The following is a 115,343-nucleotide window of genomic DNA, read 5'->3' as shown; positions in this document are numbered from 1 at the left end:
TTGCCGTCCAGTTTGATGTAGTTGAGGTTGTGTTCGCTCGCGCGGACTTCCAGCGGATCTTCCTCGTTAGTGTCGCGCATTTCCGCGATATCCGGATGGCGATACAGCGCGTTATCGTCGAAGCCGATTTTGGCGTCCAGCGCCGCAACTTCACCGGATTTGGTGACCACCAGCGGGTTAATTTCCGCCAGCGATGCATCTGTTTCCACAAACGCTTTGTACAAGCTCATGATAAATTTGGTGCCATGTTTGATTTGTGCACCGGTCAATCCCAATTTGAACGCCAGCCGGCGTGCCTGAAACGGCTGCAGACCGGTTTGCGGCTCAATATATTCTTTAAAAATCAGTTCGGGCGATTCTTCAGCCACTTTTTCAATTTCCACACCGCCTTCGGTGGAAGCCATAATCACCAGTTTGGAAACCGAACGATCCAGCACAACGCCCAGATACAATTCGCGTTCGATATCCACACCGGATGCAATCAACACGCGGTGAACGGTTTTACCTTCTGGTCCGGTTTGGTGGGTAACCAACTGCATGCCGAGCATTTTGGCTGCCAGTTCGCGCACTTCTTTCGGGCTTTTGGCAAGTTTTACACCGCCACCTTTACCGCGTCCGCCCGCGTGAATTTGTGCTTTTACAACAAAAATATCCCCACCCATTTCCCGGGCGATCTTCTCGGCTTCGTCGGCCGAAAAAGCTACCTGGCCGCCTGGCACCGCAACGCCATACCGCTTGAGGATTTCTTTGGCCTGGTATTCATGAATATTCATACCAACTCTCCTTTGAATTAGACTATCATCTGTTCGTGCCCCAGATTAGCTCGCAACGTCTCCGGAAGTTGTCAACCGCTCCGGATGCACACGATCGAGTTTCAATTTTGCAAATATAATTGATGGTTGCACAATATTAAAACGAAAGAATAATAATCTTTTCAAACGGAGAAAATGAAGCGGCGGCCGTTGTGTGCATTGCTCAATCATCAGCGTTGCGGATGCCCGACTGCGACAGCGTGCCGCAAACCGGACAGCGCCAGCGCAACACCACATACGTTTGTGGTTCGGAATATAGTTTTCCGTTTCTGCGGCGAATGCCGCGCCAGCCCAAAAATTTGCGGGTGCTGGTGATAATTGTTTTTTCTGCCTGAACAGAATGACCACAGCAAATGATGGTCTTTTCATCAGTCCTTGATTCAACCATGCGTTAGCCCTCCCGGTTACGCATAAAAAATGTTTGGGATCATTGATGTTTTTACTATCGAACGGAGAATTATAAATTGAAGAAAAAATTTTGGGGAAAGTGCTCATTGAAGTTTTAATACGAAATATCGCGGGACCAACAGGGAAAAACACAATTTTCGCGAGCAATAAAAAAGGGCGAACAGCAAGCTGCCCACCCTTTTGTGCGGAAAGGAATGTGTTAGGTTTTATTCGTATCGTAACGCATCGATGGGATCGAGACGCGAAGCCAGAACAGCCGGCCACATCCCGAAAATCAGCCCGACGGTGGTGCAAAATACCAACCCGCCGACAGCCCATTCCATTGGAACATTCGCTGCAAACCCGGTAAAAATGGTAACCACGTTGCCCAGCCCAAATCCAACCATCACGCCGAAAACACCGCCGATGTTGCACAAAATAATCGCCTCCAGCAAAAATTGGAGCAAAATGTGCTTCCGTTTTGCGCCCAGCGATTTGCGAATACCAATTTCTTTGGTCCGTTCCGTAACGGAAACGAGCATGATATTCATGATGCCAATGCCCGCCACAACCAACGCGATAATGCCGATCACAAACGCACCGGCTTTCACGCCGGCAGTGGCCTGATTGAACGAGCGGATTTGGCTATCATTGGTGAAAATGGTGAAATCATCTCTGTTTTGTGGGGGAACCTTGCGGTTTTGGCGCAGCACAAAACGGGTTTCTTCGATGGCATCTGCCACCAGTTCCGGCGATGATACGCGAACCGTTACGTTCACAGAACGGTCGTCGCCCCAACTGGTTTTTGATCCGTAAACTTTTGTAAATTTTGAAATTGGCATCAGAATATAGTTATCGTATCCGCCGCCCATCGCCGATTTTTTCTCCTCAAAAACACCGACGACACGATATTTGAACCCGTCAATTTTCAACACTTTATCAATGGGATCGACATACGGAAACAGCCGTTCGGCGATGGCGTATCCGATCACAACCGTGTTGCGCGCCATTTTCACATCTTCATGAGAAATATTTCTGCCAAGATACACATAATGGGTGTTGTTTTCGGGATATTCCGGCGTTCCGCCGCAGATGGTTACCCGTTCCGCTGTTTCGTTGCGATAGCGGGCGCTGTGCCCGAAATCCCACAGTTCGGAGCCGACCATCGTTACGTTATCCACATTTTCGCGGATGGCGGCGGCATTTTCCACCGTGACCGGTTTGCGTTTCTGGATTTCGCGCCAATCGACATCGTCAAAACCGCGACCCCATTTTTGCACCTGAAAAACGGTAGTGCCGAGTACGCTCATTTCTTTTTCGATGGTGCCTTGCACCACAGAAATTCCGGTCATCACCGCGATGATCGACGCGACACCGGCGATGATCCCGACCAGCGTCAACGCGGAGCGCAATTTGTGGCTCCAGATTGCGGTGACAGCCATTTTGAATGCTTCAACAAATGGAAACATAATGTTTTTCCCGGATTAATAAATTTAATATTTTCAGTAGTTACGGGTGCTGAGCAACGTCGAAGCACCGGTGCACCCTTCGACTTCGCTCAGGGTGCGGAAAGGCGCGAAGCGCAGCCAAAGAGCTGCTGGGCAGCGTCGAAGCACACAACTTACTCATACCGTAACGCTTCAATCGGATTGAGTTTGGCAGCTTTATACGCCGGAATGATACCGGAAATAATGCCCACCAAAATCGAGACAAACAGCGCAACAATGACAATTCCCGGTGACAGGCTGGCCGGCAGCAGAAATTTATCCACAATCGCAGTTACGCCAAACGCCAATGCCAATCCCACTACGCCGCCGAGCAGACAGATGGTGGCCGCCTCCATCAGGAATTGCGCCAATATCGCCCGTTTTTTCGCGCCGATGGCTTTGCGAATACCAATTTCCCGGGTGCGTTCGGTAACGGAAACAAACATAATATTCATCACACCGATGCCGCCGACAAACAGCGAAACGCTGGTGATCAGCAACCCGATCATCACCACAACGCCCATCACATTATTATAGGCGTTCATAAGTGTATCCATTTTGTTGATCGAAAAATCGTCTTTTTCGGTTGGCTTCAGCTTGCGGATTTTGCGCATTTCGCCGACCAGTTCGTATTCGAAATCTGCCATTTCGTCCTGCGACGGGGCTTTTACGGCAAAATTGAAATTGCGCTGTGCACCGCCAAATGCTTTCATAAATGCGGTGATGGGTATATAAATCTGGCTGTCCATATCCGGTCCGCCAAAAAAGCTGGCGTTGCCCTGCTTTTCCATTACGCCGATCACCCGGAAATTATACCGCCCGATTTTAATGCGTTTGTTTCAACGGATTAACGCCTTCGAACAGCGATTCCTGCACAGAAGCACCTATCACACAAACATATCGTTTGTTACGAACGTCGAAATCGGTCAGGAAACGACCGTATTCCGGCACATTCGCGGAAACGACAATGTGTTTATCGGTGGTGCCGATGATGTCCACATTGTTCAAATTGCGCGAGCGATATTTGATGGATTTTTCTGTTCCGGTTGTGGGATTTATCGCCGGCGATTCTACCAGCCGGGTTTCCAGCTTGTCGCTGTCTTTGAGGCTCAAATTGGGGCGATTCCGAAATTCAAACCAGTCGCCCATATGCACCCACGGCGTGCGCGACACATACAGCACGTCCGAACCGATCGCCGAGATACTCTCTTTAAAACTGTTGCTCAACCCGTTGGCTGCCGTCATTGTGGTAACCACCGCCACAATGCCGATGATGATGCCCAACGTGGTTAAAATGCCGCGAGCTTTGTTGGCACGCAGGGCGTTCAACGCTATTTTTAGCGATTCCCAAAATTCTCCCACGTAAAGTCGCATAAGTTTTCCTTTGTTTATTTGTGCTAGCGGCTTGTTTTCTGATTTTTTTGGATCGCAAATGTGCGACCCCTTCCTGTTTCGGGTGATACAAAATTACATCCCGGGAATATGATCAATGAACCAGTTCGCCAACCCGTTCGTCGCTTTCCACCAAACCGTCGCGGAGGCGGACAACGCGGTGGGCGTGCTCAGCAATTTCCGTTTCGTGCGTCACTAAAATGATGGTGTTGCCGAGGCGATGCAGATCATCAAAAATGCTCATGATTTCTTTGCCGGTATTCGTATCGAGGTTTCCGGTGGGTTCGTCCGCGAGGATGATCGAGGGCTTGTTCACCAACGCCCGGGCAATAGCCACGCGTTGGCGCTGACCGCCGGAAAGCTCATTCGGTTTGTGGCGAATCCGGTCAGACAAACCTACTTTTTCGATGGCTTCTTCCGCCATTTTTTTGCGGCGGCTGGCCGGAATATTTCCGTAAATGAGGGGTAATTCCACATTGTGCAGAATGTCTGAACGCGGCAGAAGGTTAAATGTCTGGAACACAAACCCGATTTTCCGGTTGCGAACATCTGCCAACTGGTCGTCGTTCATGTGACTCACGTCCTCGCCTTCCAGCAAATATTTGCCGGAGGATGGTGTATCGAGACAACCAATCACGTTCATCATCGTCGATTTGCCGGAACCGGACGGTCCCATAATCGCAACGTATTCGTTACTGTCGATTGCCAAGGATATGCCGCGCAATGCCCGCACCTCTTCACCCTGCATTTTATATACCTTGGTAATATCTCTTATATCCAGCATTTTCATAAGTTTATCTCCTTAACCGCGGGCGGTGGATGGGTTTTCTTTCACAACAATTTCCGATCCGTTCTGCAGATCTTTACTGATCGCGCGATAGTTGCCGATGACAATTTCTTCGCCTTCTTCCAATCCGTCCAGAATTTCGATATGGGTATCGCTCTGAACACCGGTTTTCACCTGACGCGCTTCCGCTTTGCCATTTTTCACCACAAACACAATTTCCACAAATCCGTCTTTATCGGGATGAAATTCATTTTCTGTTTCGGTTGATGTGGAATCGCCTTTGGCAGCCGGACCTGAATTGTTTTTCAACTGATCCACCGTGCGAACGGCAACCGCCTGAATCGGCACTGCAAGGCAATTTTTACGGGTATCGGTAACGATATCGCCGCTGGCGGTCATCCCGGGACGCAGCTCCAGCGAGGGGCGATGATCCGCAGGTTTCACTTCCAGCGAGCCGCTGCTGCTGGGCATGGCATCACCGCCGCCGACTGCGCCGGCAATGGCAATTTTCACTTCAAATTCGGTTTTTTGCTCCTGTGTGCCCTGTCCGCTCACTTTTGCGCTGTTGGCAATTTCCGAAACAACGCCGGTGAACAGCACGTCGGTTACCGCGTCAACTTCAATTTTTGCGGTATCGCCGATGGCTACATTCACGATGTCGTTTTCGTCCACATCCACCAATGCTTCCATTCCGGAAAGGTTGGAAATTACCATAATCACATCTTCCTGAAATTGGGAACCGAGGGCAATTTCGCCTTCTTCCTTATTGAGCTGGCTGATGGTACCGGACATCGGAGCGAAAATTTTGGTTTTGGAAAGGTCATCGCGGGATTGTTTGAGCGAAGCCTGCGCCTGTGCCACGCGATCTTGCGCGGATTGATAACGGGCTTTTTCTACCTCGTATGCCGCATACATCGCGTCCAGCGAGGCCTGCGATTCGAGGTTTTGATCGAACAATTCTTTTGTGCGATGATAGTCTTTTTCGGTTTTGATCATGTTTTGGCGGGCCAACGTTGCATCTGCCTGAAACGAGCGCAAATTTGCTTCCGCGCTTTCCACGCTGGCGAGATATCGCTCGTTATCCATTTCCAGCAGGAATTGTCCTTTCTCGACCCAATCGCCATCGTTTACAGCCAGACGAACGATTTTTGCACTCACATCCGCACTGATATTCACCTGCGTTTTGGGCTGAATCCGTCCGGTTGCCATTACGGTTTGCACAACTTTGTGACGTTGAACTGGTGCAATTTCCACCTCAACACCTTGCACGCCTTTATCTTTCATCCCGAAAGAAATTGCCGCAACAGCAATGACCACTACGATAGCTGATCCAATGAGTATCTTTTTTTTCGACATAATAAAACACTCCCCATTTAGGTTGTTTTTTTTTGATTTCAATTTTGATTGATCGACTGCGGTTTTCCGAAAAGTTGATCCAACCTGAACTTGCGGAAGCATTCATCCGCACACCCGTTTCAAGACGAGTGGAAATTAGAAATGTTTCAATTTGTCTGAAAAGTTGATTGGTAATATGGGGAAAATCAGTACAGCAACAACCTGCCGAAAGCAGTTTGCGCAATATTAATTTGGGCAGATTTTTGTAAAATTGGCAGGCAAAAGAGATGATTTGCGGACACAGCCGGTCAAAAAAATCAGTGGCATAAAATAAATAATTACAGATTTTTAAAACAATTTCATTCAGCGAATTACGGAGATCTTTTCTAATCGATCAATTTCATGAACCCGTAAATGATCAGTGCCCACATCGGGATTGCCAGCAAAATGGCGTTGAAAATTCCGATCGCGGCATTTGCCTGCTCGTTGTTATCCTGCGTTACGGCTTTGCGCTGCGCTTTCGGTTTGGATTTGACCGGTGGTGGCGGCACATCGATGTAGCTATCGAGAAACGCCTGATCCAGATTTTTTACTGCTTCCATGTGTTGACTCCTTTTTTTATGTTCTATCGTCAACATAAATTTACCTCCCGAATATTGCGTTTGTATTACAAACTGATTGCGGCAGTACGCTAATTGTAGCTGTGGCGCAATTGCTTCGACATTTATTCCGGAAAATAGCCTGCGGTTTTGCACAAACGAAACCGCAGGTTTCCGTCCCAAGCTCCGCAGTAAAAAATTTAACGCATCAGGGCCATTTTAATGGTTTGCAGATTACTCCCCGCCTGCAATTGGGCAAAATAAATCCCGCCCGGCAGTTCGTTTCCGTAAGCATTTTTGGCTTCCCAACGAACCAGATAGGCACCGGCAGGCTGTTTCGCATCAACCAAAGTTGATACTTCCCTGCCGAGCAAATCGAAAATTCGCAAGGTAACCTGTTCGGCTTCGTTCAGGTTGTAACGAATCGCTGTGGAAGGATTGAACGGGTTCGGATAATTCTGTAACAACCCGAATTTTTCGGGAATTCCGGCAGAAGGGAGAATTGCGGTTGCGGTGTTCCGGGGATTCCAATAATCCGTATCGATATCTAAACCGAGATCCGCGTAATCGCAGCCGTGCACAACATACGGACTCGAGCCGCCATCGTGTAGCAGAAAAATACCCTGGCTGAAATCGCCGCCAAAATTCAGGTTGGAAACATCGATGCCATCGGTGCTGCCTGCGCCGCTGACCGTAAAACTTTTGACAAACGCATGTGGCGGGCGACGGTTGTAAACTTTAAATGAATCGTTGCCCTGGCTGGAAACAATCAGATAGCCGGTGCCGCCGGCAGCGTAATAAATGGTGACGCCTTCAACATCGTCCGTTAAACCGTTGCGTCCTGTTTCGGCGATTAGCACGCCATCGGGATTGGCGTCGTCCGGCTCTGCATCGTAGCGATACACACCTTCCACCTCGTTTGCGGCAAACAACAGTCCGTTCTCGTCATCGGCAACCATTCCTTCTGTCTGGCTGCCGTTACTCCATGTGCGCATTTCGATGCCGTTGATGCCGCCACTACCGTTGTCCACCATTTCCCACTGGCGAAGCTGACCACTGGCACCCGCACCAATTGCATAAAATTTGCCGGTCGCCTGGCTGTGATACAAACAAAAGCCATATAATTCATCCGGCCAATTACCGCCGTCAAAGCTGTTCAAAAATGCCAGTTGGCGATCATCCGGCAACACCCTGTAAATATCCACCTCGCTATTTGACCGATCGTTAAATGCCACAATATCAACAAGTTCACCATCGAGCGGAAAATTGTAGCGCACGTCAATATTGCCGGGCTGACCATCCGTTTGGATCGATTGCAGCGTGTTTCCCTGCAAATCGTAAACGAAAATCGTATTGGCACCTTTGTCCGAAGCGATCACTAAACTTTGCGATGGTGTCGGGTGAACCCAAAGGCAAATATCATCCTGATCATCGATACCGCCATCCGCAAATTCCACAACCGGTGAAACCGTTTGCGCCATTACTTTGGAAACACTGCCAAAAAGTAGAAAGCACAGCAATGTCAGCGTGAAATACATTAAGAACAGGCGTACAACATCCTGTAAGGATTTATTGAATTCAAATTGTTTGTTTGTATGATCCATCATTTATTCTCCATACCTGTTAAGTTTCGATCCCGATTAACGCAAACTTCCTGCCAAACTGCATTTAATTGAATGAAAACCGTATTTTATCCATTTTTGCAACAAGCGCTAATTACATGTTTATCAGATACTTATATGATTTTACTATCGATACGGGGGATGTGTCGCAGATTCATTTTTGTGAAAAATCCGTTGGCGATACCCAACATAATTTCCTGTGTATTAATTACACAATCGCGATAACGAATTTATATTTCGTGTGGCATTGAACACAGCCAAGCTATTCACCAATCTGTAATTTCGGGTGGTTCAGAAAAAATTGCATTTTTACCAAAATTGCGTTAATATTTCCAATCAACAGCGTCATTCGCTGCAAAATCCGCTTTTTTATGAAATTTGAAATTCTGGTGAATGCGTTTGTTGTCACAATATTTATTAGAGAGTTCTAATAATTTCATGTCACAAGTTTTTTATTGGTCTTTATTTTGGTTCAACTAAATCTGCTGCACTTTTTATAACTTCGTTCAGCATTTTTGCCAATCCCAAACACCGAATTTGCAGGTTATTTGATAATCAATCGTTTCAATACGCATACATTATAATATGTTTCGTAAAGAGGTATTTTTCATGAAGTTTTCGACAGTGTTTCCATTTTATATTCATAAAAAACAGAGTTTTACAGCGCACTTTCTGATGTTGCTTTTGTTGATCGCCAGCGTTGTTTTTGGCGAAGTATTCGCCCAAACGCGAATAATGGCAGTTAGCAACCGGACAGCAAATTCTACAATTACCACCGGCGAATCCAGCCTTCCGGATCTGGCCAACCGATTGATGGCAGTTCCGATTGATGAAGGATACAGGGATTTCAATTACGGATCGAGCGTTATTTCCGCGCCAACCGGCGAAAAGCCGGAAAGCAAATTGTGGTATAACAACGGCTACTGGTGGGGCAGTTTGTGGGATGCTGGCAACGATGAATACCGCATTTTCCGGTTCGATCCGGCATCGCAGGACTGGTTTAACACCGGTGTGGCCATCGACGATCGCTCCGGCAGTTTGGGCGATGCACTGTGGGACGGGCAAAAGCTGTATGTTGCATCGCATATTTTTGTGAACAGCGGCAGCACCACCACCAGCGACAATTTGAAAGCACGATTGTATCGCTACAGTTTCGATCCGGGGACGAATACTTACAGTCTGGACAGCGGTTTTCCCGTTATCATCAACAACGCGCGCAGCGAAACGCTGGTGCTGGACAAAGATTCCTTCGGGAAATTGTGGATTTCCTACATGGTCGGCGGAACGGTGATGATCAATCACAGCACCACGGACGACCGCACCTGGGGAACACCGTTCGATTTGCCGAGCCAGCCCGGCAGCGCCTCCAGCGATGATATTTGCTCCATCCAAAGTTTTGGCGGCAACAAAATGGGTGTGATGTGGAGCGACCAAAATGACGAACGGATGTATTTTTCCGTACATGTGGATGGCGACGACGATGACGAATGGGGCCCCGCAGAGACCGCGCTGAGCGGCAACAACATGGCAGATGATCACATTAATCAATTGGCCTGCGATGATAATGGCAACCTGTATGCAGCTGTCAAAACCAGCGTTAGCAATTCTTCCGATCCGCTGATTGTGCTGCTCAAACGCAACGCCAGCGGTAGCTGGTCTCACACAACTATTGCGGAAAAACGGTATAATCAAAGCCGACCGATCATATTGGTAGATGTGGACAGCGATCTGCTGTATGTATTTATGAGCCGGCTCACTCGTCCACGATCGATATACATGAAAACCACCGATCTCAACGGTGATCTCGAGTTTGATTTGGGCATCGGAACCCTTTTCATCGGTGATGATTCTTTCGATAACATCAACAATGCTACTTCAACCAAACAATGCATTACATCGGAAACGGGCATTCTGGTTGCCGCCAGCGAAGAAACAGCGAATTATTATTTCCACAATTATATTCCACCGACAGCCGTTGGCGATCCACCGGTAATCAGCTCATTTTCGCCGACATCCGGTAATGTGGGCGCATCTGTGACTATTTTGGGCAACTTTTTTGATAATGCCAGTAATGTTTCGTTCAACGGCGTATCGGCCAATTTTTCCATTAATTCCACAAATGAAATTGTCGCGACGGTGCCCAACGGCGCAACCACCGGCAAAATTTCTGTAACCAACAGCAGCGGTACCACTCAAACGGGCGGCAATTTCACGGTTATCGTCCCGCAATTTGACCTCACTGTTTCCACCTCCGGCAATGGCAGCGTTTCGCCATCCAGCGGCACGTTTAACCAAAATACGGTTGTGCAGTTGACCGCATCGCCCGATCCCGGCTGGCAATTTTCAGGCTGGAGCGGCGATCTTTCGGGCAACCAAAACCCCGCTTCCGTCACGATGGACAGCGACAAAAACATCACTGCCACCTTTGTCGAATCAACTGTTCAGCAATATAATCTGATCACGAATGTGAGCGGTAACGGATCGATCCAAATGAATCCTGCCGGAGGCATTTACAACGAAAACACAGTGGTTCAGGTGACCGCTATACCCGATGCCGGATGGCAATTTTCCGGATGGAGCGGCGATTTGAGCGGTGCAGCAAATCCGGAATCGATTTCGATGAACAGCAACAAAAACATCACCGCGACATTTTCGCCAATTACCAGTGGCGGTGGCGAAATTGTTCATCAAAACACCGTTACCGGAACGAGCACCGGTGGCAGCAGCGTAACCACATCGCAATCGCCCGGCACGCAGGGCGGCACATTTATCGCGGCAATTACCGGCAAACCACACAGAACGGTTGCATCGGTGAATGGATTGGGATTGAGTTGGACGCTGGTTGATGAACAATGCGCAGGACGTAGCCAAACCGGCGTTTCCGTGTGGATCGCAAACGGCACACCCACATCCGCCGGCAATGTAACCGCCACTTTCAGCGATGCGCCGAGCGGTGCGGCAATTATCGTTTCGCGATATACCGGGGTTGATGTGGCAAATCCTGTCGCCAACACGATAACCGGAAACACCAACGGCATCGGCGGCAATTGCAGCGGCGGAACAGACAACAGCAATTACAATTTTCCGATGTTCGCCAATAGCGGTTCAACGATTTTCAGCGCAGTTGCCAAACGTAATAAAACCCACACGCCGGGTTCCGGCTTTGATCAACTATCAGAAGTTACCGCCGGTAGTGGCGGCAGCGCAGCCGGGCTGAATGTTCAGGAAAAACCAATCAGCATTTCCGGAAGCCAGAGCGTGGACGGCACATTTTCCAGCGATGTGGATTGGGCAGTTGTCGCCGTTGCACTGCGTTCCGGCGGCGGTGGCGGAGGCGGCACCACCCAATTTACCCTCGCCACAAATACGGTCGGCAATGGCAGCGTGCAATTATCGCCGAGCGGCGGCGTTTACGATGAAAACACTGTCGTGCAGCTCACCGCAACACCGCAACCCGGATGGGAATTTGCAGGATGGAGCGGCGATCTCGTCAGCACGGATAATCCTGCGTCGATCACAATGGACGGCAACAAAAACGTGACCGCAACCTTCACTGAAATTGTTGTGCCGCAATACACGCTGGCAACATCAGTTTCCGGCAACGGGCAAATTCTGCTCAACCCGGCCGGCGGCGTTTACGATGAAAATACCGAAGTCACGGTTTCGGCAGTGGCAGATCCCGGCTGGTTTTTCGCCGGTTGGAGCGGCGATCTTAATGGGTTGACCAATCCCGAAAGCATTACGATGAATAGCAACAAAAATGTAACCGCACTGTTTATGCCTTCCAGTGGCGGTGGCGGCCAGGTTGCATTTGAAGAAATCGTCAGTGGCGGTAGCAGCGGATCGAACACTGTTTCCACCACCGGCGGCATTGCCGCTGTAAATGGCGATGTCTATCTCGCCGCAATCACGTACAAAAAAAATGTGACCGTTTCGGGCGTCAGCGGTTTGGGACTAACCTGGCAATTGGTAGATGAGCAATGTGCCGGTCGCAGCCAAACGGGTGTTTCTGTTTGGATCGGACAGGGCGCACCGACCGGCAACGGGAATGTTACCGCAACCCTCGGCGATACGCCGGACAACGCATTTATTTCTGTTGCGCGGTATTCCGGTGTCGATCTTGCGAACCCGCTCGGCAACACCCTCGGTGGCAACACCAACGGACTCGGCGGCAACTGCGATGGCGGCACGGATAACGCCAGCTACAGTTTTGCGATGAACACCGTTGGCAGCGGATCAACTGTATTTAGCGCCGTGGCAATCCGAAACAAAAACCACGAACCGGGTACCGGATTTACAGAACGTATTGAAGGATCTGCCGGAAGCGGCGGTTCAACAGCCGGTCTTGCAGTGCAGGATCAATCGATAACGGTTGCTGAAAACGTAAACGTCAGCGGGCAAATCAGCCGCGATGTGGACTGGGCAGTTGTTGCAGTGGAATTGCGTGCCGGATCGTCCACAACTATCGCTTTTGAGCCATCGGAATTTGGCGCGGTGTTCGCCGCATCCGGTATCGCCAGCGCGAAAAATGCGGACGGCGAATCGATGATCGAATACCAGCAACTCCGATTTGAAGCGCCCGCACAATCCGGACGTGTCCAAAAAGCCGTGCTGCAACTTCAGTTAAATGAATCGGTTAGCGAACATTTAACGGCGTTTGTGAACAGCGATTTCGCCATGAAACAAATTGCCAAATCCGGATCGGCAACCGCAGGACAACAGATCCAACTGGACGTAACGCAGGCGTTCCACGATGGTCAAATCAACGAATTTTTGCTGAATATACCGGCGAACGCCGTTGCCCGCAGCGGCGCAAATGCTCCGAAATTGCAGCTCACCATCACCAAAACCGGCAACGGAATCGATGATAACGGCGCAGCATTGGTAGCGGATCAACTGCCGCAGCAGTTTGAACTCGCCCAGAATTACCCGAACCCGTTCAACCCGCAAACGACAATCGCATACGCATTACCGCAGAGCGTTCCGGTAAAAATAACGGTTTACGACGCCACCGGACGGCTGGTAACAACGCTGGCGGACGGTGTTCAGCAAGCCGGGGAACACCGGATCATTTTCGACGCCAGCCGTTATGCCTCAGGCGTTTATTTCTACACGCTGCATGCCGGCAACTTCCGGCAAACTCGAAAAATGATGCTCGTGAAGTAATCATACCCAAAAATTGTTGCAAATTCACCTAACGCCTTCTTTAACCGGAAGGCGTTTTTTATTGGTTCTCACTCCAAAAAATGTCAAAATTTTCGTCACATTTGTGCAAAAACGGGTTAAGTCACAACCCAAAGTGACGACAATTGCTATACTGTAGAAAATATCGACAGCAACAATCGCCGGAAAACCGGCATCTTTGAAACCAATTTCCTCTCTTGAAAAACAGGTTGACAGTTTTTTTCAACAAAGAAATACCGATCAATAATTTTTACTAACTTGTTGTTTATCGTGCATTTACAACAAGCACTAGGAATACCGGGAGATGTGAGGCATATGAAACCACGTATATTAATCGTTGACGACGAAGCGGATTCGCTGGACATTATCGCGGATTTATTCAGCAAAGTCGGCTACCAAACCTTTACCGCACAAAACGGACTGGAGGCGCTGGCAGTGATCGAGCGCACTGAGCCGGACATCCTGATATCCGATTTATACATGCCGGAAATGGATGGCATGAAGCTGCTCGACGAAGTGAGCAACCGCTACCCCAATGTTTCCACCATCATGATGACCGGACACAAAGACGTGAACAACGCCGTGAAAGCGTTGCAAAAAGGTGCCCGCGATTTCATTTTAAAGCCGTTCGATCTCGAAGATTTTTTGTGGAAAGTCGGCGCAATCGTCAAAATGAAATACAATGTTGACGAAGATACGTTTGCCAAATTTAACGCACCGGTGAACAAAGGATTTGCCAATATCATCAGCCGCGATCCGCGGATGATGGCGCTCTTCCGCAAAATCGAAAAAATTGCCCCCTACAACCTGACCGTGATGATTTACGGCGAAAGCGGCACCGGAAAAGAGCTGATCGCCGATGCCATCCGCCAAAATGCCCGCCCGGAACGCAGCCAAAAACCGTTTGTGAAAGTAAACTGCGGCGGCATTCCCGAAACACTGCTGGAAAGCGAGCTGTTCGGGCACGAAAAAGGCGCATACACCAACGCCTATTACAGCAAACCGGGACGTTTCGAGATTGCCGATGGCGGCAGTATTTTTCTCGACGAAATCGGCGATATTTCGATGGCGATGCAGGTAAAACTGTTGCGGGTGCTCTCATCAAAAGAGATTGAGCGACTCGGTAGCACCAAAACCAAACAGGTGGATGTTCGCGTCATCGCCGCAACCAACAAAAATCTGGAAGCGGAAATCGAAGCGGGGCGTTTTCGCGAAGACCTGTTTTTCCGGCTGAACGTGATCCCGATTTTTTTACCACCGCTGCGGGAACGCCGCGATGATATTCCGCTGCTCATCCAGCATTTTATCAAACGTTTTTGCGAAGAATTCAAATTGCCACCCAAACAGGTGGACGACGAAGCGATGGAATATCTGAAATCGTATCGCTGGCCGGGCAATGTGCGCCAGCTCGAAAACTATGTGAATCAGGCGATTGTGCTTTCCGAAGGTAACATGTTGACAATAAAGGACTTCCCTTCCCGCGTACTCAACGAAACCGCAGAAGACACCGGATTTGAAATCGACACAACCCGTCCGCTGGATGATATTATGGCGGATTTCGAAAAAATGGTGCTCAAAAAAGCTCTCGCAGAAAATGGCGGCAACAAACAGCAAACCGCCAAACAATTGCAGGTTCATCGCACCACGCTGATGTCCCGCCTCAAAAAATTGGGGCTGTGAGCCGAACGCAAATCAGCGAAAATGATCGTTTTCGATCCGAAAAGTGATGTGACAGAACATTTCATTTTGCAAATTGTGACCGGATCGAAAGCGATTCCTCACGCTTTTCGGTCATTCGGAATGACCACTCGCGACAACCTGTATTTTTTAAATCCTACCCACTTTTTCTAATTTCATTTTCAATCCAAAATAAAAACCTTATTTTTTGGAAAAAATTGGGAAGATATTGGCAAAACAATCGATCAAAATTTTTTCCGGCGACGATATCCGGCAGGCAGTTCCGATGCGCGATTGTGTCGCAGCCATCCGCGATGCGTTCATCCAGCTCTCCGGTGGCGAAATTACCGCACCGCAGCGACTGGTGATGCCCACAAATCCGGACGACGGTTTACTGCTGCTGATGCCCGCATTCGCAGCGAACAAACAGCAATCCACCGTAAAATTGGTGAGAATCACCAACAGCAATTCCGCGCGAAATTTACCCTACATTCAGGCTACAGTGATGTTATTCGACGCAACCACCGGACAACTGCTGGCAATTATGGATGGCGAAACCATCACCGCAATGCGCACCGGCGCAGCATCCGGCGCAGCAACCGATGCGATGGCGCGAAAAGCTGCCAAAACCCTCGCGATTTTCGGGACGGGCGCACAGGCGGAATCGCAACTGGATGGTGTTTGCGCGGTTCGATCCATCGAAAAAATGCTGGTTTTCGGGCGAAACCCCAACCGCACCGCCGATTTTGCCAATCGGATGCAACAAAAATTCAACATCGATGTACGCGTTGCAACCGCGCCGGAACAACTGCGCGAAGCAGATATTATTTGCACCGCAACCACCGCAACGTCACCGGTTTTTGCCGATGAACACGTTGCACCGGGAACGCACATCAACGGCGTTGGCGCATACAAACCACACATGCAGGAAGTGCCGCCGGAAACCGTGCAACGCGCCAGAATCGCCATTGATGAACGCGAAGCGGCGCTCAGCGAAGCGGGCGATTTGCTCATTCCGCTGAACGCAGGACAAATCAGCGAATCACATTTTTTGGCGGAAATCGGCGATGTTTTTTCCGGGAAAATTCCCGGACGGCAATCGGAAAACGAGATCACGTTTTTCAAATCCGTCGGTCATGCGGCGCAGGATTTGGCGCTGGCATCGCAGGTTTGGGCGGCGGCGCAATCGCTTAATCTCGGTAAAAACATTAGTTTATAAAAAAGGAAATTAAATGCCGAAAACAAAAATCTACCTCATTCGCCACGGCGAAACCATCTGGAACGCAACCGGCAGATTTCAGGGGCAGCAGGACAGCCCGCTGAACGAAACGGGCATCCGGCAGGCGCAGGCGCTGGCCAAACGGCTGCGCAACAAGTCATTTTTCGCGATTTACAGCAGCGATTTGGGACGCGCGCACCAAACCGCCGAAATTTTAGCCGAGCCGCACAGCCAGCCGGTCATTCCGGATGAGCGATTGCGCGAACGGCGGTTCGGCATTTTCGAAGGGTTGACAATGACTGAGGCGGAACGCGATTATCCCGATATTCAGCAGGCATTTCTCGGCGGCGGATACAATTTTATCGTGCCCGGTGGCGAAACCAACGACGAGATTATTGACCGGACAGTGAGTTGCCTCAACGAACTGGCAACCCGCCATCCCGGGGAACGGCTGCTGGTGGTTACGCACGGCGGAATTATCAACCGATTCACAAAATATGTGCTGGGCATTCCGCAATCTCAACAACGGATGTTCCGCGTTCATAACGCCAGCGTCAACAAATTTGTATTCGAAAATGGCAATTGGGAAATGCACACTTTTGGCGATACCAGCCATTTCGACACCCATCACGACGGAGCAGAAGAATGAGTGAACCATTTGCAGATCGCGTTTTGGCAATGAAACATTGGCAGCCACCAGAAAATTGGCTGCGGATTCACACCATCGATGCGCACACCGGCGGCGAACCGCTGCGGGTGATTGTTGGCGGATATCCGGCTTTGCCCGGCAAAACGATTCTCGAAAAACGCCGCGCGGCCAAAGCCCAATTTGACCATCTGCGCACCGCGCTGATGTGGGAACCGCGCGGTCACGCGGATATGTACGGCTGTTTGATCACCCCGCCGGTAACGCCGGAAGCAGATTTTGGCGTGTTGTTTTTGCACAACGAAGGCTACAGCAGCATGTGCGGTCACGGGATTATCGCGGTCACAAAAGTGGCACTGGAGACCGGGCTGATTCCCATGAAATCGCCGGAAACCTGCATCAAAATTGACGCCCCCGCCGGGCTGATCACTGCGTTCGCGCGAATCGAAAACGGCAGCGTTCACAGCGTTTATTTTCACAACGTGCCGTCGTTTGTGGTGGCGCTGGACGCGACCGTTGCAGTTCCCGGATTGGGAACCGTGCGTTACGATCTGGCGTTTGGCGGTGCGTTTTACGCATACGTGAACGCTGCGGATGTCGGGCTGCGCTGCACGCCGGAGCACTTTCGCGACCTGATCGATATCGGCATGAACATCAAATGCGCGGTGATGGAAAGCCGTGAGATCGTCCATCCGTTTGAGCCAGATTTGGGATTTTTGTATGGCACCATTTTCACCGAACCGGCGGAAAATCCGCAACATCACAGCCGGAACGTCTGCATTTTTGCCGAAAGTGAGGTGGATCGCTCACCCACCGGAACGGGCGTTAGTGCGCGGGTTGCTATTCATCATGCTCGCGGGGAAATTGGTGTGAACCAACCGATTGTGATCGAAAGTATTATTGGCAGTTCATTTAAGGCAAGTGTTTTTAAAACAGTAGCTTACGGCGGTTTCGATGCGGTAATTCCGGCAGTGGAAGGAACCGCGCACATCACCGGACGGAACGAATGGTGGATCGATCCGTCCGACAATTTGCAAAATGGATTTATCCTGCGCTGACGCTGTACGAATGGGCAACATCCGTTGAGCGACAGCAATTGCCGCCGGCGTGCTGCGCCATTTCCACAGCTTTGAGCGTTTGTTGCAAAAATGAATGTTTATCGAATGCCGTTTCGCTCGGATCGACCGTCGAAAACCCGACACTGACCGTCAATTTGTGGAAAATATCTTTGTGCGGATTGGCAAAACTGTGTTCTTCGATGCGTTTTCGCAGCTTTTCCGCGACAACCGTCGCCCGCACCCGCGCAGCCTGCGGAATCAGAATCGCAAAAGAATCGTCGCCGTAACGGGCAATCGTATCCGATTCGCGAAGGTTTTTCACCAAAATCTGGCTGACTTCCTGCAAAATGGAATTGCCGGTGGAATAGCCGTACGCCTGGTTGAACAACCGGAAATTGTCGATATCAAAAATCACCATCGAAATCGGATGCTCGTACCGGCGCGATTTTGAAACTTCCTGATTGAGCGTTTCCTGAAAATAAGCGTGATTGCACAACCCGGTCAACGCATCGCGCAGGTGAAATTCGGTGCGTTCCTCTTTGCTGCGTTCCAAAGCTGTTTCCAACTGCTCCACCTGTTCGTAAACAACCACTAACTCTTCGAGCATTTCTTCATACGGGATCAACCGGCGTTTCAGAAATTCGGGATTTTCTTTCAACACCCGAAGCCCGGAAAAATTGGGCAATTTGCGCAGTCCAAACGGCGAAGCGTAGGATTTTGCGTTTTCCAGCGCCATCCGCAAAAAATTGGGAAACTCCATCGTTTGGCGCCCAAAATACTGCGCGAAGCGATTTTCCAGATCCGCGTATTTGCTCGCACCTTTCAATTGAAGCACCAGTTCCGCCAATCGCCCGGAAAGCCCGACAATTTGCGCGGACGTTTTATCCTGCGATTCCATCATCGGGTTGTCTTCAATTTGATGATGCAATCGGATCGGCTCAACGATTTCGTCCGGGAAACCCCACGAATAAACCAGATCGGCGCTGATATCCGCATGGCTTACGCCAGCTTCTTTTTCTTCTGTTTCCTCAAACCTGCGGGCGTTAATCGGCACTTTTTCCAATTTTGAATACACTTCCGGCACGGTTCGCGAGAGCGCTAATTTGGAAACATCCTGCAGCATTCCGGCAATAAGCATATCCGCTGGCGTGCCGATGCCCAAAAACTTGCTCATCGTAAACGCAAAAACACCGGACAGCAGCCAGTTTTGCTGCTGGATATCGTAATCCAGTGAGTCATATTTCCCGGCAGATTCAAATTCGAGCAACCACAATGTAAACAATATGTTGCGCAAATCTTTTGCGCTCATGGACTCCACAATTTCCTTAAAATTGGTTGTCCGTGGATTCACATTAAAAAAAGGCGATTTAACGATTCTGGAAATCACATCCTTCTTTTCCGAAACCAGCGGATAGATTTCTTTATCCTTAACTTTTCGCACAAATGAAAGTGGTACCAGATCCATCGTATCATGTGGCGGGTTTTCAAATTTGGGTGATTTTCGTAAAATTTCTAAAATACGTGATTTTCTCATATTGCAATTTCGTGTTTTAAGTCCGCAGTTCCGCAACTATATTTTATAGCGTATTCGGCGTAAAGTGCCCGATACATTAATAGTTTGTCGTTGAAATTTGCCGGTAACACGTTTCTCTAAAAGGTCTTACGTTATGCATTTACATTATATCACGCTGTTGCGACAGGTGGAATTTTTACGCCCGAAAATTACCGGCACAGTCATCGCGGATAGTTATTCGCAGAATAAAAACGAATGGGTGATCGCATTGCCCGGCGGCGGGCTGCAGCTTTCCTGCGATGCGCAATTTCCGTTTATTTTGTGGACAGAACAGCGTCACCGCGCCAAAAATTCAACGGAAGTGCTGGATTCGCTGATCGGTTTGCAAATCAGCGACATCGCGCTGATGCCGGGCGAACGCATTATTAAAATAACTTTTGCAGAATCGCCGCTCACGCTGATTGTCAAATTGTTCACCGCCGGCAGCAATTTTTTTATCGTTGATGAATCCGGCACCATTTTGAACAGCTTCAAAAACGCCCGAAAATTTACCGGCGAACCGTTTGCAGTGCCGCTATCCGACCAGCTCGATCCGGAAACCATCGAACGGGACGAATTTCATGAATTGCTGAACCGGCACCGCAAAGATGTGTTTCCGCAAATATTGCGCCTATTCAGCTACCTCACCCGTCCGGTGATTCGCGAATTGCTGTTCCGTTGCGAAATCCCCGAAAAATTGATCGTTGGCGATGCAACCGAAGAACAACTGCTGGCACTGTGGGTCAATCTCGAAAAGTTGCTGAAAAACTGCCGGACGGACGCGCCGCGCGTATATTTCGATGGCGAATTTCCGGAGCGTTTTACGCTCACCGAATTCCGCAGTTTGGGCGCATCGGAGCAGCGCACATTTGAATCCGTCAACGACGGGCTGCGGTTTTTTATTTTCCGGCGCCAAAAATTGGGCACTTTGCAACAATCCCGCAAACAATTGACAGACGCGCTTTCGCGAAAACTGAATTCGCTGAAATTCAACCTTTCGCAACTGGAAGCAAAACCGCCGGACGAATCGCAAATCAAGAAAAATCAACAAATTGGCGAATTGATTGTGGCACAGCCGCAGTTGCTGAAACCCGGTGTCAGCGAAATTTCCGTCATCAATTATTTTGATGAAAACATGCCGGAAATAACCGTGAGCGTCGATCCGGAATTATCGGCGCAGGACAATGCAGAAAAATATTTTCGCAAAGCGCGGCAATTTTCGGAAAACGCAAAGGAGCGTGAAGAACGCTGGGAACAACTCCAGCGCCAGCACGACGAACTGGCAGCACTGGCGTCGCAACTTCAGCAATCCGATGATTTGAAAATTTTCCGGCAGGTTCAGGAACGACTGAAGACAATGCACATTTTGCAACATCATTCACAGGATTCGGACACATATCGCCTGCCGTATAAAACTTATTATTTTAAAGATGTAGAAATTTGGGTAGGAAAATCATCTGCGGATAACGACATACTAACGTTCAAATGTGCAAATAAAGAAGATTTTTGGCTGCACGTTCAGGGCTATGCCGGATCGCATGTGGTCATTCGCAATCCCCGCCGCAGCGAGCAGCCACCGCAACACGCGCTGGAATACGCCGCCCGGTTGGCAGCAACCAATAGCAAAGCCAAACACGCCAGCTACGTTCCGGTGGTTTACACAAAAGTAAAATTCGTTCGCAAACCGCGCAAATCTCCTCCGGGAACGGTCATTCCGTCTCAGGTTAAATCGATATTTGTAGATCCGTTATGAGAGCACACTTCCCGGAAACAGCCGTTCCAGCATTTTCCGAAACTGGGGTAATTTTATGGGTTTGTGCAAAAAATGCCGGATAGAAAGCGCCTCCAGCGATCCGACCAACTCCGGATCGAGTTTCCCGGAAACAACCAGCACCGGTAATTCGGGCATTTCGCCGCGCACTTTTTTGATCAATTCGTACCCGTTCAACCGGGGCATGGCGATATCGGTTATCAGTAAATCGTATGGGTGATTTTTCAGCGCGTTGAACGCTTCCTCGCCATTGTAAACCGTAACAACTTCGAAACCTTCCAGGGTCAGCCATGTATCAATGCTGTAACTTAGTCCTTTATCGTCCTCCGCTACTAAAATTTTTTTCATGAATTCAACCATTAAACCTCCGTTTGACGTACCCAATTGCCCCTCCCTTGAATTAAGTGGCGAATTCAATTAAAGCAAAAGCCTTGCCATTGTTGCGCCTTTCACTTGCGACACGGCGAATCAGATGCAGCGGTTGCGCAGCAATGTCCGTTTTCGACCGTAAAACAGCGAAATTTGTACGCTCCGCCCCGTTAAATCACCCGGTCGCAGGTTTCACAAAAACATATTCGGAACGATCGCCAAACGGCGCTGAAAATGGATGAATTTATTTTTTAAAAAAAATTTGAGAGATGCGTTTTCCAAAGCAAAAACGCGGTTTTTCAACCGCGTCTGTTGTGTAAATTTGTGCAATATTTTTACATTTCATCATCGCCGATATTGTATTCTTCCAGCTTGTTATACAGCGATCTGCGGCTGATGCCCAAAATATTTGCAGCTTTCAGCTTGTTGCCGCGCACGGCCTTCAGCGTTTCGATAATCATGGTTTTTTCCACTTCAGACAGCGGAACACCGGGTTTGAAAGTGATACTAACTTGCGCCAATCCCGGTTTCAGGATGTTGTTGGGCAAATGTTTTACATCGATTGATTGGTTGGCAGTGAGCACGCTGCGCAAAATTACGTTGCGCAACTCGCGCACATTTCCCGGCCAGTGGTAGCTGTTCAGCACTTCCATTGCACGATCGGTAACACCGGTAACTTTTTTGTTCAGTTCGATATTGAACATTTCCCGGTAATAATTTGCCAGATAGGCAATATCACCTTTGCGATCCCGCAACGGCGGCAGTTCGATGGTGTAAACGTTCAGCCTGTAAAATAAATCTTCGCGAAAACGGTTGTTTTCGATCATTTTTTCGAGATTATCGTTGGTTGCGGCGATGACGCGCACATCCACTTTAATGGGGCGGTTGCTGCCGACCCGCTCAATCACCTGATTTTCCAACACCCGCAACAGGCTGATTTGCACCGGCATATCCATCGTTCCGATTTCATCGAGAAACAGCGTGCCGTCGTTGGCTTCCTCAAATTTTCCTTTTTTATCAGAAATTGCGCCGGTAAACGCGCCTTTCAGGTGCCCGAACAGTTCAGATGCGACCAGTTCCCGGGGAATTGCGCCGGTGTTGATCGCCACAAACATTTTTTTATCACGCGGCGACATGGCGTGAATGGCTTGCGCAACCATCTCTTTACCCGTGCCGCTCTCGCCAACGATGAGCACCGGAATATCGGTTTGCGCAACGTCTTTGATGCGCCGATACACCTGCTGGATGGCTTTGCTCTGCCCCACCAAATTCTGGAAATGATAATATTTCTGGAGCCGCCCCTGTTTATCTTCGGTAGATAAATCCTGCGCTTCGTCCAGTTGCAGCACTGTTTTTACCGTTTTGATCAGCTCTTTGGGCTTTATCGGCTTTGTCAGATAGTTGATGGCGCCGAGTTTCATGGCTTTTACAGCATCCTCGATGCTGCCGTAACCGGTAACCATCACCACTTTTAGCGACGGATATTCTTCCTGAACATGCGCCAGAAATTTCATTCCGTCCATTTCATTCATTTTGTAATCGGTGATGATCAGGTCAAACACCTGCTGCTCCAGCCGTTCGAGCGCCAGCCGACCGTTTTCGGCTTCTTCAATTTCAAATCCCTCATCTTCCAGAATCGTCGCAACACCCGTTCGCAAATTTTCCTCATCATCAACAATCAGAATGCGAAATTTTTCCATTTATCCTCGTCCCTCTAATTATGCATGGTTGGCAATTCAATATAAAACACAGTGCCAACGCCGGTTTTGGTTTCAAAATACAAATTGCCTTCGTGTGCTTCAATCAATTTTTTGGAGATGGCCAAACCAATACCACCGCCGGTTTCTTTGGTCGTAAAATACAAATCGAAAATATGATCCCGGATATTTTCCGGTATTCCGGCGCCGTTATCCCGTATGGCCACAACCACAAATCGGTCGCGGAAATAGGTGCGCAGCGTCAGTTCGCCGCCACCTTTCATGGCGTCGAAAGCATTTAAAATAATATTGATAATTACTTGTTTTAATTGATCTTTGCTCACTTTTACCATTGGCAGTTCGCTGCCAAGCTGGCGATGAATTTCCACATTTTTTTCCAACGCTTGCTGGCTGACCAGATCGATCACTTCGCTCATCAAATCGTTAATATTTTCAAAAGTAAGCTGGATTTCCTGCGCCCGCGCCAGATTGAAAAACTGGTCGATCAGTTTGTTCAACCGCTCCACTTCCGAGTTGAGAATGTTGATCGATTTTTTGATTTTCCCGAGCCGCTGTTCATCGTCGATCGACCGTTCAACCATGTTATCCACAATTTCCGTGTGGATGGCCAGCGAGCTGAGCGGGTTGCGAATTTCGTGCCCAATGCTGGATGACAGTTGCGAAATAACACCATATTTCATGCTGCGCTGCAACGTTTGCTCGAGTTCGTGCAACATATCAATATTTTTCAGATAAAATGTGACGCCGCGAACCTGCTCGCGATCGTCCATAAACGGACGAGCCAGCACTTCCACATTAACCGCGCGGCCGTTCAGCAAATTCAGCGGTAAATTTTGCTTCACTTCCAGCGTTAACGGGTCTTTCGCCCGGCGATAAATTTCCAGCATCCGGGGATTTTTTTGCAAAATTTCATATACTTTTCGCTGCGAATTCGATTTGGTGCGAATGTGAAACACGTCCAGCACATATTCGTTGCTGGAGAGAATGTGCATGTTGTTATCCAGAATGAGCAATCCCTGATTGAGCACCCGCATCATCGAATGTGCCTTTTGTTCGGACTGCTGAAAGCTGCGATCCAGGTCGTCGCTGATGCGATATTCCTCATCCAGCTTCGAAAAAACGGATTGATCGCCGGCAGCCGTTTGCGGAATTTGCTGAACACCGTTTTCGCTTTGCGGAGCAGCTTCGCCGCTAACCCAAACCGGCGCACCGGCCGGAACATTGGCGCGCCAAGCAAACCATAACGCCAATATTATAAACGCACTTACAGCAAAAATCGCGCCCCACACAATCCACTTTCGCGCAACATCTAAATCGTGTAGTTGATTGATATCGATCACCATTCGAATGTGCCCGAGAAATTGCCCGTCAATGTTAACCGGCCAAATCACATCAAACTCGTTGATGCTTTCGTTGGCACCGCGTTGCACCAGTTGCGGCATTTGCTGGTTGAGCACTTCCAGCTCGTCCTCTTTGGTGTAAACGAGATCTTCCAATTGCACATCGGTAGAAATAACAATCCGGTTATCCGGTGAAATCAGCATGATAGTTTTGATATCTGGATTACGCTGGATAAAGCGTTTGAGCGCCAAACGGGGATTGTTGCGGTTGTATTGATTGAATTTGCCGAGATCGAAATTGCCGGTTTTGGGGACGATCCATTCTTCCACCTCGTTGGCCATCACATATGCCAATTGAGTGGGAACTTTGCTATTGAATTCCCGGATGTAAGCTTCGATACGATTGTTCAACGCATAAATAATTACATAACTGACAATGCATGCAATAATTCCGGCTGCAATCAGCAGGTATTTGTTAGATCGTATCAGTTGTTGTGCTTTCACGGGGTTTATCAACTTTTTTTATGAACTCGAAAAATAGGCACTGCGAGCCCCCAATACAATAATTCATTATCGATTTAACATACAAAATACGGGATTTTTCTGAATCATCTGTTCAGGCGGGAAGTATCATACAAAAATCGTGCACAAAAATCGTGAGCCACATCCCGAATCGGGGAAAACAGAATATTAGCTCACGGATGTTGCAATCCCGGATGGCGTCAACCGGGATTTTCCGGCAAAACATCAGTCGCCAAAATCGACCATCAGACCAATGCGGTGGGCGTTGCCCAACTCATCTTCGTAATTGGTAAACGAATAATCGACGCTGATTTTGGGAATGCGGATGCCAACCCCAAAATTCAGGCGTTGCAGTTCGTCAAATCCGCCGCGCAGTGCGAGGGTTTCTTTCATCATCAGCTCACCGCCGAAAGCACCGGAAATCATGTCCGATCCGCCGGTAGCGAGGTTGGTTGCGCCCTGCGTTTGCATCACCACATCCACAGTGGGAATGAGGTAGCTGCTCAATCCCGGCAACGGTAAATAATACGATGTGCCGAACCGCAGCGTCGGGCTGACCAGCTCTTTTTCGCCGGTATCCCACGCAATGAGTGTTGAGGTAATATTGCGGAACATCGCGGAAAGCTTCACGCGATCGTTGAGCGTGTAGCGCATGCCGGCATCAAAACCGAGCCCGTTGGCGTTGTGATCCGCCAGATCGCGGCGCACCAGTTTCATGTTCAAACCCCATGCAAAGCGCTGGCTGACCTGCGTGCCCAGCGATACAAAAAATACGTAATCGGCGCTGTTGAATTGATCCACTTTGCTGAAATCGATGTTCAGCAATTCGCCGTCGCTGCCCAAAATGGCTGCCGCGCGGGAATCCTGAATATTATCAACGCCCAAACGGATCACGCTGAAACCGATCACTTTGTTATCGCTGATCGGTTTGGCAAAACCGAGATAATCGTAATTGATCGACGAAATAAATTGTTGGGTGTGTGTAAATGCAATTTGGGTGGACTGAATTTGGGTGAGCCCGGCAGGGTTGTAAAATGTGGCATACACATCGCCGGAAAGTGCAGAAAACGCGCCGCCGAGCGCCTGCGCCCGCGCCGAAACGTCGATCGCCATAAATTCACCGGCGTATTTGCGAAAGCCGGTTTCCGCATAACTGATTTGCAGGATTGCGAAGATGCTCATCAAAATAAGCACTAATCGTCGTAATTGCATAACACACCTATATTTTACAGATTCTGGTTGCCGATTTTTGTTTGCCGTTTAACACCGTTTGCATCGCAGGAAAAAGTATGCCAACAGTCCATCCAAAAACAGAGTGGTAAACGCACCAAACGATACAATAGTTTCTCGATACAAATATATGGCACAACCCAGATAAATAAAATGGATAAATTTTCCACTAAAAAACCGGAAAGGAAGGGATAGAATCGCGGCAGGTTACAGGCTTTTTTCCCAATGAACCAATTGGCTGCGAAGCGCTTCGAGCTGGTCGGGGAAATGCGCCAACGTGCGGGTCAATTTGTCGATTTCGAATGATTGGGCTTGTTCGCGGGCTTTTTTTCCCCACTCCACCAATCCGGGAAGCTCATTCTGTTGCCCGATCTGATAAATCTGGTCACCGAATTCGGAAATTTCTTCGAGCACCATAAACTCCGAAACCGATTCCCAATGTTTGAAATGGGTCTCATCCAATTCTTTGAGCAATGCCACCAGCGAATGGTATTTTTCAAGATTGCAGATTTCAATTGAGCAAATGCTATTGTCCGGCGGATGCGGCAACTTGCCGTTAACAGATTCCTGTTTTTCCGGCAAATCGTAGTTCAAAAATTTCCGCAGCGTTTCGATGAGGTTGCGATGTGAAACCGGTTTGCTGAGATAAATATCACAGCCGGCAGCCAACGCACGATCCCGGTCTTCGGACATCGCATCCGCTGTCAGTGCGATGATGGGAATGTGCAACGTTTCCGGATCATTTTTTAGAATTCGGGTGGCCTGATACCCATCCATATTCGGCATTCGGATGTCCATCAAAATCAGTTTCGGCAAAGCTTTTTTGGCAATTTGCACACCCTTCTCGCCATCTTCCGCTTCCAGAATTTTTAGCGGCAAGTGTTTCAAATATCCGTTGATCAACTTGCGATTGTGGACAATATCTTCCACTACCAAAATTTCTGCAGGATGAAATTTGATATTCAAAAAATCCAGTTCCGAATCGGCATTATCCGCCGGTGCGCTGTTATGTTCCAACACCTGCACATTCCTGAAATAGATCCGAAACGTGCTGCCGGATTCCGGCATGCTTTTGACCGTCACACGTCCGCCCATCATTTCTACCAATCGCCGGGTGATTGCCAAACCCAAACCGGTGCCGCCATATTTGCGGGTGTTTTGCCCGTCCTTTTGAACAAATGCCTCAAAAATTCGCTGAATCTGATTTTCCGGAATGCCGATGCCGGTATCTTCCACATCCAAAACCAGATCAATATTTTCTGATGAATTCGCAGAAAATTTCCAGTGAACTGATAACTTTACATGCCCGGTGTCGGTAAATTTGATGGCATTCCCGACCAAATTGACCAATACCTGCCGCAGCCGTACTTCGTCCATTCGCACCACATTTGGCAGTTCCGGATTCAAATCCAATTGCAAGTCCAGATCTTTTTCGTGCGCTTTGTAAATAAAAATATCCCGAATTTCGTGCATAAATGTATGCAAATTAAGGGGTTGTGGATCCATATCCATTTTCCCCGCTTCAATTTTGGATAAATCCAGAATATCGTTGATCAGCGTTAGCAAATTTCGACCGCTGCTGTTGATCGTGTGCAAATAATCCCGGTGAACAACGTTATCCACCTGATCTTTCATCAACTCCGTAAAACCGAGAATAGCATTCAGCGGTGTGCGCAATTCATGGCTCATGTTTGTCAAAAATTCGCTTTTGGCGTGGTTTGCAGCTTCTGCGGCTTCTTTGGCACGCTGCATGGTTTCTTCAACCTGTTTGCGCTGGGTGATATCGAAAAACACCGTAAACAAAGCTTGTTTATTTTCAAATGAAATGTAATTCATCGAAATGGAAACCCAAAAAACTTCGCCATTCGGGCGTTTCAATTCAATTTCGTAATCGCGCAATTCCTTATTTTTTACGAATTCCGCGAGCATGATATCACGATCATTTTTCCGGGCATAAAAATCCGGCGAAACTTTGCCAATAGCGGCATCTGGATCGATGCCGAAAATTTCAGACACCTGTTTGTTGGCAAACAGTACAATGCCTTCGAACAAACTGGTGATAACAATCGGGATTGGCGAGGTTTCCGCAATTGCCCGGAAACGTTCCTTGCTTTCCTGCAGGGCTTTTTCCGCCGCTTTGCGATCGGTAATGTTGAAAATGGTGCCGTCCAGCCATTCCAGATTACCGTTTGAATCGAATTTGCCCTGCCCGCTTTCGTACACCCAAATCACGGAGCCGTCAGCGCACATCAGCCGATATTCCATCGAAAAAGCCTTTTTCTCAACGATTGCATCAAAAATGGTGGCATTTACTTTATCGCTATCGTCCGGATAAATCAGCGATGCATACGTCCGGACTTTATTTTCGAGCAATTCTTCAACGGGATAACCGGTCATTTTCTCGAACGGCTTGCTGAGGTATTCCATCGTAAATTCAGCGTCGTATTTACATCGATAAATAGCGCCAGTGATGTTGTTGGTCAGCGATTCAAACTGCTCACGATTTTCCCGCAGTTCGGAAATGGTTTTTCGCGTAACAGATATGTCGCGCAATACACCAATATACAGCCGTTCACCTGTAACATCCATCAAACTAACCGACCACTCCAGCGGAAAAATTTCGCCATTTAGCCGCCTTCCGGTGGTTTCCATTATGCTGCCGCGTTCTTCTGTGTTGGCAGTTCGGGCATTCAATTCCGCGAGTGTTTCGGATACAATTTGATCCCTGAGAATCGTTTGCAGGGGTTTTCCAACCATTTCCATACTGGTTGCACCGAAAATTTCTTCCGCCGCCGCGTTAAACGATTCGATGATGCCGTTGCGATCATAAGTGATCACCCCGTCAATCATATTGTTCAAAATAGACTGGATCCACAGCCGGTTTTTCTTCTCTATTTGCCGATTTTGCAGGTGTGTTTCGGTTGGATGTTGTGCCGGCGGGAGCATCGTTTTCTGCTCAAAAGCTTCGTAGCTTTCGCTGACAACTTTTATAAATTGTTGCAGATCAACATGACCATCAGCGGATTGTTGGCGCAGTTTTTCGAGCTGTTGTTGTAAAAGTTGATGCACTTAACGATCCCTGTTTTTGAAAGCAACTGCGTCCGGCATTGTTTCAGAAATTCCAAACATATATCTTCGCGTCATTTGCGAATATTAAAATTGTCGTCTGTTTGGCAAAAAATTAAATGACTATTCCACAAAAAAATTTCTGGGATGCACAAAAAACAACCATTTTTCAATGGAATTTCGGTTGGTGAGCAAATCAAAATTTTATTGTTTCGCACCGCAAAATAGTAATTCCATACTTTTTATCGGGTGGCGAATGGGCTAATTTCCGGGTAATACATTTGTTGAAGGAGATATTTATGAAATCTGATCTACCCAAAAGCATTCACTTTGTCATCATTACCATCGCATTAATTTTATACACAACCGCGCAACTGGCTGCCGCAGGAAAAGTTTACCTTGTTTTAGGTTCTGATACCGCCATTTGGAACGGGATGGACGTCGCAAGGTACAACTGCTATTACAGCCCGCTGCTTTACACCGATCCATCTGCAAATGCTTACGGCGTAATGGATCCAACATACCGCAACGCGATGACCGATTCCTACGGCACGCCGATGAAGCTAACCTGGTGGATGATGTGCGGCAGCATTTTCGGTCCCGGATCAAACACAAACGTTCCCTTCCCGAACGTAATGACGATGTATCTCATGAAAAAATATCACGGCGAGCGTGTTCAGCAATTCGGCGATGAACTGAGCCTGCACTACCACACTTTTCAGTGGAACGATTACGACAACGACGGCAAATTCTGGTGGAACCAGACCTACACATTTGAAGAATCGCGGGATGATTATGAATTTACGCTGGCGCAACTGCTCATTGAAGAAGGCGTTTTTCCGGTATCCTTCCGCAGTGGATGGCATTTTATGGATAACGGCTGGCAGCACCATTTGGACGACTGGGTGCCCTACAGCATGCACAACGATTGGCCGAACGACCGCATCGACACCGAGGAGCCGCTGGACAACACCTTCCACTGGGCAGACGCACCGGGGCAGTTCGTGCCGTATCGACCGTCGCCAGAAAATTACCAGCTGCCCGGCGATGGTCCCGGCTGGAACGTTCGCTCAACCCATTTAAATACAGCACGTTACCGCGACTTGATCGATTCGATTTTCACCCGCGCGGCAAACGGGCAGGATCAGCTCGCCTGCATTTGGGGACATTTGCCGGAAACCGATTTTTTGAGCAATCTGCAAATTATCGATAGCCTGGCGCATCGATTTTCCAACCAGACGGGTGTCAGCTTCCGCTATTGCACAGCCATCGAAGCGATGCAACGCTGGCGCGAAACCAGCGATTCGCTGCCGCCGGTGCTCACTTTTGATGCTGTCGAATCCGGTGATGACGTCTACTTTCAGATCACCACCGATGAGCCGATTTTCCAGAAATACCCGTTTGTCGCGGTGAAAACCATTTACGAACAATACCAGTTGATTCCCTGCAACAGCAGCGGCGCGAACAGTTGGCAAACCGCAACGCCGGTGAGCAAACAATTTTTGGCGCGCGCAGCCGTTGCCGTTTGCGATACGCTCGGCAACCAATCGCTGGATTTCATCGATTTTCGTCCGGCGGATACATTTGTGGACAATGAGGACGCCGGATATTCGGAAATTTCCGGCAACTGGAGCAGCGTTTCCGGCGATTTTTGGGGCGTCGATCACCGGATGGCGGGCATTTCAACGGGCGATTCCGCCATCGCCGAATGGCAATTTTCACCGGCAGCAGACGGAATGTTCAACATCGAAATCCGCATGCCGAATGTGGCAAATCCGGCCAATCAGCTCACGTTTTATCTGACTGAAAACGGCAGCGCAATCGACACAATTTCAACTGATGCGCCCACCGCAAACGCCTGGCAGTACATCACAACGGCAAATTTCGCCGCCGGAAGCGCGGTTTCGCTGAAAATGGTTGCCAAAACCAATTTGGCAAATGCCAACGTCGCTGCGGATGTGGTCAAATTTTCTGCGCTGGTACGCGACCGCGATCTGCACCCGGCATCGGCTGTGCTCGATTTTGGCGAAGTGATTATCGACGACAGCACTTTTGCCGATTTGGCGCTCACCAATCGCGGCATCGAGCCGCTGACGATTTCCGGCATCACATCCGCCAACGGTTTTTCCGGTGTGCAGCAGCAGTTCCCGCTCACCATTCCGGGAAGGGGCACCGTCAATATTTCGGCGTTCGTTGTGCCGGAAACCATCGGCGATCTGCGCGATACGTTGCGCATCGCCAGCGATGATCCGGTGAAACCGCAGCTGGAAATTCCCCTCTCTGCAAAGGTGCAGCATTATTTTGTGATCATCGATAACGAAGATGCACAGGCATACAGCGAAACCGGAACCTGGGCAACCAGCAACGCACAAGCGTATGGCAGCAGCAGCCGTTACGCACCGCTCGGGCAAAATCCCGGCGCGGTTGCCACATTCACTGTAAATATTGAAAAATCAAGTTATTACGATCTGTTTGAAATTGTGCCCACAACCGTAAACGCAGCCGATCATGCGCTGTATCAGGTGTATCTCAACGGGTTTCTGGTGGACGCTTTTAACGTGGATCAAAACGACGGCAGCGGCAATTGGGTGAAGCTGGCGCGCTATCATTTTCCGGAAAATGCGACCGTTGAAGTGCGGGTGATTGACGACGGCGGCAGCACGCCCGGACTGGTGCTGCGGGCGGATGCGATCAAATTTGCCATCCCGGATGACGCAACCGCCATCGCCGAACCCGGTAACGGCTCGCTTCCCGAAACGTTCGAATTTGAGCAAAATTACCCGAATCCGTTTAACGCCACCACCCGTTTCCGCTATGCGTTGCCGCAGCAATCGCGGGTGGAATTGCATATTTTTAACGCGATCGGGCAACAAGTTGCCACACTAATCGACGAACCACAAACTGCTGGAAATTATGAATTTAGCTGGGACGCCAACGCATTCGCCAGCGGCATTTATTTTGCACGGCTGAAAGCCGGGAATCAGGTCAAAACGCAAAAAATGATATTGTTGAAATAGAATGCTGTTTTCGTATTATATTGTAACGATTCAATCAAAAATTGAAATATTTTACACAAAACGAACTGATAAATGAGCAACGAAGTCGAAGAAACCAACATTCTCCCGCCGGACGTTTACGCCGCGCTGAATCTCGATGAATTTGTGGCGGTGGATATCGAAACCACCGGGTTGCAATACACCAATTCGGAAGTGATCGAAGTGGCTGCAGCAAAATTCCGCAATGGCGAACTTGCCGAAACGTTCGAACGGCTGATAAAACCTGCCACCGCGATTCCGGAATACATCACCAAATTGACCGGCATTGCCGACAGCGATGTTGCCGGCGCACCGGCGTTCCGCGATGTGCTGCCCGATTTCCGGGAATTTTTGGGCACCGCGCCCATCATCGCGCATCACGTGCCGTTCGATCTGCCGTTTCTGGAATATCACGCGCGGTTGGTGGATCGCAATTTGAAAGGCTGGCAAAATCGCAAACCGGTGTATCATTATTTCCCGAATCCCAAATACGACACAGCGGTTTTGGCGCGGATGTATCTCCATTATTTACCATCGTTTAGCCTGTCCAATTTGGTCGATTATTTTCAGTTTTCGGGTGATGTTTCGCACCGCGCTTTGCCGGATGCCAAAAATGCCGGACTCGTTTTTCGGGAGCTGGTGAATTTTGCGATCCAAACCAAATTTGCGGATGTTCAGAAAATTCTGCAAATCCTCGAAGCAGCGGACGATCCGATCAGCGATTTCTTCCAACATCTGGCAAAATTTTTGTCCACCGGCACCACGGTTGTTGGCGGCATCGACCGGCGGCAGTTCGATTTTAAGGCGAATCATTATAATATTATCGGCGAACGCAGCAAGTTGAAAGGTCCTGCGGATCTGCTGGAAGAGCAGGATTGGGATTACGAACCGCCGGAATGGGAGCAGGCTGCAGGATTGCTCGATGAATCGGACATCGCCGATTTTTTTGCAGAAAGCGGCGAACTCTCCCAAAAATTCGGCACTTACGAAACCCGCGATCAGCAGGTGGCGATGGCAACCGCAATCGCACGGGCGTTCAACAGTCAGCAATTTTTGACCGTGGAAGCGGGCACCGGCACCGGAAAATCGCTGGCATATCTGGTTCCGGCGATCCAATGGGCGCTAAAAAACAACGCGGAAAACGGTCGCGTGGTGATCAGCACCAACACAAAAAACCTTCAAGAACAATTGTTTTTTAAGGATTTACCGGTGCTGAGCGGTATCCTGAAAGATGAATTTAAAGCAGTGTTGCTGAAAGGTCGCGGCAATTACCTTTGCCTCGACAAATGGACAACCGTAATGCGCGATCCCGACGCACGGCTCACCGAAGATGAGCGGACAAAAGTGCTGCCGTTGCTGTTCTGGATGGCGGAAACCGAAACCGGCGATATCGCCGAAAATAACGCATTCCGGGTGGAGCGCAATGGCGGGCTGTGGTCGAAATTTATCGCCGAAAGCCAGTATTGCCCCGGACAAAAATGCAAATATTTCAAAGATTGTTATTTGATGAAAGCGCGCGAAAACGCCCGCAATGCCCACCTCGTTTTGGTGAACCATTCGCTATTGTTTGCGGATCTGGTTGCGGAACATTCGGTGATTTCACCGTATCGCAACCTCATTTTCGATGAAGCACACAATCTGGAAAAAACCGCGACGGAATATCTCGGTGTTGCCGTAAACATTTGGTTATTCAAAGATTTAACCAGCAAATTATATGTGAAAGAAAAGTTCGAAAGCGGCGCTCTGGCACAGTTGGTGCGCAATCTCCGCAAAAGCGAACTGGACGCATCGCAGGTGGATACGCTCACCAAACAGATTGATAAATTGATCGAAAACGTACTGGAATTATGGGCAACCGCGCAGGATTTTTTCCGGGAGCTGGGTCGCCAGTTGCGGCAAATTACGCCGGAAAATCAGACGCAATATGCCAGTCGGCATCGCTACAAATCACACCACATTTTCGAACCGGTGCTGCCGATTTACGACCAGCTTGCCCGGCAAATCAACCGGCTGCAGGCCGGACTGGCAAATATGGTAGAAAATTTCCGCGATTTTAAAGAAAATAGTTTCGACAATCAGGACCAGATTTATCGCGAATTGAAAACCCAAACCGTTACCGCAGCAGCGCTGTTGGAGAGCATCGATTTACTGCTTTCCGCGAATGACGAAACGCGGGTGTATTGGTACGAACTGCCGCAACGGGAAGACAGTCTGGACATCCGGCTATACGCTGCGCCGCTGAACATCGGCGAATTGCTGCACGAGCAGTTGTTCGGCAAATTGCGCACGGCTATTTTCACTTCGGCGACGATCGCCGTCAACCAGCGGTTCGATTATTTTCTGGAACGTACCGGCATCAACCGCAACGAACCAGATCGTGTAAAGGCGCTGATGCTCGATTCGCCGTTTCGCTATCGCGAGCAGGTGTTATTGGGGATCGCTTCATTTTTGCCGCCACCAACGGATAAACGGCATTTTCCCGAGCTGAAAAAATTAATCCGCGAGCTCAGCCAGCGGTTGCGCCGCGGTTCGCTGGTGCTGTTCACCAGTTACAGCACGCTCAACGAGGTATATCGCGATGTACAAAATGATATGAAACTGGCGCAAATGCCGCTGCTCGCGCAGGGCTTGGACGGCGGGCGGCACGCGATTATCAGCCGCTTCAAACGGGAAAAACCGGCATTTCTGTTCGGGACGGACAGTTTTTGGGAAGGTGTGGATATTCCCGGCGATGCGCTGGAATTGGTAGCAATTACCAAGTTGCCGTTCGATGTGCCGACAGATCCGGTGTTTCAAGCTAAAAGTGAAATGATTGAAGCGCGAGGCGGGAATTCGTTTTACGAACTGTCGATTCCGGAAGCCGTGATTCGCTTCCGGCAGGGATTCGGGCGGTTGATCCGCAACCGCCAGGATTTTGGCGCGGTGCTCATTTTGGACAATCGCGTTTCCACAAAATCGTATGGGCGAATGTTTTTGAACTCGCTGCCGGTAACGGCTAAATCTTTCGCAAATGCAGATGAAATGTGGCTGCAACTGGAGCGTTGGTTCGGCTAAGTTGCTGCGCTTTGTGAAATCAGATCATCCAGTTTGCGCACCAGCGCACCGTCTTTTTCATTCATTCGGCGAACCAGTTCGCGGAATGTCAAATGGCCTTCCACTTCATGAAAACCGGTTCGCTCCCAGGTTTCCGGCGATAAATTTCCCAGCAATTTCAAAAACGATTTTCGCTGATTCAAAAACTCGTCCGTCAATTCCTGAATGCTGGCGTTTTTGGTTCGGCGAATTTCAATGAGACTGTTGATATCGATCGGTGGCAGATAGGGATGTTCGGCACGCAAAATTTTATTTAGCCGCAGTTCCACAACCTCTTCCTGCACAATTACCAACACCGTCAAAATATCGTGAACCTGGCGAAAACGATCGCCCTTGTTTAATTGGCTGATCGCATCGGGCAGCCGTTTTGAAATATTCTCAAAATCGGAAAATACATGTTGAGCTTGTTCGATTAGCACGTTCATTACCAAATTTTATTTATTATTTTTAATTTACGGAATTAATCAACGATGAAGCGAAAACAGCCAATAGCCGTGGCCGATCAACCATAACGTGATAAAAATAATGTGTGATAGACATTTGAAGTAGCATAAATATCACATCCTGAATATTAACAATATTTACGAGCATCGGAAAAATTGGATAATTCTTGAGCAAATATGCATAATCGATATAATTTGAGCAAAAAAAATCCTGCACGGTAAAACATCTTCAGTTCCACAGATTACTAAAAAGGTTAGGAAAACGTCAAAAATCCATTATTTAAACCATGTTAGCTCTTGCTTTCAGCCTGCCAAAATTATAATTTTGATGACAATTTTACAGGAGTTGTGGGTTGGTAATTTTGAATAAATATAAAAAAATTCAGGAAGAATTGGGGATCATCGGCGAATCGGAAGCCACCCGGGAAGTTGTTGAACTGGTGATGTCCATTGCGCCGACAACCATTAGCGTGCTCATCACCGGCGAAAGCGGTTCGGGAAAAGAGGTTTTCGCTCGTGCACTCCATCAACTCAGCCCTCGCAAAAACAAAAGCATGATATCCGTAAATTGCGGTGCAATTCCCGAAGGGTTGCTGGAAAGCGAACTGTTCGGTCACGAAAAAGGGGCGTTCACCGGCGCTATTTCTACCAAAAAAGGGTTTTTTGAACTCGCCGATGGCGGCACTATTTTCCTCGACGAAATTGGCGAAATGCCCATCCAAACCCAGGTTAAACTGCTGCGCGTTTTGGAAACCGGCGAATTTATGCGGGTCGGCAGCGGCGAATTGCGAACGGTTGATGCACGGGTTGTTGCGGCAACCAACCGCGATTTGGGGAGAATGGTTCAACAAAAGCAGTTCCGCAAAGATCTGTATTATCGCCTGAAAGCGGTCACCATTTTTTTGCCGCCATTGCGGGAACGCCGGGAAGACATCCCGCTGCTCATCGAAAAATTCACTGCGGATGTGTTGAAAAACGAGAATCTTTCATTTGCCGGATACACCGAGGAAGCGCTGGATATGCTCCGGCGATACAACTGGCCGGGAAACGTGCGGGAGCTGCGCAATTTTGTGGAAACCGCCATTGTGCTGGCACGCGGCCAAAAAGTGAATTCGCAAATGGTGCGCGAACAGCTTAGCCATAACGACGAACATGTGGAAGTTGCCAACGCCCTGCCCATGCCGCTCGGCATCACCCGGGAAGATGCAGAACGCGAACTGGTGTATAAAGCGCTTGTTTCCATCGGGCTGGAAATGAAAGAAATGAAATCTATGCTGATGCAATTGTTCGAACGAATCGATCACAATTATTCAGAAAATAATGTGGTATATTCCCCGGTGGAGCCGGAAACAGAGCACATTCAGATTAAACCGCTGGATGAAATGGAACGGGAAATTATCGAAAAGGCGCTGGATCGCTACAACGGCAACCGCCGCAAAGTGGCGCGGGCGCTGAACATCAGCGAGCGAACACTGTATCGCAAAATAAAGGAATACGATCTCGTCCGGAAAGATGATGAATATGATGATGAAGATTAAACCCTTCGCCACTTTGGTTTTATCGCTCCTTTTTCCGGCGCTCATCCTGATGATTGTTTCGGGATGTGTCAAATATTCATTTCGCGGGGCATTGCCTTCGTCTATCAAAACTATCGCAATTCCGTTGTTTGAAGATCGATCCAACTGGATTGGGCTGCAGGATAAAATGACCAACGACGTCATCAACGCATTTATCGAAGACAATTCGCTTCAAGTGATCGAAAACGAGGACGATAGCGATTTGGTACTCCGGGCGACCATCAATTCCGTTAGCCAGCAACTGTCGTCGGTTGCCGGCGACGAAACCGTGCTCGAAGAAAAATACGTTGTTTCGGTAAAAGTGGAGTGCTATAATCGCCAAACCGATAAACTATTGTGGAACGGCACCATCAGCGATTTTGGGATTGTCCCCGGTACCGGTGGGCAGGCAGAACAAGATGAAGCCGTGAACGAAGCCACAGAAAGAATTGTCGCCGAAATTCTCAACCGAACGGTTGCAGCGTGGTAAAAAAACAGGCAATAAGTTAAGTAAAATCAAATACCTTGGACTGGTAAAGGATTCATCCAATGGAAAACTTTTTTGAATTAGCCGATCTCGAAGAATTTTACGCCGATCACCCGGATTCGATTGTTTTTGCATTTCTGACTGCCAAATATTTGGAAGCCGGTGAATTGGAAAAAGCGTTGGAAACAGCAGAAACCGGTGTTCACAAACACCCGGCATACCCGTTCGGGCACTATATGCTTGGCGTTTGCTACCATCGGTTGCGGGATTTGGGCAAAGCCAAAAGCCACCTCGAACTAGCGCTGGCTTACGACGATAAAAACCCCAAAGCCAGCAAGTTGCTCGGCGAGATAAACCGCAAACTCGATTTGCCGATCCTCGCTCAGGAAAGCTTCACCCTGTTTTACACGCTGGATAATTTCCATTCGGAAGCCGCGCAGTACGTTCAGCAAACCGATCTGGACGATTTGAGCGCACTCGATTCGCTCGATCTCGATTTTCCCGATGAAGAACCCGTTTACCGGACCCCGCGAGAAGCGACGGACATGGATAAAGCCGAAGCCGAGGAAGTATCGATGGACGACTTTTTCGATGGCGATCTCGATATCAAAGAAGATTTCGACGTCAACCAGAAAGTGGGCGAAGTTTTTGGCGATGAATTGCTCGATGACAGCCTGAGCAGCGCCGAAGAAGACGATCTCGAAAATCTGGATAAAACCTTTGGTGATCTGGACTTACTGAGCTTTGCCGATGACGACGAACCGGCACAGGAAACCGAAGTAATCCCCGATACCAAAGCCGGAAAGGACGACGAAGACCCATTTGCCGGTTTCGGCGAAGATGAACCGGAACAAACAGCCGCCGATGCAGATACAGACGATATTTTTAAAGATTTTGAAATTGTGGATGAGCTGGATGACGATCTGCCCGCCGCAGAAACACCTGCAGATGTGGAAAGTTTTGACGATTTGCTGGCCGATCTGGATGTGGATGAAACTGCCGAAGCACCGGACAGCCCGCTCGATTTCGACAAACGGGACAAGCTGGATATCGACATGCCGGATTCGGAAAATACGGATGACAGCGAAATTCTGGCCGAACTCGATGAGTTTTTTGCGGAATATGAAAAAGATGCCGATCTGGATGAACCGGCAAAGTCCCAAAAACCGGTGGAGCAGGATCTCGAATTTGCCGACCTGCTGTTTAATGAGGAATCACCCGCGCCCCCCGATGAAACACCGGAAATCCCCGACGAGAGCGGCGACGCATTTGATTACGCCTCGCTGGTGGACGATTTGGTGGAACAAACCGAAGATGACATGCAACATGCCAGCGAAACAGAAGACGATTTCAGTTTTAATTTGCTGGATGAAGAAGAATCGCAGCCGGAACCGCAACACCCGATGGATCATAGCCACAGCGGCGAAAAAGCCAAATTTGTTCGCCCGCCGATCCTCTCCCCCACGCTCGGCGAAATTTATATTTCCCAGGGTCGCTTTGAAGAAGCGCTGGACGTTTTCCAGAAATTGGTCGCGAAAGACCCGGACAACAAACGCTTCCAGAAAAAAATTCGCGATGTTCAGCTGATGATCGACAAACAAAATTCCTGACCGGAATGACACAACTTTTTACCGAAAGCCCGCCAAACAGCGGGCTTTTTTGTATTAAACAGTGAAATTAATGCCGGAAAATTTCCCCATTGTTGCAGCGTCAAACATCGTTTATATTCGTATTTATCGAAACATCAGGAAAGAAATGACCTTTCGGAAAACACTGGCAATTATTTGTTTTTGCTTAACTTTCGGGCTGAATTTTTCCGCAGTTGCGGAAGAAATTATCGTCGGATTCCGCCAGGCGGTGACAGTTGAAAAAAATGAGCAACTGACCGGCAGATTTCGCTTTTCGCTGCCGGAAGTGCAGCGTATCGCCGATCAGGTTTCGCCACAAGCCGTTCGCAATTTGTTTCCCGCCGAAAAATCGCAATTACCGGAATTATTGAAAAATGTCCAAATATGGCAATTTCCTGATGACCATCGCGCAGCAAATGCCATCGAATCGCTGCAGAAAATCAACGCGGTCGCTTACGTTCAGCCCAATTACCGGCGAAAAGTGCACCATTTGCCGAACGATCCGCTGCTCGGTCGCCAGTGGTATCTCAATAATATTCGCGCGGCGGAGGGCTGGCAGCGCGGCAGCGGCGATCCGTCCGTGATCGTTGGCGTAATCGATACGGGCATCGATTATCAGCACGAAGATTTGCAGGGGCAATTGTGGACCAACCCCGCTGAAGACCTCAACGGCAACGGGCGGCTGGATTCGCTGGACCTGAACGGCGTGGACGATGACGGCAACGGCTACATCGACGATGTGTGGGGCTGGGATTTTACCGATGCGCCCGGTTTTCCCGACGGCGGCGATTTCCGCGATCCTGATAACGACCCGATGGACGAATACGGCAGCGGGCACGGCACGCCCATCGCCGGGCTGATTGCAGCGAAAAGTGACAACGGGATTGGCATCAGCGGCGTGGCTTCCGGTGTCCGGGTGATGAACTTGCGGGCAGGCACCGCCTCCGGTTTTCTGGAAGAAGATGACGTTGCCGAAGCTATTGTTTATGCTGTAGATAACGGCTGCAAAATTGTCAACATGAGCTTTGGCGACGTGGCGTTTTCCTACCTACTGCGCGACGCGATCGAATACGGTATCAGCAAAGGCGCCATTTTTGTGGCATCGTCCGGCAACAGCGGCAACGCGGAACCAAACTATCCGGCGGCGTTCAGCGAGACCATTTCCGTCGGTGCGACGGACTCCACCGACCAGCTTTCCGGTTTTTCAAGTTTTGGTAATTCGCTGAACATTGCGGCACCGGGCAGCAACGTTTTTGCGACGCAAATTGGCAGCGAATACGGTCCAGTTAACGGCACATCGTTTTCCGCACCGTTGGTTTGTGCGGCGCTCGCGCTCATCTGGTCGCAGGATGTTTCGATGCCGCGCGAACAGGTGATCGGTGCGCTGTATGCCGGCGCGCAAGATTTGGGATTTTTCGGGTGGGATCGTTTTTTCGGACACGGGTTGATCGACATCGAAAAAAGTCTGGCAATCGGCAGTGGCGGATTTGCGGTAATCACTGCGCCACCCAATGATGGCGGCGTTTCCGCCAACAGCGTTCCGGTGAGCGGCACTGTCATCAGCCCGGATCTGGAGAGTTGGTCGCTGGCGTTCGGTATCGGCGAAACACCGTTCGAACTGATCAACATCGCGTCCGGCGGCAGCGCGCAATTGCTCAACGATACGCTGGGCATTTGGCAAACCGGATCGCTGATGGACACGGTTTACACGCTGGAATTGCGGCTGAAACAGCGCGGGCAAAGCGATATCGTTTCGCGAAGCCGGGTATTTCTCGATCGCAGCGCGCCGCAAATTGTGTCGATCGAAACGCTGCCGGTGATCATCGGTGCGGATGGTGGTGCGTTGATCCAATTTGATACAGATGATCCGACAGCCGCAACGTTACGCTATCGTCCCGCCGGTTCCGGCGATTTCAGCTATTCGAAATCATCGCGCTATTTTCAGAATAATCATGTATTTATCATCGAACCGAATGACTTTTCCGGTGCTGCCGAGGGTTTCATCGAACTGGAAAACGCTGCCGGTTTGGCGGCAACGGATGACAATGGCGGCAGCTATTTTCGCTTTTCGCTGAACCTCTCCGCATTGAACCAAAATTTATTGACCGTTGCGGAAACGCTGCCGATTTCCGGATTTCTGATGCCCGCAACCGCGGATTTTCGCAACGACGGACGTCCGGAAATCGTGTTTTCCGAGTTGGAAAACGGCACACAGTTCGGCGGACTGACCGTTGGCGAGTGGGATTCCGATGGCTGGCAGTTCAGCAAGTTGACTGAATTTCCGCTGATTCCACGCGATGCGGCAATTGTTCGCACCGGCGACGGAGTGCAGATCGCTGCCGGTTTTGGCAACAATTCGCTGTTGCTCGGCGGCAACGCATCCGGCGAATTGCCCAATTCAATCGTTTGGGACGATACCACAAATTTTTGGGTGAGCAAGTTTGGCAATTTTGACAACGATGCAGCTAAAGAGTTGTTTGCACTGAACTTCGGGCAGTGGAAAGTGTTCGATATTTCTGAAAATTTTGAGCTGCAGGAGCAGCAAACGCTTGTAGCAGCCACCTCTGGAAACAACCAGTTTGGCGTGCCCATCACCGTGCTGGACGATTTTGACGGCGACGGAAGAATGGAAATCGTGCTGGAAGATTTGGACGGCGATGTGCTGGTTTACGAAGCCAATTCTGTTGGCGCATATCAATTTAAATGGGCAAACCGCATGAACGGCAGCGGCGGCAGCGCACTGCTCGCGTCCGGCGATTTGGACGGCGACGGATTGCCGGAATTGGTGAGCGCCGTGCGCAACCAGCCGAACGTGCTCCGCGAATCGAACGTCAACGCCCAATTTTGGGCGATCAGCTTGTGGCGCAACAGCGGCAGCGATCAGTTTACGCCCGTGGCTGCGCAGCAAATTTTGGGTGTCACGGTGCAATCGGGCATATTTAACGGGTTGACCGTTGCGGATCTGGATGGCGATAATCGCGCGGAAATTGTGCTCACGCTGTTTCCGCGAGCGTATGTGCTCTCGCTGCGCGATGATTCGCTGGCGGTGCAGTGGTTCCGCGAAGGCGTGAACAGCAACACCGCAGTTGTCGCGGATGTGGATGGCAACGGCAAAACCGACGTGCTGCTCAATTCGCCGGATGGGCTGTTACGGCTGGAAACTGCGGCAAACGGCAATCGTCCGCCAGCGCCAACCGGGCTGACAGCCACGCCGCTGGATACGACCTCGGTGCAGCTTTCGTGGCGGCAATCGAGCGGTGCGGCGTATTACCGCATTTACAGAAAATTGGCGGAAGCTACTGTTTTTCAATTACTTGACTCAATTGATTCCAACTCATTTTTTGATGAAAATTTGATCAACGGACAATCGTTCGATTACGCAATCAGCCAGATCAATCCGCAATTTGCGGAGCCGGAAAGCCCGCTCAGCCAAAGCGCTACCGCACGACCAAACGCGCCGCCGGTGCTGCAATCGCTGATTGTGCAATCTCCGCGACAATTGCAACTGCAATTCAGCGAGGCGATGGCGCAAAACGCGTTCGAAACCGCCAATTACCGGCTGGCGAATGGCGAGCAGCCCGGCAGCATCATTCGCAGCCAAAATCGCCGCGAGGCGCTGATTTCCTTTCGCGACGATTTGCCAGTTGGCACGCACACATTGGTTATCGGGCAAATTTCGGATGACGCCGGCACACCGCTCACCCGCGATTCGCTGGTGGTGAATTTCACCATTTCACCGGCAACAGAATTATTTTCGCTAAAATCTGTGGCAATTATTTCCAAAACGGAATTGCAAATCACCTTCAGCGCCGCTGTGGATGCACAATCGGCGTCGGATATTTCATTGTATTCGCTAAAACCGGCAGTGGATATTTTGTCGGCATACGTCGATCCCGTGGATCGCAACACAGTTATTGTGAATTTGTCGCCGGATAACCGGATCGGCAGTTTGGGCGAAATATATCAGTTGCGCATCAGCGGAATGCTCAGCGAAAACGGCACACTGCTGGATAATCGCAGCAGCGCTATCAATCTAACGAGTACGGTGGAAAATCTGGACAATCTGCGGGTTTACCCGAATCCGTATCGCATCTCGACATCGGATCAGCCATTGCGATTCGCCAATTTGCCGGAGGATTGCGAGATCTGGATTTTCTCCGCCAACGGTCAATTGCTGCGCAAATTGCAACAACCCGCTTTCGCCGGCGCGGTCGAATGGGATTTGCAAACAGCACAACAGGTTCCGGTTGCCAGCGGTGTTTATGTGTATGTGGTGCGATGGAACGGGCAGGAAAAAAAGGGTAAATTGCTGATTATCCAATAAAAAAGAGCGTCCCCGCGCAATTCGCAGAGACGCTCCAGGTTAAGCTTTTACAACAACTTACTTCGCTTTTAAAGCATCGCGAATTTCACGAAGCAAAACAACGTCTTCCGGCGGTGCGGGCGGTGCGGCTGGTTTTTCTTCTTCTTTCTTTTCCATCTTTGCAGCACCTTTAACCAACATAAAAACAGCCCATCCAATAATCAAAAAGTTGATTACGGTGTTAATAAATGTGCCAACATTTATCGTAACCGCACCGGCTTCTTTGGCGGCTGCCAATGTTGCGTACGGTCCGGCTGCGGCGGCACCCTGCTTCAGCACGAGAAACATATCCGTAAAATCAACGCCACCGAGCAACAATCCGATGGGCGGCATCAGCACATCATCCACAAACGATTTTACGATAGGGCTAAATGCAGCGCCGACAATGATACCGACAGCCATATCGAAAATATTCCCTTTTAACGCGAACTTCTTAAACTCTTGCCACATAAGCAATCTCCTCATTTTGGTATAGTGTTCAGGTTTTCTTTCATTATTCCATAACATCCGATTTTAAAATATCCTGAACATCACCCCTTCGGCGAGACATTACGGATAAAATTCCAATTATTCAATGGGTAATTGCGAATTTCAAAAAAAATGTGAAAGTTTCGTGGTGAATATGCAATTTTTTATGAGCAGATGTAAAAGAAAACCCGTTTTTTGCGAAATTAGTGGCGTCCGATTGGATTTTCGGTTGCCAAAATTTAGCGCAGCAACTTGACAATTAGCCGTATTTTTAGTAGACTTTAGTGGAATAAAATCAAAAGCTTATCGGCTCCGAGAGAACATGAAAAAGAAACTGATTGCACCAAAACCAAAACCTGAACTTTATCCAAAAGAAAACAGTCCCGGCTGGAAAATCCGGCTTCATGAAGTCATCTTCGAAGCGGATACACCTGCAGGAAAGTGGTTTGATCTCGCATTAATACTCGCCATTTTGCTGAGCGTCGTGGTTGTGTTACTGGATAGTGTGAAAAGCGTTCGGGTTGAACACGGCGAGTTGCTGCGCAATGCCGAATGGTTTTTTACGATTTTATTCACGATCGAGTATGTGTTGCGACTCATTTGTGTGGGTCGGCCGTTAGCATATGCCAAAAGTTTTTACGGCATCATCGATTTATTGGCGATTATTCCCACCTATCTCAGCGTTATTTTTCCTGGCACCCATTTTTTACTGGTGATCCGATTGCTGCGAATTTTGCGGGTTTTCCGGGTGTTGAAACTGGTTCAGTATATGTCCGCAGCAACAGAATTGGGTGCTGCGCTCAAAGCCAGCCGCCGGAAAATCGCTGTTTTTCTATACGTAGTGATGATTGTTGTTGTCATCGTCGGTTCGCTGATGTATCTCATCGAGGGTGAGGCGGCGGGATTCACCAGTATTCCACGGAGTATTTATTGGGCGGTGGTGACGCTAACGACCGTCGGATATGGCGATATTGCGCCACAAACGCCACTCGGGCAATTCCTCGCGGTGATTGTGATGATTCTCGGCTACGGCATTATCGCGGTACCAACGGGGATTGTAACCTCTGAGCTTGCGCATTTGCCGCGTCAGCACGAAATTTCCACCCAGAGTTGTCCGGTGTGCAGCGCCGAAGGGCACGATGCGGATGCAGATTTTTGTAAATTTTGTGGCGGAAAATTATAAAAAAAAGGCGGGTTTTTGACCCGCCTGAAAAATAAATCCCTTTTGAACCACTACTATTTTTTCTTCCTGAAAAACTCGACGGTACGGCGCAACCCTTCCTCCAAATTGACGGTGGGTGACCAACCAAGTTCTTTATTTATCAACGAAGCATCCAGCACGCTGCGCAACTGCTCTCCGGGCTGACCTTCGCGGTGTTTGCGTTCCACTTTGTGATCCATTTGTGCAGCGATGGTATCGAACAAGGTATTCACATCCGTTTCGATGCCCGTACCAACGTTGTAAATTTTGCCGGTACCGTTGGTAAGCGCCAGTTCGTTGGCTTTCACCACGTCACCGACAAACACGTAATCGCGCGTTTGGGTACCATCGCCATTTACAAACGGCTGTTCGCCACGGAGCATCCGCTGGCTGAAAATTGCCACAACGCCAGCCTCGCCGTGCGGGTTTTGACGCGGACCGTAAATATTAGCATAACGCAGGATTGTGTAATCCAACCCGTGGGTTTCTTTGTAAAAAAAGAGGTATTTTTCGCAAGCCAGCTTGGTAATGCCGTATGGCGAAAGCGGCTGATTCACATGTTTTTCATCCGCGGGGAAATATTCCTGTTCGCCGTAAATGGCACCGCCGGTGGATGCAAAATTGAATTTTTTCACACCAAATTTCACACAGTTTTGCAACAAATTGATAGTGCCGAGAATGTTCACGCTTGCATCGTATGCCGGATCGGCAACCGATTTGCGAACATCCATTTGCGCCGCGTGATGGCAAACGAGATCCGGTTTTTCGCTTTCGAACACGTTTTTGATCCCCGGATCGCAGATGTCCATTTCATAAAATGTGGCTGCGGCAGGAATATTTTCGCGCTGCCCGGTAATCATATTGTCAACAATGACCACTTCGTATCCCAATTCCAGAAAACGATCCGCAATGTTCGAAGCGATAAATCCGGCGCCGCCGGTAATGAGAATTTTCATACAATATCTCCCTGAAGCGTCAATTCTTTAGTTATGTAGCTGTAATCAATTTATCATCGGAACAACGCCAAAAATATTGAGAAAATACTACATTTTTGTGATAGGGATTACGTGGCGGGAAAAACGTTGCAGATTTTGGAAATGACAAACGAATGTTGCACCAAATGATACGGGGCTTCCTGCGAAGGCAGGGATCCCCTTTTTACCCAGGATTTCGCAGCCGTTACAACGCGCGTTTGGCGATGTCCGTCCGGAAATGCATGCCCTCGAAATGCACTTTATCCACGCCGCGATAGGCAGTTTCAATCGCTTCCGCCAGCGAATTTCCGGTGGCAGTGATGCCCAACACCCGCCCGCCGTTAGTGAGCAGGTTGCCGCCGTCCAGTGCTGTTCCGGCATGAAACGCCATTACATCGCTGTCCAGTTGATCCAATCCGGTGATGATTTTGCCTTTTTCGTACGCATCCGGGTAACCGCCGGATGCGAGAACAACGCATGCAGCGTGGCGATCGTGCAATTCAACATCCAGCTTGCCCAACTCTTTCCGAGTGACCGCTTGCATAATTTCCAACAGATCGGTTTTGAGCAGCGGCAGCACTACCTGCGTTTCCGGATCGCCAAAGCGGCAGTTGAATTCCACCACTTTCGGGCCGTCTTTGGTGAGCATCAGACCGCAATAGAGCACACCTGTGTAATCGATGCCTTCGCGGCGGAGTGCATCCAGTGTCGGTTCGACAACGCGCTCAACTGCCTGTTTTTTCAGTGCTTCCGTCAAAAATGGCGTTGGTGCGTAACTGCCCATTCCACCGGTATTTTTGCCTTTGTCGCCGTCCAGTGCGCGTTTAAAATCCTGTGCGGGTGTGAGTGTTACGTAATCTTTGCCGTCGGTGATCACGAAAATACTGCATTCTTCGCCGGTCATAAATTCTTCGATGACCACCCGCGAACCGGCATCCGCGAACACGCGTTGGGTCATCATTTCGTCGATGGCGGTTTTGGCAGCCGCCAAATCCGGACAAACGATGGCGCCTTTCCCGGCAGCCAAACCATCGGCTTTCACGACGATGGGCTGCTCCGGCAAGCTGTTCAAATATGCCAGCGCATCTGCCACAATGTCAAATTCGCGGTATTCGGCGGTGGGAATATCGTATTTCGCCAGCAGTCGTTTGGTAAAAATTTTGCTGCCTTCCAATTGCGATGCCGCTTTATTTGGGCCAAAAACGGGATAATCGTGGGCCTGAAAATAATCCACAATGCCATCTACCAGCGGTTGCTCCGGTCCCACTATCGTAAAATCGATGCTGTTTTCCCAGACAAATCGCCCCAACTGCCGGAAGTCCGCTGCGGAAACCGGCGGGCATTCGGCAATTTCCGCGATGCCGCCGTTACCGGGTACGCAATAAATTTTCTCAACATCGGGATTTTGCCGGATTTTCCAGCAAATGGCGTGTTCCCGCGCGCCGCCGCCAATCACTAAAATTCTCATGTTGTCACTCTTCTTCGTCGTCTTCGGTGGATTGATTTTGTTGTTGTCGTTTGGTCACAAATTTTTCGCGTTCACAGATAATTTTCGTGAAATCGTCATCCAGGCTACCCGCCTGTCCAAAGATGTCGATGGCGCGATCGTACTGTTTGGCATCGCGCAAATATCGCCCGTAATGGATGAGCAGCCAGCTTTGCTGATATTTGTCATCCACATTGTCCAGATTTTTGTAGATTGACGCAAACAATTTTCCAGCCTCGTCCATCTTTCGCCGGTAATGATACTGCCGTGCCAGCAAATTATCAACCAATTGTTGCAAAAATGGATTGGTGCTGCGCTGCCCGCTGTCGATATCGCGTTTGAGCGCCTCACTTGCGGCGATGCTTTTATCAAACTGGCGGCTGTTCAGCATATTTTCCGCGACAAAAAAACGGTATTGCAGCGAATCCATCGGGAATCTGCGATGCATTTCCGCATTCATAAACCAGTAGCTTTCCTGCTGTTCGTTTGGAATTTTCGAATAATAGGCTTCCGCCGTTTCGCGATCGAACCGTAAATCTGCGATGTGCCCGCGATAATAATTCATCGCCGCGCGATAGTAGCGCGATTTCCGGGTGGGCAAATTTTCCAGCGCTTTGAACAGCGAATCCGCTTTCTCGAAACGGTTCAAATCGTAATTGGCAACGCCAATATTGTAATAGCGAACGTTGGTGAGTTGCGGCAGATAATCGCTGTATTGATCGTCAAATTGTTTGCAATATTCGATGCATTTTTCCATGTATCCGCTGCGGCGATAGTGATACGCAATAATCAGCCCCAACGCCATATTGGTGGGATATTTTCGATACAATTGTTTCAGCGCACGGATGGAACGGCTTTTTTCGCCCTCCAGAAAATAGCCGATCGAGTAATACATGAACTCGCCCTCGATCCGGAAAAACGTGCCGCGCGATGCCGCCATGTACACCTCGTTTCGCCCGAGCACGCGATCGCCGTCAAATCCGAGCACTCCGGCGATCAGTTTGAGCATTCCCGGCAACAAATCTGCATAATAATGGAACAGCCCGAGCCCGAAATAGGCATCGTAATATTGGGGATCGAGTTGGGTGGCTTTTTCGAGATTGGATTTGGTTTTGCGCCCGCTCCAATAACCTTTGATAAAACTGCGGTTGATCACATGATACAGCGCATCGATGCCGTTGCCCAGCGCGAGATAAAAATACGCTTCGGGATTTTTATCATTGCGATCTTTGAATGCCTCGGCGACATCCAGCGCTTTGCTGACCTGCCGGTTGAGCGCTTCCGCCAGCGAATCGTTGCTTTGATCCATCGAATACACCAGCGCGGAAATATACGCTTCAAAAATATAGCCATGCGGTTGTTCGGGAAACTGCCGCTGCGTGAAGCGAAATGTGCGCTCCGCATCGCGGAAATCGAGCCGGTAGATTTGCTCTTTTCCGGTGCGCAGCAGGCTGTCCAATTGAAGGGTTACCGGGCTATCCGCCTGCGCGACACCCGTTGCAGCGAATCCCAAAATTGCCAGCCAAATAACAGTTTTGCGTAACATATACAGAACATTCATCCGTTGATTACGATTTTCCATAAACCTTTACCGACGAACCGGTTACCTCGGTAATGCCCGGTTGGGCCATGGCAAGAATGACTTCGGCGATTTGCTCCGGCGTCACCCAATTATCAAAATTTGCTTCGGGCATGGATTTGCGATTCGCCGGTGTGTCGATAACACCCGGCAAAATAGTGTTGGATTGAACGCCGTATGGCGCGCCTTCCTTCGCCAGCGATTCAGTGAACGCCAGTAACGCCGCTTTGCTGGTGGTGTATGCCGCCATTCCGGCTGGCAATTCCAGCGCCGCACGCGCCGCAACGGTAAAAATTTTGCCGGAACGGGCGTCTTTCATCATCCCGAATGCGGAACGGGCGCACAAAAATGCGGTGAACAAATTCAACCGGATCATCTTCTCAAATTGGGAAAACGGTGTTTCGTCGATGTCGCCGCCCATCCAAAATCCGCCGACGAGATGCACCAGCACATCGCAGCGCCCATATTCTTCGTCGATTTGGGAGAACAGCGATTTCACCGAAGCGGAATCTGTGAGATCGGCTTCGATCGTTTGCAAACGTTCTTCACTGCCCAAAAACGCGATCAACTCCGCCGCGCTTTTTTCGGAAGTTACCGGCGCGATAATTTTCGCCCCCGTATTCCAAAATCGTTGGACAACGGCTTTTCCCAGCCCGCCGTTTCCACCGGTGATGACAACTACTCTATTTTTCATTTACCTATCTTTCCTTTGAGTTTTAAAATCTCATCGCGAATTTGGGCTGCTTTTTCAAATTCCAGGCTGGCAGCCGCGGTTTTCATTTCTTTTTCCAACCGGTCGATCAGCTCCAGTGCAGAAAATTCGTCCGGCATTTCGAAATTGTTCGTTTCGCCTTTGGTTTTGTACCGTCCGCGCACATCCGCAACGGCTGTGGCTTGCATAATTTCGTCCACTGTTTTGTAAACCGTGGTTGGTGTTACGCCGTGCTCAGTATTGTATTCGACCTGTTTTTCGCGGCGGCGTGCGGTTTCGTCGATGGTCGTTTTCATCGCTTTGGTGATTTTATCGGCGTACATGATCACCAATCCGTTCGAGTTCCGTGCGGCGCGTCCGGCAATCTGCAGCAGCGATACTTCCGATCGCAAAAATCCCTCTTTATCCGCATCCAAAATCGCCACCAGCGATACTTCCGGCAGATCCAGCCCTTCCCGCAGAAGGTTAATGCCAACGAGCACATCGTGTTCCGCCAGTCGCAAATTGCGGAGCAAATCTACCCGTTCCAGCGCATCAATTTCGGAGTGGATGTATTGCACTTTGATGCCCATTCCTTTGAGATAATCCGTGAGATCCTCGCTCATGCGTTTGGTGAGCGTGAGTACCAGCACGCGTTCGCCTTTTTCGATGCGCACCCGGATTTCCTCGATGAGATCGTCAATTTGCCCTTTGGTCGGGCGAACTTCGATTTCCGGATCGATCAATCCGGTCGGGCGAATCACCTGCTCGACCACCTCGCCTTTGCTCAGCTCAATTTCCAACGCCGCCGGCGTTGCCGAAACAAAAATAATCTGGTTGATGTGCTGCATAAATTCATCGAATTTCAGCGGGCGGTTGTCCAGCGCACTGGGCAGCCGGAAACCGTAGTCCACCAACGTTTCTTTGCGGGAGCGATCGCCAAAATACATACCGCGAATTTGCGGCAGGGTTTGGTGTGATTCATCCACGAACATCAAAAAATCGTCCGGGAAAAAATCCAGCAGCGTGAATCCGGGATCGCCCGCGTTGCGTCCGGTAATGTGCCGGGAATAATTTTCGATACCGTTGCAGAAACCGATTTCCTGCATCATTTCGATATCGAAATTGGTGCGCTGCTCTATCCGCTGCGCTTCCAGCAATTTGTTCTGTTTGCGGAACAATTCCAGCTGTTCGGCCAATTCTTCGCGAATGCGTTCGATGGCGATTTTCATTTTTTCTTCGGTAGTAACAAAGTGGCTCGCCGGGAAAATGAGCACCTGATCCACTTCGTCCAGCACTTCGCCGGTCGTTACATCGATGTAGTTGATCGCCTCAATTTCATCGCCAAATGTATCCAGCCGAACGGCGTATTTTTCGTATGCGGGATAAATTTCAATCACATCGCCTTTTACGCGAAAGGTGCCGCGTTCCCGGCTCATATCGTTTCGGGTGTACTGGATATCCACCAGTTTGCCAAAAATTTCCTGCCTGGCAATTTCTTCCCCTTTTTTGAGCAACACCATCATGTTGCCGTAGTCATCCGGCGAGCCGATGCCGTAAATGCAGGACACGCTGGCAATGATAATTACATCCCGCCGGGACATCAGCGAAGCGGTGGTTTTTAGCCGCAGCCGGTCGATTTCTTCGTTGCGCGAGCTGTCTTTGGCGATGTAGGTATCGGTGGTGGGCACATATGCTTCCGGCTGGTAATAATCGTAATAGCTAATAAAAAATTCGACCGCGTTTTCCGGGAAATATTGTTTGAATTCCCCGTAAAGCTGCGCGGCAAGAGTTTTGTTGTGCGAAAAAATGAGCGTCGGGCGATCGGTTTGGGCGATGATATTGGCCATCGTGAAGGTTTTTCCGCTGCCGGTTACACCCAACAACGTCTGGAATTGTTCGCCCCGGTTAACCCCGTTCACCAACTGCCGGATTGCTTCCGGCTGATCGCCCATCGGCTTGTATTTGGAATGCAGTTTGAACATGCCCATCGGATTGTTTCCTACGCATATTTTTCATTAACGGATATTACGCATTAACTATTTTTGACACAGAGACACGGAGAATCACGGAGAAATATTACGGCAAACATTTCTTTAATAAATACTTGTTTTTGATGATAATAACCTTTTTTCTCACACGATTTTTTTAGATTTTTTTAAAGAATCTCTGTGTTCCTCTGTGACTCTGTGGCTAAAATGCGTAACCATAGTCTTTCATTAAAAAACCCAACCGTTCTCAAACATTCAATTTAGAATGCAGTTGTAAGAATTGCAAGTGGGGATTGGTTTGAACATCATGCAGCGTTCACTAGTTTTGGGCGGCGAATTGCAAATATTTTTCAAAAATGGTTGTGAAAACGTATATTGATTTACCCCGAAACGGGTTTGTTAAACATCAACACGGAAATTTTATATGAATCAATGGCTGCATCAAATGCTGTTTACGCTGCTCGGGCAACCGGTAACACCGCTCAAATTAATATATGTTGCAGCAATTTTGCTGCTCACTTTCGGGATCATTATTTTGGTGAGGCGACTGACCCGGCGGTTCATTTTTTCAAAACTGCAGTTGGCGGAGTTCCGGGTAAAGCTGTATCAGCGAACAGTATCTACTATATTGTTTTTTATTGGTTTAACGATTGCAACAGAATCCTTTATCCCGCAAGCGGAGTTGATCCGACACATCAGCGAAATCCTCAATTTCCGGCTATTTACGCTGGGCGACAATCCTATTTCCCTTTCTGCGTTGCTCACGTTGCTGGTGTTTGTCATTATTTTTGCGATTGGCTCCCGGCTGCTTCGCGATATGGTGCTTTCGCGATTTTTAAATTATATGCGTATCGATGCAGGAACGCAATTCACGTTCGAGCGGATAGTGCACTATCTGATTATGGTACTCGGTGTAGTGGTCGCGTTCCAATCGATCGGCGTGGATTTGAGCGGCTTGGCTGTGATTTTCGGATTTTTATCTGTGGGTATCGGTTTCGGGTTGCAGAATGTCACATCCAATTTTGTGGCGGGATTGATTTTGCTATTCGAACGCCCCATCAACGTTGGCGATCGGGTGCTCATCGGCGATGTGGAGGGAGATGTCAACGAAATCAAAATCCGCGCTACGCGCATCCAAACCGTTGATAATATTTCAATTATCGTACCCAATTCCGAATTTGTCGCCAGCAACGTGATCAATTATTCGCATGGCGATCCCAAAATCCGCATCAACGTGGATGTCGGGGTTTCCTATAATTCCGATCTCGATTTGGTGTTGCGCACCCTGAAAGAAGTGGCGTTGGCAGATTCCGAAGTGCTCAAACGCCCGGAGCCGGATGTGCTGCTGCGCAATTTTGGCGATTCATCTTGGGATATGCGCTTGCGCATCTGGATTCGCGATCCCAAACGCCACCCGATTGTGCGCTCCAAAATCAATTGCGCAATTGTCCGCGAATTCCGCAGAAACGGTATCGAAATCCCATTTCCGCAACGCGATATCAATTTTCGCAATCCAATGCCGCCATCGCAAAACGCAATTGAGGATTGAAAATTCACAAATTACAAACAAAAATAAAGCAAAATGAATTTTCCGATTCGATTGACAAGTTCACCCCCGGCACGTTAAATTTCCGCGACAGTTACAGGAGAGGTCATGAGCATTTTCAATAAAACAGTCAGTCATACACTGCCGTATGTGCCAAAACCGATCATCGGCTATTTTGCGCGACCCTACATCGCCGGTGAAACGTTGGATGCAGCAGTCGATACCGTCAAAAATCTGATGCGCGACGGCGCATGCGCCACCATCGATGTGCTCGGCGAGGAAGTCACCAGAAAAGAGCAATCACTTGAAGCTGCTGAACTTTACAAATCCGTATTGCGCCGGATTTCTGAAGAAAACCTGCACAGCGGCGTGTCCGTAAAGCCCACCCACATGGGGTTAAAACTGGACAAACAATTTTGTTACGAGAACATCCGGTCTATCGTGCAAACGGCAAAAGAATGCGACCGGTTTGTGCGAATTGATATGGAAGATCACACCACAACCAGCGACACGCTGGATATGTATCTCCAGTTAAAACAGGAATTTAGCAATGTTGGCACCGTCATTCAGGCATACATGCGCCGAACGCTGGACGACGTAAATCGCCTGCTGCCGCACAACCCGGATTTCCGGTTGTGCAAAGGGATTTACAAAGAGCCCCACGCCATTTCCTACCACGATCGCGATATTATTAATCAAAATTTCAGCTATATTTTGGAGAAGTTGCTCACCGGCGGTTGTTATGTGGGCATCGCTACTCACGACGAAAAACTGGTTTGGGAAGCGTTACGGATTATCGATACACATGCCATTCCCAAAAGCCAATATGAATTCCAAATGTTGCTGGGCGTTACGCCGGAGCTGCGTCGCGTGCTGCTGAGTGCCGGGCACAAACTACGCGTTTATGTGCCGTTCGGTCCGGAGTGGATGCATTATTCCACCCGGCGGTTGAAAGAAAATCCGGATATCGTGGGGCATGTAACCAAAAGTATGGTTAAAAAAATGTTCAGCCGAAACGGCCAATAACAACGGATGCAGCTTTACCGATGTTAATTTTTGACAAAAAAAAGGCGGGACTAACCCGCCTTTTTTCATTACGTAAAGTGTTGTTTATTCTGCTGTTTCAGAGGATGGCAAGATGCGGAATCCGCTGAACTCAACCTGCATTTTCGGATCGGCGTACAAACCAACTCCGCCGGATTGCTCAACGTTCAACGGCAGCATTTTCAACAGCACACCGTTGGCATACAGCAAAATCAGCTTGCCAAAGCTTTTTACTTTTAACTGAATCTGATCGTAATTACCGATAATGCCGGCTTTAATCGGCTCTGAAACCAAAATTTTCACGCTGTGTTTGGTAACCCGCTGCAGCGAATAATTGCCGTTACTATCCACGGTAAACAGGAAAAACCGTTCGCCCGGTGCATCGTTTGACAAATCGTGTCCGAAAATTAACCCGTATTTACCATTACGCGACCCTTTTAAACGGCGGGTTTGCACCTCAACTTCCACACCCTGGTATTTGTTTTGATGGAAAACCTTTTTAATTCGCAAATTTTCCAGAATTACCAGCGACTGAACGCTAAAGCGGATATCCTCGTTTTCAACCAATCCGGCTAAATTCCACTGATTTTCGGCGAAGCCGATGACATTCAACGTTTGCAAAGCCGATTCCGGATTCAGCGTCGACTTTGAGTCGCGATATTGCAGCGTTTGCGGCGCAGATGCTAACGCGACTTCTTCAACTTTCGATTGGTAATGGCTTCGCTGTGCGCGTACCGTCAGTTTGCGCAGACTTTCATTTTCCGGACTCAATTGCAGGGCTTTTTTGTAATAAGCCAGCGCAGCGCCCCAATTTTCCTGGCTAAATGCTTTATCACCGCGAACAGTGTAGGCTCTCGTAATCATATCGATGCCATCCAGCGCTTCACTGCTGCCGGGATTATTGTGCAAAACGGCGCGATATTCTTTCAACGCTTCGTCCCATAAACCTTTGTTAAAATAGGCTCTTGCGCGTTGAAGCTGTTGATCTTCCAAAACTTGTGGATCGATCAGCGGCGGCGGGTTTTCACTGCGCTCTTCCGCGGTTTTCATGGTTACGAGTGTGGTTGCTTTTTCAACAAATGGCTCGTGCACTAAAAACGCCATTGTCGCGGTTAGCAAAGTGAGCATGAAATATACCGGCCAATTACTCCATCGATTGTTGACATTGCTCAATCCCGCAACGGCAATTACGCTATTTTCTTCAATTGATTGATAAACTTTGATCACTTGAACGGTAATTTCATCGTTGCTGCCACGAGAGCGGGCCATTTCCGTCAGTTTTTCTGCGGCACGTTCCGGTGAACTGGAGAGCACAATGCCCTGAATTTCAGTCGGATCGATAGCGTTCATTCCGTCCGAGGCAATCACAAAATATTCGTCGCGCTGAACGGGCATACGCGCCAGATCTATTTTGATTCCCAATTTTACGCCAATTGCCCGCGTTAGCGCCGGTTTTGCGGGCGCATCCGGGGTTTTGCCGGGCACTACCCGGATGTGATCGCGGGTTAACTGCTCCACCCGTCGCAAATTGACCCGGTAAATCCGGCAATCGCCGACATGCGCAAAAAATGCCGCTTTTTCGGTGAGTGCGAGCGCTGTGCAAGTTGCGCCAATTTTCCGGTGCATTCCGCTGGCAACCGCATATTGATACAGCGTTCGGTTGGCAATATCAAACGCGCGTTGCAAACTGAAGGCTACATCGTCAGACGGATAGGCAAAATAATTTTTCTGAATTGCCTCGATAATCATTTTACCGGCATTTTTGCCGATCGGATTGCGAATTTTGGAGTCGGAAATGAGGAACAACTGACCTTTATTACCCGATAACGCATTATCTTCCAGCGGAAATTTGCCATAATCGTCGTTATTGTGTTGACGTTTGACACCGCGTTCAGAATGCGAACCGTACAAAATTTTCATTACATCTTTTTTGGCAGCCATTTTTAATACCTTTTATTGGCTTAAGCATTTATCATCGAATTTTGAAGGGAAAAATTAAACATCTATTGAAACAGATGCGATGATTTTTCGCACTTATCAGGCCTTCGGGATCGAAGGACGCTATCAATGTAGTTTTAATGTAACAGATATTTGTGGTATTTTCAACGAATATTTAGTTGAAGTTTTTAAACCGATACCCAAAAGTGTTGAAAATACAGCATTTAGGTGAACCGCGATGCGTTAGTCAAAAAAAAGAGGCTGCAGAAAACAGCCTCTTTCGGATACGGTAAATGTTTATTTTTTATGAAAAACAATGATCAATTTTCACTGGGCACAGCCACATCGCCGGTGGATTTTCCTTTCACCAACCAACCCACAACCCGTTTGAAGAAAATCGCCAAATCGTCAAATAGCGTGTAAAACACCGGAATGACGGTGAGGGTCAAAAAGGTGCTGGTGAGCATTCCGCCGATAATTACGCGACCCATCGGCGCGTATGGAATACCGATCAAATCGCCTGAACCCAACGCCATCGGCACAATTCCGAAAATGGTGGTGAAACTGGTCATCATAATCGGGCGGAAACGGTTTTTTCCGGCATCCAAAATTGCATCGCGACGCGAATAGCCTTCCCTTCGGCGGCGATTGATCATGTCAACCAACACAATGCCGTTGTTTACCACAACGCCCACCAAAATAATAATGCCGATACCGGCCATTAAATCCTGTGGCGTTTGGGAAATTACCAACGCCAAATTCGCCCCGAAAATTGATAACGGAATGGCAAACATGATCGACAGTGGTAAAATGAACGATTCAAACAAAATAGCCATCAGCAAATATACCAGCACAACGGACAGCATCAGCGCGGTTTGCATCGCTTGCCCCTGTTCCCGGAAGCGCCGGAATCGATCGCCTTTGGACCAATCGTAGCCATACGGCAGGGTAAAATCGGCCATCAACTGGTCGATCTGTGCCGAAATTCTGGGCACATCGTTTGCCGTGGTTTGGGCTTTTACAGCTAAAAATGTTTTGCCATCGGTGCGCCCGATTTGCCCGAAGCCTTTTTCAATATTGAATGTTGCCATCGCCGACAGCGGAACACTGCGCCCCTGTTGGTTGGTGAAGCTCATGTCTTTTATTTGCAGCAGGCTCTCGCGGTCTTCTTCCTGCACCTGAATACGAACATCAATTTCGCGATCGGTTGCCTGAAAACGCGGCAAATTCAATCCGCGAACAGCATACATCAGGGTGTTGGCAACCTGATTTGCGTTGATGCCGTTGCGCGCTGTCGCTTCGCGATCGAGCTTGATTTTGATTTCATCTTCACCGGCTTCGCGGTCCGTTTCGACGCTGATGACGCCATCCAGTGTGCGCATGCGGCGTTCAACCTCTTCGGCGAGTTCCGCCAATTTTCCGGTATCGTCACCGTAAAGCATAATGGTTACGGTGCCTTCGTCGCCCATTCCGCTGCCGCGCCATGAGGTCCGGAATTTGATTCCCGGCTTTAACGGGATGCGCTTTTTGAGATCTTCGAGCACTTCATCGCGGGAAAGCGGCTCCTCTTTCCCCAATCCGACCAAATTTGTAACACCTTTATAAACAACATCATACCACTGTTGTTTTTCCGGTGGTTGCAGATAAACCCGCACCCGACCAAAGCCTTGCCGGAACCCTGTGTCCACCGCACGAATGTTGTATTCTTTGGCTTTGGCAAAAACAGTGTCTTCCACTTCTTTGAAAAAGCGGTTGGTGTCATCTTTTGTGAGATTTGTGGGTAAATCGAACATCAACCGCAAATCGCTGATATTTCCTTCCATTCCGTCGGATTCCTGAATTCTGGGACCGAGCACGCCAAATGTCACAAAAAGAATGAGCACTACGGCTAAAACGGTGTCCAGCCGGCGATTAAGAATTTTATCGAGAATTTTACCATAAAGCGATTTGAGCCGGGTAACCATCTTGCTTTCTTGGGCCATTCCGCCGCCGGAAAAATGGGTGGTTGCCAGCGGGATGAGTACCAACGCCACAAACAGCGATCCGAGCAACGAAAAAATAACCGGCAACCCGATGCGCTGCATGTAAAAATTGAAGCCACCGGCGCCATCTTTAATGATGAGAATCGGCACGAACACTGCGATGGTCGTTAGCGTTGCCATGATAATCGCCAGGTTAACTTCGCTGGCACCCCAAATGGACGATTCGCGGGATGGTTTGCCTTCACTGCGCATTCGGTAGATATTTTCCAACACCACAATGCCGTTATCTACCACCATTCCCACACTGATCATTAGCCCCATCATCACAATCAGGTTGAGTGTCCAGCCGATGAAATAGACAAAAATGAGCGAAATGAGAATGGATAGCGGAATTGCGAACATCATAATTATGGTCATCCGCAAATTTTTCAGGAAAAATAAGAGGATGAAAATAGCGAAGACCCCGCCCCAAATAGCCGTATCGCGCAAATTATTTACGGAATCCTCGATGAGGTCGCCCTGCACGAACAGCAGTTGCACATCCGCACTTTTGAGTTTGGGATGGGTCAGTATTTCTTCATTGAGTAATGTTTTTAGTTTGTGACTCATTTCGACCGTATTGGACAACGATTCTTTATAAATATCCATCAGCACACCCTGACCGCCGTTGACCCGCTGCGTCCAGTTGCGTTCCGGAACATCATATTTTACTTCGGCGATATCGCCGATGGTCAGCCCGAATTTGTTGATGGGAATCGCAGCAATTTCCTGCAACGATTTGAATCGCGCCAGCGAACGAACGATAAATTTTTTGTCGCCCTCATACACCCAACCGGATGACATCGCGAAATTATCGGAACGCATTTCGCTGATCACATCGTACACATTTATTTGGTGGGCTTTCACTTTATCCTGATCGATGAGAATCTGGATACTTTTTTCATCTGCGCCCCAAGTTTCGATATTGGCGACGCCATCGATCCGCTCGATGGGCTGTTTGATCAATTTTTCGACGATGTAATACGGATCGTCCACGCCATCGGGAAAACTGATGGAAAGAAAAATAATCGGCTCGTCATTTCGCCCGAACCGGCGCAGGTAATAGCGATCGAGATCATCCGGCAGCATGGCGCGGGCGCGTTCCATCCGATCGCGGAGCTGGTCGTATGCGGCATCCATATCCACATCGTTGCCAAATTCCATCCACGTCCAGCAGCCGTTGCTGCTGCTGTAAGTTTCCACTTTTGTGACACCGGGAATGGTGCGCACCTGCTCCTCAATTGGCCGGGCGATTTGCTCTTCCACTTCCTGCGGGTTGGCGTTGGGATACGGTGTCCAAACACCCAACGCCGGATAGCTAAACCCGGATGGCAACAGCTCGATGGGAATCTGTTTATACGCAACGCCACCCAAAACGATAATCGCCAATAATGAAACGATAATCGTTACCGGGCGGGTAACTGCCAATTTTGGAAGAAAAGATGGTCTATTATGCATAAAAACTCCAGTTTTGCTCGCTTCGCTCGCGACAGTGGTCATTAGAAAACTGGCTCACTGTCGTTCGCGTTATTTGCCCGGCTCTTGCCGGTTGCTGCCAATTGTTTGCAAATATTTGTTTAATTTGATCGCCAAAATATCAATATCTTTCATCAATCGCTCATGAGTTTCGGCATTGATTAATCGGCGTTGATAGGCTTTTTCCAGCCACGTTTTTGTTTCATAAAGCGAGCCACGGCTGTAATAGCCGAACTGCTTTGTTTCCCGGTAAAAAAATCGACCAAATCCCTCACTGATATTCGCAGCAATCGAATCTGCCGATCGAACCAATTGCTTTCCAATCGTATCTTTTTCAAAATAATTCCATTTACTAACTTCGTTCCACACAACTTCACCGATTTCAAGTGCCATTTGATAAATGCGCAAATCTTCCAGCTTCATAGGAGTAATCTCCGAGTACTATTTGGGATATTAATTTTGTTGATACAAAAAGATTTTACCTGATCAACGGCAATAATTCAACACCCAAAATATCGGAGATCAAATTTCGCGCGAAGCGCAAATAACCATTTATCGTGCAATGCACCAATCTACACGCGAAGCAAATAAATTAGCCAACCGAAGGTGCCGGGGATTTTCCTTCTGACGATTCAGTTTCAGTTTCCGTTTCGGCAACAATTTCTTTTCCGGAGAACACCGCATAAACCGTCGGGATAACAATAAGTGTCAGCACGGTTGCGCTAACCAATCCGGCAATTACGGTAATTGCCATTGGTGTGCGAATTTCCGCGCCCTCACCGATTCCCAAAGCCATCGGCAACAGTCCCAAAACGGTGGTAGTGGTGGTCATCAAAATCGGGCGTAAACGCGCCTGCCCGGCTTGTTTGATGGCTTCGTTGAGCGGCAGTCCCTGCCGGCGCATCTGATTGATGTAGTCAACCAGCACAATGGCGTTGTTTACCACAATTCCGGCAAGCATGATTAATCCCAGAAAAACCATGATATTCAACGGGATATTCAACACCCACAGCACGAAAACCACACCAATCAACCCGAACGGCATGGTAAACAAGATCACAAACGGATACACAAATGATTCAAACTGGGATGCCATTACGATGTAAACCATAAATATCGCAAGCAATAGTGCAAGTTGCAAACTTCCCAGCGAAACTTCCATTTCTTTATTTTGTCCGGTAATCTCGTAAGTGAAGCCATCGGGCAGGTCCAGATTACGCAACGCGACATACACATCTTCGCTAACGCTGGACAAATCGCGTCCGGCAATATTTGCCAAAATCAGGGCGGAACGCTCCTGATCGATGCGGCGGATTTCGCTGGGACCTTCGTTAATTTCGATGGATGCAACGGCGTTGAGCGGAATCGGCACATTACCACCCGGATTCACCACCAGTTGGCGCAATCGCTCGATGGACGCTTTGTCCTCGTCCCGCACTTTTACGCGAATATCAATCCGGCGATCTTCTTTTTTGAACTGGGTTGCCACATCGCCGCGCACTTTGTTTCGCACGGTGTTGGCAACGGTCATCAGGTTCAATCCGTAAAACGCCAGTTTTTCGCGATTATAAACGATCTGCACTTCCGGATTTCCCCGCTGAAGGTTGGATTTCACATCCGTCATTCCGGGAATTTCCGAAAGTATCGAAACGGCTTCGCGGCTGACCCGCGTCAGTTCCGACAGGCTGTAGCCTTTTATTTCCACCTCGATAGGCGTTTTGAAACTGAACAGCACCGGTCGGGAAATCTTGTAATCTATCCCGCTGAAATTACTGAGTTTATCGCGAATATCCGCTAAAACGGCATCTTCCAGCGCGGCGGGGTTTCGCCCTTTTACATCCAGCGTAACCGTAACTTTGGCGGTGTGTTCGCCGGATTCGCTATCGGAAACTTTGGTCAGATCAACACCGGCAACGGTGGATACTTTTCGCACATCCGGTTCCGCCAGCAGCATTTCCTCGATCGGCGAAATAACTTCGGCAGTCGTTTCCACCGGCGTTCCGATGGGCAGGGTAAGCTCCACATTAAATTCGCCCTGGCGAACTTCGGGAATCAGCTCGCTGCCCAATTGCGGCAACATCACAAAAACCGTAAAACCAAACAGCAAAACGCTGAGGATGAGCACACCGGCTTTGTTTTGCAATGCCCAATCGATTGTCGGGGGGTAACGCACTTGCACCCGGTCGTATAAATTGTTAAATCCGCGAACAAACAAATCGAAAAAGGGATGGAGAATTTTTTTCCAAATCCAGACAATCGCACCGACAACATATCCGAAAAGCATCAGCAACAGCGTGATAATTTTGCTGAACAATTCTATCACAAGCTGGATGAGAAACCGGAAAATCGCGTAAACGGCACGAACAATCCCCAAAACTCCCAAAATAATTTTGATTACAATATTTTTTGCATTTTTAACCGAATCGAAAATCCTGCGGAAATTATTGCGTACTTCCGGAATGGCATTGAATTTCAGCAGAAAATTTTTCGGGCGATCACCGGTATTTCCGGTCCAGCCGTTGCTGAAATTGCGCGATGCCAGCATCGGGATAAAAAACAGCGCAACGCCCAAAGATGCCAACAGTGAGAACACTACGGTCAGCGAAAGATCGCCAAAAATTTGCCCGGCAACGCCTTCCACAAACACCATCGGTAAAAATACAGCAATGGTTGTGAGGGTGGATGCGGTAACGGCGCCGCCAACTTCTCCGGTGCCGCGCACGACCGAATCGGTCAGATTATCGCCCTCCTCCCGGCAACGGAAAATGCTTTCGATAACCACAATGGCGTTATCTACCAACATCCCGATACCGAGTGCCAAACCGCCAAGTGACATTATATTTAAAGATACATCAAACAACTGCATCGGCGCAAACGTGGCAATAATGGAAATCGGGATTGCCAATCCCACAATTAACGTCGTGGCGAGATTTCGCAAAAATAAAAACAGAACGATAACCGCCAGCACACCACCGAGAACGGCCGTGTTTTTAACTTCATCAATGGAATTTTCGATAAATACGGATTGATCGGTGAGCAAGTTGATTTGCATTTGGTCCGGCAATTTATTGGCGATGAAATCGGTCATCTGTTTCATCATCATTTGCTTCATAAAATCGCCGCGTTGGTTGCCCTGCTGCTCTTTTTTCTCGTCTTTTTTCTCATCCTTTTTTTCGGCGTCATTTTCTGCAACCGCTTCATCTTTCTTTGCGGTTTTTGCTGCTTCCGCTTTCGCGGCTTCTTCGGCTCTCATATTCGCAACAAATGCCTGTTGCGCTGCCGTTCCAAACACGCGGCTGTTGACCCGTTTGGCAACTTCCACAATATTGGCGTCGCCTTCTTTAAAAATTTCCAGCTCAACACTTTCTTCGCCATCCAGCCGGGTGATGATCTGCCGCTCTTTAAATGTGCGATAGACATTGGCAACATCGCTCAACTTTATTTCCCGCTGATCGCCAAAATTCAGCCGGATGTTGCGGATTTCATCAATATTTTTGAATTCGTTGAGCGTCCGGACGATGTATTCGGTTTGCCCTTCTTTCAGCTCACCACCGGCGAGGTTCACATTTTCCTGCGCCAACCGCTGGCGAATCTGTTGGATATCGAGCCCCAACAAGGTCAGTTTTTGCTCGTTCAGTTCAACCCGGATTTCTTCTTCGTAACCACCTTTTACCTTAACAGATGCAACGCCATCAACGGTTTCCAGCGCCCGTTTGATCTGCTCCTCAGCCACATATCGCGTAAAAAATAAATCCTGTCCACCGGTTAGTCCAAGCCGGATAATCGGGTCCAGTGATGGATCATATTTCAGAATAATCGGTTTTTCGGCATCATCCGGCAAAAAAACCATATCCAGTTTTTCGCGCACTTCGCTGATCGCCATATTCATGTCCGTATCCCAGTTCAGTTCCAGAATAACATCCGACTGACCGGCTTTGGAGATAGAACTGATCGAAACGAGATTGGTGACCACGCCCAGCGCCTCTTCCACCTGACGGGAAATGGCGGTTTCCACTTCCTCCGGCGCAGCGCCGGGATATTCCGTTCGCACCGTTAACGACGGATAGGTGATGTCCGGCATCAGGTTCAGCGAAAGCATGCTATACGAAAGCCAGCCAAATACCAGAATGCCAATCAAAATCATGGTGATGGCAACCGGGCGTTGGGTGGTAAATTGGAAAAAATGAGATTTTTCTTGAGAGATGTTCATAAATAAATCCTGAAAATCGGTTCGAAAACCTTGTTTTTAAATGAATTAGCTACTGACATGAAATCGAAAGGCCGCCACAGTCCGGCAAGCCTTTCGGAAGTAAAATCGATTGTTGAACGCGACTAAAATTGCCGAATTATCCTTTGTGAGCCAAATCTTTCTGGCTTTCGGTGATGGTCGCAGATGGTTTGGAGGGTTGCCAGGCGTAGCGTTTTTCTTCGATAATTTTCACTTTTGTGCCCTCTTTCAAGCCATTTTGCCCGAGAACCACAATTTTGCTGCCTTCTTCCAAATCGTTGAGAATTTCCACTTTTTCGGCGTCCTCAAACCCTTTTTTCAATTCCATCCGCCGGGATGTATCGTCTTTTACCACAAAAAAGTAGGTGCGCTCATTTTCATAAATCAGCGCGGCTTTGGGTGCGAGCGGAGTGTTTTCGTGGGTATCGACGATCAATTCGGTATTCACAAACATCCCGGGGCGCAGCCGCCCGGCGGGATCTTTTACCGCTACAGTAACTTTAAACGTGCCGCTTTGCGGATCGATAATCGGGCTGATGCGTTTTACAGATGCCGGAAATCTTTCGCCATCGAGAATGCCTGTACTAACCGTTGCGGGTTGATTTTTGAAAATCTGGGTAAATTCATCCTGCGGCACGTAAACCTGCACAATTTTTTCATCCAGATTAGCAATCTGGAACAGATTGTTTGCCGCCTGCACGCGGTCGCCCAAATTAACCAAACGTTCACCCACCACTCCGGAAATCGGGGATGTTACGGTTGTCCACTGCAAATTCAGCGAAGCTTGTTTCCATGCAATTTCAGCTTGTTTGTATGCGATTTCCGAGCTGAAAAATTCTTCCTGACTGAGCAATTCTTCTGCTTGCAGCGCTTTAAAGCGTTTGAATTCGGACTCCTGTTTTTCGAATTCCAAACGGGCTTTTTGTTCAGCTAATTCGTATTCGTCTTTTTCAATTTGAACCAACCGTTGGCCTTTGTTAACCCGTTGGCCTTCCTCAACATAAATGGCTTCCACCAACCCACCGATTCGTGGATAAACATCCACAATCTGTTCGGTTTCCAGCGTTGAACTGTATTGCAGAAAGTTGGAAATATTGCCACGTGTTAAGGTCGTAACTTCAACCGGAACAGCGCTGGGTGCATTGCGCATTCCCGGGCCGTTTTTGTTACCTTCTTCTGTAGTTTTGTTGCTATCTGCATTTGCAACATTTTTTGTGTCACCATCTTTCGAGTTGGCATCGCCGGTACTGCATCCGTTCAGCATCACAACGGCAAAAGAGATGACCAAAAATATCAAAAATAAGCGCGACTTTTTCAAAACTCCTCCTCAGATAAGGTATTTGGCTTTCGCTATGCAAACAAAAATATTGTTGACTATACACTGATCGTAAATTTTGGCACCGGAGCAACGTGTCCGGTATGCTCATTGTGTATCACTTACGAACAAGTTTTTCATAAGTTTTATAAAAAATAAAATATTTTTTTATAAAATAAGCGATTGGATTATGGTAACCGGCAAATTGCCTACCATACCCGAATGGTTGTATCAGGCATCCAAAGTATTGAAAATTATGGGTTCCCGATAAAAACTGCGGGTAATAACCCATTCAAAAACCATTTGGTTGTTTGCAAGCTTGTTCCGCTCGCTCACTCACAGCTTCAAAGATAACATGCAGACACTATCAAACCCATGAATTTTTATGTTCGATAGATTCAAAAAAAAAATCCCGGAAGGTCAATACGGGATTTTTTTTGGGGCGAGTTCTGCAGCTTTCCGATTTAGCGAATTGTTGGCAAAACATCAAACAATTGCTGGTGCTCATCCCGTGTGCCGATGGCAATGCGACACCAGCCGCGCAATAGCGGAATTCCCGATAAATTTTGATGAGAATACGGTTCTCCGCCAGTTTTTCTGTGATAGACGCTGCTGCGTTGCCAAAATTTACCAGAATAAAATTGGCATCCGTATCGTGAGTTTTCCAGCCGAATGCTTCCAATTGTGCGATCAGTCGGCGCTTTTCCGTGCGCACATCATCGACGACCCATTGCACATGTTCCGGGTCATCCAGCGCTGCGCCGATGGCAATTACGCCGGGCGAACTCAGCGAAAACGGCGGGTCAACCTTGCGCACTTCGTCGATCACCGGCGTATTTGCGATAATCAACCCACAGCGGATTCCCGCCAGGCAATACGCTTTGGAAAACGAATGCAGCACCACCAGATTCGGGAATTCGTCCACCCAGTGCACCAGCGATTCATCCAGAAAATGGTGATAGGTTTCGTCGAGCATGACCAACGCATCGGGTGCTGCCAAAAGCAATTCCCGAAGCTGATCCGGGTTGATCACCGCGCCGGTCGGGCTATCCGGCCGAACGATGGACACCAGTTTCGTTTTCGGCGAAATCGCCGCCAGATAGCCATCCATCGGAAACGCGAAATCCGGTTGATACGCCACGCTCCGCAGCGTCGCGCTCATCACGCCGGCGTGAATGGGAATAATGCCAAAAGTGGGATCAGCCAGCACCACTTCGTCACCGGGATCGATGTAGGTTTGCATCAACGAACGGATAGCGTCATCCGCGCCGTTGGTGAACAGCAATTTTTCCGGCGAAACCCCCAAAATTGCGGCGGTTTTTGCCTTCAATTCCGGATATTCGGGATATGCGCCAACATCTTCCCAGGTCATTTTTTGCAGTGCAGCAAGCACTTTAGGGGAGCAACCGCGAGTGCTTTCGTTCAAATCCAGCCGGATGCTGCCGCGCCGCAACGTCGATTTTATGGGATATGCGGTCACATTTTCGATCGCTTTTCGCACTTTCATATTTCCCCCTCACACCACCACTTTTCGGAAATCATATTCCAGAATATCCGTTGCGCCCATTTGCTTTAGCAACGGGATCAATTTCGTCGCTTCCTGCTTTTTGACGGCGGCTTTTACGGCAAATCCTTTTTCCTGATACAGCGGCGAAACCGTTGGTAAACGCATGCACGGCAACACTTTAATAATCGCATCCAGATATTCGGGCACCACATTCATTTCCAGCATCACCCGGCTGCGCGCATCGAGGATCGAGCGGAAAAGCATGAGAATTTTCTCGATTTTTTCGCGCTTCCAGGGATCGTTCATCACATTTTTATTGGCGATAAAACGGGTGGATGAACGCATAATTTCCGCGATAATTGCCAGATTGTGCTGCTGTAATGTGCGTCCGGTGGCAGTGTTGTCCACAATCATATCGGCATCATCCGGCGGAAAAACCTCTGTTGCGCCGTGCGTTCGCAAATACACATAATCGAATCCCTCTTTATCCAGATAATTTCGGGCGATGGTTTCGTATTCGGATGCCACCACAATTTTCCGTTTTTTCAGCGAATCGACGGATAAATGTTCCGGTATCGCCGCAACAATTTTCACCGGATCGAAATCCAGATCCAGTAATTCCTGCACTTCCGCACCGGTTTCAAAAACCCAATCCAGCCCAGTAAACCCCACATCGTGTTTGCCCAGTTGCAGCAACAGCGGGATGTTCTGCGGCTTCATAATTTTCACTTCGATCTCCGGATCGTTCACCACGGGGCGATATGCCCGCTGGTCATGTGTCAACTTGATCCCGGATTCGTTCAGCAACTGAACAACACTTTCAAAAATTCGCCCTTTGGGGATAACTACCCTTAAAATTTGCATTTAAAGCTCCTCAATTATTGTATTTTTAACTGGTTTCCGTAAAACAAAAAACCCGCTCACCTTTCGGCAGCGGGTTTTTTTATCTCGATTTCGATAATTTTCGAACGTTACGCAGACATGGCAAATCCACCACCGAAAGTATGATTCCGGAAATGATGGTGAAAATGATGTACCACAAATGCATTCATATTTTTCTCTAATTTGACCGGAAAAAGTTAATCAAATTTGCCGTTGATGCAAATGAATTTTTGGCAAAACATCTTGTTTTTTGCAACACAACAGCTACTGGTTTTGAATTTGCAGCGTAATTTATTTTGATTCCGGGGTTACCCATTTATTGATTTTTTTTTCGGGAACAGCCAAATCTGCTTTTTCTTTGGACGATGCCTCAAGATCCAGAATCTCCGAATTTAAATACGGTTTGGTTTCCACTGTGTTGATATTCTGTAATTGGCGAACCAGTTTTGTGGTGCGCTGCAAATTTATTTTGCACACATTCAACCGCTCAGACGATCCGTTTTCCATCACATAAAGTTCCAGTGCATGTCCGATAATCTGCAACGGCTGGGCAAATTCATGGGCAATCGCACCAGATAAAAACCGGATTTTTTCCAGCAAATCCTTCTCTTTTGTAATGGCTTCGATCTCTTTTCGGTGCGTAACATCCCGCAATGTAACCAGAAACGCGGGTTGCTTTTCCCACTCGATATGCGTCACCTGAATCTCGACATTCATCTCTTTTTGTTCGTCATCCAACAGGCTCAGTTCAGAAAGATTGTTGGTTGTGACCGGAATACCTAAAATTTCGCCGGTCAACTTTTCTGCGCTCGTGTGAAAAAATTTTTCGGCGGTGGGATTTGCGTATAAAATCGTGCCTTGTTTATCTAACACCAGCACGCCATCACCGCTTTGTTGAATAATTTTTTGGAATTGCAGTTCGCTTTTTTTCCATAAACCCTTCAACCGGTGGCGTTCCAGCGCATGTAAAATTGTTTTGAATACGAGTTCCGCGTTCAGGTTTTTTTTATTGAGATATGATTCGATCCCACTTTGGATGGCGCGAATTTCCAGTTGCTCATCTTCGATGCCGGTTAACAGCACGATGGGAATATCCGTCTGGGTGCGAATCAGGTCGCGAATGGTTTCCCAACCGATCGAATCCGGCAGTGTGAGGTCAGATACGATAATATCGTAATTTTCCTCTGCCATTTTATCCAAAGCAGATTTCAGTATCGAAGGCGGTAATTGTAAATTGGTAAAACCGGCTATTTTTGAGCATCAGGCGAAAGAGTTTTTCGTCGGCAGGATTATCCTCCACCAGAAGCACATGAATCTGTTTTAAAGAATTTACGCTCATGTTAATACCATTGTTTTTTCCACAAACAATAGCCAATTAAAATTGATATAGATACGTATAATTTTTGAGGATGAGTCTTCTAACTCAGGAGCTTAAATTCATTAATAACAGTGGTTTCAATCGCAGTAACAAGTAAAGTTGATATTTCCCATAGCGGATAAAACCGCTATGGAAATATCATCAAATAAATCGCAGGAGTTCGTATTGTTAATCCTCATCCTTGGGCTTATTTTCTATAGTGTCGCTATCATCAAACATATTTTTCATTCGTTCAATATCAGTCGGACGTTCGACATAAGTTGGCCGTCCGGCGATAATCCCGACAACATCACGGAACGGTTTTCCAATATGCATACCCTGATGATCGATAGCAAATTCTTTTACGCTTTTATCGTGCATTGAGCCTCGCATTTTCAGAACAGTGATTCCCCGGCGCATTTCGCCAAACGCTTCAACATAACGCAGCATAATAATCAAATCTGTAATGGTTGAAATATGCCCTTCCGTAATTGATGGGCCACCCATCAGCGTTGGGGTTGTTGATGTTAAAAACCCGGTGATTTCACGTTCTTTCAGGAAACAGGTTAATCCGATAACAAACTCCCGGAAACCTTTTATTGACGCGACACGTTCGAGTGCGGAAAGACTGTCTACGGCTACGCGCGTTGGCTTAAACTTGTCAATTTTTTCCTGCATTCGAAGCAAATGACCTTCAATACTGGCTGTCTCAGGATAGATGGCTTCGACTTGCAGCAGTCCTTTTTTCTCCATTTTTTCGAGATCAAGCCCCCAGCCGATGGCGTTCCGAAGCAATTGTTCGCGGCTTTCTTCGTAGGCAAACAGCAAACACCGTTCGTTATTCGTAGTGCCGCCATAAATAAAATGGCTGGACATCAACGTTTTTCCGGTGCCCGTTGCGCCAGATGCCAGAATTACGGAATCCCGGAAAATACCGCCGCCACACATTTTGTCCAGTTCCGGAACACCGGATGTAATTCGTTTGTTCGAAGATTTTTGTTCCAATTGAATGGCAGACAACGGTATGGCGATAATTCCCTTTTCATTAATGGTAAAAGGGCATTCGCCGGTGTGGTGTTGCGTACCGCGTAATTTTAAAATTTCTACCGTTCGGCGGCGCTTTTCATCTTCCAGCACGTTTCGCAAAATAACAACGTTATCGGTAACAAATTCTTCAACGCCATATCGCCCGATCTCGCCGTATTCGTCGGTTCTCTCCGCTGTGATAATCGCTGTTACATTCATCTTTTTTAACGCATTGACCAAACGAAATATTTCTTTCCGGACGATGGCTTTATCTTCATAGCGATTAAATATTGCACCCAACGAATCCATGGATACACGTTTGGCTTTCACTTTCGATACCGAATATTCTATCCGGGCAATTAGTGCGCCAAAATCATAATTACCGGAGATGACTACTTCATCGCCAACTTGCGGCGATGCGTCGATAAATTTCCATTTTCCTTCGTCTTCCCATTGCCGAATATTCCATTTGAATCCGGCCATGTTTTTGTAAATATCATCCGGTGCTTCTTCAAATGTAATAAAAACACCATTTTCATCCGCTTTGGTTATACCCTCGGCTAAAAACTGGACAGCAAACAAGGTTTTGGCGCTTCCTGCAGTCCCGGAAACCAGTGTTGTGCGGTTGGTGGGCAACCCGCCCATCGCAATATGATCAAAACCCTCAATATTCGTTTTCGTTTTCGTTACCTGATACTTAAGAACACCCATCAACGCTTCTCCTTACCGTGGCATAGATTAATACTATATTTGTCAATACCATATTAGATGTCAATACCCAGCAATTCTATTAAGCGATCCCAATTACCGAGATCACCAACCAGCCGTTTTACGGGTCCGGGCTTATGGATAACCAAAGTTGGCGTAGCAAGAATTTTCTCTGTTTCTGCCAACTCGGGATTTTCTCAGTGACATCCGTTAATTTTTTTCCATAAGATTTTGATTCATTATAGACTCAGATGTCGGGCTTCTTCCACCAGGAAGTTAGCATTTTGATTTAATTTTGAATTTTAGAATACGTAGCTGGCTGAACACGTTTGATAGAGACTTTTTCATTATATTGGTTATGACAATAAATTGTTTTTGAGTTATAGGTAATCAACCCGGCAAGGATCTGAATCATCAGACCGTGATAGCTTCTGGAGATGAGATGATAAACTTTGAGATGTTGTTTCCACCATTTAAAGAAATCTTCCATGCGCCATCTCAGGCGGTAAATTTCAGCAACTTGCTTCCTGCCGACAGATCATAGCGATTGGTGGCGATCCAATATATTTGCCTTTGAAAGGTAGCCAATGAGTCGAATCGGTCGTTCTGTTTGGTTTAGATATTCAGATCCCAGCAATACATTTGCATCAAAAAAACAATGCTGTCAGATTGGGGTTGGTTATTGTTAATAATGACTTTACGCGTATTATTTAATGCGACAGACAAACTGTTTGCCCTCGGTTTGCCAGCGATCAATCAAAAATGATGATGCTGGTAATAGCGATCCATAACCGCTGTTTGTCCTGGTTGAAGAATTGAGTCCACAAAGGGGCGTTCATCGGTTTTGCCATTGGTCAAAAAGATCTTGCTGGGGATAGCGCGATTGACATCAAACCCCAAATGCACCTTGGCTTTTTTGGCACCATCCCGATAGTCAGCCCAGGTCATAGATAAAACCGCATCAATTAAAGAGCCGTCAATGGCCACCAGATCGCCCAGTTCTTCTTTAAAATCTTTGGGAATCATGTGACTGGCTTGTTGCTGCAGCGCCTGATAAACCGATAGGAACTGTTTCAATCCCCGGTTATTGTCCGGCGAAGAAAGTGCTATTCTTCATTCATCAGGCGGCGCAATCTCACTTCGGGCAAACGCGTCTTCTTTGCAAATTTTAAGCAGATGCCGCCCGGAAGTATGTTCTTGCAGATGAAAAAGATGAGATTTCAACATATGCTCAAAAAGTAACTTCCAATGGTTTATTCCGCGAGATTTAAAGGGTGATACCGTCATTAAAATTGCTTGCAACGGCTTTAACAATTCAGCAAACGATGGCGTATCATCGCCGTGAATTCGGATAAAAATGTTTGGGCATGTCAATACCCAGCAATTCTATTAAGCGATCCCAATTACCGAGATCACCAACCAGCCGTTTTACGGGTCCGGGCTTATGGATAACCAAAGTTGGCGTAGCAAGAATTTTCTCTGTTTCTGCCAACTCGGGATTTTCTAAAACATCAACGATCTCCATAAGATAATCATCTTTGAGATATAGCTCACACATTTGTTTCAGGTTATAAAGTGAATTTTGAGAATTTACTGATAACCCAAGAATATACAGTGTGAAGTGGTATTTAATTTGTTTTTGGTTATCCATAGACCTTTGCGGTTACAATCGTTTATTGTTCGGAATTATCAATGCTTGCGAAAGCATAATTCCTATAATATTGGACTAAATATCCCATCAATTCAAGCACTAACAAGCGACCTTCCTCAAAATAAGCAGTACATTTTTTTGGCGGGACAGATTCGCATTTTTCTCGTAAAGCTGCATAATGAATGCTAATAACATCTTTCGGTCCCTGTCGCAATTTTCCTAAATCTTTGCTCATTTCCATCAAATCGGCAGAGATTTTGGTATCTTTTTTGAAAACACGGTTATCTAATGCAATATCCAGAAAGCCGCAATATTGTTTTACAAAATAATCAAAAATTTTGGGGTCTGCATCTTTTAGTTGTTTTACGCCAAAAATATTTGCCGTAACACTGGTTGTGGCGCTTTGTTTTAGCTGCTCCAGAAACCGGATATCCTTTTCCCGGGCTTCAATTTCCTCTTTCATTACTTTAAACCGCTGAATTGCATACCGTATCGAGCGATCCAGCACAAAGGGTTCTACAACACTTTTGGGCAAATAATCCTGTGCGCCTTTGTCCAGAGCTTCCAACCCAAGCTCTTCATCATTCACTCCGGTCAAAATGATCACAGGAACATCAATTTTTGAAGTTAACGCTTTTTCAACATTCTCCAAAGAATTATTGTCCGGCAAAAAAAGATCCAGCAGTACGACATCATAATGACCGTTTGACAACAAACCGACACCTGATGAAATGTTCGTAACATGTTCGACTTCATAGTCAATGTTTTGGCTTGCGTTCAGTTGTTGAATGAGGAGATCCGCATCTTCCAAATCATCTTCAATCAATAATACTTTTATTGCATTGTTCATAGGAAATTGTTGCCATCTGTAAAAACGATTTTTTGAACATTCATTCCGGAAAAATTACGGAAACACAATACCGTTTAGTCCGTTTTACAGCGCTAGGTAGATAATAAACACACCCAAGAACCACCTATACAGTTTGATATATTTTAAGAAAACTAACTGCCTTGTTCACTGCCAGAATCGAAAAGTTCCATTCCCAAACCGAATAAAACTTGTTTGGAATTTGCTAAATCACCTATGATTTTTCTATATGGCGGGGGTAAATTTTTGGTCAGCGCGGGGGTTTCCAATATCCCTGCACTTTCTGCTAACTCGGGAAATTCCGTTACATCTACAAGCTCAAGCTCGTACTCATCCGGAGAATTCTCACGAATGATTTTTTCGAGATTCTTTATCGCTTTCAGGCTTTTGATGTTTTTGCCATTGACATAGAGCTTTAGAATGTATTTCATGGGAACTCCGTTTTTCCCGAATCTACAATAATAATAAATACTTTGCAAGCGTAATTAAGTATCACCGTTTTCGATATTAGCTTACAGCTGCAGGCATAAAATTTGACACCTTTTTTAAAAAAAATTAGCTGAAAAATAAACATTTATTCGAGATTTAACAGTACGAATAACACAAATTAGCAATATCAAATTACCAAAAATTGCGGTTAGGCAATTACTTAACTCGCAAACAGGAAAAGACGCCGACAGCCTGTTTCTAAAAAACAAAAACGCTCATGCTGAACACGGTTTCAATTCATTTTTGGGCAGAGAATTCAAACATTCAATCCCTGAATTTACCGTAACCGGCATGAGCGAAATATGAAATTTTTGGTGAATTATACGTTCAACCAGAAATTACATCATTGCACTATAATTTTCAGTTTACCATATTCCATTATTATTGAGATTATGATTCGATTTTTTCCTCTATTTTTTTCTCCGTTGGATAAAATTTGGCAAACCCGTTCTCTTTTAATCGATTGGTATTTACTGCGCTGGATGCAGCAATATCCAAAATTTTTGAATTGAGATACGGACGAGTCTCCAGACTTACAATATTCTGAATCTGGTGTACGAGGTCACCAGCTCGTTTTAAATTCTTTTTACAAATATCCAACCGCTTGGATGAACCGCTTTCCATCATATACAATTCCAGCGCATGCCCAATAATTTGCAACGGCTGGGCAAATTCGTGAGCGATTGCCCCGGCAAGGTAGCGTACATTTTCCAACATTTCTTTTTCTTTGGTCAATCGTTCAACTTCTTTTCGTTGGGTTATGTCGCGTAATGTAGCCAGATAAGCTTGTTTTTCTTCCCACTCAATCATGGTAATCTGCACTTCTACGGAAATTTCCTTAAATTCCTTATCCAAAAGACTCAAAACAGTCAGATTTTCTTTGGAAACCGGAATGCCCAAATGTGTGCCGATCAGTTTTTCACAGGATACTTTAAACATTTTTTCAGCCGTTGGATTCGCAAAAATAACAACGCCACTTTCATCCAGCACCACTACGCCATCACCATTTTGATTGATGATTTTCCGCAACCGGTTTTCACTCTGCACCAGTTTTTTACGCAGCGTATGCCGCTCGATGCAGTGAATAATGGTTCGCACGGCAATTTCCGGGCTAAGGTTATCTTTGTCAAGATAGGCTTCAACCCCATTTTGGATTGCTTTTAGCTCCAATCCTTCATCAAATGTACCGGTTAATAAAATGATGGGAGCTGATGATTGGGAATGGATTAAGTTGGCTACCGTTTCCCATCCGCTGGAATCCGGCAGATTCATATCAGAAATAATGACATCAAATGTGTTTTCTGAAATTGACTTTCGAGCATCGGAAAACGTTCGTGCTGAAACCACTTCAAAATCATAGATATCAATTTGAGAACGGCTCAGCATTAACCGGAATAGCTGGTCATCTGTTTCATCATCCTCTATATAAAATATTTTTATGACTTTCGTGGTTAGGTCGTTTTTGTCAATGCTTTCCATAGCGTTTACCCTTTTGATTGATTTGATAACAGTAGTTATCCATGAAATCGAACAGTAGTATTTATTAAATCCATCAAAACTCATCATGAGCTTTAATATTCGATTGTGACAATTTTTAAAACGGGGAATACTTAAATTGCGACAATATAAAGCATAAATCCAAAAAACATAAAAATAATAATCGCATTTATGAACGCTGACTTTAGGAAAATATTCATTTTGGTGGGAGTAAAAATAAAATCGTTAAATCACCGAATGCTGGTTTCGGCAAAATGCATTTTCTATTATTTGAACGACAAACGTAATTAACGCTAAGCCATTGTTAATCATACAGTTAGAAAACAGAACAGATTTTGCAAAACATTTCGGTATAGCTCAAAAATACAGCAAAAATCCGTTCACAATTCGGGAACAAACTGTCTCAATATCTTGTTTTTTTGAAAAATTTGGCGGGGAATGGATGCAGATAAATTAGTATTTCAGGAATTTGCGTTGGTTAGGTGAGGTAACCGGACAAAAAATGTAGATCCTTCGGTAACGGTGGATTCCAGCCAGATTTCTCCGCCGTGCCGTTCGACAATTTTTTTGCAATTTGATAACCCAATGCCCGTGCCGGAATATTTATTGGATGGATGTAATCGGCGAAATGTTTTGAAAATATCACCAAAATATTCTTTTTCGATGCCGATGCCGTTATCTTTCACCCAAAAAACATAACTGTTTTCATCCTGATATACACCAATTTCAATCTCCGGCAGCCGTTCATTATATTTTATTGCATTGCTAATGAGATTTTGGAAAAGCAACGAGAGCATTTGCTTATTGCCGTGAACTGTGGGCAAATTCTGGGTTTTTATTTTACCGCCAACGAGTTCGATCTGCTTATCCAGCACCAGTATTGCATCTTTTATCAACCAATTCATATCGATTTCGCGCATGTTTAATTCGCGATGGGATATTCGGGAATATTTTAACAATTCCTGAATCATGGTTTGCATTTGTTTGGCGCCAGTGTAAATTTTTTGGATAAAATCCTTGGCTTCATCATCCAACTTATCTTTGTAATCCATCTCCAGCAATTGCGCGAAAGATGCGATCCGGCGTAGGGGTGCCTGCAAATCATGCGAGATACTTTGCCCAAACTCTGCCAATTCTTTATTGGATGCTTTCAGATCGTTTTCTAATTGCTTTTGTTTGGTGATTAACGCAGAACTACCGACAATCCGGAAAATTCGCCCGTCAACCTCTTTGAGCGGCGTTAAAGTGGTTAACCACCAGCTTTCCTGACCGTCAAAATTGCGTTGCTCTTCGTATTGGATATTCTCGCCGGAATCCACACAGTTGGCATACCTGCTTTTGATTAGGTCAATCATTTCATACGAAAAGCGCGGGTGTAGTTCATCCGGTTTGCGCCCTTTGATCCATTCGGTTGTTAATCCGGTCAGGCGTTCATAAACCGGGTTTAATTCCCGGTAATAAAATTCACCGTCAACAGCAACATCAACAACAAACAACGCCATTTCGATGCCTGTAAAAATGCTTCGGAGAAATTCTTTCTGCTCCTGAATTTTCTGGATTTCAACTTTGTGTTTAGTGATGTCTTCGATGGACCCGATGATTTCGATCGGTTTATCTTTTTTGTCATACCGGAAACCGGAAATGCGGTTGCTCACCCAAATCATTTTGCCATCGATCCGGAGCATTCGGTTTTCAAATTCAACAATTTTCCCTTTTTCACCATTCGCCAGAATATCCATATGCATTAATACTTTTTCGAGGTCATCCGGATGCACTAATGTTTCCAGAAGCTTGTCACCCATCGCATATAATTCCCGGAGAGCGTATCCGGTAAACGATACCATTTCTCGGCTGATGTATTCGTATTTATGGTTAGGGAGATTGAAAATAAAAATATTGGCTGGCGATAAATTATCTTTTTGATCTTTGATATTTTGTGGCTCGATGCGAACACCGACAACATCAAATTTTTGAATGTCGCTGTCATAACAGATTGTCCACATAAACAGAAAAGGCTTTTCGCTGTTTTTGATCGATCCGAGGATGGTGGTTTCGGTTTTCCGTTTGTGCCTTAAATCTTCGAGGGAATTGTAGATAATATGCTGATCGACATCAACAAACACATCAGAAAAGCGGGTTTCCAGCAGCTCTGTCTCCGAAAATCCAAGCTGCTTTTTCCAGGCGTTGTTAACTTTGACAAAGCTGCCCCCTTCGTCCAGAAGGGCGAACAAATCGTTAGTATATTTCCAGAAATGATCTTTAAAAGATTGGGCTGTTATTTCCATAGCACTTCGGCGGATTAAAATGTTGTTCCATATATTATCACCAGAATCTATGACAGCAAACAGTTCCGTTTTAAACAAAACTGCACATTATATCGACAAAACTATCCGGGGGCAATCGGACAACATTCGTAACAGAATATCGGGAAAGATATTGAAAATAGCGCTAAAAGCAAGCAATATTTTTTTGGCAATAAAAAAGGCGTTGCGAAATTCCGCAACGCCTAAAAGTTAAGCTGAAAAATACCCGCGTTTACGCTTTGTAAATTTTTTCGCGATTTTCGACCACTTTTTTGGTGGCATTACGGGTGTCGATAACAACTTTAGAATGTTTAACGATCATATCCCAATCATAAACCGAGTGATCGGTGGAGATTAAAACTGCATCGTATTCACGGAGCACTTCGGGCGTCATTTCAACGCTTTTGTGTTCGTAGTTATAATGGCGCATCGGATACAGTTCGTCAATCAGTGGATCGTTGTAATCTACCAACGCACCTTTATCGCTCAAAATTTCAATCAATTTGAGGGTTGGTGATTCGCGTAAATCGTCAATATCTTTTTTGTATGCCATTCCCAAAATCAATACTTTGGAATTTTTGAGGCTTTTTTCCTGATCGTTCAGCGCATCCGCTACTTTATTGACGACGTAGAACGGCATTTCCGTGTTCACTTCGCCGGCCAGTTCGATGAATTTGGTGCTGATATCATATTGACGCGCTTTCCAGGTCAGATAAAACGGATCGATTGGGATGCAGTGTCCACCCAATCCCGGACCGGGATAGAACGGCATGTAACCGAAGGGCTTGGTAGAAGCTGCTTCAATCACTTCCCAAACATCGATGCCCATACGGTCGAGAATCACTTTCATTTCGTTGACCATCGCGATGTTTACGCTGCGGAAAATGTTTTCCAGCAATTTAGTGGCTTCGGCAGCCTGGCTGGAGCTAACGGCAACTGTTTTTACAATGACTTTGTTATACAATTCGATTGCCAATTCCAAAGATTCCGGTGAATTTGCACCGACAACTTTAGGAATTGTGCGGGTGGAATAATTGGCGTTGTTCGGGTCTTCCCGTTCCGGCGAGAACGCGAGGAAAAAGTCTTCGTGTCCTTTCAATCCGGATTCTTCCAGAATTGATTTCATCACTTCTTCTGTCGTTCCCGGATATGTGGAGCTTTCCAAAACAATCAACTGTCCTTTTCGCAGATATTTGCTGATCGTTTCGGATGTTTTGGTGATATAGGAAATATCCGGTTCGCGGTGTTTGTTGAGCGGGGTTGGCACGCAAACCAAAATACAATCGACATCGCTCAGCTCGCTGAAATCGGTTGTTGCGCGGAACAAATTTTTGTCCAGGCAATTTTTGATCCGGTCAGACGGAATGTGTTTAATATATGAGACACCTTTGTTCAGTTTGTCAACTTTTGCCTGATCGATATCGAAACCGACAGTGTTGAATTTTTCCTGAACAAATTCCAAAACCAGCGGCAAACCAACGTAGCCTAATCCCACAACGCCGATCCGCGCTTCATGATCTTTAATTTTTTGCAGCAAACTCATTGATTGCTCACTCCCTGAAGTTAATTAATTTTAGATGATATTTTGAATATCAAAATTTACCGAATCGCCAAAGCTTGTTATTGGCACAGCATTATGCAGAGAATTATCGCCCAATTTAGATGCAGATATGAGATATTTTTTGATATTTCGCAAAGATACTCGTTTTATTGTGTTAAAAAACAAAACGAGACGACCGGATACGCCAATCGTCTCGATAAAATATTGCCATAACTGCGGAATTTACGATTAGCGTCTGCCGATGCCATAATAGGCAAAGCCGATCTCACGCATTTTTTGGGGATTATAAACATTTCGTCCGTCAAAAATTACCGGCGTGCGCATCATTGATTTCATTTGTTTAAAATCGGGTTCGCGATAATTCAGCCATTCCGTTACCAGCACCAGACCATCTGCATCGTGCAGGGTATCAAAATTATCGTCGCATAAGGTTGCATATTCCGTAACACCCATATGTTTCGCTTCTTCCATTGCCACAGGATCGTGTGCTGCAATGGTTGCACCGGCACTGTGCAATGCTTTCATGATTTCGATGGAAGGAGCTTCGCGCATGTCATCGGTTTTGGGTTTAAAACTGAGTCCCCAAATCGCGAATTTTTTGCCGTTGATATCGCCGCCAAAGTGATCTTTTATTTTGGGAATCAACACACTTTTTTGCGCCTGGTTCACATCTTCTACGGCTTGCAGCAGTTTCATATCAAAATTATAATCTTTTGCGGTGCGGATAATGGCTTTCACATCTTTCGGGAAGCATGAGCCACCGTAACCAACACCGGGGAAAATAAAGGAATAACCGATCCGTTTATCCGAACCGATGCCTTTTCGAACCATTTCTACATCTGCACCAATGCAATCGCAGAGGTTGGCAATTTCATTCATGAATGAAATTTTGGTTGCCAAAATGGAGTTTGCGGCGTATTTGGTTACTTCTGCGCTGCGCTCATCCATTATAATGATGGGGTTTCCGGTGCGCACAAACGGCGAATACAGCTCTTTCATTACTTCTGCTACTTCGTTGGAGCTGGTGCCGATAATGACGCGATCGGGATACATAAAATCGTCTATCGCCGCGCCTTCTTTCAAAAATTCAGGATTGGACACCACGTTGAATGGCAAATCCGTGTGTTTGCGAACGGCATCAGCAACTTTGTCCGCAGTTCCCACCGGAACGGTGCTTTTGTTAACCACAATTTTATGTGCATTCATGTGCTCACCAATGGATTTGGCAACAGCTAGCACATAAGACAAATCCGCTGAGCCGTCCTCTCCGGGAGGGGTTCCCACAGCGATAAAAATGACATCCGATTTTTGTACCGCCGCCTGCATATCTGTGGTAAACGTTAACCGGCCGTTGCTCTGGTTCCGCTTTACCAGCAGGTCCAGTCCCGGTTCGTAAATCGGGATCACACCGCTTTTCAACTTGCCGATCTTGTTTTCATCTTTATCCATGCAAATAACGTTGTTACCGCTTTCTGCAAAGCATGCGCCGGCAACCAATCCCACATATCCGGTTCCAATGATTGTTAACTTCATAAATGGCTCCTCTTCCGTAAAACACTAAAATAAATTCGTTTTGATTATGCTTTCTGTGATTTTTTACGCTTAAGATCATGACCGTAATAACTGTAATATTGATAGTAATAATGATAATAATACGAGCCATACGACCGTTCGAGATTCACACCATTCAATAGACAGCCGACGATATTTGCATTAACGTTATCCAATAATGATTTGGCACGCATAACAGCATTTTTATCGGTTTGGTGTGCTTTGATAACAACAATAACACCACCAAGTTTGGTGCTTAAAATCGCGGCATCTGTTACAGCGATGATGGGCGGACTGTCGAACAACACCAGGTCAAATTTTTCTTTTGCCTGCCGGATAAATTCGTCCATCTCGTCCGATGCCAGCAATTCCGATGGATTCGGCGGCAATGGTCCCGAAGAAACAATATATAAATTATCAACAAAAGTCGGTTTGACGACATCGTCAAATTCCATTTTCCCCATTAAAAAGTTGGTAATTCCACGATCCTTTTTCTCATTGAAAATGGAATGCACAACCGGGCGACGCAAATCCGTATCCACCAACAGGGTTTTTCCGCCCATTTGCGCCATCGTAATTGCGAGGTTGGCTATGGTCGTCGATTTACCTTCTTTTGGCGTGGAACTGGTAACCATCAAGGTTGTATCTTCTGCTTTCAATTGCTGAAATTGAATATTTGTTCGCAGAGTGCGGAACGCTTCCGAAACCGGTGATTTCGGGTCGATGTGGGTGATCAATCGCGCTTCCGAGGGTTTTTCCAACGAAAGTGCTTTGCCATTTTTGCCCTGTCCGTTTGCGGCGGCCACTTTGCTCAGCGCTTCTTTTTCGGAAATTTCCGGAATGATTGCTAAAACGGACAACTTCATTCGCTCCAGCACTTCCGGGTTTTTGATGGAGTTATCCAGATATTCCGTGAGGAATGTTAACCCGATACCCAAACCCAAACCCAAAATGGCACCGAGCAGTAAATTGCGGGCTTTTTTAGGGCTGACCGGATATTCCGGCTCGATCGCACGATCCACCACACGAATGGTTTCCTTTTGTCCAGCTTCTGTGATTCGGGTTTCTTCCAATTTCTGGGTCAATAAAATGTAGGTGTTTTTGTCCACTTCAACCTGGCGCTCCAGCCTTGCCAGATCCAACCCTTGCGCCGGGAGCAACTCCAGCTGTCTATCATAATGACTGACGACATCGCGGAGCGCGTTAATTTTTGCACTGCCACCTTTGATCCGTGTTTCAATTTCCAGAATCGACTTGATCAAACTCTGGGCGATTTCCAGCGGATCTGCAACCATGCTGGTGTTGGCGATGCGTTCAGCTTCCTCTTTTAATCGCATTTGAACGGCTTCAATCCGGCTTTTTAACGATTGAATTTGGGAGCTGTAAACTTTCGGGTCAATCGTGGGTTCCTGTGCCAGTAAGGTTTCGTATTTCACTTTTTCGTTAACAACTTTTGCATATTCTCTCTGCAATTCTTCCAACAACGGGCTGGAAATTTGGGTGACTTCCGTTGCCATTGTTTCCCGGCGGTCTTCCAATTGCCGTTCCAAACTGCGCTTTTGCTCCTGATTTGCTTCCATTTCCACCAGCGAAGCTTCCAATTGCGCCTGTGCTTCCGCAACACGGGTAATCAATTCCCGGGTGCTTTCGTCCAGTGCAACCAGTTTGCGGTTTTCGCGGTAGGTTCGCAATTCTTCTTCAGATTTGCGCAACTCTTCGTTTTTCTTGTTCAACTGAAATTCCAAAAACTCGCGTAACTCTTTGAATTCGCTTAAGTTGTATTCTTTATTCAACTGTTGGTATGTTCGGGTGATGACGTTGCAAATTTCCGCTGCTTCGAACGCGCTGCCGGCAGAAAACCGCAGTTCGATGACATCCGATTCCTGACGCGGCGTGATGGTCAGATGCGCCATCAACCAATCCGCCTGCTCCCGCATAACCAGATAGCTATCATCCGAAAGCGGCTGAAAAATTTCCAGAGAATCGCGATAGGGCGCAGCTTCCAACGATTGAACTACACGTTCTGCCAATGTCCGGCTTTTTAAAATTTCCACCTGATTGGCAATCATCGTCGATTGCTGGCTAAGGTAATTTACATCGAACAGGGCACGTTCTACCGAGCGTTCATCTTCGACCAGAATTGTTGCACCGGCTTCATAAACTGGCTCGGACATAAACGTAAAAATGGCTGTGGAAACCAGCACAGCCAAAAAAGATGCCAGAATTATAAATCGCCCGCCATACAACACGCGTAAATAATCCTGGAGACTCAGTTCCTGTTCGTTTTCAAAATTTTCGCGGTAATTTTCCACGCGTTCTCCCCTCGAGCTAAGTCCTGAAATAAATATTCAAGGATCTGGTATTTCAAAAACAATGTTATTGATTTTCAGTGCCAATTTAGTAAAGGCAAATGCAGATAAAAAGTGCCAAAAGCACTTTCCGGCCAATAAAATAAAAAACGCCAGATAAGAAATTTATCATCGGCGTTTGAGTGTAAAACTTTACCATTTTACAAATTTTGCGATCGCTGAAAGATAAAAATGCAGCTATACCGATACGCTCAGCATAGTTGCATTATTGTATTGTTAAAATGATCTGTAGTTGTTTTCGATATTTTTTTACAAACGGAGATCGATTACCTCAATTCCTTCCGGCGGATTAAACGAGAAAAGGGTTTCCTGAAATTTGGGATCGAAGTTGGTTTTTGAAATAACATATTCGGTTTCGTTGGTGTTGTAATCCTCGTAAATCAGGCGGTCAATTTCCCAATCTTTATCTTTCACCCATATTTTTACAGATGTAAAAATGCTGTTTTCATTAGGTTTAGGCGTTAATCGTATTACGTAATGATTCACACCTTCAATTTTCATTTCTTCTAAAAGTTGCGCATAATATTGGTCCCGGAAGTCATTCAGAAATGTGTTAAGCATCACATCCTGATCGCTCTTTTTTGCATAATCAACCAATACCTGACTATCCAGTTTGTTGAATCGCCAGAACGTTTCACCGTTGTTTACCACCAGTTGATCCTCGGATTCGAGCCGGAATTTGTCCTGCCCTTCCATTTGCAAAACAGCTGGCACTTCAACTTCTGTCCCGGTTAGGGAAAATCGCACTTTTTCGGTAAATTCTATATGGATATTTTTAGCGCTGCGGTATTTTTTCTGCACTTTTTTGATCACATCGTCAACATTTTCCGCAACAGCCACCTGGCTGACAACCATTAACCCCAACACTGAAAGCAACATCATTTTTTGCCAAAAAAAACGGATCATCAAACTCTCCTGAATAATTGTTTTTCTTTAACTTACGCCGATCACATGTTATGAATCCATCGATGAAATCAGCACATCCCGGGCTTTACTGCCCTGGCTCGGTCCCACAATTCCGGCTTGTTCCAACGCATCCATCAGCCTGCCGGCGCGGGCGTAACCAATTTGTAATTTACGCTGCAACAGCGAAGTAGATCCCGATTGATGACGAATGACAATCTCTTTGGCTTTATCGAACAAATCGTCCTGATTGAATTTTTTGACAGCTTCGCTGCTCGGTTCGCGCACATCGCGCAACAGCTTCAGTTCATACGGCGGAAATTTGGGTTGTTTGCGCACATGTTGAATAATATGCTCTACTTCCTCGGTAGAAATATACGGGTTTTGCAACCGCACCGGTTTGCCGGTTCCCGGCGGGAGAAAAAGCATATCGCCGTTCCCGATGAGTTTCTCGGCGCCATACATATCCAGAATCGTTTTGGAATCCGGGCGGGTGGCAACCTGATAGGCAATCCGTGTGGGGAAATTCGCTTTGATTAAACCGGTCAAAATATCAACCGACGGACGTTGCGTGGCAACGATCAAGTGAATACCAACGGCTCGCGCCATCTGCGCCAATCGGGTAATCGGCTCTTCCACTTCGCGGGACGCCGTTAAAATTAAATCCGCCAATTCATCAATAATAACAACAATATAAGGTAATTTCCGGTATTCGATTTTTTCACCGGATTGCTGCAATTTTTCAACACGTTTGTTGTAAGAAATGATATCGCGAACGCCAACTTTGGCGAGAATATCGTATCGCTCTTCCATTTCGTTGACCGCTGCGCGCAACACCAAAATGGCGTTTTGCGGATGGGTGATCACCGTTTCGTCGATGTCCGGGCAAATCGCCAAATACTGATCTTTCAGTTTTGCGTAAAGGGAAAGCTCCAATTTTTTGGGGTCGATCATCACAAATTTGACATCGCTGGGCGGAACGCGATAAATAATGCTGGTGATAATCGTATTGATGCCAACGCTTTTCCCGGCACCGGTTGCACCGGCGATCAGCAGGTGCGGCATCCGGGTGAGGTCTGCACAAAACACTTCGCCGCCGATGGTTTTGCCCATGCCCAGCACCAATTGTCCGGGATGTTGCTGAAATTTTTCCGAACGCATCACAGATTTGAAATATACGATTGAGGGTTTGCGATTGGGAATTTCGATCCCGATTGCAGATTCACCGGGAATCGGTGCGATCATCCGGATTCCGCGGGCTTTCATCGCCAGTGCAAGGTCATCGGACAGATTGGTGATTTGGCTAATTTTTACACCCTCTGCCGGACGCACTGCATACAGTGTAATTACGGGACCTTCGATCACCTTTTTCACAAACGCTTTAACGTTGAAGTTTGCGAGTGTATGTTCCAGGCGATCGGCGTTTGCCATCAATTCTTCGCGGGAAACCTTGCTTTGAGTTTCATCTTCATCCAATAAATCGAACGGCGGCAGCACGTATTTCCCGGCAGCTTCGGCAACCAGCTTGTCGTAATTTTCCAGAAATTTTGGTTTAACCTGCTCAACTTCTTCCAGTTCGTCGATGACGGGCATGTTGCCGGATTTTGGTAATTCTTCCGGTGTGTAAATGCCTTCCGGGCGCGGAAATTCCAGATCGGTCGGGGATGATTCAACCGGAGGGTTTTGCCGGATTTCGATATCTTTTCTGGAATTTGGCGCAGGATCATTCAACAGTTGATCGTCGAGCGCGTGCGCTTTTTTCAAATCTTCCTGCGCCAGCATTTCGCCGTAGCTGGTGCTGTCCAATTCCAGATCGCCGTCCAAACTGATTTCGCGCTGCGGTTCTTCGTAAATCACCGGCGTTGCGTCGTCTGTTTCGCGCGTAAATCGCTCGATTTCGGCAGGTTCAACTTTTTGGGGCAATCGCGCGGTTTTGCCTGCCCATCCGGTCAGCGATTGCCATCCGCCGGAAACGCGATCAAAAATATTCTGGAAAAATCCGGTGATACTATCAATAATATTACGGAAAAAATTGCCGATGGCAGCCGGTATCGCCGCAACATGAAATTCGAAGGTTAAAATCAATAAAATCATCAAAAAAACGGTGGTGATAAATCCCAGCGCAAACCGCCCCATAAACCGGGCAATCAAATCTGCGGTTATGCCGCCGACCATTCCGCTGGGAAAATAATTGACCGATGCGCCGGCAGTTTCCAGGGATTCCGGAATCGCCAGCACAATCGCCACAAAATAAGCCCAACTTAAGCCCAACGCCGTTAATCGCGCCAGTTTGTTGAGCGGCTGGTTCATCAATATATATATGCCATAGAACATCATCAACATCGGGAAAATGAGTGAGGCATAGCCAAAAATATAAACAAACACCGGCTGTGCAACAGTTGCGCCGACCAATCCCAAAACATTTTGCGTAACGTATTTATTTTGCGGGACGTTAGAGCTCAACACCGGATCGGTTTGAGAATAGGTGAGCACCGCCAAAAAGAACATCACACCGGCGGCGAACAGCAACAATCCGCCAACGCTGCGCAACCGGGCGCTATCCTTTGCGGAAAACGTTTTTTTGGTACGGGTTTTGGTATCCGGCGAGGATTGCACCTGCGGCTGAGATTTTGCTTTGCTATTTTTCCGGGAACTGCGTTTTCTATTATTATCTGCCATAAAAAGCTATACTTTTGTTCAACAGTTTCAAATATACAAATCCGAACTACAATTTCCAAATTGCAAATGTAAGAATCAAACCTGCAGCAGATACAACACTTTGTTCATTTTTTGCTCAAAAATTACAACTTTTTGCCCAACTGAGCATAATCGATATTTAAAGCAGCCATTTTCTTCAACTGGAACGACAGATTAGATTTTGCCGGATAACGTTGGTATTGATTATAATGGCATAAATGCGTAAATTTTTGAACATTTAAATTCAACAGCAACAAAATTTTACAAACGGGCACATCGATGTTTGCGTTTCTTTTACAGACAGCCTATGTGTTGAGAAAAATTTATGATCCCAATTCGCGATTCGATTAAATCCAACACGGTCCCCAAAGTAAATTACGCGCTTATCGCAATCAACTCGCTGGTTTTTTTTTACGAGCTGTCGCTCGGTGAACATCTGAATGAATTTTTCTTCACCTTTGGGCTAATTCCAAATCAATTTATCGAATCGCTGCACGAATTTGACCTGATTTCAACCACAACTCCTGTATTCACGTCAATGTTTATGCATGGCGGCTGGATGCATTTTTTGGGTAACATGTGGTTTTTATACATCTTTGGCGATAACGTGGAAGACAGCATGGGACACGCCCGTTACATCGTTTTTTATTTGATTACGGGAATCGGCGCAGCGCTGGCACAGGTCTTTTTGAATACCGAATCGCTGACGCCCATGATCGGCGCAAGCGGTGCAATTGCAGGCGTTATGGGCGCATACATGATCCAGTATCCCAAAGGCAAAATACTGACGATACTTCCGATTTTCTTTTTCTTCCAGTTTATCAAAGTTCCGGCGGTGGTTTTTCTGCTGATCTGGATTGGGCTGCAAACATTTCAGGGCATTGCTGCAGTGGGTGCCGATGTTAGCGGCGGCGTTGCCTGGTGGGCACATATCGGTGGATTTGCTGCGGGCGCAGTGCTCATTTTTCTGTTCCGCAAACCGCGAATAGCCAACTTTTATGATGATGATTATATTTGATTTATAATCTACATTCACCCAAAAAAAGGAAGGATAAAATCATGAAATTTATTATCACTTTTTTAATGGGGATGTTGATCATCGTTGGGTGCGGCTCCAATGTGCAATTGGAGAAAAAAGAAGCTCGGATGCGCAAAATTGACAAATGGGAAGGGCAAAATTTTCACCGGGAAATTGCAATGAAAGTAGCGTGGATCCCCTACAAAGAAGGCACTATGACCGAAACAAAAGACAACCAATGGTCATTAAGCTTTCCGGATAGCAACGCAGCGGAAGGCATGTTGCCGGTGATGATTCTCAGCTATCCCGATTCCAACCATTTTGTGATGATCGATCTGCACATGGACAACGCCCTTTTGGGCAACCTTATCAAACACACGCTTATGACCGAAACACCCATCGAACGCCCGTTTATGGAATATCTGAAAACATCGGATTGTTCCAAATGCCATCCGCCGGATATTCAGCTGAATTAACATTTTAAACCGGAAGGCGGTGCGGAAAAAACAAATTTTTGCGCACCGCCTTTCATTTGCATTTCAGCTCTGTTTCACAACAACTGCAACTGTTTCCTGCTTTTGCACCTGCCCCACAATTAGCTTCTTCCACAATAAAAAGTAACTTGCCACACCGTTTCGTGTATCATATATTTGGAACTGTCTTTTGAGGGTCCAATTTCTGCATATCTGATTCAATTTTCTAAAACTGTTGAGAAAAAAATCACTAATCATTAAATTAGATCATCAAACTAAAAATTGGGAGATTTATTATGTCTATTAAGGTTGCTATAAACGGATTCGGGCGAATTGGCCGTCTCGTTTTCCGTTCACTGTACAAAGAATCCGGTGTTGATATTGTTGCCATCAACGACTTAACCGATGCCAATACAATGGCGCATTTACTCAAATATGACTCTGTTCACGGCCGTTTTGGCTCGAACGTTCGTGTTGAAGGTAATAAAATGTATGCCGGTCGCGAAGGCGTAAACATGTATGCAGAACGCAATCCTGCCGATCTGCCATGGAAAGAATTAGGCGTGGATGTTGTTGTTGAATCCACCGGCGTTTTCACCAGTCGCGAAAAAATGAGCCTGCACCTGCAGGCCGGTGCTCGCAAAGTGCTGCTCACCGCACCCGCGAAAGATCAAATGGATAACACCGTTGTAATGGGCGTAAACGACGAAACGCTGAAACCCGAGCACGTGCTGATTTCCAACGCATCCTGCACCACAAACTGCCTTGCACCGGTTGCAAAAGTGCTGAACGATAATTTTGGCATTCGCCGCGGTTGGATGACCACCATTCACGGCTACACCAATGACCAGCAAATTCTGGACTTGCCGCACAAAGATTTGCGTCGTGCCCGTGCTGCCGCGTTGAACATCATCCCCACAACTACCGGCGCAGCAAAAGCAGTCGGATTGGTCATTCCTTCATTAAAAGGCAAACTGGACGGCTTCGCGATGCGCGTTCCGGTGCCGGACGGATCGCTGGTTGACCTGGTTGCCGAACTGGACAAAAACGTAACCGCAGATGAAATTAACGCGATGATGAAAGCTGCAGCAGAAGGCCCGATGAAAGGCATTCTGGAATACTCCGAAGATCCCCTGGTTTCTTCAGATATTATTGATAATCCGCACTCCAGCATCTTTGATGCACTCTCCACCCGCGTGATGGATGGTAACCTCATCAAAGTTGTATCCTGGTACGATAACGAGTGGGGCTATTCCAGCCGCACAGCCGATCTCGTCAAAAAATTGGCAGCGATGTAATATCACCATCTTTTCCCCCGGTTCCGCTGAATCGGGGGAAATTTTTTTAGAATAAATTTGGCGGAAAATAAAGGCTTTCAAAACCGAAGGCTTTTATTCACCGTCAAAAACAGATGACAAAATCTGTTCAAATTCAACAAAATCAGCAATTTAATTCCGTTCTGTTGGGAGTAAATATGGCAAAACTAACATTAGATGATCTCAATTTGCATGGCAAAACTGTGCTAATGCGCGTCGATTTTAACGTTCCGCTGAACGAAAAGCAGGAAATTACCGACGATCTGCGGATTCGCGCGGCGCTGCCTTCCATCCAAAAAATTATCGCCGACGGCGGCAAAGCCGTCCTGTGTTCGCACCTCGGACGCCCAAAAGGTGAACCGAAACCGGAATTTTCGCTGGCGCCGGTTGCCAAACATCTCTCCGCTTTACTCAACAAAAATGTTCAATTCACAAATGATTGCATCGGCGAATCTGTGGACGCTGCAAAAAAAAGCATGAAAAATGGCGACGTTTTACTGTTGGAAAACCTGCGGTTTCACAACGGCGAAACCAAAAATGATCCCGATTTTGCCAAACAACTCGCCAGCCACTGCGATGTTTATGTGAACGACGCGTTCGGCACAGCCCACCGGGCGCACGCCTCAACTGAAGGTGTCACCCAATTTTTCGATCAATGCGCAGCCGGTTATTTGATGGGCAAAGAGTTGCAATTTTTGGGCGGCGCATTGGATGAGCCCAAACGCCCGTTTGTGGCAATTTTAGGCGGCGCAAAAATTTCCGGTAAAATTGATGTGATCCAACACCTGCTCGGCAAAACCGACGCACTACTCATCGGTGGCGGCATGATTTTCACTTTTTACAAAGCGCATGGCTGGAACATTGGAAAATCGTTGTTGGAAGAAGATCGCATCGAAATGGCCAAAGATATTTTGAAAGCTTCGCAATCCACAAAAACCGATTTTGTGCTACCGAGCGACGTTTTGATCGCCGACGAATTTGCTGCCGGCGCAAATACGAAAACGGTTGGTGTTCACGAAATACCGGATGGCTGGCTTGGCGTGGACATCGGCAAAGCAACCATCGATCAGTTTAAGAAAATTTTATCCGAAGCCAAAACGGTTGTCTGGAATGGCCCGATGGGCGTTTTCGAAATCGAGGATTTTGCGAAAGGCACGGAAGAGATCGCCCGCTATCTTGTTGAAATTACTGAAAATGGCGCAACTACCATCGTCGGCGGCGGCGATTCCGCAGCTGCGGTCAAAAAATTCAATCTCGAAGATCAATTGAGCCACGTTTCCACCGGTGGCGGTGCATCGCTGGAATTTTTGGAAGGCAAAGTGCTGCCCGGCGTTGCAGCGCTAACGGACAAATAAACCCAATCTGGCAATTACCGATCAGAAACTGAAAAAGGAAAAGATATGCGAAAGAAACTCATTGCCGGCAACTGGAAAATGTATAAAACGATTCCGGAAGCACTACGGCTTGTGAATTCCCTGAATAAAAAACTGGAGAAACATCCGGTCAAAAAAACAGCGGTGCAGGTTTTTCCGCCATATACGGCAATTCACGCCGTCAGCGAGGCGCTAAAAGGCAGCAAAATTGAAGTCGGTGCCCAAAATATGGCATGGGAAGAGGAAGGTGCTTACACGGGTGAAATTTCTCCGAAAATGATCAAAAATGCGGGTGCAAAACATGTGATTATCGCGCACTCGGAGCGCCGGCGCTATTTTAAGGAAGACGCTCAGCTAATCAATAAAAAAATAAAACTGGCGCTCGCGAATAAATTGAAGGTGATCCATTGCATCGGCGAAACGCTGGAAGAACGCGAACAAAGCCTCACCCGCGACATCGTTTTAAATCAGGTGGAATGGGATTTAAAAGATCTTTCGCAGGATGACCTGAAAAATATCACCCTGGCTTACGAACCAGTTTGGGCGATCGGCACCGGACGAACCGCAACACCGGAACAAGCTCAGGAAATTCATGCGTTTTTGCGGGAAGTGTTGGACGCGTTGTTCACCGAAGGCACCGGAGCAAAAATGACCATTCTTTACGGTGGCAGTGTAAAACCGGACAACGCAGAAGGCTTGCTTTCTCAGCCAGATATTGACGGTGCGTTGGTTGGGGGCGCATGTCTGGATGCCGGTGATTTCTACAAAATTATCGCAGCCAGCGAAAAAGCTCGCTAACGAGTTGATTTTAAACAAAATAAAAAAGCGATCATTTGAATCCTTGACCCCTCAAATGATCGCTTTTTTTATCGAAAACTAAATACAGACTATTATTCGACGTTGGTAAGCTCGATTTTTTTAAGAAAATAGTATGCGTTATTTTTGTCCGTTACGGTAATTTCCAGCGTATTGGCACCTGCACGAAGATGTTCGCTAATTTCCCATTCCGTTTTTTCGACACCGCCCAATTCTTCCAAAGTTTTCGGCTGATAATAATAGCTGAGAACATTGCCGTTTAGCTTGATCAGTATCTCCGCTTTCCGGGAATCAGCCATCGGATACCGTTCCTCAGAAGATGCACCGAATAACTTCAACATAAACCGCGAATTAAATTGCGACTCTTTGGGTAAATTGAAGGTAATTTTCAGCCCATCGTTGCCTTTGGGATTGCGGAATTGGTAAGCGTAACCGAATTTCCAAAAATAATCGTTTGCTTTTTCGACGAAAGTGACTTCAGGACCTGCGTCTGTGCTGGCAGTAAACCCACGGTTGCCGAGGGTATAACCCGGCACAACATCGCAGCCGTTGACTTTCAAAACACCATTTCCGGAAACTGCCGCAACCGCTTGTATTTGCGGAAAATAGCTAACCGCAAGCTCTGCCGGAGCGTTGGGTATTACGCGCAACGATCGGGGTCTGGGCGTGTTATAGCCGGGCAAACTACCAAAACTGATTTCGTATTCGCCCGTTTTCAATTCACCTTTGAATTGCCCTTTTGCCATTGGTTCGCCATCGATAAAAATCTGTGCTGTTACAGGTTCTACCATAATGTTTACCTGCTCGAATTCTTTAATTAATTCGAAGCTGATATCCATACTTGGCGAGTTATGGGAAATTACAACCATTTTTTCTTCGGGAACACTTTGATAACCGGGGCGCTCCAAACGCACCCGATATTCACCATATGGCATGCCCGTAAAAACGTGATCGCTTTCTTTTCCGGTGTCTTCGCCATTTAAAATAATCCGTCCACCAACAGTGTTGGAGGTTATTGCCAACATACCTTGTCCGATTTCCGCAGGCTTCGAAGAAATCCGAGCGGGTGTCGTTGAAGTGTTTCTGCCAAACTGAGCAGTTTGTTCAAATTTAACTTTTGTAGTATCACCGGAAGTAATATGTACCCACCGGCTTTGGGGCGCGGTGCGAAAACCGTCTTTTTCTATGACGATATTATGATCGCCCTCTTCCAATGGCAACACAGCCTGATCAGCAAGCGTGCCCATAAATTCATCATTTACAAATACTTTCGAATCCGGATGATCTGCAAAAATTCGAATAAATCCCTGATCGGTAACACCCATTGGATTCAGCGGTATATATACTTTGGCACTGGCATTCGCCTGTTTTCCGATATTTACAGTAACCGGCTCGGAAGCAAATCCGATTTTCCGCAATTCAACACGATAATCACCTGGTGGAACATCGCTCAACAAACGTTGGAAATCAGCGTAACCGCGTTTTTCTCCGTTCAGAAAAATTGCAGCACCGCGCACGTTGGATTCAATTAAAATACTGCCATGAAACTCGCCGGCTCGGTGAATAGCTTGCGCAACACCAAAAATCGCCAGAACAGTTAGCATCAGCACTGGCAACAGCACCATTTTATTCCAGCGCGAAAGCGCTTCATAAGTTTCGATTGAAATCGGAATGTGTTCGATTTCATCATCACTCAATTCAACCTGCCAATTAGCGGGAAATTGGCGAATGGTTTCTGGTTGAATTTCTCCGAGGTATTTTTTCTCTAAATAAATGCGGAATTGGAGACGCAGCTCCTTTTCTTCCTGAGAAATGCCGGCCATAGATGCAGATGGTTTTTCAGCAAATTTGTGCTTCAACCGCTGCCAAAAGCCTGCTTCGTAATCAAAATATTCATGTTGATCTGCAGCTTCTGCATCCGTCATCCAATTAATTTCGCCAAGATGGTTGAGATGCGGCGAATATTTGCCACGAAAGCGCTGAAAAAACAGCTCAAATTCCTGAGCTTTAATGTGCTGCATTTCGTGAGTTGTAAAAATTTGTTCTGAAATCATAAAGTTCTGTATTATTCTGTTTTGTTAACGTTATTCAGCCAAATAGACGATGGCTTTGAGATTATCGGCTATGAATCCCGAATATTTAGCACCAAATTAATATTCAATAAAAGTGCTTCGATCATATGTAAATTGTGTACCGGCAGGAAAACTAACGATAATTCAGAAAATGTTAGTGATGTAGATTAAATTTACAAAAATCGCAAATAAATATAGCCTTTTGTTGTCGTTTATTTTTTACTAAAATTATTTAGCGACATGGCAAGCAAACAAATTAGTATTAATAATGGCTTTAATATGCTAAAATCGCCCCAAAAGTTCCAACGCATTTCCGAAACACTCAGCGAAGGACAGCTTCGCCAATTAAATCCTGATGAGCAGTTGATCAGCGCAGAGGATCTGTTAGGAAGTAACGCCCAATCATCACTGTTTTTTCTGGGATTTTATTCACAATCCGGGCTTGAGTTAGCGATGCGACGGTATGGTGTTTTCGAAGCTTTCGAGAGGCTGGGATTTGAAAACATCCGTCTTCTCGTTGATACCAAAGATCCTTATCGGCACCGGCTCGCCATTTATTCCCACCGTGAAGACGACGTTGAGATGCTCCTCGCCGAGTTAGTGCTCAGGCGACAGGAAACAAAAATCAAATTGGGCGGAAGCACAGCCAAGCCATTTAATGTGTTGTACATCGAATGGCTAACATTACGCAATCCGAATGGAATATTTACCCAAAAACGCCCAAAAATGCCTGGACAGGAATTTCCCGGACTCGGCGGCGGACGGCTAACACTTGAGCTGCTGGTTATTGCATGCAAGCGATTAGGATTATCAGGGATTGCAAACGTGCCGGAACATTTTCATAACGCCCATTTGTATTCCCGGCAATTTTCATACATCGACCCTGTTGCTGAAGGTAAACGACGGGCAATAGCCAGCGACCTGATGCCGGCATTCAGCTTGGCTGAGATTTCCTGGGGAATAGATTTAAATTGTGTAACGGAGAACGGAAATCCATTCACATGGTTCACACAGCCTCAGTTGTTCCCACTCATTGATGAATTGAAATCATATTTTGAAACACAGGAATATACACAGCAACTTTTCGAAGCCCAAAAAACCTACCGTTATGTTTTGGATACAAACTGCCTTTCCCGGAAACAACAACAAAAGCGATAAATTTCGTCAGCATCCATGCTTTTGAACAAAAAAACATAAAAATTGCGCTTAAAACGCATTCCGGTTATCCCGATTTGAAATCATTAAATTGGGCAAAAACAGACAAAATGGTATTCAAAAAAAAATTGCTTTTTTTTATTAAACTATCTATATTTGCAAGCTGTATAATATTTAGGAGAAACTTACATATGAAAATGAAGGCCATTCAAATACGCAAAGGGAATGTGTTAGAGTGGAATAACGACCTCTATCGTGTTACAGAATCGAACCACGTAACCCCCGGAAAAGGTCCGGCGATGATGCAGGTCAAAATGAAACGGCTTTCGGATGGAAACAAAGCCGAAAATCGGTTCCGTCCGGATGAAGCTGTCGAAAAAGCCACATTGATCAATCTGGAATACCAGTATCTGTACGACGATGGGCAAAGCCTTTGTTTTATGGATTTGGAAACTTATGAGCAAATTCATATCAGCAAAGACATGTTGGAAGATCAAATAAACTATCTGCTTCCGGAAACAATCGTGCAAGTTCTGTTTCATAACAGCACGCCGATTGACATAGAATTACCGGCTTCAGTTGAACTGAAAATTGTTGATACTGAACCCAACATGAAAGGCGCAACCGTATCCAGTTCTTACAAACCGGCAACCCTTGAAACCGGGTTGATCACACAGATACCGCCGTTCATCGAAAATGGAGAAATTATCCGGGTTGACACCCGTGACGGAAAATATCTGGACCGTGTTAAATAAGCTTGCAATCCCATCCGGGAACCAAACCGCTAATATTTTGTAAAGATTATGTGTGTTTCAAATAATTTTCTGTTTTAACAAAAGCATTGTAGGAGGAAGTAAATGAATTTCCTGAAAGCCAAGTTCACGATGACACTGATTGTATTATTAACTGCCTTTGCGTTTGCGCAAACCCCGGAGGCAGCAAAAGCATTTAACGATGCCAATACCGCGCTACGCAACAGAGATACGCAAGGTGCCATTGAAAAATATCAGGAAGCGATTAAGCAAGACGCCAGCTTTGCTTTGGCATATTACGGACTGGGTAATGCTTACAAACAAAATAACGATTATGTAAATGCTGAATCTGCGTATAAAAAAGCTATTGAAAAAGACAACAAGATGGTTAAATCATACCATTTTCTTGGCTATGTTCAGTATCGTCAGGGAAAATTGACGGAATCGGTTAACTCCTACAAAGCTGCAATCGAAATCGATCCGAAATTTGAAAGCGCATATTGGGGGCTTGGTGATGTTTACAAACGCCAGGAACAATATCAACAAGCTGTTGAACAATACCAGAAAGCTGTAGAGATCGACCCCACATCTGTAAACGCATTGCGCGGATTGGGTGTCTCGTTTTTTGAATTAGGCAAATTTGAAGAATCCGCTTCTGCTTTTGAAGGAGCATTAGAGCATATCAGCCGTGGTGCGCTGAAAGGCGACACATATTACCGTTTAGGCAATGCCTACCGTGAATTGGATCAATTGGATCAGGCTGAATCTGCATATCTGGAAAGTTTGAAATCTGCTCGTTCCAGTACGATCAAAGGGGGTGCAAATTTTGGTCTGGGCGAGATTTACAAAAAGCGTGGCAATTCCGGCCAGGCATTGAAATATTTTACGGCAGCCAGCCAGGATCGTACCTGGAAAAAACCTGCTGAATATGAAATTGATGTGTTGAAAAACCCTGGAAAATATTCCAACTAACAATTTGCTTTCGAAAGGAGCTGTTTTTTAATATGATTAATGTAAAAGTCCGCGATAATGAATCATTTGAAAGAGCGCTGAAGCGTTTCACCAAAGCATGTGAAAAATCTGGTCTGATGGCCGAAATCAAAAAACACATGCATTACGAAAAACCGAGCGAACAACGCAAACGTAAAGAAAACGCTGCTCGCCGTAAAATGCGCAAGTTGATGATGGAAAATCAATAAAGTAGTGAATGATTCATTCAGCGACTTTGATGTAACCTAATTGTAAACAAAAGCTTCCGCCTGGATTTTTTTCAGGCGGATTTTCAATTAAGGTATTCCTGCTTTGCGTAAGAATTAAAAAGGAAATTTGCAACAATGAGTGTCGAAAAAAAGTTGATGGATGATTACAAAATCGCGATGAAATCCGGCGACAAAGTTCGGCTGGAAACCATTCGCGGGATGCGCTCTCAGCTCAAAAATTTTCAAATTGAAAAAATGCGCGAGCTAACAGAAGATGAAGTTTTGCAAGTCCTCAATTCTGCCGCAAAAAAGCGCAGGGATGCAATTGAACTTTATCAGCAGCACGGAAAAGCTGATCGCGCAGATGAGGAATTGCAGGAACTGGCGATTATCGAAGCCTATCTGCCAAAACAACTGGATGAATCGGCCATTGCTGAATTAGTGGAAAAAGCAATCGCCGACACCAATGCAGATTCCATAAAAGACATGGGCAAAATAATGGGTGTCATTATGCCGCAGGTTAAAGGCGTGGCGGATGGCAAGCTGGTTCAGCAAATCGTTAAAGATAAACTTTCGGCACGCTAATGTTTGATATCATCGCTGGTATAGTACTCGCTGCATTCATTATTAATGGATTGCGAAACGGATTTTTTCACGAAACTTTTGGGTTGATCGGTATTGTTGGCGGCATCATGGCCGGTGTTATCGGCGCAAATGCCTTCAGCAAAACCGCCGAAGATTTTCTGCCGGGAATTTTGGGACAGGAACCGGTCAGCCATCTGGTTATTTTTATTGTATTTTTTGTTGCGTTTTTATTCGCTACAAAACTTGCCGCAGCGCTAATGAAAAAACTCAGCGAAACCCTGTTTCTCGGTTGGCTGAACAAACTGTTGGGCAGCTTGTTTGGCGGCATAAAAGGAGCGCTCATTATCGGATTGGTTTTGCATGCTATCGCATTTATGCCGTTTGGAAAATCATTCGGTAAGTCCCAAAAAGACACGATGTTATATAACCCGCTTTATCAGTCTGTGCCGTTTTTTTACAAATTATTGGGCAACCCGAAAGAGCTTCCCAAACAGATGAAAGAAATTGTGGAAGACGGCAGCGATGCACTTGAGGATACCGGCAAAGATATTAAAGAAGGCATAGACGAAATCGACAGAGCACGAGATAAAATTGATGGCATCAAACGAGATTGACACAGAACTGACAGACAGCCAACTGCTCCACCAACTCAAACACGATAGCGTTTCCCTCCAACAACTGGAATTTCCCAGAATAATTGAACAACTTCAGCAACGATTGGCGACGCCCTACGGCTTTCGCCATTTGGCGACCATTAATTTTTCGCGCCACGCCGATGTTGTACGGGAGGAACTGCAAAAATCGATGGAGATGCTAGCGTTGCTGGAAGGCGGCTATCCGCCGCCCATTAGCGGATTCACCGATATCACTCCCCATCTCGATAAAATAAAACCGGTGGATGCGTATCTGGAAACCGATGCGCTGTTGGATATCAAATACAATCTGCAAAGCCTGATCGAAGTGCGATTGTTTTTTGACCAGCACCGTGACGAGGCGCCACTATTGCAGAAATACGCCCAGCGCATTCACATGCACCGGGATATCATCGGGCAAATTGAGGGAACGATCGACCGGTCAGGCGAAATTTTTGACAACGCCAGTCCGGAGCTCCGCCAGGTTCGCATCAAAATTCGCACAATGGAAAGCGATCACAAAAAGGCGCTGGTCAAAATCCAGAAGCAATATGCGGATTATCTGCAGGATGGTATTGTCACATTGCGAGACGGACGGCAGGTGTTGGGCATTCAACCCAATTATGTGAATAAAGTGAACGGTATTGTGCACGGCACATCTTCATCCGGTGCTACTATTTTTGTGGAGCCGATGGAAACGCTGAAAATCAGCAACGAAATTCAGAATTTGCGCATCCGCGAGCGGGTGGAAATTATCAAAATTCTCAAGTTTCTCACCGGAATTATCCGGCAAGTGCGCAACGTGATTTACTTCAGCCTGGAAAATATTGCCATTCTGGATGTCATTTTGGCAAAAGCCAGGTTGGGAAATGAATTGGAAGGCAGCGCTCCAAAAATTACGGAAGCCGCCGTATTGCGTATTTTCAACGGTCGTCACCCGTTGCTGGTGTTAAAAACCGGGCGGGAAAAAGTGGTGCCGCTTTCTGTTGGATTGGGCGAAAATATTCAGACACTGGTGATCACCGGACCAAACGCCGGCGGAAAAACCGTGGCGATGAAAACAGTCGGGTTGCTGGTGTTAATGACGCAGATGGGCATCCCCATTCCGGCCGATCCGGACAGCGAAATTCCGCTGGTCGATAAAATTTTGGTCGATATCGGCGACCGCCAATCGCTGGAACAGGATTTGAGCACATTTTCCGCGCACGTTGTCCGGCTGAAACAGATTGTCGAGGAAGCCGGGGACCGAACGCTGGTGCTGTTGGACGAAGTGGGCACCGGCACCGACCCGAAAGAGGGCGCGGCACTGGCGATTGCCCTGCTCAGCGAACTGACCGATAAAAAAGCGCTGACCATCGCAACAACCCACCACGGCGAATTGAAAGCGTTCGCCCACGAAAACCAATCCGTTGAAAACGCCTCGATGGAATTTGATTTGCAAACCCTTGCGCCAACATACCGGTTGCGCGTTGGCGTGCCGGGCAGCAGCTACGCCATTGAAATTGCCCGGCGATACGGTTTTCCCGAAAACCTGATTTTAGCGGCAAAAACCTACATCGGCGAGGAAAAAGACCGGCTGGAAGAGCTGATTTTAAGCCTCGAATCGCGATTGCAAATTGCCGAAAAAGAGCGCCGCGAAGCCAACATCAAACTAACCAAAGCCGAAGCATTGCAAAATTTGTACGAGCGCCAGCTCGATGACTACAAAAAAAATAAAGCCGCACGGAAGCAGGAAGCGGAAGTTGCAGCACTAAAAATTCTGCAGGAAGCCAACGCACTCATCGAAAAAACCGTGCAGGAGATTCGCGAAAGCCAGGGTGAAAAAGCGGTGATCAAACACGCCCGGTCAACGGTGCAAAAGCAGCGCACCCGGCTGGAAAAAAGCCTGCAACCGGATCTTGAGCTCCCAAAACCGGAGGAACCGCTGCAAAAAGGCGACCGCGTTTGGGTCGATTCGCTGAATGATGCCGGGGAGTTATTGGACGATCCCGAGGGCAAAAAAAAGGTGCGCGTACTGGTCGGCAACGTAACGTTGACCGTTGACCGGAACGGCATCCGGCGATCCAACAAATCTCAAAAAAAAAGAAAAAGCCGCCCGAACCATCACCGGTGCGGATGTGGATGCAACCAGCGGCACCACAGCAGTTACACCCGAACTGGATTTGCGCGGGCTGGATCAGCAGGACGCTATCGACGAAACCGACCGGTATCTCAGCCAGGCGCTGGAAAGCGGTTGGGAAGAAGTGCGCATTGTGCACGGCAAAGGTTCAGGTGTGTTGCGCGTTGCGATCAACAATTATTTATCGCGCGATAAACGGGTGGAAAGCAAACGGCTGGGGCGCTGGGGCGAAGGCGATACCGGCGTAACTGTCGTAAAACTGCGATATGCGTAATTTTTACCGCTGTCGAAACAATGTGAATCAAAAAAAAAATCCCCGGTTATTTGCCGGGGATTTTTTTATTCCAATTGTCTTCCGGTTCAATTGAACCGTTCATTTTCCGCAAAACTGTTGATCATCAAATCGCTTTTCGAAAGCTTAAATTGCTGCACGGAGCTATGCAATTGATTGATAACTCTGCTCAAATCTGAAATCGTTTGGGAAATATCCGACAACGCAGTGGCAGATTCAGACGTAATATTCGAAATCGACTCTACATTCCGGGAAATATCCGTCAGCGCAGCTGATTGTTGATCGCTGGAAGTGGCGATCTGAGCCATTTTCACCTGCACATCGTTGGCACCTTCGACACTGTTTTGCAACGCATCGCTGGCTTGTTGCGATAATTTCAGACCTTGCTGCATTTCATCATTTCCGTTTCGGATGATTTGCACAACTTGGCCGGCAGCTTTTTGTGTTTTGCCAATCATCTCCGAAATTTCTCCGGTGGCGTGGCTGGTGCGTTCGGCTAATCTGCGCACTTCGTCTGCGACAACGGCAAAACCGCGCCCCTGATCACCGGCGCGGGCAGCTTCGATGGCGGCGTTCAGTGCCAGCAGGTTGGTTTGGTCGGCAATTTCGTCGATGACAGAAATAATGCCGCCGATTTTGTTGCTCGATTCGCCCAATTCTTCCACCATTCCCGCCGATTTTTCGATGATTACCGCAACAGATTGGATCTTTTCAATCGTTTCGCGAACGATGCGGTTAACTTCAACCATCACATCGCCGTTTTGTTTGGCAAGCCCGGCGGTGCGTTGGGCATTTTGGGAATTTTCGTAAACGGTGAGGTTCATTTCTTCCATCGCAGATGCAACGCCCTGCGAACTGGCGGACTGGTTTTTGGCGCCGGCAGACAACTCTTCGGTAGATGAACTGATTTGTTCAATCTGCGATGTCGCGTTTTCAGCGAGTTTGTAAATATCGCCAACCAGTGTGCGGAGGCTGGCAACCATCTCCGATAATCCACTTTCGATACGCGACAAATCATCGCCGCGATTGTTCACAGCCACATTAACCGACAAATCGCCCTTCGCCAAACGGCGGATCGCCTGCAATATTTGAACGCTTTCGGCTTCCATATATTTTTTGGTTTCCAAAATTTCCGCATTCACTTTTTTCTCTTTTAACGTGATGCTCAATAGCGGCAGGAAAAATTTCAGCACTTCTTCATCTTCTGCCGTAAATGCTTGCCCGTCGGTTTTATTGGTGAGATAAACTGTGCCGAACAATTGTTCATCATGCATCACCGGCCCGGCGATAAGGCTTTTCATTGCCGGATGATTGGCAGGAAAACCAGCGCTGGCAGCATGTTTGTCAATATCTTCGATACGCAAAATCTGTCGCGATTGATACACATGCTTCAGCAAACCTTCGCCTTTGGGATATCCACCGATGCTGCGTTGTGCCGCTTCAGACATTCCCAACGTAAAAAACCGATCAATACCACCGGATTTGGTAAACGTGCTAAGTGCGACATATTGCGCCTGCAACATATGTTGCAACCCTTCCAGAATCAGCTGAATGGCTGAATCGAGCGTGGGCGCTGTTTGCACTTTTAAAATTGTGTTGAGGATGGATCGTACGTTATTCATTTGCATCGTAATTTTGATGCCCATATGCAACAACGATTTCTCCAGTTCTGCCAGTTCATCTTGCCCGTTTTCAATTTCTTCAGCGGGAAAAACGCCGTTTTCGAGATCTTGCCAACTGCACACTGTCTCTCAACCGCGAGAATAAAAAACGCTGCATAAAAAAGTATGTCACACCGGCGATAACCAGAACCAACAAAAACAGCACAAGATAGGAACGTGTCCGGGCGGTGGAAATCGCCGAAAGCTTATCGCTTAAATCAATAAAAACAGATACATAGCCAATTTGTTCACCCGAATAATCTATCAACGGTTTGGAGATCCAGCCATAACTTTTATCGTCATTTTCGAGCATGGCAAACTGGTCTGCGATGCTTTCTCCGTTAAACAGGTTCATTACTCCGGCGCTGGAATAGTTGTAATAAACGAGATCGCCTTTCACAAAATCTTTTTCTTTGTCCGTAAAACGGCGGGCATTCTCGAAAACATCCTGGCGGATGGCAATGGCAAAATCCATTTCCATCGATTTGGCGATATCAGCCACAACGCCTTCCAGACTTCCACCCAATTCGACACTGCCAATATGATTCTGGTTGTGAAAAACCGGCACAACCAACCGGATACCCACACCGCCTCTGCCAACTTCCACACCCGCAACAACAGAACGACTGGTGTTGCTTTTTACCACTGTTTGACGAAATCCGGACAGGTCATCGCCAAATTTTTCTGTTTTGTGCAACCGCAAAAAAGATGTTGCTGGTGGCAAATGAAACTGAAACTGGGCAATATTGCTGCGGGCTTCCAATGAATTTTTGAACAATGGCAACAATAATGTTTTCAACGAGTCCCGCTCGCCATCATTAAAAAAAGTGATCACATCGCGATTGACCAGAATTCCATCCAGTTGGGAAGCCATTTCATTAATTTTTGACTGAACTTTTTGATCCAGCAATTGTGAGAAGCTTTTGAAATCCGCTGCAGCTTCTTTGTGCAACTCTTCTTCGGCATTTCCCGATGCAACGTAACTGATCAACATTCCGCCGATTGTCAGACAACCCAAAACGATCGCAGTCAGTTTGAATTTTAACGTTTCGTGAAACTTTTCCATGTTTTACTCCTGAAGAATTAATAGTGCATTTACCGATATTCGCACATTTAAATCAGTAGATCGGTTAGATTTGGTAAAACTTGATGCTATTTGCACATTAACGGCCAATATTTCATAATCTAATAATCCGGCATTAATGATTAAAAAACTGTTCCGGATAACACGGCGATAACCGAAAAGCATTCTGGTGCAGGTATTTCAAATCCCATTTCCCTTGCGTATTTGCCCTGCCTTTAGATATATTGTTTGTTGAAAAAATTGAATTTGAACTCTTTTTCGCTGCGAGGATTCATGAAGCCTATCCGCATTTTTTTACTCAGTTTAGTGATGTCTGTTTTTGCGATTGCGCAGGATCATATCTTAATTACAGAGATTGTCGTTACGCCAACCGATGGCGAATTTATCGAAATCACCAATCCCACCGGTGCGACCATCGATTTATCGAATTATTATCTCACCGATGCGACGTCATCCGCCAACGGGATATTTTATTACAACATTGTTACCGGCAGCAATGCCGGCGGCGGCAGCAACAGCGATTTTCACGCCCGTTTTCCCGATGGTGCGAGTATCGCGCCGGGAGAATTTCAATTAATCGCCCTCAGCGCAACCGCGTTCAACAGCACATATAGCGTAAATCCCACCTACGAAATGATTGAAACCGACGCATCCGTGCCGAACATGCGCGAAGCGTTCGGCGGTTCAATTGCAGCAAACGCAACGCTCAGCAATGCCGGTGAAATCGTGATTTTATATAGCTGGGACGGACAGAGCGATTTGGTGCAGGATGTGGATTACGTAGTTTGGGGCGACAAAGATGAAGCAGTGGACAAAACCGGCGTTTCCATCGACGGACCGGATGCGGACACGACGCCATCGACCTATTTGGCGGATACCGGAACGGCGGCGCAAATTTCAATTGTCAATGGACAACCGCACGATTTCGGCGAATCCACCCAGCGCACGACACTGATCGAAAACGGCGAAACCGCTTCCGGCGGCAACGGCATCACCGGAAATAACGAAACCAGCGAAGATTTGGCGACGTCCTTTTCCGCAGCAACGCCCAATCCGGGCAGCGGACCGAGCGGCAGCGGCGGCACAGCGCCGGTAATCGGCAGCGTTTCCCGCGATCCGTTGTATCCGTTTGCCAACGAGGCTGTAACCATTTCTGCGGACATCACCGACGACGGAACGGTAGCTTCCGCCCAATTATTTGTGTCGATCGACGGCGGCACGTTCAACGCGACAGCCATGAGCAACACCAGCGGAAACACTTACACAGCAACCATTCCCGGGCAACCGGGCGATACCGAAGTGCAATATTACCTCGAAGCGATGGACGACGAAAGCAACACCCGCCAAACCCTGATTTCAACTTATGACGTGCCCGGCACAGCCACCCAAATCGCCGATATCCAATCCAATCCTTCTGCATACGATGTCGTTTTGGTGGAAGCCATCGTCACGCTCGGTGCGGGCATCACCATTGACACGCGGACGGACGCATACGTTCAGGATGAATCCGGGCGCGGCATCAACATTTTCAGCCAGAATGCGCCGGACCCGCTGCTGGTTCGCGGCAATCGCGTGCAAATCATCGGGCGCGTTACCGAATTTGGCGGCGTTACCGAAATTATCGATTATTCAATTCAACTGGTTTCCACCGGAAATCCGCTGCCATCGCCATTGCAATTGAGCACCGGCGATGCCGGGAATATCGAACTGGAAGGCAGTTACGTTCGCTCCGCCGGACAAATTTCCGAAATTACGCCGGGCGCAACCGGAACGGATATCATTATTAATGATGGCAGCGGCGCGCTGACCGTGCGGGTGTGGAACACCACCGGCATCGATTTGAGCGGATTTGCCGTTGGCGAGGAACTGACCGTTACCGCAGTGATGGACATTTTCAACAGCGCCAGCCAACTCACGCCCGGCTACGCCGACGAACTGGTGGAAGGCACAGTGAACAACGCTCCGGTGATCAGCAATATTTTGCAGAGTCCGGCAAACCCGGCGTCCGGCACGGATGTGTCGGTTCAGGCGGACATCACCGATGACGACACCGTCAGCGATGCAAAGCTCTTTTTTGCGATCAACAGCGCAGCGTTCGACAGCACCGCGATGAGCAACACCGGCGGCGACACATACGCCGCAACCATCGCTGGACAGGCTGCCGGAACCACCGTTGAATATTACATCAAAGCGACAGACAACGCGGGTGAAACCACGCTTTCACCGACCAATTCATACACGGTTGTCGATCCGCAGCTAAACCAGCCGCCGGAAATTGTGAGCGTGACGCAAACGCCCACAGAGCCGGATGCCGGACAAGATGTGCAAGTCATCGCGACCATCACGGATGACAGCTCAGTCCCGGTTCGCCAACTGTTTTACGCGGTAGACGGCGCGGCGTATGACAGCCTCGCCATGAATTTCATCGGTGCGGATCGTTATGCGGCATTTGTTCCCGGGCAGGCGGGCGGCGCAACCGTCGATTATTTTGTGAAAGCCATCGACGACAGCGGCGCAACTGCGCTCAGCGACACATTCAGTTACACCCTGCCCTCGCTGCAAATTACCGCAATCGCCGATATTCAGGCGAATCCATCGGCATTTACCACCGTTACGGTGGAAGGGATTATTACGCTGGCGGGCGGCACAACCATCACCACCCGCACGGATGCCTATATTCAGGATGAATCCGGGCGCGGCATCAACCTGTTCAGCAACAATCCGCCGGACGCGCTGCTCGCCCGCGGCAACCGCCTACGCATCACCGGAACGGTGGAGGAATTTCAGGGCGTTACAGAAATCACCGATTTTTCGATCGAGCTGATTTCCACCGGAAACGCGCTGCCGGAACCGCTGGTGCTGAGCACATCCGGTGCCGGAAACACTGCACTGGAAGGCACTTATGTGCAAACAGCCGGCACAATTAATAATATTGCATCGTTTAGCGACGCAACCAACATCACCATCAACGATGGCAGCGGTGATGTGCTCATCCGCATTTGGGGCACCACCGGCATCGATGTCAGCAGTTTCAGCGTCGGGCAGGGACTGACCGTCACTGCAGTGATGGATATTTTCAGCGGCGCAGCGCAGCTTGCACCGAGCGTGCAAAGCGAACTGGTGGGCGGCATCAGCGGAAATATTCCGCCGGTGATCAGCAACATCGGGCAATCGCCGACGCTGCCGAAACCCGACGAAGCCGTGACCATCTCCGCCGACGTCACCGATGACAGCCAGGTCAGCGCCGTTCGCCTGCTGTTTTCGCTGAATTCTGCCGCGTTCGACAGCGTGGCGATGAGCAGCACCGGCGGCGACAGCTATCAGGCGCAAATTTCCGGGCAGCCCGATGGCACAAATGTCACCTATTTTGTCCGCGCGATTGACGATAGCGGCGCCGTGGCGGATTCGCCAAACCGCAGTTTTACCGTCACCGATGCGGAGCCGGGCGCAGCGCATTTGCTGATCACCGAATTGGCAGTTGTGCCCACCGAAGGCGAGTTTGTGGAAATTTTCAACCCGACCGGACAAACCATCGATTTATCGGATTATTACCTGACCGACGCCACTTTTCCCGGCGGTAACGCCTATTATTATAACATCGTTACGGGCGAAAACGCCGGCGGCGGCACTTTCGGCGATTTTCATGCCAGATTCCCGAATGGCGCAACGATTGCCGCAAACGAAGTGCAAACCATCGCCATGAGCGGCACCGGATTTATCAGCACTTATTCCGTGGCACCCACTTACGAATTGTTCGAAACCGACGGATCGATCCCGAATATGCGCGAAGCATTCTCCGGCAGCATCGCCGGGCAGGGCGGACTGACCAACACCGGCGAAATGGTTGTGCTATATTATTGGGACGGGCAGAGCGATTTGGTGCAGGATGCGGACTACCTCGTTTGGGGCGATAAAGCCGAAGGCGTGGACAAATCCGGCGTCAGCATCGACGGTCCGGACGCGGACAGCAGCCCGAGCACCTATTTAAATGATACACCAATCGCCAGCCAGATTTCGGCATCGGCAGACCAGCCGCACGGCTTTGGCGAAACCATCCAGCGCACCGTTATTCTGGAATACGGCGAAGTGCAGCTCGGCGGAAACGGCATCACCGGACATAATGAAATGAGCGAAAATCTCGCGCAATCATTTGTGATCGGCACGCCCAATCCCGGCGAAGTGCCGTTGCCCGGCGCGCCGGTTGTCGAAAACGTGGCGTTTTCACCCGCGCAACCGACCGCCAGCGACGCAGTAACCGTCACCGCCGAAGCAGTGGATACGGACGGCTCGATCGCCAGCGCAACCCTCAATTATTCAGTGAACGGCGGCGTCACCCTTTCTGTAACAATGGAAAACACCAGCGGGAACACCTGGTCAGGAGAAATTCCCGCGCAATTAAACGCCGCGCTCGTGCAATTTTCCGTCACAGCCATCGATAACGAGGGCAAATCCGCCAGCAATTCCGGCAATTTTTATGTTGTCGGCGCGGTGGACGGCGTGCTGCCCATCGCAACCATTCAGGATAACGTATCCTTTTTCGACGGTCAGCAGGTGACCATCGAAGGCGTGGTTACGCTCGGCGCGAGTGTCATTATCACCACCCGTTTGGATGCGTATATTCAGGATGAATCCGGCAAAGGCATCAACCTGTTCAATTTTGATCCGCCGGTTGCATCGCAAAATATCGATCGATTCAAAAAATTGCGCGTCAGCGGAACGGTAACGGAATTCAGCGGCGTCACGGAAATTACCGATTTTACAACCACGCTCATGGCAGAAAATGCCCCGTTGCCGGCGGCGCGTTTTGTTCGCAGCGGACTGGCAAACGAAGTGGCTTACGAAGGCACATACACCAGAGTGGTCGGCGAAGTCGAGGATCTCGCGACGGGTGTTGGCGGCGGCACAAACATCACATTGCGCGATGAACAGGGCACCGTGCTCGTTCGCGTTTGGGATACGACTGAGCTTAACATCAGCGGATTCAGCATCGGCGATACCATTTCCGTGCAAGGCGTTGCGGATGTTTTCAACAATACCGTGCAAATTGTGCCGGGCTATCAGGATGAAATTATCATCCCCGGAAAAACCGCTCGCGCGGACGGCAGCGGTCTGGTTCAGGTGCCGGTTAACGTTGTGCAAACGGATTCCATTTATCAAAATTTCACTGTCAACCTTTTTGGCACGATAGACGACACGATATCTACCGTGCAAATCGAACTGCCATCGCTGTGGGGACAGGTGCTCACATCATCGGTTGAAAAATCAACCGTTCAGGCAACCGCTTTGCTGAATGGCAATCCGGTTCCGGCATCCCAAATCGAAAGCGGTTCGGCGTTGTATTCCAACATTTATGTCAGAATTAACGATGTGATTATCGAAAACGGTGATACGCTCAGCGTCAGTTTTGAACCGCTGGCGGCGCCTTCCGAATCTGTCGATTCCTATATCTGGGTGCGCACCGCCGGCAACAACGGCAGCCTGCGCCTCACGGAACGCCCCGGTCGCGTAACGGTCGGCAGCGGCGGCCGCCAGTTGATTTACGATTTGCAAACCGATTCCCGCCAGTTCAGCGCGGTCAACTTACGCGGCACTGTCACCATCGGCGTCGGGTTGCTGCGGGAAACCGTATCCAGCGGCGATTCGGTCACATCCGCATATGTGCAGGATGAATCCGGGCGTGGCGTGCAGCTTTTCCGCTTCGGTTGGGATACCAACATTCAGCGCGGAAATCTGGTGCGCATCATTGGCAGCGTAACGGAATTCAACGGCGTCACCGAAGTGGAATACACGAGCAGCACGCTCATCGCCGAAGAACAACCGTTGCCAGCCGCATTGCCATTGAGCAACAGCGAAGCCAATTCCACCCGTTGGGACGGTACGTTAGTTGCCACCGAAGGCGTGGTCATTGAGAAATTTTCCGCCGGTGGCGGCAGCACGCTGGAAATCAGCGACGGGCGCGGCAGCACCAGCGTTCGCGTTTGGGATACCGCACGGCTGGATTTGAGCCAGTTTAATGTAAACGACCGTATTTTGGCGGAAGGCGTCAGCGGATTGTTCGTCAGTCAGGGCGATTCCATTTTTCAGTTGCTCACCACCTATCAGGATCAGATCCGGCTCGATCCCGATTACAATCCCTCGCTGGACAACGTAAGCCTGCGGGTGGAACCGCACCCGTTTGTGCCCGATCGCGGCGAAACCATCGAAATCAGCTACAACGCTGCGGCGGTCAACAATCAGGTGACTGTGCGGATTTTCGATCTCGGCGGCAGACTCGTCAGCACATTGCTGGACGAAACCGCGGCGCTGGTCGAACGCACTTTCGAATGGAACGGGCGCGATGAACTGAACGAGCTGGTGCCGCTGGGCACATACGTTTGCCATCTTGAAGTGATTGAACCGGTTTCCGGCAAAAAGAAAAGCAAGCTCGCGCCAATTGTGGTTGGCACAGTGTTAAAATAGATATGAACATCACAGCTTGAATATGCAAAGGGCGATTCACCGATCGCCCTTTTTTTATGATCACTCCCGATTTTTCTAACGCGTGCGTCTCCCCTCTCCAAAAAAATTATCTAAAAAATGGGAATTTATTGCACACAATTCCAAAACAGATATTGCGGCATCGCATAATATTGCGTCCGTTGCCGGTTGCCAACCTAACATTTTCAAATATTATTTTCAGAAATAATTGATCTGTTGCCGAAATGCGATATGCATAATTGATTAATATTTATTCGTTATCTTATCGATAGAATAGCAACAAATCGATAAATAACAGCAATTTAAGCACAATTAAATATACAGTTAATATGAATATTATCGTGAATAACTACTCTATTTCCCTGTCGCGAATCAACTTTGTTCGAAAAATAACGACTATTATTTCTGCATTTGGAACGGTGCTTGCAATGTTCTTTGTTGAAATATGAAAACGTCTTTGAATCGAGAGAAATTAAAAGCGTCATCCATCGAACAACGTTCGACAGGAGTGTTTTACCAAGGGAGTGTTAAAAATGAACACACATGATTCTCAAAAAAATGGCAAAATCGGATTTTACTGCACACGCTGCAAACGGCATCTGCGGACGAAAATCTGCACCATACACGGTATGCAAAGCGTTATTGTGCTGGATATGCACCACCATTTGCAATTGCCGTCCGGTGAAGCGGCAAAATCGGCTGCGACTGCCAGTGCAACCAACAACGCCGCGCCGAAAACCGAACCGGTGGTACAATCACAACCGGCGATGACGCAAAAAAGCGCTGCACCACAGCCGAAACCGGTCACAGCAAAACAGCCGGTAACCGAGAAAAAACCGCCAGTTGTTGAATCAGCGGTAATCGAGCAAAAACCGACAATCGTTGAATCAGCGGTAATCGAGCAAAAACCGACAATCGTTGAAACCCCTGTTGCGGAAAAAGCAGCACCAAAACCGACGCTGCCGATCAATTCGCAAACCATTGAGACCGAGCCGAAAGTAAAAATAGCCGGACGTTCCCGCCGGATGTTTGGCGAATTTGCCCAGGAACAGCCAAAAAAAGATGAAAAGATTGACGAAAACGCGCTCTCCAGTCTGATCGAATCAAAATTGGAAGCGCTAAAAGAACGTGCAAAAACCGAGACGCCGGCACCCAAAACAACCGAACCGGTGGATGATCAAACATTTCAGCGCGAACAACCGCAGCTTTACCCGATCATCGATCCCGATTATGACGAAACACCGTGGTGGAAAATTTCTGCCCGGAAATATGGCGTTGCCGTTGCGCTGTTAATTTTAGCAGCAACCGGATTTTACGGATTTGTCTATCCCAAATACACCCAAACCGTCCGTTTCGAACGTGCCGAAGAGCTGTTTCATGCGAACGATTTTCGCAAAGCCAAAGCCCAATACGAGCTATTTGCGCTAAAATATCCGCTGGACCCGCGAATCAGCATTGTAAAAAACCGGCTGGAAGCGTTAGACAAATTGCAGGAAAAAGAAAATCTGGTGCAGGACAAATTGCACAAGTTGATGGAACGCGCAACTATCGCCTACAAACAAAAACGCTATCTTGTTCCCGAACATGACAACGCAATACTGTATATCAACGATATTTTGGCTGAACGCGCAGATTACAGCATGGCACTGGCACTGCGCGAACAAATTGTCAATCATTATTTTGAAATGGCGGAGAACGCGCTCGAAGCCAATCAGTATGAAATGGCAGTGGATCATTTTCAGAAAATCCGCCAAATTACCCCGGATGATCCGGTGATTGCCGACCAGATCAATCGCGCGCTGGAATTGCGCCAACTGGACGAACGCCTGCAAAAACTTTCGCAACTGGCGAAAGCAAAAACCGATGTGAACAAACTGCGGCAGGAAATGGAACGCCTGAAAAGCGAAATTCGCTCCGAACAGCAAAAACTGCAGGCGATTCGTGAAATGCAAAAAGACAATGCTCCGGTGCAGGCTGAAAACAAAAACCGGAACGAGAAAGAAATTACCGGTGCTGTCACTGCGCCGAAATCCGTAATCGAAAATTCCGGATCAACATCTGAACTGGGAATTGAACTGGTTGCCGCACCCGCGCCAATCAAACTGGTCGAAGAAACACTGATCGACGGCGGCAAAAAACATTACGTTCAAAAAAACAAGCCGGAAATCGCCAAAAAAGCGGCGAAGACAAAAGATGGCGTAACAATGATTTTGGCTGAATGTGTGGTAGACACCAACGGGGAAGTAACCTCCGTTACGCTGGTAAACGGCGCAGATGATCAACATTTGAACCAAATCGCGATGGAATCGTTTAGAAAATATCGCTACAAACCGGCAACCTTTAATGGCGATCCGGTTCGTTTTAAATCGCTGGAAGTCATGGCATTTTAAGAAACAAGCGTCAAACACTTCTCCTTCCTAAGCTAAGCGCGAACGCCGACGGTTGCATCCCCGTCGGCGTTTGTATTTTTGGGGCATATTCACCGGAATTATATTTTGATTCGTTTTCGATACTGTGTATTTTTATCGATTAATTTTACATTTCAAATTGGTTTTTCGATGGAAAGGGTTATTGAATGACACACATTTTTGTTCGAATCGCGATAGGTTGTTTGCTGCTGACCGGCGCAATGTTCGCCCGGGATAATGTTGAATCGGTGGTAAAAATGAACGAGCAATCCGGTCAAGGTGTTGTTCCCGGCATGGTTGTCGTGAAATTTAAAAATAGCATGCAATTCGGCGAGCGTACGGCGACGACAGGTATTGTTTCACTGGACGAGCGATTCCGGGAAATCGGAGTTATCGAGCTCCGCCAGCTACTGCCATCGCGAGCAATGCACAGCGGAATTGCCAATCCCGTTTCAATCGAAAGCATTTATAATGTGAGCTATCGCGGCGATGCTGATCCGCAGCAGATTGCGGCAGCGCTGACCGCCGATCCGAATATCGAATATGCCGAACCGAAATATACCTATCCACTGGCGGATACGCCGAACGATCCGCAATATGCTGCAATGAGCCAGTTTCCGCAGGTTCAGGCGTCGCAAGCCTGGGATGTGGTAAAAGGTGAGCAGGGCAGTGTTGTTATCGCCGTTGTTGACGGCGGCACCGATTGGGATCACGAAGATTTGGTGACCAACATCTGGACAAATCCCGGTGAAATTGCCGGAAACGGCATCGACGACGACGCCAACGGATTTGTGGACGACATTCGCGGCTGGAATTTTGCGAACAGCAGCAACGATCCCACCGGATTGTCCAACACACCGCAAAGCGCCGGACACGGCACCCACGTTTCGGGAACTGCCGGCGGCGTTACTAACAACGGCATTGGCGTGAGCAGCATCAGTTGGAACTGCGAAATTATGGGCATTTGCGCCGCCAGCCCGACCGCGGATCGCATCGTTCAATTTGGATACGACGGCATCAGCTATGCCGTTGCGAACGGCGCAGACATCATCAATTGCAGTTGGGGCGGTGCCGGAAATGCATCGCGACTGGAGCAGGATGTGATCAATTTTGCCTACGCCAACAATGTACTGATTGTCGCGGCAGCCGGAAATGCCGGTTCAAATAACGATGCATTGCCGCATTATCCGTCCAATTACAACCATGTTTTGGCGGTTGGCGCAACCAACAAAACCAGCGACGTAAAAGCGGGTTTTTCCAATTATGGCGCAACCGTGGATGTGTTTGCACCGGGCGTAGGCATTTACAGCACAACGCCGAATAACACCTATTCTTCCGCATATTCGGGAACATCGATGGCCAGCCCGATGGCCGCGGGTTTGGCGGGATTGGTGAAAACCGCGAATCCCGGTTACACAGTTGACCAATTGCGCGAGCAAATCCGGGTCACCTGCGATCCGATTGACGCAGTGAATCCCGGCATTTCGGGATTGACGGGAAAGGGACGCATCAACGCGCTGCGGGCTGTTACCGATTTCTCGATTCCGGCGATTCGGCTGAGCGACGTATTTTTCACCGATAGCGGCAGCGACGGCATTGTTGACGCCGGCGAAACCATCGATTTGACGCTGGAATTTATCAACTATCTCGCCGCATCCGGCAACGTTTCCGTTACGCTGAGCAGCGAGGACAATCTGGTTTCCGTTACATCAGAAATTGCCAATTTGGGCACGATGAACAGCAACGATGTGCTCACCGGCAGTTTCCAGTTCAGCGTCAGTGCTGCCGCAACCAACGGGCACGTGCTGCGCTTTTTTCTGGATATCACCGACGGCACCTACAGCGATCGCGATTTTTTCACGCTGACCGTTACGCCGCCAAGCTTCGCATCGCACAACACCGGGATTTTGCAAACATCCATCACCACGCAGGGTAACATCGGTTTCACCGGATTCGACGGCACGCCGGGCGTGGGTTTTGTGTATAATTCCAACGGATATCTGTTTGAGGGCGGATTGATGATCGGCACCGGAACCGGCACAGTTTCCGACTGCATTCGCGGCGCCGACGGCAGCACACAGGACGATGATTTCCTGCCCGCCACCGGCGAAGATTTGAGCGTGGTTTCCCCCGGCGCATTTTCCAACGAAGAAGGCGCTATTTTGCTCACCGATTCGCTGGCTGCAACGCCGCTGGGCATCAGCGT

At 47.6% G+C, this 115,343-nt stretch carries 76 protein-coding genes and 1 pseudogene (2 of these 77 running past the window's edge); 29 read left to right on the top strand and 48 right to left on the bottom strand.

Going from position 1 to position 115,343, the window contains the following annotated elements; translation table 11 throughout:
* The 9 genes from sucC to H6629_12610 form a co-directional block, all read right to left on the bottom strand.
* A protein-coding gene (gene sucC / locus H6629_12650; protein MCB9068643.1) for an ADP-forming succinate--CoA ligase subunit beta crosses the window boundary here: on the bottom strand, positions 1 to 773 show its 5' portion. 388 nt of this gene lie to the left of the window's left edge; the window shows 773 of its 1,161 coding nt (coding positions 1-773); the start codon lies at positions 771 to 773; its stop codon lies beyond the left edge, outside the window.
* A gap of 202 nt (positions 774 to 975) precedes the next feature.
* Complete coding sequence (locus H6629_12645; GenBank protein MCB9068642.1) at positions 976 to 1,200, bottom strand: hypothetical protein; 225 nt, start codon at positions 1,198 to 1,200, stop codon at positions 976 to 978.
* Between the two features lie 226 nt (positions 1,201 to 1,426).
* The gene (locus H6629_12640) at positions 1,427 to 2,668 is read right to left on the bottom strand and encodes an ABC transporter permease (protein ID MCB9068641.1); all 1,242 of its coding nucleotides are present in this window, start codon (positions 2,666 to 2,668) and stop codon (positions 1,427 to 1,429) included.
* A 152-nt stretch (positions 2,669 to 2,820) separates the two neighbouring features.
* Positions 2,821 to 3,477, bottom strand: coding sequence for an FtsX-like permease family protein (locus H6629_12635; GenBank protein ID MCB9068640.1), 657 nt, complete (start codon positions 3,475 to 3,477; stop codon positions 2,821 to 2,823).
* A gap of 34 nt (positions 3,478 to 3,511) precedes the next feature.
* Positions 3,512 to 4,060 (bottom strand): ABC transporter permease, encoded by a 549-nt coding sequence (locus H6629_12630; protein ID MCB9068639.1) that lies wholly within the window; start codon positions 4,058 to 4,060, stop codon positions 3,512 to 3,514.
* A 112-nt stretch (positions 4,061 to 4,172) separates the two neighbouring features.
* Entirely contained in the window at positions 4,173 to 4,862 is a 690-nt protein-coding gene (locus H6629_12625; protein ID MCB9068638.1) for an ABC transporter ATP-binding protein, read from the bottom strand.
* Between the two features lie 18 nt (positions 4,863 to 4,880).
* A complete protein-coding gene (locus tag H6629_12620; protein MCB9068637.1) occupies positions 4,881 to 6,221 on the bottom strand; it encodes an efflux RND transporter periplasmic adaptor subunit in 1,341 nt (446 codons plus the stop codon).
* A 365-nt stretch (positions 6,222 to 6,586) separates the two neighbouring features.
* Positions 6,587 to 6,802: a hypothetical protein gene (locus tag H6629_12615; protein MCB9068636.1), complete on the bottom strand. Its 216-nt coding sequence runs from the start codon at positions 6,800 to 6,802 to the stop codon at positions 6,587 to 6,589.
* Between the two features lie 197 nt (positions 6,803 to 6,999).
* Positions 7,000 to 8,406 (bottom strand): phytase, encoded by a 1,407-nt coding sequence (locus tag H6629_12610; protein MCB9068635.1) that lies wholly within the window; start codon positions 8,404 to 8,406, stop codon positions 7,000 to 7,002.
* A gap of 624 nt (positions 8,407 to 9,030) precedes the next feature.
* Here H6629_12610 and H6629_12605 point away from each other — a divergent pair.
* From H6629_12605 to H6629_12585, 5 genes are all read left to right on the top strand, one after another.
* Positions 9,031 to 13,587, top strand: a complete 4,557-nt coding sequence (locus H6629_12605; protein MCB9068634.1) for a T9SS type A sorting domain-containing protein — start codon at positions 9,031 to 9,033, stop codon at positions 13,585 to 13,587.
* A 333-nt stretch (positions 13,588 to 13,920) separates the two neighbouring features.
* Entirely contained in the window at positions 13,921 to 15,285 is a 1,365-nt protein-coding gene (locus tag H6629_12600; protein ID MCB9068633.1) for a sigma-54-dependent Fis family transcriptional regulator, read from the top strand.
* Positions 15,286 to 15,511: 226 nt separating this feature from the next.
* Positions 15,512 to 16,501, top strand: coding sequence for a hypothetical protein (locus tag H6629_12595; GenBank protein MCB9068632.1), 990 nt, complete (start codon positions 15,512 to 15,514; stop codon positions 16,499 to 16,501).
* A 13-nt stretch (positions 16,502 to 16,514) separates the two neighbouring features.
* Positions 16,515 to 17,150, top strand: a complete 636-nt coding sequence (locus H6629_12590; protein ID MCB9068631.1) for a histidine phosphatase family protein — start codon at positions 16,515 to 16,517, stop codon at positions 17,148 to 17,150.
* Positions 17,147 to 18,205, top strand: a complete 1,059-nt coding sequence (locus H6629_12585) for a proline racemase family protein (GenBank protein ID MCB9068630.1) — start codon at positions 17,147 to 17,149, stop codon at positions 18,203 to 18,205. Before H6629_12590 ends, H6629_12585 begins: the two co-directional genes overlap by 4 nt.
* On the opposite strand, the gene H6629_12580 is transcribed toward H6629_12585, so the two are convergent.
* Entirely contained in the window at positions 18,192 to 19,739 is a 1,548-nt protein-coding gene (locus H6629_12580) for a diguanylate cyclase (GenBank protein MCB9068629.1), read from the bottom strand. The genes H6629_12585 and H6629_12580 overlap by 14 nt on opposite strands.
* A 133-nt stretch (positions 19,740 to 19,872) precedes the next feature.
* On the opposite strand from H6629_12580, the gene H6629_12575 reads away from it, so the two are divergent.
* Entirely contained in the window at positions 19,873 to 21,510 is a 1,638-nt protein-coding gene (locus tag H6629_12575; protein ID MCB9068628.1) for an NFACT family protein, read from the top strand.
* Here H6629_12575 and H6629_12570 read toward each other — a convergent pair.
* From H6629_12570 to H6629_12550, 5 genes are all read right to left on the bottom strand, one after another.
* Entirely contained in the window at positions 21,505 to 21,888 is a 384-nt protein-coding gene (locus H6629_12570; protein MCB9068627.1) for a response regulator, read from the bottom strand. The genes H6629_12575 and H6629_12570 overlap by 6 nt on opposite strands.
* Positions 21,889 to 22,232: 344 nt before the next feature.
* The gene (locus H6629_12565; GenBank protein ID MCB9068626.1) at positions 22,233 to 23,597 is read right to left on the bottom strand and encodes a sigma-54-dependent Fis family transcriptional regulator; all 1,365 of its coding nucleotides are present in this window, start codon (positions 23,595 to 23,597) and stop codon (positions 22,233 to 22,235) included.
* Positions 23,598 to 23,611: 14 nt separating this feature from the next.
* Positions 23,612 to 25,459, bottom strand: coding sequence for a hypothetical protein (locus H6629_12560; GenBank protein MCB9068625.1), 1,848 nt, complete (start codon positions 25,457 to 25,459; stop codon positions 23,612 to 23,614).
* A gap of 243 nt (positions 25,460 to 25,702) precedes the next feature.
* Positions 25,703 to 26,689, bottom strand: a complete 987-nt coding sequence (locus H6629_12555) for a PorV/PorQ family protein (protein MCB9068624.1) — start codon at positions 26,687 to 26,689, stop codon at positions 25,703 to 25,705.
* A gap of 225 nt (positions 26,690 to 26,914) precedes the next feature.
* Positions 26,915 to 29,776 (bottom strand): PAS domain S-box protein, encoded by a 2,862-nt coding sequence (locus H6629_12550; GenBank protein ID MCB9068623.1) that lies wholly within the window; start codon positions 29,774 to 29,776, stop codon positions 26,915 to 26,917.
* Positions 29,777 to 30,072: 296 nt separating this feature from the next.
* Here H6629_12550 and H6629_12545 point away from each other — a divergent pair, with 296 nt between their 5' ends.
* Together H6629_12545 and H6629_12540 are read left to right on the top strand one after the other, a co-directional pair.
* On the top strand, positions 30,073 to 32,790 hold the full coding sequence (locus tag H6629_12545; GenBank protein MCB9068622.1) for a T9SS type A sorting domain-containing protein: 2,718 nt from the start codon (positions 30,073 to 30,075) through the stop codon (positions 32,788 to 32,790).
* A 72-nt stretch (positions 32,791 to 32,862) separates the two neighbouring features.
* Complete coding sequence (locus tag H6629_12540; GenBank protein ID MCB9068621.1) at positions 32,863 to 35,862, top strand: 3'-5' exoribonuclease; 3,000 nt, start codon at positions 32,863 to 32,865, stop codon at positions 35,860 to 35,862.
* Here H6629_12540 and H6629_12535 read toward each other — a convergent pair.
* The gene (locus H6629_12535; protein ID MCB9068620.1) at positions 35,859 to 36,326 is read right to left on the bottom strand and encodes a hypothetical protein; all 468 of its coding nucleotides are present in this window, start codon (positions 36,324 to 36,326) and stop codon (positions 35,859 to 35,861) included. The genes H6629_12540 and H6629_12535 overlap by 4 nt on opposite strands.
* 461 nt (positions 36,327 to 36,787) lie before the next feature.
* Here H6629_12535 and H6629_12530 point away from each other — a divergent pair, with 461 nt between their 5' ends.
* From H6629_12530 to H6629_12515, 4 genes are all read left to right on the top strand, one after another.
* Positions 36,788 to 37,882 carry a sigma-54-dependent Fis family transcriptional regulator gene (locus H6629_12530; protein ID MCB9068619.1) on the top strand — a complete coding sequence of 365 codons (1,095 nt, stop codon included), beginning with the start codon at positions 36,788 to 36,790 and terminating at the stop codon, positions 37,880 to 37,882.
* Positions 37,869 to 38,390 carry an LptE family protein gene (locus H6629_12525; GenBank protein MCB9068618.1) on the top strand — a complete coding sequence of 174 codons (522 nt, stop codon included), beginning with the start codon at positions 37,869 to 37,871 and terminating at the stop codon, positions 38,388 to 38,390. Before H6629_12530 ends, H6629_12525 begins: the two co-directional genes overlap by 14 nt.
* A 59-nt stretch (positions 38,391 to 38,449) precedes the next feature.
* Entirely contained in the window at positions 38,450 to 39,997 is a 1,548-nt protein-coding gene (locus tag H6629_12520; protein ID MCB9068617.1) for a tetratricopeptide repeat protein, read from the top strand.
* A 145-nt stretch (positions 39,998 to 40,142) separates the two neighbouring features.
* Positions 40,143 to 44,339, top strand: a complete 4,197-nt coding sequence (locus H6629_12515; protein ID MCB9068616.1) for a S8 family serine peptidase — start codon at positions 40,143 to 40,145, stop codon at positions 44,337 to 44,339.
* Positions 44,340 to 44,396: 57 nt separating this feature from the next.
* On the opposite strand, the gene mscL is transcribed toward H6629_12515, so the two are convergent.
* Positions 44,397 to 44,828 (bottom strand): large conductance mechanosensitive channel protein MscL, encoded by a 432-nt coding sequence (mscL, locus tag H6629_12510; protein ID MCB9068615.1) that lies wholly within the window; start codon positions 44,826 to 44,828, stop codon positions 44,397 to 44,399.
* Positions 44,829 to 45,168: 340 nt separating this feature from the next.
* Here mscL and H6629_12505 point away from each other — a divergent pair, with 340 nt between their 5' ends.
* The gene (locus H6629_12505) at positions 45,169 to 46,029 is read left to right on the top strand and encodes an ion transporter (GenBank protein ID MCB9068614.1); all 861 of its coding nucleotides are present in this window, start codon (positions 45,169 to 45,171) and stop codon (positions 46,027 to 46,029) included.
* Between the two features lie 53 nt (positions 46,030 to 46,082).
* Here H6629_12505 and H6629_12500 read toward each other — a convergent pair whose 3' ends face one another.
* From H6629_12500 to uvrB, 5 genes are all read right to left on the bottom strand, one after another.
* Complete coding sequence (locus H6629_12500; protein ID MCB9068613.1) at positions 46,083 to 47,003, bottom strand: GDP-mannose 4,6-dehydratase; 921 nt, start codon at positions 47,001 to 47,003, stop codon at positions 46,083 to 46,085.
* A 223-nt stretch (positions 47,004 to 47,226) separates the two neighbouring features.
* Positions 47,227 to 48,489: a phosphoribosylamine--glycine ligase gene (gene purD, locus H6629_12495; protein MCB9068612.1), complete on the bottom strand. Its 1,263-nt coding sequence runs from the start codon at positions 48,487 to 48,489 to the stop codon at positions 47,227 to 47,229.
* A gap of 4 nt (positions 48,490 to 48,493) precedes the next feature.
* Positions 48,494 to 50,089, bottom strand: coding sequence for a DUF3808 domain-containing protein (locus H6629_12490; protein MCB9068611.1), 1,596 nt, complete (start codon positions 50,087 to 50,089; stop codon positions 48,494 to 48,496).
* A complete protein-coding gene (locus H6629_12485) occupies positions 50,076 to 50,780 on the bottom strand; it encodes an SDR family NAD(P)-dependent oxidoreductase (GenBank protein MCB9068610.1) in 705 nt (234 codons plus the stop codon). The genes H6629_12490 and H6629_12485 overlap by 14 nt, the downstream gene beginning before the upstream one ends.
* Positions 50,777 to 52,768 (bottom strand): excinuclease ABC subunit UvrB, encoded by a 1,992-nt coding sequence (gene uvrB, locus H6629_12480; GenBank protein MCB9068609.1) that lies wholly within the window; start codon positions 52,766 to 52,768, stop codon positions 50,777 to 50,779. Before uvrB ends, H6629_12485 begins: the two co-directional genes overlap by 4 nt.
* Positions 52,769 to 53,213: 445 nt before the next feature.
* Here uvrB and H6629_12475 point away from each other — a divergent pair, with 445 nt between their 5' ends.
* Positions 53,214 to 54,317, top strand: a complete 1,104-nt coding sequence (locus tag H6629_12475; GenBank protein ID MCB9068608.1) for a mechanosensitive ion channel — start codon at positions 53,214 to 53,216, stop codon at positions 54,315 to 54,317.
* Positions 54,318 to 54,422: 105 nt separating this feature from the next.
* Positions 54,423 to 55,340 carry a proline dehydrogenase family protein gene (locus H6629_12470; GenBank protein ID MCB9068607.1) on the top strand — a complete coding sequence of 306 codons (918 nt, stop codon included), beginning with the start codon at positions 54,423 to 54,425 and terminating at the stop codon, positions 55,338 to 55,340.
* An 84-nt stretch (positions 55,341 to 55,424) separates the two neighbouring features.
* Here H6629_12470 and H6629_12465 read toward each other — a convergent pair whose 3' ends face one another.
* From H6629_12465 to H6629_12355, 23 genes are all read right to left on the bottom strand, one after another.
* Positions 55,425 to 57,299, bottom strand: coding sequence for a hypothetical protein (locus H6629_12465; GenBank protein ID MCB9068606.1), 1,875 nt, complete (start codon positions 57,297 to 57,299; stop codon positions 55,425 to 55,427).
* Positions 57,300 to 57,616: 317 nt separating this feature from the next.
* Entirely contained in the window at positions 57,617 to 60,775 is a 3,159-nt protein-coding gene (locus H6629_12460; protein MCB9068605.1) for an efflux RND transporter permease subunit, read from the bottom strand.
* A 69-nt stretch (positions 60,776 to 60,844) separates the two neighbouring features.
* Positions 60,845 to 61,216: a four helix bundle protein gene (locus H6629_12455; protein MCB9068604.1), complete on the bottom strand. Its 372-nt coding sequence runs from the start codon at positions 61,214 to 61,216 to the stop codon at positions 60,845 to 60,847.
* Positions 61,217 to 61,385: 169 nt separating this feature from the next.
* On the bottom strand, positions 61,386 to 65,003 hold the full coding sequence (locus tag H6629_12450; protein MCB9068603.1) for an efflux RND transporter permease subunit: 3,618 nt from the start codon (positions 65,001 to 65,003) through the stop codon (positions 61,386 to 61,388).
* Positions 65,004 to 65,139: 136 nt separating this feature from the next.
* Positions 65,140 to 66,339: an efflux RND transporter periplasmic adaptor subunit gene (locus H6629_12445; protein ID MCB9068602.1), complete on the bottom strand. Its 1,200-nt coding sequence runs from the start codon at positions 66,337 to 66,339 to the stop codon at positions 65,140 to 65,142.
* 364 nt (positions 66,340 to 66,703) lie between these two features.
* Entirely contained in the window at positions 66,704 to 67,843 is a 1,140-nt protein-coding gene (locus H6629_12440; protein MCB9068601.1) for an aminotransferase class I/II-fold pyridoxal phosphate-dependent enzyme, read from the bottom strand.
* A 9-nt stretch (positions 67,844 to 67,852) separates the two neighbouring features.
* Entirely contained in the window at positions 67,853 to 68,707 is an 855-nt protein-coding gene (locus H6629_12435; GenBank protein ID MCB9068600.1) for an ATP phosphoribosyltransferase, read from the bottom strand.
* A 309-nt stretch (positions 68,708 to 69,016) separates the two neighbouring features.
* Entirely contained in the window at positions 69,017 to 69,916 is a 900-nt protein-coding gene (locus H6629_12430) for a PAS domain S-box protein (GenBank protein ID MCB9068599.1), read from the bottom strand.
* 1 nt (position 69,917) lies between these two features.
* Positions 69,918 to 70,064, bottom strand: a complete 147-nt coding sequence (locus tag H6629_12425; GenBank protein ID MCB9068598.1) for a hypothetical protein — start codon at positions 70,062 to 70,064, stop codon at positions 69,918 to 69,920.
* Between the two features lie 207 nt (positions 70,065 to 70,271).
* Complete coding sequence (kaiC, locus tag H6629_12420; GenBank protein MCB9068597.1) at positions 70,272 to 71,819, bottom strand: circadian clock protein KaiC; 1,548 nt, start codon at positions 71,817 to 71,819, stop codon at positions 70,272 to 70,274.
* Positions 71,820 to 71,872: 53 nt separating this feature from the next.
* A complete protein-coding gene (locus H6629_12415) occupies positions 71,873 to 72,001 on the bottom strand; it encodes a hypothetical protein (protein ID MCB9068596.1) in 129 nt (42 codons plus the stop codon).
* Positions 72,002 to 72,105: 104 nt separating this feature from the next.
* Entirely contained in the window at positions 72,106 to 72,306 is a 201-nt protein-coding gene (locus H6629_12410) for a hypothetical protein (protein ID MCB9068595.1), read from the bottom strand.
* A gap of 266 nt (positions 72,307 to 72,572) precedes the next feature.
* Positions 72,573 to 72,893, bottom strand: coding sequence for a hypothetical protein (locus H6629_12405; protein ID MCB9068594.1), 321 nt, complete (start codon positions 72,891 to 72,893; stop codon positions 72,573 to 72,575).
* Positions 72,894 to 73,149: 256 nt separating this feature from the next.
* Positions 73,150 to 73,467: a circadian clock protein KaiB gene (locus H6629_12400; protein MCB9068593.1), complete on the bottom strand. Its 318-nt coding sequence runs from the start codon at positions 73,465 to 73,467 to the stop codon at positions 73,150 to 73,152.
* A 22-nt stretch (positions 73,468 to 73,489) separates the two neighbouring features.
* Positions 73,490 to 74,317 carry a response regulator gene (locus tag H6629_12395; protein MCB9068592.1) on the bottom strand — a complete coding sequence of 276 codons (828 nt, stop codon included), beginning with the start codon at positions 74,315 to 74,317 and terminating at the stop codon, positions 73,490 to 73,492.
* 152 nt (positions 74,318 to 74,469) lie between these two features.
* A complete protein-coding gene (locus H6629_12390; protein ID MCB9068591.1) occupies positions 74,470 to 74,766 on the bottom strand; it encodes a circadian clock protein KaiB in 297 nt (98 codons plus the stop codon).
* A gap of 448 nt (positions 74,767 to 75,214) precedes the next feature.
* Positions 75,215 to 76,303, bottom strand: a complete 1,089-nt coding sequence (locus H6629_12385; GenBank protein MCB9068590.1) for a response regulator — start codon at positions 76,301 to 76,303, stop codon at positions 75,215 to 75,217.
* Positions 76,304 to 76,782: 479 nt separating this feature from the next.
* Positions 76,783 to 78,606, bottom strand: a complete 1,824-nt coding sequence (locus H6629_12380; GenBank protein ID MCB9068589.1) for a PAS domain S-box protein — start codon at positions 78,604 to 78,606, stop codon at positions 76,783 to 76,785.
* 250 nt (positions 78,607 to 78,856) lie between these two features.
* Positions 78,857 to 80,167: a nucleotide sugar dehydrogenase gene (locus H6629_12375; protein MCB9068588.1), complete on the bottom strand. Its 1,311-nt coding sequence runs from the start codon at positions 80,165 to 80,167 to the stop codon at positions 78,857 to 78,859.
* A 246-nt stretch (positions 80,168 to 80,413) separates the two neighbouring features.
* Positions 80,414 to 81,718, bottom strand: coding sequence for a UDP-glucose/GDP-mannose dehydrogenase family protein (locus tag H6629_12370; protein MCB9068587.1), 1,305 nt, complete (start codon positions 81,716 to 81,718; stop codon positions 80,414 to 80,416).
* A gap of 44 nt (positions 81,719 to 81,762) precedes the next feature.
* Positions 81,763 to 84,048 carry a polysaccharide biosynthesis tyrosine autokinase gene (locus H6629_12365; protein MCB9068586.1) on the bottom strand — a complete coding sequence of 762 codons (2,286 nt, stop codon included), beginning with the start codon at positions 84,046 to 84,048 and terminating at the stop codon, positions 81,763 to 81,765.
* Between the two features lie 306 nt (positions 84,049 to 84,354).
* Positions 84,355 to 85,011, bottom strand: a complete 657-nt coding sequence (locus H6629_12360) for an outer membrane lipoprotein carrier protein LolA (protein MCB9068585.1) — start codon at positions 85,009 to 85,011, stop codon at positions 84,355 to 84,357.
* Between the two features lie 48 nt (positions 85,012 to 85,059).
* On the bottom strand, positions 85,060 to 87,687 hold the full coding sequence (locus H6629_12355) for a DNA translocase FtsK (protein MCB9068584.1): 2,628 nt from the start codon (positions 87,685 to 87,687) through the stop codon (positions 85,060 to 85,062).
* Positions 87,688 to 88,030: 343 nt separating this feature from the next.
* Here H6629_12355 and H6629_12350 point away from each other — a divergent pair, with 343 nt between their 5' ends.
* The 4 genes and pseudogenes from H6629_12350 to H6629_12335 all read left to right on the top strand — a co-directional run bounded on the left by H6629_12350 (position 88,031) and on the right by H6629_12335 (position 92,683).
* Entirely contained in the window at positions 88,031 to 88,723 is a 693-nt protein-coding gene (locus tag H6629_12350; GenBank protein ID MCB9068583.1) for a rhomboid family intramembrane serine protease, read from the top strand.
* A 41-nt stretch (positions 88,724 to 88,764) separates the two neighbouring features.
* Positions 88,765 to 89,199 (top strand): hypothetical protein, encoded by a 435-nt coding sequence (locus H6629_12345; protein MCB9068582.1) that lies wholly within the window; start codon positions 88,765 to 88,767, stop codon positions 89,197 to 89,199.
* A 293-nt stretch (positions 89,200 to 89,492) separates the two neighbouring features.
* A complete protein-coding gene (gene gap, locus H6629_12340) occupies positions 89,493 to 90,494 on the top strand; it encodes a type I glyceraldehyde-3-phosphate dehydrogenase (GenBank protein MCB9068581.1) in 1,002 nt (333 codons plus the stop codon).
* 176 nt (positions 90,495 to 90,670) lie between these two features.
* Positions 90,671 to 92,683: pseudogene (locus tag H6629_12335) on the top strand (triose-phosphate isomerase).
* 92 nt (positions 92,684 to 92,775) lie between these two features.
* Here the strand turns inward: H6629_12335 and H6629_12330 are convergent.
* Positions 92,776 to 94,722 (bottom strand): PEGA domain-containing protein, encoded by a 1,947-nt coding sequence (locus H6629_12330; protein ID MCB9068580.1) that lies wholly within the window; start codon positions 94,720 to 94,722, stop codon positions 92,776 to 92,778.
* Between the two features lie 330 nt (positions 94,723 to 95,052).
* Here H6629_12330 and H6629_12325 point away from each other — a divergent pair, with 330 nt between their 5' ends.
* From H6629_12325 to H6629_12295, 7 genes are all read left to right on the top strand, one after another.
* Entirely contained in the window at positions 95,053 to 95,931 is an 879-nt protein-coding gene (locus H6629_12325) for a hypothetical protein (GenBank protein MCB9068579.1), read from the top strand.
* A 188-nt stretch (positions 95,932 to 96,119) separates the two neighbouring features.
* Positions 96,120 to 96,683, top strand: a complete 564-nt coding sequence (efp, locus tag H6629_12320) for an elongation factor P (protein MCB9068578.1) — start codon at positions 96,120 to 96,122, stop codon at positions 96,681 to 96,683.
* Between the two features lie 102 nt (positions 96,684 to 96,785).
* The gene (locus H6629_12315) at positions 96,786 to 97,652 is read left to right on the top strand and encodes a tetratricopeptide repeat protein (GenBank protein MCB9068577.1); all 867 of its coding nucleotides are present in this window, start codon (positions 96,786 to 96,788) and stop codon (positions 97,650 to 97,652) included.
* A gap of 32 nt (positions 97,653 to 97,684) precedes the next feature.
* Positions 97,685 to 97,879, top strand: a complete 195-nt coding sequence (gene rpsU / locus H6629_12310) for a 30S ribosomal protein S21 (GenBank protein MCB9068576.1) — start codon at positions 97,685 to 97,687, stop codon at positions 97,877 to 97,879.
* A 135-nt stretch (positions 97,880 to 98,014) separates the two neighbouring features.
* Positions 98,015 to 98,464 carry a GatB/YqeY domain-containing protein gene (locus H6629_12305; GenBank protein ID MCB9068575.1) on the top strand — a complete coding sequence of 150 codons (450 nt, stop codon included), beginning with the start codon at positions 98,015 to 98,017 and terminating at the stop codon, positions 98,462 to 98,464.
* Positions 98,464 to 99,078 (top strand): CvpA family protein, encoded by a 615-nt coding sequence (locus H6629_12300; GenBank protein MCB9068574.1) that lies wholly within the window; start codon positions 98,464 to 98,466, stop codon positions 99,076 to 99,078. Before H6629_12305 ends, H6629_12300 begins: the two co-directional genes overlap by 1 nt.
* A complete protein-coding gene (locus tag H6629_12295; protein ID MCB9068573.1) occupies positions 99,059 to 101,410 on the top strand; it encodes a hypothetical protein in 2,352 nt (783 codons plus the stop codon). Before H6629_12300 ends, H6629_12295 begins: the two co-directional genes overlap by 20 nt.
* Positions 101,411 to 101,575: 165 nt before the next feature.
* Here the strand turns inward: H6629_12295 and H6629_12290 are convergent, their stop codons facing one another.
* Together H6629_12290 and H6629_12285 are read right to left on the bottom strand one after the other, a co-directional pair.
* On the bottom strand, positions 101,576 to 103,252 hold the full coding sequence (locus tag H6629_12290; GenBank protein MCB9068572.1) for a GAF domain-containing protein: 1,677 nt from the start codon (positions 103,250 to 103,252) through the stop codon (positions 101,576 to 101,578).
* A complete protein-coding gene (locus tag H6629_12285) occupies positions 103,209 to 104,234 on the bottom strand; it encodes a hypothetical protein (GenBank protein MCB9068571.1) in 1,026 nt (341 codons plus the stop codon). The genes H6629_12290 and H6629_12285 overlap by 44 nt, the downstream gene beginning before the upstream one ends.
* A gap of 291 nt (positions 104,235 to 104,525) precedes the next feature.
* Here H6629_12285 and H6629_12280 point away from each other — a divergent pair, with 291 nt between their 5' ends.
* The 3 genes from H6629_12280 to H6629_12270 all read left to right on the top strand — a co-directional run.
* On the top strand, positions 104,526 to 110,711 hold the full coding sequence (locus H6629_12280; protein ID MCB9068570.1) for a lamin tail domain-containing protein: 6,186 nt from the start codon (positions 104,526 to 104,528) through the stop codon (positions 110,709 to 110,711).
* 551 nt (positions 110,712 to 111,262) lie between these two features.
* A complete protein-coding gene (locus H6629_12275) occupies positions 111,263 to 113,119 on the top strand; it encodes an energy transducer TonB (GenBank protein ID MCB9068569.1) in 1,857 nt (618 codons plus the stop codon).
* A gap of 185 nt (positions 113,120 to 113,304) precedes the next feature.
* Positions 113,305 to 115,343: the 5' portion of a S8 family serine peptidase gene (locus tag H6629_12270; protein ID MCB9068568.1), read on the top strand. The gene runs 817 nt beyond the window's last position; 2,039 of the gene's 2,856 nt are visible here — the first part of the coding sequence; its start codon is at positions 113,305 to 113,307; its stop codon lies beyond the right edge, outside the window.

The sequence above is a fragment of the Calditrichia bacterium genome (assembly GCA_020634975.1).
Taxonomy (GTDB): Bacteria; Calditrichota; Calditrichia; order RBG-13-44-9; family J075; genus JACKAQ01.
Note: the sequence above shows the minus strand (reverse complement) of the source record. Positions and strands in the feature narration are given on the sequence as shown.

Bases quoted from the DNA above. Each gene is read 5' to 3' on its own strand.
- H6629_12645 (MCB9068642.1), bottom strand. From the start codon at position 1,200: ATGGTTGAATCAAGGACTGATGAAAAGACCATCATTTGCTGTGGTCAT.
- H6629_12640 (MCB9068641.1), bottom strand. From the start codon at position 2,668: ATGTTTCCATTTGTTGAAGCATTCAAAATGGCTGTCACCGCAATCTGG.
- H6629_12635 (MCB9068640.1), bottom strand. From the start codon at position 3,477: ATGGAAAAGCAGGGCAACGCCAGCTTTTTTGGCGGACCGGATATGGAC.
- H6629_12630 (MCB9068639.1), bottom strand. From the start codon at position 4,060: ATGCGACTTTACGTGGGAGAATTTTGGGAATCGCTAAAAATAGCGTTG.
- H6629_12625 (MCB9068638.1), bottom strand. From the start codon at position 4,862: ATGCTGGATATAAGAGATATTACCAAGGTATATAAAATGCAGGGTGAA.
- H6629_12620 (MCB9068637.1), bottom strand. From the start codon at position 6,221: ATGTCGAAAAAAAAGATACTCATTGGATCAGCTATCGTAGTGGTCATT.
- H6629_12615 (MCB9068636.1), bottom strand. From the start codon at position 6,802: ATGGAAGCAGTAAAAAATCTGGATCAGGCGTTTCTCGATAGCTACATC.
- H6629_12610 (MCB9068635.1), bottom strand. From the start codon at position 8,406: ATGATGGATCATACAAACAAACAATTTGAATTCAATAAATCCTTACAG.
- H6629_12605 (MCB9068634.1), top strand. From the start codon at position 9,031: ATGAAGTTTTCGACAGTGTTTCCATTTTATATTCATAAAAAACAGAGT.
- H6629_12600 (MCB9068633.1), top strand. From the start codon at position 13,921: ATGAAACCACGTATATTAATCGTTGACGACGAAGCGGATTCGCTGGAC.
- H6629_12590 (MCB9068631.1), top strand. From the start codon at position 16,515: ATGCCGAAAACAAAAATCTACCTCATTCGCCACGGCGAAACCATCTGG.
- H6629_12585 (MCB9068630.1), top strand. From the start codon at position 17,147: ATGAGTGAACCATTTGCAGATCGCGTTTTGGCAATGAAACATTGGCAG.
- H6629_12580 (MCB9068629.1), bottom strand. From the start codon at position 19,739: ATGAGAAAATCACGTATTTTAGAAATTTTACGAAAATCACCCAAATTT.
- H6629_12575 (MCB9068628.1), top strand. From the start codon at position 19,873: ATGCATTTACATTATATCACGCTGTTGCGACAGGTGGAATTTTTACGC.
- H6629_12570 (MCB9068627.1), bottom strand. From the start codon at position 21,888: ATGGTTGAATTCATGAAAAAAATTTTAGTAGCGGAGGACGATAAAGGA.
- H6629_12565 (MCB9068626.1), bottom strand. From the start codon at position 23,597: ATGGAAAAATTTCGCATTCTGATTGTTGATGATGAGGAAAATTTGCGA.
- H6629_12555 (MCB9068624.1), bottom strand. From the start codon at position 26,689: ATGCAATTACGACGATTAGTGCTTATTTTGATGAGCATCTTCGCAATC.
- H6629_12545 (MCB9068622.1), top strand. From the start codon at position 30,073: ATGAAATCTGATCTACCCAAAAGCATTCACTTTGTCATCATTACCATC.
- H6629_12540 (MCB9068621.1), top strand. From the start codon at position 32,863: ATGAGCAACGAAGTCGAAGAAACCAACATTCTCCCGCCGGACGTTTAC.
- H6629_12535 (MCB9068620.1), bottom strand. From the start codon at position 36,326: ATGAACGTGCTAATCGAACAAGCTCAACATGTATTTTCCGATTTTGAG.
- H6629_12530 (MCB9068619.1), top strand. From the start codon at position 36,788: ATGTCCATTGCGCCGACAACCATTAGCGTGCTCATCACCGGCGAAAGC.
- H6629_12525 (MCB9068618.1), top strand. From the start codon at position 37,869: ATGATGAAGATTAAACCCTTCGCCACTTTGGTTTTATCGCTCCTTTTT.
- H6629_12520 (MCB9068617.1), top strand. From the start codon at position 38,450: ATGGAAAACTTTTTTGAATTAGCCGATCTCGAAGAATTTTACGCCGAT.
- H6629_12515 (MCB9068616.1), top strand. From the start codon at position 40,143: ATGACCTTTCGGAAAACACTGGCAATTATTTGTTTTTGCTTAACTTTC.
- mscL (MCB9068615.1), bottom strand. From the start codon at position 44,828: ATGTGGCAAGAGTTTAAGAAGTTCGCGTTAAAAGGGAATATTTTCGAT.
- H6629_12505 (MCB9068614.1), top strand. From the start codon at position 45,169: ATGAAAAAGAAACTGATTGCACCAAAACCAAAACCTGAACTTTATCCA.
- H6629_12500 (MCB9068613.1), bottom strand. From the start codon at position 47,003: ATGAAAATTCTCATTACCGGCGGCGCCGGATTTATCGCTTCGAACATT.
- purD (MCB9068612.1), bottom strand. From the start codon at position 48,489: ATGAGAATTTTAGTGATTGGCGGCGGCGCGCGGGAACACGCCATTTGC.
- H6629_12490 (MCB9068611.1), bottom strand. From the start codon at position 50,089: ATGGAAAATCGTAATCAACGGATGAATGTTCTGTATATGTTACGCAAA.
- H6629_12485 (MCB9068610.1), bottom strand. From the start codon at position 50,780: ATGAAAAATAGAGTAGTTGTCATCACCGGTGGAAACGGCGGGCTGGGA.
- uvrB (MCB9068609.1), bottom strand. From the start codon at position 52,768: ATGGGCATGTTCAAACTGCATTCCAAATACAAGCCGATGGGCGATCAG.
- H6629_12475 (MCB9068608.1), top strand. From the start codon at position 53,214: ATGCTGTTTACGCTGCTCGGGCAACCGGTAACACCGCTCAAATTAATA.
- H6629_12470 (MCB9068607.1), top strand. From the start codon at position 54,423: ATGAGCATTTTCAATAAAACAGTCAGTCATACACTGCCGTATGTGCCA.
- H6629_12465 (MCB9068606.1), bottom strand. From the start codon at position 57,299: ATGGCTGCCAAAAAAGATGTAATGAAAATTTTGTACGGTTCGCATTCT.
- H6629_12460 (MCB9068605.1), bottom strand. From the start codon at position 60,775: ATGCATAATAGACCATCTTTTCTTCCAAAATTGGCAGTTACCCGCCCG.
- H6629_12455 (MCB9068604.1), bottom strand. From the start codon at position 61,216: ATGAAGCTGGAAGATTTGCGCATTTATCAAATGGCACTTGAAATCGGT.
- H6629_12450 (MCB9068603.1), bottom strand. From the start codon at position 65,003: ATGAACATCTCTCAAGAAAAATCTCATTTTTTCCAATTTACCACCCAA.
- H6629_12440 (MCB9068601.1), bottom strand. From the start codon at position 67,843: ATGAAAGTGCGAAAAGCGATCGAAAATGTGACCGCATATCCCATAAAA.
- H6629_12435 (MCB9068600.1), bottom strand. From the start codon at position 68,707: ATGCAAATTTTAAGGGTAGTTATCCCCAAAGGGCGAATTTTTGAAAGT.
- H6629_12430 (MCB9068599.1), bottom strand. From the start codon at position 69,916: ATGGCAGAGGAAAATTACGATATTATCGTATCTGACCTCACACTGCCG.
- H6629_12425 (MCB9068598.1), bottom strand. From the start codon at position 70,064: ATGAGCGTAAATTCTTTAAAACAGATTCATGTGCTTCTGGTGGAGGAT.
- kaiC (MCB9068597.1), bottom strand. From the start codon at position 71,819: ATGGGTGTTCTTAAGTATCAGGTAACGAAAACGAAAACGAATATTGAG.
- H6629_12410 (MCB9068595.1), bottom strand. From the start codon at position 72,306: ATGGAAGATTTCTTTAAATGGTGGAAACAACATCTCAAAGTTTATCAT.
- H6629_12400 (MCB9068593.1), bottom strand. From the start codon at position 73,467: ATGGATAACCAAAAACAAATTAAATACCACTTCACACTGTATATTCTT.
- H6629_12395 (MCB9068592.1), bottom strand. From the start codon at position 74,317: ATGAACAATGCAATAAAAGTATTATTGATTGAAGATGATTTGGAAGAT.
- H6629_12390 (MCB9068591.1), bottom strand. From the start codon at position 74,766: ATGAAATACATTCTAAAGCTCTATGTCAATGGCAAAAACATCAAAAGC.
- H6629_12385 (MCB9068590.1), bottom strand. From the start codon at position 76,303: ATGGAAAGCATTGACAAAAACGACCTAACCACGAAAGTCATAAAAATA.
- H6629_12380 (MCB9068589.1), bottom strand. From the start codon at position 78,606: ATGGAAATAACAGCCCAATCTTTTAAAGATCATTTCTGGAAATATACT.
- H6629_12375 (MCB9068588.1), bottom strand. From the start codon at position 80,167: ATGAGTTTGCTGCAAAAAATTAAAGATCATGAAGCGCGGATCGGCGTT.
- H6629_12370 (MCB9068587.1), bottom strand. From the start codon at position 81,718: ATGAAGTTAACAATCATTGGAACCGGATATGTGGGATTGGTTGCCGGC.
- H6629_12360 (MCB9068585.1), bottom strand. From the start codon at position 85,011: ATGATCCGTTTTTTTTGGCAAAAAATGATGTTGCTTTCAGTGTTGGGG.
- H6629_12355 (MCB9068584.1), bottom strand. From the start codon at position 87,687: ATGGCAGATAATAATAGAAAACGCAGTTCCCGGAAAAATAGCAAAGCA.
- H6629_12350 (MCB9068583.1), top strand. From the start codon at position 88,031: ATGATCCCAATTCGCGATTCGATTAAATCCAACACGGTCCCCAAAGTA.
- H6629_12345 (MCB9068582.1), top strand. From the start codon at position 88,765: ATGAAATTTATTATCACTTTTTTAATGGGGATGTTGATCATCGTTGGG.
- gap (MCB9068581.1), top strand. From the start codon at position 89,493: ATGTCTATTAAGGTTGCTATAAACGGATTCGGGCGAATTGGCCGTCTC.
- H6629_12330 (MCB9068580.1), bottom strand. From the start codon at position 94,722: ATGCAGCACATTAAAGCTCAGGAATTTGAGCTGTTTTTTCAGCGCTTT.
- H6629_12325 (MCB9068579.1), top strand. From the start codon at position 95,053: ATGCTAAAATCGCCCCAAAAGTTCCAACGCATTTCCGAAACACTCAGC.
- efp (MCB9068578.1), top strand. From the start codon at position 96,120: ATGAAAATGAAGGCCATTCAAATACGCAAAGGGAATGTGTTAGAGTGG.
- H6629_12315 (MCB9068577.1), top strand. From the start codon at position 96,786: ATGAATTTCCTGAAAGCCAAGTTCACGATGACACTGATTGTATTATTA.
- rpsU (MCB9068576.1), top strand. From the start codon at position 97,685: ATGATTAATGTAAAAGTCCGCGATAATGAATCATTTGAAAGAGCGCTG.
- H6629_12305 (MCB9068575.1), top strand. From the start codon at position 98,015: ATGAGTGTCGAAAAAAAGTTGATGGATGATTACAAAATCGCGATGAAA.
- H6629_12300 (MCB9068574.1), top strand. From the start codon at position 98,464: ATGTTTGATATCATCGCTGGTATAGTACTCGCTGCATTCATTATTAAT.
- H6629_12295 (MCB9068573.1), top strand. From the start codon at position 99,059: ATGGCATCAAACGAGATTGACACAGAACTGACAGACAGCCAACTGCTC.
- H6629_12285 (MCB9068571.1), bottom strand. From the start codon at position 104,234: ATGGAAAAGTTTCACGAAACGTTAAAATTCAAACTGACTGCGATCGTT.
- H6629_12280 (MCB9068570.1), top strand. From the start codon at position 104,526: ATGAAGCCTATCCGCATTTTTTTACTCAGTTTAGTGATGTCTGTTTTT.
- H6629_12275 (MCB9068569.1), top strand. From the start codon at position 111,263: ATGAACACACATGATTCTCAAAAAAATGGCAAAATCGGATTTTACTGC.